The sequence below is a fragment of the Gemmatimonadaceae bacterium genome (assembly GCA_035533015.1).
Classification (GTDB): domain Bacteria; phylum Gemmatimonadota; class Gemmatimonadetes; order Gemmatimonadales; family Gemmatimonadaceae; genus JAGWRI01.
This window is the reverse complement of sequence record DATLUQ010000011.1, coordinates 1-115,343: the sequence shown is the minus strand read 5'-3', so window position 1 is coordinate 115,343 and position 115,343 is coordinate 1. Positions and strand designations below refer to the sequence as shown.

The following is a 115,343-nucleotide window of genomic DNA, read 5'->3' as shown; positions in this document are numbered from 1 at the left end:
CTGTCCGGCGCTCGTCCGGATTCGTGCAGAACGGCAGCGCGCTCCGCGGTGGAACTGACTGGTGCTTCAGCGGTCTGTTGGCTCACTGGGACCCTGCCTGAGGTTTCTTGGTGTCGGCCTTCGTCTCGCGGACCACCATGCCGTCCTTCAGATCGCGGATGGCCTGGTAGGTGCCGGTCACGATGCGCTCACCTTCCTTGAGCCCATCCAGGACCTCGAAGTCCTTCTCGCCGGCTATTCCTACTTTTACGGGCCGGAAGGTCACTTTGTTGTCGGGCCCGACCACGAACACCCCCTCGACGTCCTTCTTGCCCACGTCCACCTTTGGTTTCGGCCGTCCCAGCCCCACCGCCGTATCGGCGTTCTGGACATCCTGATTCTCACGCACCGTGAGCGCGATGATGGGAATGGCCAGCACGTTCTTCCGCGTGTCGGTGATGATCTTGGCGGTTGCGGAGAAGTCGGGCCGCGTGTCCTTGGGCACGTTGAGCAGGCGAATCGTGACCTGGTAATCTACCGCCTGGTCGGTGCTGCTGGTGGTGGTCGTCGATGCCCCGGTCACCGAGCTGTTCGCGATCTCGGTGACCTGGCCCAGGAACGTCGTATCGGGAAAGGCGTCGATCTGCACCACGGCCGAGTCGCCGACCGCGATGTGGGCGACGTCGGTCTCGTCCACGTCGACTTTGGTTTCCAGTTCCGACATGTCGCTCACCGTGAGCAGGGTGGCGGCGTCCTTGTTGAGCGTTCCCTGAATGGCGGTCTCGCCCGCTTCGACGTTGAGGCGCGTGACGCGTCCCGCCATCGGCGAGTAGATCGTGGTCTTGTCGAGCGACGATTGGGCGTTCTCGAGGGACGCCTGGGCCTGCGCCACCTGGTGGACGGCCGAGGAGAGCAGGGCCTGGTTCACGTCCACCGCCGTCTTGAGCTGCTGGAGCGACTCGGCGGTCACGAACTTCGCATTGGCCTTCTGCAAGTCCAGGGACCGGGCGTACTCGCTCTGGGCCTGCATCAGATTGGCCCTGGCCTGCTCCTCCTGGGCCTTGGCCGAGGCGACGTTGGCCTCCCACTGCTTGACCGTGGCCTCGGCGATCGCCGGGTCGATCTGCAGGAGGAATTGCCCCTTCTTCACCATGTCGCCCTCCTTCACGGCGAGCTTGGTGATCTTGCCCGAGACATCGGAGCTGATGTCCACCTTGGTGTGTGGGCTCACCTGCCCGCTGGCCGTCACCGACGCCACGAGATTGGCCCGGCTCACGGGCTCGATGCGCACATCCACGGCGGCGTTGGACTTGCGGGCGGCCGCGGTGGCGACGACGGCCGCGATCGCCACGATCACGATGCCGGCAATGGTGAATTTCACGCGCTTGGTCATGTACGATCCTCAGGGACTATCGAAGGGGGCGTCCGACCGCGTTTTCCAACGCGGCAAAGGCCTTGTGGTAATTATAGATGGAGTTGACGCGATCGACCTCTGCCTGCACGTACGTGCCACGGGCGCTGGTGACGTCCAGGTAGGTTGCCTGGCCCGCGCGATACCGCGCCTCGGCGTACTGGTACTGATCCTGCGCCTGGTCCGCGTTCTGCTGCCGCAGGGCGATCGTGCTGGCGGCCAGCTTCAGATTGAGGAAGGCCTGCGTGACGTTGGTACGCGTCTGCAGTTCCTGGGCCCTCACGCCGTACTCGGCCGACTGCTGCTGCGCGATGGCCTGCTGCACGTTCTGCTCGCGGCTGAACCCGTCGAAGATGGGCAGTGAGAGGCCGGCCGAGATGGAGAGCGGGGAGCGGGTGAATTTGAACGGGAAGACGTTGTTGGACGACCGGATGCTCTGGATCTGCGCCGGCGTCAGGGTCGGGGACCCGCACCCGTAGGGGAGGAGTCCGACGCCGGTGCGCAGGGAATCCAACTGCGTGCAACTGGCGAACGTGCTGGCGGCGCCCGCCTGCGCGAGGTTGGCCGGGTAATCCGAGTTCGTGTATTGATACGCGTACCCGCCCCACCCGGTGCTCAGCGACAGCGTGGGCGTGTAACTCGCCTTGGCCGTCCTCACGCCGAGCGCCGCCGCGTGCTCCTGCGACCGGAGCGCCACGATGGCCGGATTGCGGCTGCGCGCCAGGTCGAGCAGCGAGTCGAGTGCGAAGGTCGGGGTCTCGATGGCGAACGTCGTCGTGAGACGAACGCTGTCGGGCTTGGGCAGGCCGATCTGCTGATACAGGGCGACCTGGTCCACTTCGGCCGTGTTGTGAGCCGTCAGCGCGGCAATCTCGGCCTGGCCCAGGGCCACCTGCGCGCTGCGAACGTCGAGGATCGTCGCCTGGCCCACCGACATCTTGGCGTTGGCGAGGTCGAGCTGCCCCTGCGCCGTGATCACCAGCGTGTCTTGCAGAGCGGCGCTCGCCTGGTCGGCGAGCGCCGTGAGATAGGCCGACGTGACGTTGGCCCGGATCGCCTCCGCCTGGCCGGTGATGTTGGCCTCGGTGGCGTCCCGGTTGGCGACCTGGAGTTTGGGCTGGATGAACGATGCCGCGTTCAGCCGGTAGCTGATGCCGAGGCTGTAGTTCGACGTCACCGCGTCCGAGGAGCCCTTGAACGTGAGCCCCTGGAACACCTGGCTGCCGGCCTGCTGGTATCCGGCGCCGAATGACGAATTGACGGTCGGCAAGAAGGCCCCGTACGCCGTGCGCACCGCGGCGTTGGCGGTGCGCAGACCTGTGGTGGTCTGGAGGTATGTGGGGTTGTTCTGCCGGGCGAGCGCAATGGCCTGGTCGAGGGTGAGGTCCTGGACCGACGGCGGCGTGCCGCCCTGGGCGAGCGCCACCTGACCGACGAACGCGACAAGGGCCGCAGACAGCGAAAGACGCATCGAGGCAAGGTCCTATGGTAAGGGGTCAGCCCCCCGTACGGTGGGTGGCCGGACCCGGTTTCAAGGCGGCGCGGCGGGGTATCTCGACGTCGGACGCGGCCCGGGCTCAGATGCGTGCCCCGAGCCGCGGTTATCGCGGCAACTCGTCCCGCTGTGCCACGAGGCCCTTGGCCGGAACTGCGACGCGCAGGAGATGCCCCTGCGCATCCATCCAGATGTCCCGCGTGGCGCCGTCGGCAGTAATCAGCGCATAGTGCTTTGCCAGCACCGTGCCACGCCCCAACCGGATCGGTTCCTGGCCACGTTCCTCGAATCGGAACGTAGCCTGTGTACCGGCCCTGGGATCGATCACCGAGAAGCGGGTGCGCCGGGGGAGGAGGGTCGCGAAGTAGTACGGGTCGAAGGCATTGGCATCGAGCGCCAGCGGATTGGCCCCCATCACATAATCCCGGGCAGATTCGCCATGGGGCGTGTGGATCAGGGTGCTGAACCGTCCGGGGCGCCCGTTGCCTTCCACGCGCGACGTAACCTGCCCGTTCTCCCGTACCTCGGCCTCGTAGGTGAGCGGCCCGCCCACTGAATCGGTGGTGAGGCGCAGACTGATCCGGTCGGCGTTGAACGAGATCGTGGCCGTGGCGCGGAAGGCCTGCCCGCCCCCCGCCGCCGCGCGCACGATACGATAGGCTTCGCGCCCGATCGGCGCGCCGTTCTGCGTGATCACGAGCGTCCCCTCGTCCACGACGGTCTCCTGCGCGGAAATGGGGGCGGGGGTGCTATGGGCCAAGAGCATCACGGCCAGCGCAAACGAAACCGGTCTCATATGATAAGGGTACCCAATAAGCGAGCGTGTGTTCAGGCCGCCGGCTCGTCGGCGAGAAAGATATGGGACCGCAACCGTCCACGGATGCGATCATATAGGCGTTTTCCCTTGTCCGCCGATGCCAGGGTCGGCCGGCCGATTGAGCCGGGGCTCCGGCCGGGCACCCGCAACCAGCCGCGGCGGTACCGTCGCAGCTCGTCGGCTGACATCATATAATCCTGCGCCAACGGCATTTGCACGAGTTCCGGCGCAATGTACAGCAGGAGCGACGTATCCACCTCGTCACCGTGCATGGGTTCCAACTGTCCCTCGAGCAGGTCTGCGAACGCGAGCCCGAAGATGTTCACCACGCGGAGCCGCGCGCTCGACGTGATGACCGTTTCCAGCGCCTCGAGGTGCGGATCATGCTCGTGTGCGGTGAGGAGAATGAACTCCCGCACCCCGCCGGCCTCCCACGAGTCCACGAGGTCGTTGAGGGCGCGGTGGAGCGTCTTGCGCCTCACCGATGCGTTGCCCGCGAACTCCCGTTCGGTGATGACGTTGACGCCGTATTCAACGGTGGGAGCGCGCAGCACGTGGAATTCGGCCGACAGATCGTCGGCCAACCGCTCGACGATGAGCGTGTCGGCGCCCAGCGGCAGGTGGGGGCCGTGCTGTTCGCACGTCCCGATGGGGAGGATGAGACGCGGGTCTGCGGCCAGCGTGGCCGCGACCTCGGCGGGGCGCATTTCCTTGAGGCGTCGCGGGCGGGGCGCGCCGGCGTGAGCGGAACTCATGGCGACCGAGTGAGCGATGTCCGGCCGGCGCGCTGAACGGCTGCGTACCGCGTGGTGGCCGGTGGCCGCGGCGCTGGCCCTGCTCGCCGCGTGCCAGTGGCTGAACATAACGAGCGTAGAGTATCTCGCCGCCGCCGCCCTCGCCACCGTGGTGGCGGCGGCCGGGCTGCGTCACGTGCCCCTCCGGGGTCGCCGGTGGGCCGCCGGATCCACTCTGGCCCTGGGCGTGCTCGTCGTGCTTGCCGGTTATGCGCAACAGCGCCTCCATCGCATCGACGCCCACTGGCCCGAGGTCCGCGCAGGCCTCGAGACCGACGCCCTCGCGGCGCTCGACCGCCGGGTGGACCAAGCCGTGCAGACCATGCGGTCGGCGGCATCCCGGGCGCTCGACGCGCCCGGGGACACCGTGTCGGCCTTCGCGTCGCTCGCGTCGCTGGTTCCGTCGGGAAGCGTGGGGGAGGGCGGCGTCGTGCTGTACCAGGGTGGGGAGCCTCTGGCATGGGCCGGGCGCGTGCACGTGCCCACCGATTCGCTGAGCGATTCGATCGGGGTGGTGCGGTCGAGCTTCTACACGAGCCTGTACGCGACGGCCAGCCGGGGGACGCGGCGTGCCGTGGTCACCGTGTTGCTCGACGCGACGCCCCCGGCCGACCGGCTCACCCGGCCGATCGCCGGCGAGCTCGCGCGGACGATTGGCATCTCCGGGTTCCAGTTCGCCGCCGTCGCCCCGCCCGGCCAGGCGGCGGAGTGGCAGGCACTCTGGGCTCACACGCAGGTGCTGCTCTATGCCCGGCTATCGCCGGTGGCGCGGGCGGCGGTGCGATTCGAGGCGCTGCACGGCGCCCGGCTGATCGTGGGGCTCGCGGTCGTGCTGGCGCTGGCCGGTTTTCTCGTGGCGGCGTGGCGCATCGAGCGCCGGTTCGCCTGGCGTCTGGCCTCGGTGGCGGTGGCGCTGGCCTGTACGTCGCTGGTGCCGCTGGGAGCCTTCTCGAACGATTCCCGGCTGTTCGATGCGTCGCTCTACTACACGCCGATCGGGGGCGCGCTGACGGCGAACGCGGGGGCGCTGATCATCACCGGCGCGCTCACCCTGCTCGCCCTGCTGGCGGCGGTGCGCCGGTTGGCTCGCGGCGCCCCGCACGCCTGGTGGGGACTGGTCGTGCTGGCGATCGCCGGGCTGGGCCCGTTCCTGCTCCGCGACCTGGCCCGCGGAATAACAATTCCCATATACGGCGTGAATCCCTCGCTCTGGCTGGTCTGGGAGGTGGCCATCTTCCTGGCCGGGTGCGCGGTGCTGCTGGCCGGCACCGCGGCGGGAAGTGCGGCGCTGGGACCCCGGCGCGGCGTGCCGCCGTGGGTGGGTCCCGCGCTGGCCGCGGGCGCGGCGATCCTCGCTCCGGCCACGTGGCAGGCGGCGGGGCGGTGGCCCGGGTGGTACCCGATTCCGTGGATCCTCGCCATCGGGGCGCTGGGCCTCGCGCGCCGCTCGCGCGCACTCGTCTCGAGCGCAGCCACGGTGGCCGCGCTCGGGGCGACGACCCTCGTGTGGGGGGCCGCCACGCGGGGGCGCATGGCGCTCGCCGAACGCGACGTACGTGGCCTGGGCCAGAACGATCCCACGGTGCTGTCGCTCGTCGAGCGGTTCGCGACCGCGGTGCGGGCCGATCCGAACCCCGCGGCCACGCGCGAATGGCTGCTGCGGGCGTATGCCACGTCGCCGTTGGCGCCGGCTGGATTCCCCGTGTGGCTGTCGGTATGGAAGGACGACTCGGTGCCCACTGCCACCCTATCCGCGGCGGCGTTCACAGTCCCCATCAACCAGCTCCGGGACATCGCCCGACAGGTGCTGGCGGCGGACAGCACCGTGGAGTACCCGATCATCGCCCAGCCCGCGGTCGAGTTCGCGGTCGGCATCCCGACCCGGGCCGGCGCGGTCGTGGTGGTCGCGACCTCCCACACCCGGCTCATCGCCGCCGATCCGTTCGCCAAGTTGCTGGGCATCGATCAGCCGCCCGAAGCGGAGCCGCCATACGTGCTCCAGTTAGCCGACCCGTTGGTTCATCCGCCATCGGGTCCACCCGGCATCGACTGGCGGCGGGAGGGCACGGCGCTGCACGGCGACTGGGTGTCCCCGCGGGGTCTTGGCCCCCCTCGCGTGCACGTCGAGGTGGAACTGCTGTCGGTGAACGCGCTGGTCCAGCGCGGAGCGCTCATCGTCTTGTTCGACCTGGCCATCGTGGGCGTGCTCTGGCTCGTGAGCGTGCTCGCCGACGGCGCCGTGGGCCGCTGGCTGCGCGACCGACAGCGGCGGTGGCGGCGCAGCTATCGCACGCAACTCACCGTGGCGCTGTTCGCGTTCTTCATGATTCCCGCCGCGGCCTTCGCCGCCTGGTCGTACCAGCAGCTCGCCTCGGACGCGGCGCAGAGCCGCGAGTTATTGGTGGGGGAGACGCTGCGCGCGGTGGCCCCTGTGCCGGGCGACTCGCAATGGGTGGCGCAGGAGGGCCGCCGGCTGGCGACCCCCCTTTTTCTTTATCGTGACGGCGAATTGGCCGCGGCCAGCGATCCGCTGCTGGCGGCGCTCGCGCCGACGGGCCGGTTTCTCTCCCCGAAAATGCAGCTGTTGCTCGCGGTGAACGACGAAGTATCGGAGAGCCGCGACCAGCAGTTCGGCGAGACGCATACCCTGTTCGGCTACCGTGCGGTGGAGGATTCCGCCCAGGCGCTGGTGCTGGGCGCACCGGCGCGCGCCGACGATCTCACACTCGAGCGTCGCCGCCGCGATCTGGGGATTCTCGTTCTGTTCGTCACCGCGGTGGGCGCGCTGGCCGCCTTCTGGCTGAGCGGATTCGCCGCCCGGATGCTCGCCGGTCCGATCAGCGCTCTGCGCCAGGCAGCCCTGACACTGGCCGCCGGCGGGCGGGCTCCGGTGTTCGAGGACAATCCGACGGTGGAGTTCCGACCCGTGTTCGCGGCCTTCCGGCGCATGGCCAACGACCTCGAAGCGAGCCGCGCCGCGACGGCGCACGCCGAACGGGTGCTGGCCTGGGGCGAGATGGCGCAGCAGGTGGCGCACGAGATCAAGAATCCGCTCACGCCCATCAGGCTCGGCGTCCAGCACCTGCAGCGGGCCCGGGCCGACAAACGCGTGGACTTCGACCGGGTGCTCGACGAAAACGTGGCCCGGATTCTGGCCGAGATCGATCACCTCGATCAGATCGCGCGGGCGTTCAGTCGATACGGCTCGGCGCCGAGCGAGCGGTCAGGGGCCGAGCCGACCGACGTCGCCGCAGTGCTGCGCGATCTGATCGGCCTGGAACGCATGGGCGAAGGCAGCATCCAGTGGGGCCTCGACGGCGCCGAGGGGCGCCGCCTGGCGCTCGCGCAGCGAGACGAACTGCGTGAGGTACTGCTCAATGTGTTCGAGAACGCCCGCCTGGCCGGCGCCCGCACCGTGGCCACGACACTGAGCGGTAACGGCACCGTCGTGATCGAGGTGCGTGACGACGGCCAAGGCATCCCGGCCGACGTGATGCCACGCGTATTCGAGCCACGGTTCTCGACTCGCACGAGCGGCAGCGGATTGGGGCTGGCGATCAGCCGCCGGTTGATCGAGGGGTGGCGCGGGACCGTGGAACTGGAGAGCGAACCGGGGGTGGGCACGGTGGTCCGCATCGTCCTGGTAGCGGCGTAGCGCTAGAGGCGCACGCGGACCGTCTTCACATTGACGAATTCGCGCAGCCCGAACGCGCTGAGTTCGCGGCCGTGGCCCGAACGTTTGACTCCGCCGAACGGGAACCGGGGGTCGGACGCCACCATGGCGTTCACGAACACGCTTCCCACTTCCAGTTCGCGGGCGAACCGTCTGGCCTCGGCGGGGTCGCGCGTCCAGGCGCTGGCGCCCAGACCGTAGCGCGTGTCGTTGGCGATGCGGATCGCGTCGTCGATGTCGCGAGCCGCGAACAGCGCGGCCACGGGGCCGAACAGCTCGTCGCCGTATGCCGGCGCGTTGGGGGGGACGTCGGTCAGCACCGTGGGCTGGAAGAAGAACCCGGGGCCGTCGATCCGCGCGCCGCCCGTGAGCGCCCGCGCCCCGAGCGCCACCGAGCGGTTCACCTGCGCTTCCAGTTCCATCAGCGCCTGGGCGCCGGCCAGCGGCCCCACCTGCGTACGGTCGTCCGTCGGGTCGCCCACGATCAGCCCCTGCATGGCGCGCACGAACCGCGCGGTGAAGGCGTCGGCCACGTCGCGGTGCACGATGAACCGCTTGGCGGCGATGCACGACTGGCCGTTGTTGATCGTGCGGGCCCGCACGGCCACCTCCACCGCACGCTCGAGGTCGGCGCTCGGCATGACGAGGAACGGATCGCTGCCGCCCAGTTCGAGGACGGTCTTCTTGAGGTGCCGGCCGGCCGTCATCGCCACGTGCGCACCGGCGGCCTCGCTGCCGGTGAGGGTCACGGCCGCCACGCGCTGGTCGGCGATCACCGCATCCACCGCCGCCGCGGGTATTAGCAGAGTCTGAAAGACGCCGGACGGCGCGCCCGCTTCGGCAAACAGCGCTTCGAGTGCCAGGGCGCACTGCGGCACGTTGCTGGCGTGCTTGAGCAGCGCCACGTTGCCGGCCACGAGCGCCGGCGCCGCGAACCGGATCACCTGCCAGAAGGGGAAATTCCACGGCATGACGGCCAGCACCACGCCCAGCGGATGGAATTCGACGCGCGCGTCTTCGCCCTCGGCCGGCACATGCTTGGCGGCCAGCATGGCGTGCGCGTGCTCGGCATAGTAGCGGCAGGTGGCCGCGCACTTGGCGGCCTCGCCACGCGCCTCTCCGAGCAGCTTCCCCATCTCGAGCGTCATGAGGGCCGCGTACCGGTCGCGGTCACGGTCGAGCAGGACGCCCGCTCGGGCGACGATGCGCGCCCGGTCTGCCACCGGCCGCTGGCGCCAGGCAATCGCCGCGGAGGCGGCGCGGGCGAGCCGCGTTTCGATGTCGGCCGCCGCGTGGGGGGCGAACGCTTGTACGCGTGCACCGGTGGCCGGGTTGATGGTCTCGATCGGCATGCTACGCCCCCTGGCGGGTCATGCCCCCGCCGGCTCGTCCGAGCCCCAGAGCCCCCCGACGTCCTCGCCGCCAAGCCAGCGGCGCCACCATGGGGCACGCCGCTCGCGTTGTGCCACGGCGCGCACCGCCTCGCGCCATGCGCGCTGCATCACGGCCGCGTCCTGGAACCGCTTGGATACCTCGGGGTCGAGCCCGCGGCGCAGCCAGTCGGCGATCTCGTCCGGAAACGCGGACAGGTCCACGTCGCGCGCCAGGGCGCGGGCCAGAATGGAGCGCACCTCGGTCTCGCCGTACGGCGGCGTTCCCGAGAGCGCGAAGTACACGATCGCGGCCAGGGAATAGCAGTCCGCGGCGGTGTCCTGCGTTTCACCGAGCAACTGCTCGGGCGGCGCGAACGCCGGCGTGCCGCCTGCGTCGGCCGGATCCTCCCCCCAGATGTTCGCGATCCCGAAGTCGGCAATGCGCCAGCGGCGGTAGCGGTCGATGACCACGTTCTCGGGCTTGAGATCGCGGTGCACGACGCCGATGGAATGCGCCGCGGCCAGGCCGTCGAGCACGAGGTCCACGCGCGGGGCGATCTCGGCCAGCGGACGCGGGCCGGCGCGCTGCACGAGTTCGGCCACCGAGCCCGCCTCGGCGAGTTCCATGGTGTACCACGCCACCTTGCCCCGCGAATCGAAGTCGTAGATCGGAACGATCGCCGGATGCGCGAGTTGGGCGGCCAACTGTGCCTCTCGACGGAACCGGCTCACCGCCACCTCATCGCGCGCGATGTAGGGATGCAGCAGCTTGAGCGCCACCTCGCGGCCCAGCGACAGGTCGCGCACGCGCCACACCGAGCCGAACGATCCAGAGCCGAGCGGCGCCAGCACGTCGTAGTCGTCGCCAAGGGCCCAACGCAGGCGGGCCTCCTCCGACTCGTTGGGCCCCTCGGACTCGTCGTCGCCGAGCATCAGCATCGTCCGGCTGCCGACCACGCGATCCACGGCGCGCAGCATGGCCGCGACGCTCGGGAACCGCTCCTCGGGATGCTCGCGCAGCGCACGGTCGAGCACTTCGGCCACCGACCTGGGGCAGTCGGGGCGCACGAGCGAGATCGGCGGCACGTCGCGCGGTGGTGGGCGTTCACCGGTGAGCGAGAAGAAACAGAGCGACGCCAACTGCCACTGGTCGCTGAGCACGGTGGGAATCCACCCGGCGCGTTGCCACTCCTGCGGCGACGCCATCGAGGCGGGATCTGGCGACTGGCCTTCGGGAATGTCGGCGAACGGCACGGCCCATTCCCAGCCAAGCATCCAGAGCCGCCCCATCGGCGCGATCCAGACCGTCTCCGCGGAAACGGCCCCGTGGGTGGTGCCGGCGTCGTGCAGATAGCTGAGCGCCGACCCCAGCTCGCGCAGCAATCGCAGCATCGCGGGGACGTCATCGGCGCCGGCGCGGCGCACCCGGGCACCGATGGTTTCGCCGGCGATCCAGCGGCGCAGATACCCCGGGCCGTGGCGAGACACGCCGTACGTTGCCCAGTAGTGGTACGTGGTGGGCGCCGCCGGGTGGCTCAGGTGCGCCAGATGGCGCGCCTCGGACTCGAGCCAGGGCGCGTGCGTCGGATCGGGCGCCGTGACCAGCGAGAGCGACCGGCCGAGCGCGTCGATCAGTTCTTGATAATGCCGGTGCCCGAGATGCAGACCTTCGGCGCCCCACGCCCAGTTGGGCGGAAGCTCCCAATTCGCCAAGTGCGGCGGCAGCTCATGGGTGACCGTGTACGGTTCGGACGAGGCCGCGGGTGTCACGCTGGGCTCACCTTACAACCGGGATTCGGAGAGGATGTGCTCGGCCGCGCGGGCCAACTCGGGGATCTCGACGACGTCGGGCCGCACGGTGACGTCCACCAGCTTCACCTCGAGCGGCCGCCCGTCGCGCGGGCGGGCGGACTTGGCCGACGGCACGTGCAGGGTGACGGCGACCACTCGCCAGCACGTACTGGGACCGGCCAGTTCGCCGCTGGCGTCGAGCGGATCGAGTTGCAGCGTTTCACCCGCCGCCGGAGCCACGGCACTCAGGCATTCCGCGAGCACCTGCTCTGGCCGGTCGTGTCGGACCACGCGCAACGTGAACATCGAGCGTCTCCGGAGGTGGCGAAAGTCGGGGTCGGCGGGTCGGTACCCAGAGCGGGACGCGGACCGGGCGGCTGCCGCACCGTTGCCGTGAGAAACTATCGGACTGCGAGAAGGGACACTAGGGCGCCGCGTCACGGTCGCGTCGCGATGAAACCCGGTGCCCCGGAACCGCGTACGATGGCGCAGAGACCGCTACTGGGAGATCGCGTGATCCACCTCATCGGAATTGTCGCTACGGCGGCAGCTACCATCTTCGGATATCTCACCGCGCGACGGTTCGTCGAAGAGAAGTTGCGCTACGTGGACGGCGTCCACACGCTGAAAGCGCCGATCATCGCCGGCGTGGTCGCAGGGCTCGTCGCCGCACCGATCGTCTGGCTGCTGCCGGTGGTGGGTGGCGGAACGGCCATCCTGTTCGGCGCCGGCGTTGCGTTCGGGGTAGCGAACGGCTCCCGCGAAATCCGTAGGCGGTTGACCTCCGGGTAACACGTTCGCGGCGGCCCGACGGTCGGATGGAGGAACGGGGAAGGGCGTCCTCACGGGCGCCCTTTTGCATGGCCGCATGGGATCGACGCCGGTCGCGAGAAAGCGATGACGGTCCTGCGGGGCGCGATCCGACCTTACGCCAATGCTTGCCGCCATTCGCTCGGCCGCCGTACTCGGCATCGACGCCTATGACGTCACCGTCGAGGTGGACGTATCGCCCGGGTTGCCGCAATGGAGCATCGTTGGCCTCGCGTCCAGCTCGGTCAAGGAGAGTCGCGAACGGGTGATCGCGGCGGTGGCCAATTCGGGACTTGCGCTCCCGCCGCGGCGCGTGACGGTGGGGCTCTCGCCGGCCGACGTTCACAAGACGGGCGCAGCATTCGACCTCCCGATCGCCATCGGGCTACTCTCCGCGCTCGGCGTCGTGCCCGATACGATCGCGCAGCGGCTCGTCGTCCTCGGCGAATTGGGACTGGACGGGAGTGTGCGCGCGGTGCGGGGGCTCCTGCCGGTGGCGCGCCGGTTGGCATCCCACGGCGCAGGGCGCACGCTCGTCCTGCCGCGCGACAATGTCGCCGAGGCGGCGCTGGCCGGCGGCGTGCCGCTGTGCGCCCCCGAGTCGCTGCCGCAGCTCGTGGAATGGCTGCGCGCCGGCGCCCTGCCGGCGCCGGCGGTGCCCGCGCTCGTCGCGCCCGTGGGCATCGAGCCGGCTGATTTCAGCGACGTCGTTGGGCAGGAGAGCGCCAAGCGCGCGCTGGAAATTGCCGCGGCGGGCGGGCACAACGTGCTGCTCGTCGGCCCGCCCGGCGCGGGCAAGACCATGCTCGCCCGCCGCTTGCCCACCATCCTGCCAGCGCTCACGAACGAAGAGGCACTCCAGGTCACGGCCATCCACTCCGTGGCCGGGCTGACCAACGGCAACGGCGCGTGGTGCGGCGTTCGGCCCTTCCGCGCACCGCATCACACGATTTCCACGGCCGGACTCGTCGGCGGCGGAAGCACGCCGCGTCCCGGCGAGGTCAGCCTGGCGCACCACGGCGTGCTATTCCTGGACGAGATGCCGGAATTTCCCCGCTACGTGCTCGAGGCGCTGCGACAGCCCATGGAGGACGGGCGCGTGGTGATCGCCCGAGCCATGCAGGCGGTGTCGTTCCCGGCCCGATTCACGCTGGTCGGTGCGATGAACCCCTGTCCCTGCGGCCACCACGGGTCCACCGGCCCGCAGCCTTGCGTGTGCGCGGAGAGCGAGGTGCAGCGGTACCGGGGGCGGTTGTCCGGGCCGCTGCTCGACCGCATCGACATGCACGTGACCGTCGGCCCGGTGCCGATGCACCTGTTGGGGGAGGATGTGAGCCGGGGCGGCGACGCGTCGGCAGCGATCCGTGCCCGCGTGGATGGTGCCCGAATCCGCCAGCGCCGACGCTACCAGGATACCGATCACTGGCAATGCAACGCGCACGCGGCCGGGGGCTGGCTGGATCGCCGTGGTGGACTCGGGCGCGAGGCGCGCCAGGTCCTGACGAGTGCGGCCGACGCGCTGCGGTTGTCGGCCCGCGCGTACCACCGCGTGATCAAAGTGGCGCGTACGATCGCCGATCTGGCGGGCGACGAGGCGGTGGCGCCCCCGCACGTGGCCGAAGCGCTACGGTACCGGCCGCGCCTGCAGTAGTCCGCCAACGAGCGAACGCCCCGGGAAGCCGAGGCTTACCGGGGCGTTCAACCGTGGCGTGTATCAGCCGTCACGAACCGTGCATGGACGGGTTCGGTGCGACGCTAGAACGCCAACCACAGGTACGTGTACAGCGTGTTGTTGTCCGAGGCCGAGCGGCCGAATCCATCGTAGCCGGTGCTCGATCCGTTGAACTTCGTGTACGCCACGTACTGCACGGCGAGGCGGACGTTCTGCCAGACGTTGTAGCTCAGTTCCCCGACCATGCCCTGCGTGTTGGGGCTGCCGGTAGCGCTGCCGCTCACGGCGCCGGGCTGGTAGAGAATCGCGTCGTTGCTGCCGGTGGTCTGGAAGTATCCGAGCGATGCGCCGTACGTGAGCGACGTGGCGAGCGCCACGTTCGCCTTGAACGTGGAGAGGTTGCCGCTCTGGAACTCGGCGGCGGGACTGCTGGCGGTCACGTCGGCAACGCGATTCTGGGTCTCATGGATGTACGTCGCGTGGCCGATGATTGCGCCGTCCCCCGAGGGATGTTCGTATTGCGCGTCGAACCCATAATCGGTGAACTGATTGGTGGCTCCGCTCACGCCGGCCGGATAGAGCTGCGTGTGCAGGCCGAACGTGCCGAGCATCAGGTAGTCCTGGCTCATCTGCTGCTGCCAGGCGATGCGCCAGTACGGTGCGACACCGTCCGTGGTGTTCACGGCCGAGGAGTCGAGCGGCAGCGCGGCGCCCTGCGGCGCGGAACGATACAGGGTCAGCTCCGTGTACAGGTGGTTGTCCAGCAGCGAATACGCGCCGAGCCCGACCACGGCCTGGCCCAGGGTGCCATCGATGACCGTGCTGGCAATGGCGCCGGGTGCGACTTCGGAACTCATATACGGCGCGCTCCAGGCGGGCACGGTATTCCAGACGTCCTGCACCGTCGGGTTGTTGTTGAGCGTCAGGCCGAACAGCAGGTCGTGTCCGCTGATGTCGTGGTGAGCGGCGTAGCGGAGGTCGATGTTGTCCACGCCGAACGTCCCGTCGGCGGCCGCATACGTGAACTGCGAGAAGATCCCGACGGTGGGCGTGATCGCGCCGCCGATGAACAGGCTCGCCTGGTCGGGGAACTGGACCGTGCCGTTCTGCGTACCGGGCGCGGCCTTCGCGGTATTGCTCACCGAGCCCACGAACATCGCCGCCATAGGCGGAACCGTGAGCAGCTTGAGGCTGGGCTCACTCGTCGAGTCCTTCTGGGCGACGATCGTCGCCAATCCGGTCATCGTGTAGCCGTTGAGCTTGAACATGCGGCCGAACGGTGTGAGAGCCGGGAACTGATAGTGGCACACGCTGCAGGCCAGGCCGGTCTGCCGGGAGAACGCCGGAATGTTGGCGTGCACGTTGGCGAGGGCCGAGAGCAAACGGCTGCCGAGCACCGCCCGGTCGGCGCGCGCGCCCACAGCGGCGGCCGGCGCGCCGGCGTCACGGGCCGAGCCGTCCGCGCGGGCGGCGGCAGGCCAGGCGAGGATCGCCAGGGCCAGCATCAGTCGCGAAGGTCCGGCGGTCATGCGGCGCGGCAGCCGGACACTGGAACTCTGGAATGCGGCGGTCATGGTTTGGCTCCTTTATGGTTGACGGCCCACACGTACGCAGCGACCTCAGCGGCGATGGCGTCGCTGATGCCGTTGGGGTGTGCGACCATGATCGTACCCGGAACACCGTGCGTGACGACTTGCAGGATGGCGGCGAAGCTCCCTCCCTTGGCCGCAAGCCAGGGCTTGCCGTGCTTGTCGAGAGGCGGCGCAACGGCCGATCCCTGGAGGCTTGCTCCGTGGCAGGCGAAGCAGCCGCCCTGTCCGTGAAAGATACCACGTCCCGCATCCACCATGGCCGCCGTCACTTTCGCGTCGTCAGGGTCAGACAGTGCGGTGGCCGCCGGTAGGGGGTGCGCAACCATCGCTCCCGTGTCAGGCAGGGCGGCCGGCCCCGGCAACGCGGCCGCAGGGTGCTTCCCACCGCCGGCCGCCATGGCGGCGGCGAGCGCAAGTCGGGGAAGCACGGTGAACAGTCCCATAAGCTTCAGTCCTCCCGAAGGCGACGTGAGTCAATTAGTTGATTCGTCATGCGACGGGAACTTGCCTTTTCAACTCATTCCGCGCCGTCGGAGAATCGCCGCCGTCGTGTGGAGAAGCCCCTGACAAAGCCCCAAGGATTTCCGGAAGCCCCGGGGGGCGGCCGTTATCGGCCGCTTGCGGTCTCCGGGAGCGCCCCGGCACCGCCGTAGACATAGCCGACCACGCCGCCGTATACGAGGTGTCCGAGCAGTCCGCCCACCAGCATTTCGACGTCGCCGTGGGAGAACAGGCCGTTCCCCGAGAGCGGTGCGAATATCAGTTGAGCCAGCACGAACACGACGCACCCGAAGAGCAGCCCGCGCAGAAACGGCGTGCCTGGGAGCCGGTGTTCCAGATAGGCGGCGTAGAACATCGCGAACAGGATGCCCACCACGAAGTCCACCAGCCATCCCCCGGCCGGACCGACCGCGGTGTGCGAGGAGATCGCGGTCATCGTGCTGCTCAGCGTCTCTCCCATCGCGATCTGCGGGAGCCCGATGGAGGGTTCGACCATCAGGAGAGCCGTCATCGCACCGGTTGCGATGAGGCCCGCGGCGGCGGCACGCTTGGTGTCCATGTCAGCACCCTCGGAAAAGGAAAGCCAGACGTCGTTGGGGGCGATCATATGCCGCCGCGAGACCGGCACCGCAAGAAAGCGGCGCCGATCTTAGCGGGACGTGAATGGCCATCGATTCCCGGGGGCGGTACTCCCCCGCCGTCCCTACCGCCCCACTTCGAGGATGGTAAATGACCCGGGGGCCATCTCGAACCGGCCGCGCCCGCCGCGCCCCCGCGCCGCCTGCCCGGCCGGTGGAGGCGTGATCGTGATGTCGGCGGCGATGAGATAGATCGTCCCCGACTTCACGTCGAACGTCAGCGTCTTGGCCCATGACATCGTCTTGAGGTTCTGCTCGACGGAGAAGCTCGTGGGGCTGCTCTCCTTGATGACGGTGAGCGTTCCGTCGCGGTTCGAACTGAAGGCCTCGTCGGTGACCGGGTTGAACGTCGCGCCGTCGGTGCCTTCACCGATCGGGAGGGTGGCCAGGACGTGGCCGTTGTCGGAGTCCAGGATGACCATCGTGGCCGGATTGTGGCAGGCGGCGAACAGCACGTGGTGCTTGACGTCGAACGCGAGCCCCCCGGGCCCGCCCCCCTTGCCCGCCAGGTCGTAATCGGCCGTCACCCTCAACGTGCGCGCGTCGACCACCGCAATCTTGTCCTTGTTCTCGAGATCGACGTACAGATGCCCCGCGCCGTCGGTCACGGCCTGTTCCGGCGCGCCGCCGAGATCCACGGTATCGACCACGGTGCCCGTGGCGGCGTCGATGACCGTGGCGTTGGGCGCCCGGTGGCTGAAGACCCACACGCGGTGATTGAATGGGTCAAGGAGAATTCCGTCGGGTCCACCCTCGACGTCGATGGTCTTGATCATTTTCAACGTTCGCGTATCCCACTCGGCCACCGGCTTGCTGCTCGCGAAGGCGTGGTGGGATGCCAGGTCGACGGCCACTCCGTGGGCGTTCACGCCGGCGATCTCCCCGGCCGACGTTAGTGACGGCAGGTCGAACACCGTGATCCGGCCATCGGGGCCCGATCGCGGGATGTAGAGCCGCTGGCCGGCCGGGTCGGCATACACGTAGTCGAACCCACCCTCGCCACCGGCCTTGACCGCCCGCAGGACCTTGTATGGACCCGTGGACGCTTCCTGGGCTGAACCGGCTGCGGCGAACACCGCGAGGCCGAGCACCGCAACTGCCACAGACCGACGCATGACACCCTCCTGTAGGAGCAACGGACGAACGTGAGCGGCGACTACCGATCGCCTGGGCTCACAGGTCGCGCCGCTGGAAATGGTATATCGCGATTCCGAGCGCGACGGCCAGGTAGATGCCCGCGTAGGCCACGGCTACCAGGCTCGGTATGGACACGTTGGCGAACGGCGAGAACGAGAGCGACCCGGCCAGCGGGGTCTGCATCTCGTACGCCGCCCGGCGCCAGAGCGATTCGCCCGGCATGACGAGACTCGACGCGATGCCGAGCGTCACGATGTGCACGCTCTGCGAAAATCCGCTCACCTGTTCGAGCCAGCCGCCCATGAAGGCCACCCCCTGCAGGCCCAGCACGAGCACGCCGTTGGTGAGCGTGGAGAACCAGGTGCCGAACAGAAAGGTGAGGGCCAGGGCCAACACGCACTCGAATACGATGAGGACCAAGCCGCGCACTGGGTGCAGCGGCAGCATGCCGGTCGTGGCGTGGGCCACCCAGATCGTGGCGCCGAATGTGACCGCGACGTACGCCACGATCATGCCCACGAACCCGAGGTACTTGCCGACGAGGATCTGCCACCGCGCGATGGGCTTGGTGGCGATGGCCTGAATGGTGCCCGAGCTGATCTCGCCGGCCAGCGTGTCGATCGAGGTGAGGATCGTGAGCACGACGGCCAAGAGATCGCAGGTGTAGAGGCCGATCATGAGCATGCCGGCCTCGACCTGATAGCGCACGAAGGGCGACATCGCGCGGCCCTGGAATTCCACCACCTGCAGATGCATGGCCACCGCGAACACGGCGAGCAGCAAGGCCCCCGCGATGAGCGCCGTCCACAGAATCTTCCGGCGCACCGCCTCGCGCAGCGTGACGCCAGCCATGATCCATATCCCGTTCATAGTCCCCGATCCTCCCCGACCAGCGTCACGAACACCTCTTCGAGCGAGATGTGTTCGGGCGTCACGCGGAAAACGTCCGCGCCGGCCCCCACGAGATGTCGCACGACGTCGGGCAGGACGTCCTCCGTCGCCACGCTGAATTGGAGTTGATCGCCCTCCAGCCGCGGCGCCGACGCCCACTGGACCAGGCCGGCCATCGCGCCGTCGGAGACGTGGTGCGCGTGGACGACCACGCGGACCTCGTCCTGCCAGGCCGTGGCGAGGTCGCGATTGGCGACGACCTCGCCATCCTTGATGAACGCGACGTGGTCGCAGGTGACCTCGATCTCGCTCAGTAGGTGCGAATTGAGAAACACCGTCGCGCCGCGCTCCCGCTCGGCGCGCAGCAGATCGCGCACCATGCGCCGGCCCATCGGATCGAGTCCCGACGTCGGTTCGTCGAGAAAGATGAGGTCCGGCTCGTGGACCAGCGCCTGGGCCAGCCCGATGCGCTGGAGCATGCCCTTGGAGAACCCGCGCAGCGTCCGGTGGCGGTGCGGGGCGAGGCCCACCATGTCGAGCACCTCGCCGACCCTGGTGCGCAGGCGCGCGGCGCTCATGCCGCACAAGCGCCCGTGCAGCCGCACCAGCTCGGTGGCGGTGAGCCATTCATAGAAGCGAAAGTCTTCGGGCAGGAAGCCGATCCGGCGACGAATGTCCACGTCGCCCACCGGCGCGCCGAGCACGAACGCCGTTCCGGCAGTGGGGCGCACGAGGCCGAGGAGCATCTTGATCGAGGTACTCTTGCCGGCGCCGTTGGGGCCGAGGAATCCGAAGATCTGTCCGCGCGGCACATGGAGCGAGAGGCTGCGCACGGCCACCTGCGAGCCGAACACCTTGCGGAGTTCGCGCGTCTCGATGGCGGGGGTGGTGGTGGTCACGGGCAGGTCCTCGCGTCAGCGAATCGAGGCGGCGAGTCGCGCGGCGTCGGCCGAATTGCCGTAGCCGGTGAGCGTGAAGGCGCGGCCGCCCGCGGTCCACAGCAGTTCGTAGTTGGGGCCACGCCGGCCGGCGGTGTTGAGCAGCATGGCCGGCGCGCCGTTCACCCGCGTCATCTCGTACGATCGGATGAACCGCGGCATCGTGAGAGCGAGCGACGCAGCCCATGGGAACGCCGACTGGAAATCGCGCTCCTGGTTGGGGCTCATGCCGGCCACCTCGACGGCCACGCCGGCAAGGAGCTGCATGTCGAGCCCGGGCGGCACCTGCGCGGCGACCACGGGCCGCTGTTCGACCACGACGCAGTCACCCGTGTCGGTGGACGCGGGCGGCCGTTGGGCGATCTGGTTGGTGAGCGTCTGGCCTTCGACCACGGGGCAGTGGCCGTACTGCATGCCGATGCCCGCCGGCGTATCGATGGTGAGCGTGGTGCCGTCGACGGTCGCCGGTGCCGCGGCGCTCGAGAGGCCGGCTTCCGCCAGCACGGCGACCAGCTGGGCGTGGTTCACCCTCATCGTGATCGACCGCGCACCGAGCACCGACACCAGGGGCGTGTCGGCGCGAGCCGTGATGAGCGCGGGGACGAATCCGGCGAGTCGCGCGGCCGCGGCGACGTCGTGCACCGTCGTGTCAGGGGCCTCTCGGGCCACGTGCACGCTGTCGGCGAGCATGTCGGCCACCGCGTCCTGGAGGCGGTGCGACCCGGTGGGTCCCGAGAACGCGGGGACGTTCACCGTGACGCTCTGCGGGCGCGCGATGCGCAGCGATGCGAAGAATGCGCGGCGCGCGTTCCGGCCGGCGGCGGTGGTCGCGCCCCACACCACCAGAACGAGCGGGACGATCGCCATCCACCGCAATGCGCGCGGCGCGGTGTTGGATCCGGTCATGACAGGGCCTCGATCGTGCGATGCGGGGGGACCGTGCGTTGGTGCGCAGCGGTTGTGCGATGTATAAGCCCCGTGCACGGCGCGCGGTAGCCACGATGCGACGCGCGCGAAAAATGTCAGCCCGGCGTCAGCTTATGCTCGTTCGCGTGCAAGCTTCGCGTCATCTGTGCGGCGATCGACGGCCGCATCCGCTCGGCGAGTATTTGCGTTATAAGATAGGCCGACCACTGCGGGCCGGCCGAGCGCTTGGCCCGAACGCACCCGGCTCCATGAAGCCGGGGACCAGCGTGAGGCTCGGGGCGGTGCCCGTCGCGGAGAACGTCACGCTGATCGACGGGTCCACCTGTGCCGTAACGGTGTTGAGGCCGGGCGCGGGCCCGAGCACGAGTGTGGCCTGCGCGGCGCCCGTGCTGTCCGTGGTGGACGAGGCGGGCGAGACCGCGCCCCCGCCGGCGGCCACGGTCCACCCCACCGTCACGCCGGCCACCCCGTTGCCGTGGCTGTCGAGCACGCGGACGACCAGCGGGTTGGCGAGGGCCGAGGCGGCCGCCGCGGATTGCCCGTCACCCGATACGATCGCGATCGACACCGCGCGCGCGCCGACCGTGGCCGTGAACAGCGCCGCGGACGCCGGCACCCCGTGAATGGTGGCTGTGATCGTGTCCGTGCCCGCGGTCGCGCCAAGGGTATAGCTCACCCGCGCCATCCCGGTGCTGTCGGACGAGGAACTCGCCGCCGACAGGGTGCCACCACCGGCTATCCGTGCCCAATCCACCATGGCGCCGCCCACGGGATTGCCGAACGTGTCGGTGATCCGCACGACGAAAGGCACGGGGAGCGCGGCGTTTGCCGTGTCGGTTTGCGCGTCGCCCGAGACTTTGACCAACATGGTGGCGGCCCCCGCGGTGGCCGTCTCGGTCGCGCTGGCGCCGGTGAGTCCGGGCGCGGTTGCCCCGAAGGTCTGCGTGCCGGCGCTGTGGCCCAACGTCATGACGGTCTGCGCCCGGCCCGTGAGGTCGGTGACCATGGTGGCCGGATCCACGGCGCCGCTCGCCGGGGGCGTGAACGTCACCGCGACGCCGGGAACCGGCGTACCTGCGGCCGTACGCGCTTCGACGACGAGCGGCAGGGCCAACGGGGCTCCCGCTGCCGCGCTCTGGCCGCCGCCGCTGATCACCATCAATTGGGTAGGCGGAGCGGTGACGGTGATCGTGGTCGAGTCTCGCAGCCCGTTGATCGTGGCGCCCACCACGAACGTGCGCCCTTCCTTGCCGGTGGGGGTGAACGCTCCGCCCGACGCGATCGTTCCGACCGTGCCGTCGGCCACGCTCCAGGCCACGGTCACGCCCGGGTCCGGCACGTTCTGGGCGTTCCGCGCGTCGAACCGGTACTGGACGCCGCCGGTTATACCAATTGCCGTATCACGCGGCGCGATCGTGAGCTGCGTGGCGTCGGCGCCAGGGCCGACGTAGGCGATCACGACCGCGGGCGGCGGGCCCGAGGTCAATCCTGCCGTCGCCAACACGGTCTGGGTGCCCGAAAACAGCACCTGGGCGCCGTCGCGCAGTTCGACCTGCACCGTGAGGACTTCACTGGGCCCGTTGAGCACCACCGGAAGGGCGAGCGGTAGTGAGTCGGCGCCCGCCGGGACCACCACCACCGTGTCGAACGCCGGCGCGGGAGGATGGTCGATGTGCACGTGCACGTTGTTCACCGTCAGCCCGAAGCTGCCCAGCCCCGCGTAGAGCGCCGCCGTGGCCGCCGAGAAGCTCGGGGCGAACCGCAGCACGGCGGTTTCCCCGTGCGCGAGGCCGGGGCTCGCGGGCGATTCCGTGCACGTCACCCCGCCGAGCGCGAGGAGACCGCAGAGAACGCCGAGTCGCAGCAGGCGTGGCGGATGAGTGGCCAGCATCTAAAGGGATCAGGAAGACGAGAGGCACGGCCACCGGAAAAGCGGCGGCGCGGTGGTGCACCTGGCGTGCCCCACCAGGACGGCACAACGTCCTGCGCATCCGGAGGATTTGTCAAGCGCGTAGGTCACATATCGGCAAGACAGTAGAACAGTAGGACAGTAGGAGCGAAGGAGGGCGAAACAGGGTCGGAACCGCGCAAGGGCGCGGACGGGGAGAGCGATTGACGGGCCGGCGCCCTGCCGGGGCGCGGGTTGCGAAACTACCATTCGGGCATGACCGAACACGCAGCGAGTAGGGCCGCCGCCGTGGACCGCGAGCTGACCCTCCTGGCCTGGCTCCGCAACACGGGGCGCTTGGCCATCGGATTCAGCGGGGGAGTGGATTCGGCGTACCTGGCGTGCGTGGCCGTGGAGACGCTGGGTGCCAAGTCGGTGCTCGCCGTGATCGGCCGCAGTGCGTCCTACCCCGCCGCGCAATGGGTCACGGCGCGACGCGTGGCCGACGATTTCGGGGTGCCGGTGCTCGAGATCGACACCGATGAGCTGCACGACCCGCGGTACACCGCCAATCCGGTGGACCGCTGCTACTTCTGCAAGACGGAGCTGTGGACGCGGCTCATTCCGGCGGCGCAGGAGCGCGGGTTCGACGTCGTGGCCGACGGCACCAACGCCGACGACCGAGGGGACTACCGGCCGGGCGCGCGCGCGGGCCGCGAGCACGCGGTACACTCGCCGCTCGCCGAGGCGGGAATGACCAAGGCCGACATCCGCGAACGGTCGCGGGCGCGGGGCATCCCCACCTGGGAGCAACCGTCGTCGCCCTGCCTGTCGTCGCGGCTGCCCTACGGCACGGCGGTCACGATCGAGCGGTTGCGCCAGGTGGAGGTGGCCGAGGACCAGCTGCGCCAGCTTGGCGTGGTGGGCGATCTGCGTGTGCGGCACCACGGCGAGACGGCGCGCGTGGAGATCGCCGCCCGCGAACTGCCGCGCTGGCTGGTGGCGGAGCGCGAGGCCGAGGTGCGCTTCGCCGTGCGGGCCGCGGGGTTCCGTGAGGTCGTGATCGATCCGCGCGGCTACCGCTCGGGTTCGCTCAATATCCTGGCCGGCGTGTCGGACGCAACGCCGACCGATGAACACCCCCACTCCTCAACGCCCCGGGAATCCTGACCCATGGGATGCATCGCACGGCTCGGCTGTCTCGTCATGCTCGTGTTGCTCGGAATCGGCGCGTGGCTCACGCGCGATCGCTGGATGGGCCATTTCCGTCACTCGGCCGCCCCGGTGGCCGAGGCGCCGATCCACTGGCAGCCGCTCACGCTCGCGGGCGCCCGGCGGGCGCAGGCGGCGCTCGACACGCTGAGCCACGTCAAGGGGCCGGTGTTTCAGAACGTGGCGGCCGGCGATGCGTCGGCGTACGTGATGAAGGCGTTGCTCGACAAGCTTCCCGACGAGGCCGACAGCGCCGAAGCCGCGGTGGTGGGCAACGAGCTGTACGTGCGGGCGAACGTCCGCATCCGCGACCTGGACGGGGGCGGCGTGCTCGGCCCGCTGGCGTCCATGCTCGGCGCGCGCGAGCGCATGCTGGTGGTGGGGACCTTTCACGTCGTGCACCCCGGGCTCACCGAGTTCCAGGTGCGCCAGATCAAGTTCGGCACGTTGAGTGTGCCAGGGCCGGTGATCCCGAAGCTGCTGGGGCGGATCGCGCAGCGCGCGAGGCTCGACAGCGTGCGCGCCGACGCACTGCCGATCGCGACGCCCAGGTACCTGGTGGACATCCGCGTGGCGGACGGCCATCTCACGCTGTATAAAGGCATGCCGTGAGTTCCCGGCCGTCGTTGGCGGGGGCAGGCGGGGTCGATAGCTTTCCCGCATGACCCCCAACGCACGGCGCGTCTCATGAGCCGGCGCATTCTCATCGTCGATGACGAGCAGGGCGTGCGCGCCGCGCTCGCGCAGCTGCTCGAGTTCGAGGGGTACGAGGTGCGGGGGGTGGGCAACGCCGGCGACGGGATCGCCGAGTACAAGCGGTGGCGGCCCCAACTCGTGTTCCTCGACGTGAAGATGGCGGGGATGGACGGGCTCGAAGCGCTGCGGCGTCTTCGCGAACTCGATCCGGCGGCAGTGGTCGTGATGATCAGCGGGCATGCCACGATCCAGACGGCGGTCGAGGCCACGCAGCTCGGCGCCTACGACATTCTCGAGAAGCCGCTCGATACCGACCGCATTCTCGTGACCCTGCGCAACGCGCTGTCGCACCTCGCGCTGCACGAGGAGAACACGCGGCTGCGCGAGACGATCGAGTCGCGGTACGAGATCGTCGGGCGGTCGGCTGCCGTGCGCGCCGTGATCGAGAAGATCGACCGGGTGGCCGGCACGCCGGCGCGGGTGCTGATCACCGGAGAGAATGGCACCGGCAAGGAACTGGTGGCCCGTGCCATCCACCGGCGGTCGGCGCGGGCGTCCGGGCCGTTCGTCGAGGTCAACTGCGCGGCCATCCCGGGGGAATTGATCGAGAGCGAACTGTTCGGGCACATGAAGGGGTCGTTCACCGGCGCCACGGCCGACCGGGCCGGCAAATTCGAGCAGGCCAACCGGGGCACGCTGTTTCTGGACGAGGTCGGCGACATGAGCCTCGCCGCCCAAGCGAAAGTGCTGCGCGTGCTCCAGGATGGCATGGTCACGCGGATCGGCGGCGCGAAGCCGATTTCGGTGGACGTGCGCATCCTGGCCGCCACGAACAAGCACCTGGAAGCGGAGATCGCAGAAGGGCGGTTCCGCGAGGACCTGTTCTATCGCCTGAACGTCGTGCCGCTGCACGTGCCGGCGCTGCGCGAGCGGCGGGAAGACATCCCGCTGCTCGTGGCGCACTTCGTCTCCGTGCTCACCGAGCGGGAGGGGGTGCTGCCTCGCGACGTCGACCCGGCCGGGATGGCCCTCTTGGCCGCCCGCGACTGGCCGGGCAATGTCCGCGAGTTGCGCAACACGATCGAGCGGCTGCTGATTCTCTCGGCGGGCCCTCGCGTGACGGCCGGCGACATCGAGCGGTTGGTGGGGACGGACGGGGGCGCGCCGACGGGGCCGGCGATGGGCTCCGTCATGGAGAGCCGGACCTACGAGGAATTCAAGCGCGCGTCGGAGCAGGTGTTCCTGCTCGCGAAGCTGCGGGCGTACGACTGGAACGTGTCGGAAACGGCGCGAGCACTCGAGATGCCGCGCTCCAACCTGTACAAGAAGATCGAGCGGTACGGGCTGAGCCGCGAAATCGCGGACTGACCCACCTCCGCACAAGGAGCCACTGTGGCCGAACGAGACTGGTCCAAGGAACTCGCCAAGATCGACAAGCAGCTGGGGTCGATGGCCGACGAACCGGAGCCGCCAAAGGGTGTGGCGCCGGGCAGAGCGAGTGATCTGCGCCAGGCGGCGCCCGACGCCGCCTCCCCGGCCGGGAGAGCGGCTGCCAAGCCGGGCAAGGCCACCGGGTCCTTCGGTGTTTTTGCCCGGCTCACGCTGTCGGTGGCGCTCGGGGTGGCGATGATCATGTGGCCTTATCAAGCTCGCTGCGGAGTCGGGCTCGCCGCGTATCTGGCCGCCGTCGTGGTCGTCGTGGTGAGTGGCGGATGGAGCGCCATCTGGACCTGGCGCCATCGTGCGGCTCGCGCCCACGTGCTCTCTCTGCTAATCCTCCTTTGGGGGTTGGTCCTCGGCTCCATGGAGGTACTGCCCCGCGTCGGCTACGCCAAGCCCGACGCCAATCACCCCGCGGGGTGGGTGTGCAAGTGATCGTGCCACGGCGGGCGCGAACCTCCTGACTTCGAGACCATGACGACAACGTTCAAGAACTTCATTGGTGGGGCGTGGGTGGAGCCGGCCGGCGGCGAATACTTCGAGAACCGGAACCCGGCCGACCATGCCGATGTGATCGGGCGATTTCCACGTTCCGACGCGCGGGACGTGCAGCACGCGGTGGACTCGGCCAGGCGCGGCTTCGAGCTCTGGAAGCGCACGCCGGCGCCGGCCCGCGGAGACGCGATGCGGCGCGCCGCCGACCTCCTGGTCCGGCGCAAAGATGAGATCGCCGACCTGATGACGCGGGAGATGGGCAAGCCGCTGGCCGAGACGAGGGGCGACGTGCAGGAGGGGATCGATACGGCCTACTACGCGGCCACGGAGGGACGGCGGCTGTTCGGGCATACCGTGCCCAGCGAACTGCGCAACAAGTGGGCGATGAGCTTCCGCCGGCCGATCGGCGTATGCGGGATCATCACGCCATTCAATTTTCCGTTGGCCATCCCGACCTGGAAGATCTTCCCGGCGCTGCTCTGCGGGAACTCGATCGTGTTCAAGCCGGCCGAGGACGTGCCGCACACCGGGCACGTGTTCATCGAGATCCTGCTCGAGGCCGGGGTGCCGCCCGAAGTGCTGCAGCTCGTGCACGGGATGGGCGAGCAGGCCGGCAAGGCGATCGTGGAACACCCTGACGTGCCGGTTGTGTCGTTCACCGGGTCCACGGAGACGGGCAAACTGGTGGGCGAGACGTGCGGGCGCATGCACAAGCGGCTGTCGCTCGAGATGGGCGGGAAGAATGCCCAGATCGTGCTCGACGATGCGGACCTGGAGCTGGCGCTCGACGGCGTGCTGTGGGGCGCGTTCGGCACCACGGGCCAGCGGTGCACGGCCACGAGCCGGCTCATCGTGCAGAGCGGCGTGCACGATCGCTTCCTGGGCCAGCTCCTGGACCGGGTGAAGAAGCTCAAGCTGGGCGATGGGCGTCAGGCGGGCACCGACGTGGGGCCGATGATCAACGAAGCCGCGATCCGAAAGACGGAGCATTATGTGGACGTGGGGCAGTCGGAAGGGGCCGATCTGCTGTGCGGCGGGCGCCGCGCCACGGGCCGTGGGCTGGAGAAGGGGTGGTACTTCGAGCCGACGATCTTTGCCCGCGTCCAGGCCGGGATGCGCATCGAGCAGGAGGAGATCTTCGGCCCGGTGCTCTCGGTGGTGCGGGTCAATACGGCCGACGAAGCGTTCGCGACCAACAACGACGTCAAGTACGGGCTCTCGTCGTCGCTCTACACGCGGGATGTGAACCTGGCCTTCCGCGCGTTGAACGAGCTGGACAACGGGATCACGTACGTGAACGCGCCGACGATCGGGGCCGAGGCCCATTTGCCGTTCGGTGGGGTAAAACAGACGGGGAACGGGCACCGGGAGGGCGGGTGGGAGGTATATGAGTTTTATTCGGAGACCAAGGTGGGCTACGTGGACTTCTCGGGGGCGCTGCAGCGGGCGCAGATCGACAATTACTGACCGCATCCGCGTGGGCCGGGGGTGCGGCGCGGTCCGCCGCCCCTGCTTGCATCCCGTCGGGGGCCGCGTTAATTCCTCCGTGACCCGGGTCGGCAATACGCCGGTGCCGACGTCGAGCGGTGCCGCGCCCACTCCCGGTCGTGGCGTATGCAGGTGCAGGACGAGAGGCTGAATGCACGAGATGGACACCGAATCCGCTGACACGCCAACGCCGCCGGTGCGGAGCGTGACGCCGGAGCAGCGGGTCGACGCGCTGCGCGAGGTGAACCGCGCGTCGCGCCCGCTCGCGTTTCTCTGGGAGTGGACCAAGATCTTCTGGATCTCGGTCGCGCTCTTCCTGGTGATCCGCACGTTCTTCGTCGAGGCGTTCAAGATCCCCACGGGGAGCATGGAGAACACCCTCCAGGTGGGCGACTTCCTGCTCGTCAACAAGCTGGCGTACGGCGCCGAGGTGCCCTTCACCCACGACCGGCTTCCCGCCCTCGAGCATCCCAAATTCGGCGACGTGATCGTGTTCGACTGGCCGGTGGATCCAACCAAGAACTTCGTGAAGCGGCTGGTGGGACTGCCGGGCGACACGCTGTCGATGCACGATGGCATCCTGGTGCGCAACGGGCACACGGTGAGCGAGAAGTACGTGCGGCGCGAGGACACCCCCGGCGATCCGTCGGGCGACGAATTCGCCTGGCAGCGTGACTACCTGGTGCGCAGCGCCGGGGCCGCCCAGAGCTACCACCCGTCGCGCAACGACTGGGGGCCCATCGTCGTACCGCCCAAACACCTCTTCGTGCTTGGCGACAATCGCGACAATTCTCTGGACAGCCGCTACTGGGGTTTCGTCCCCGACTCCCTTGTCACGGGGCGCCCCATCCTGATCTATTACAGTTACGCGCCGGACTCGAACCAGGCTCTGGCCTGGGTCACCCACGTCCGCTGGAAGCGGCTGGGCGAGTTCGTGCGCTGACATGCGGGTCCCACCTCCCATGCCCCAGCTCGGGTAGCGCACCCGAGCGCCGAGCACGTCGCCACCAGGAGTCGTTGGTCGTATGCCTTCGTCAGGCCCCAAGAAGACGTCGTTCGAGGAAGGATCGCTCGATCAGTACTTGCGCGACATCAGCGCCTACCCGCTGATCTCGCGCGAAGATGAGGTGGCGCTCGCCCGGCGCATCCGTAAGCAGGATCAGGAGGCCCTCGACAAGCTCGTGCGGTCGAACCTCCGCTTCGTCGTCTCGGTGGCCAAGAAGTACCAGAACCAGGGTGTCTCGCTCTCCGACCTGATCAACGAGGGCAACCTTGGCCTCATCCGCGCTGCGCACAAATTCGACGAGACCAAGGGCATCAAGTTCATCTCGTACGCCGTGTGGTGGATCCGCCAGGCGATCCTCCAGGCCCTGGCCGAGCAGTCGCGCATCGTCCGCGTGCCGCTCAACCGTGCCGGCACCCTGCACCGCATCGGCAAGCGGGCCAACGTGCTCCTCCAGGAGTTGGGGCGCGAAGCCACCCACGCCGAGATCGCCGACGGCATGGACATCACCGAGGAAGAAGTCGCCAAGACGATGTCCATCTCGCAGACGCACCTCTCGCTGGATGCCCCGCTCACCCCGGGGGAGGACAACAAGCTCCTCGACTACCTGGCCGACAACGTCAGCCCCACGCCCGACGAGCAGACCTTCGAGAAGGCGCTCACCGAGTCCATCGAAGAGGCGCTCTCGCATCTCAAGGAGCGCGAATCCAAGATCCTGCGGCTCTACTTCGGCCTGGGCGACCAGGCCGAACCGATGACGCTCGAGGAGATCGGCGCGCTGCTCGGCATCACGCGCGAGCGGGTGCGCCAGATCAAGGAGAAGGCGTTGAGTCGCCTGCGGCACGTGAGTCGGGCGCGGGCGCTCGAGTCGTATCTTGGGTAGGAGGGTAGGAGGGGCACCCCTCTCGCTCGGACACCCGTCGCTCGAACCGTTGCGTTCGCCCCGCGGGGTAGCGGTCGCCATCGAATCCGTGCATTCTGATCGGGCGCCGTTTCTCGCTCCTACTCTCCTTCGGTCTCTTCATGCCCGCCACTGCATCCTTCGACATCACCACCGGCGTCGACCTTCAGGAAGTGGACAACGCCATCAACCAGGCGCAGAAGGAGATCGGCCAGCGCTACGATTTCAAAGGCTCCAAGGCGACGATCGAATTCAAACGCGCCGAGAACCTGCTCGTGCTCGTGGCCGACAGCGACTTCCAGATGAAATCGCTGTTTGACGTCGTGCAGACGCGCCTGATCAAGCGCGGCGTCTCGGTCAAGAACCTCGACGTGGGCGAGGTCAAGCCCGCGGGCGGCGACACCGTGCGCCGCGAGGTCAAGCTCAAGACGTCGCTTGACGGCGACACCGCCAAGAAGATCGCGGCGGCGATCAAGGAGGCGAAGTTCAAGAAGGTCCAGGCGGCCATCCAGGGCGACCAGGTTCGCGTGAGTTCGCCCTCCAGGGACGATCTGCAGACGGTCATGGCCCTCCTGCGCGGGCAGGAATTCGGCGTGGAACTCCAGTTCGGGAATTATCGCTAGCGCCGGCCGCCGGTTGTGGTGACCGCTCCGTCCCGCCGTCCTACCGTCAGCCTGTGCCGCGCCCGGCCGGGGCGCTAGGTTTCGGCCCGTGAAGGTCTCTTTCGTCACCCTCGGCTGCGATAAGAACACGGTCGACTCCGAGCGCTACCTCGCGCAGCTCGCCGATCGCGGAGCGGAGTTCGCCGCCGATGCGTCCGATGCCGACGTGATCATCATCAACACGTGCGGATTCATCGACGCCGCCAAGAAGGAGTCCATCGACGCCATCGTCGATGCCGGGCGCCTGAAGACCGAGGGCCGCGCCCAGGCCGTGGTGGCCGTGGGCTGCATGGTGCAGCGCCACAAAGACGAACTGGCCGCGGAACTTCCCGAAGTCGACCTCTTTCTGGGATCGTCGGAGATGGACCGGCTGGTTCCCGAGCTGGCCGCGCGCGGTCTGATCGACGACGTGCCCGCACCCCATCCCGGGGTCCGGCTGTTCACCGGCCAGCTTCCCCATGTGCGGTACCTCAAGATCAGCGAGGGGTGCGACCACGGGTGCGCCTTCTGTGCCATCCCCCTCATGCGCGGCAGGCACCGCTCGTTCGCCCTCGACGACGTGGTGCGCGAGGCGCAGTTGCTCGAAGCCCAGGGCGCGCGCGAGGTGAACCTCGTGGCGCAGGACCTGGCTCACTACGGCCGCGACCGGCGCGACGGAATCACGCTGCCCGGACTGCTCGAAGCCGTCGTGCGCGAGACCTCGCTGCCCTGGATCCGCATGCTCTACCTCTACTCGGCGGGGCTCACCCCGGAACTGCTCGATCTGATGGCGCGCGAGCCCCGCATCCTGCCGTACCTCGACATGCCCATGCAGCACGCGTCCGACTCCGTGTTGGCGCGGATGCGCCGTCCCGAGCGGCAGGCCACGGTCCGTGCGCGCGTGGCCCGCATCCGCGAGGTCGTGCCCGACGTCGCCATCCGGACCACGTGCATCGTCGGCTTTCCCGGGGAGACCGATGCCGATTTCGCGCAGCTATTAGCATTTCTGGAAGATGTGCAGTTCGACCGCGTCGGGGTGTTCACCTACTCGTCCCAGGAAGGGACGCGCGCCGCGGAGTTGGACGACGACGTGCCCGAATCGCTCAAACAGGAACGGCTCGAACGGCTGAACGAACTCCAGCGCCTGGTCACCGCCGACCGGTATGAGGCCCGCGTGGGCCGCACCGTGCGCGCCATGGTCGACCGCGTGCAGGACGACGGCATGGTGCAGGCGCGGACGATCTGGCAGGCCGACGACATCGACGGCGTGACCTGGCTGGATGCCGACGCCGCCCTCCCGGGCACGCTGGTCGACGTGGTGATCGAGGACGTGGACGACTACGACTTCCGCGCCAGGGTCGCCGGCATCGTGGGGCCGTCGCCGACGCCCGCGCCCGCCAGGCGGCGCGCCCTGCCGCTGGCCGCCACGACGATCGGGAGCTTCGGGCGGTGAGCGGGCACTCGCGGTCGGCGGAACTCATGCGGCGGTCGCGCGAGATCTTTCCGGGGGGCGTGAACTCCCCGGTGCGTGCCTTTGGGGGCGTGGGCGGAACCCCCATCGTGGCGGAGCGGGGCGAGGGGTGCCGCCTGTTCGACGTGGACGGCAACGAGTACATCGACTTCGTGCTCTCGTGGGGCCCGCTCGTGCTCGGCCACGCGCCGCCGGCGGTGCTCGACGCCCTCGACGAGGCCATGCAACGCGGCACGAGCTTCGGCATGCCCACCGCACTCGAACTGCGGTTGGGTGAGCTGATCCGCGAGCGGATGCCGCACATGGAACGGCTGCGGTTCGTATCCAGTGGCACGGAAGCCACGATGAGCGCCGTGCGGGTGGCGCGAGCCCACACCGGCCGCGACGGAATTCTCAAGTTCGACGGCTGCTACCACGGCCACGGCGATTCCTTTCTCGTGAAGGCGGGGTCGGGGGTGGCCACCCTGGGCCTCCCCAACTCCCCCGGCGTGCCGGCCGCGCTGGCCGAGCTGACCTACGTGGCGCCCTACAACGACGTGCCGGCGGTGGAGCGGCTGGTAGCCGAACAGCGCGACCGGATCGCGGCCATCATCGTCGAGCCCGTGGTGGGCAACGCGGGGTTCATCCCGCCCGACCCCGCGTTCCTGCCGGCATTGCGTCGCGTGGCCGACGCGGCAGGCGCGGTGCTGATCTTCGACGAGGTCATGACCGGGTTCCGCATCGCCCCGGCGGGTGCGCCCGAACGGTTCGGCGTGCACCCCGATCTGACCACGCTGGGCAAGGTGATCGGGGGCGGGCTGCCCGTGGCGGCCTACGGCGGGCGGCCCGATCTGATGGACGCGGTGGCGCCGGCGGGGCCGGTGTACCAGGCGGGGACGCTGTCCGGGAACCCGCTCGCCATGGCCGCGGGATATGCTACAATTAGTATGCTCACGCGCGATCTCCACGACCGCATCGCGGCGCGCACGGCGACCCTGGTCCAGGGTTTTCGCGAAATCGCGGCGCGGCGCGGCGTGCCGTTCACGGCCGACCACGCCGGATCCATGTGGGGGTTCTTCTTCCGCGCCGAGCCGGTGCGCAACTTCGCCGACGCGCGCGGCTCCGATAGCGCGCTGTTCAAGCGCTTCTTCCACGAGGCGCTGGCCCGCGGGCTGTACTTCGCCCCGTCGCCGTTCGAGGCCGCGTTCATGTCGGCGGCGCATGGCGATCAGGACGTCGGCCTGGCGCTCGAACGGATCGACGCGGCGCTGGGAGCGGCGCGTGGCTAGGCGGGCCGTGGCGCTCGCGCTCGTCACGCTCGTCGGCTGTTCCACGATCCTCTACGGGCGCAACCCGAGTCCTGCCGACGACGCGCGGGTCGACGCGGGCCGGCTGGGCGCGGGGCTCCCACGCGTTGCGTCGCCGGTGGCCGATCCCGAACACATCATCCACGTCGCGCTGTTCACCGGCGCGTCGTCGGTGCGTGTGTCGGCCACCGGTCCCTGGCAGTGGTACGAAGGCGACGGCCGGACGTTCCTGGCCCGCGGCCAGGCCAACGAGCCGTGGCGCGTGGAGCACAACGGCGGAGACGTCCGCGCCGTGCGGAGCGACGGGATGCCCACCGCGTGGAAACCGCGGGCGCTGGTGGCGCGGGCGGACGACTCCACCGCCTACATGCTCGTGGACGGCAAGCGCTACCGCGGCGAGTTGCGGCTCGAGGGCAGCGACACCGGGCTCGTGGTGATCGAGACGGTCGGCGTGGAGGAGTACCTGCGCGGGGTCGTGCCCCTGGAACTCGGCGATCGCGCCCCCGGGGACTCCGCAGCCCTCCAGGCCCAGGCCGTCACCGCGCGTAGCTACGCCTACACCCACCTGGAAGAGCCCGCCAGCAGTGACTACGACCTCACCGCCGGCGTGCTCGACCAGGTGTACGGCGGCGTGGACGCCGAAACGGACGTGGGGAATGCCGCGGTGACGGCGACCGCCGGGATCGTGGTGATCTATGGCGGGCGGGTGGTCAACGCGCCGTACAGTTCCACGTGCGGAGGCGAGACCGCGGCGCCGTCGGAGGTGTGGCATTCCCCCGACGAACCCTATCTGCGGCCGGTGAGCGACCGGATTCCGGGGACCGACCGCTACTACTGCGACATCGCGCCACGGTTCAAGTGGACGCGGACCCTTTCGGCCTCCGATCTCAACGCGGCGGTGGCCCGCTATCTGTCGGCGTACGCCTCGGTGCCGGGGGGAGACCCGGGGCTGGTGCGCGACGTCTGGGTGATCAACCGCACGCCATCGGGGCGGGTCGGGCAGCTCCGGGTGCAGACCACGCTTGGATCGTACATCCTGCGCGGCAATGATATGCGGTACGTGCTGCGAAACGTTGGTGGCGAGATCCTCAACAGCACGTATTTTTCCGTCGCCACCGAGCGCACCACGAGCGGAGCGCTGGCCCGCCTCGTGCTCGACGGCCGCGGCTACGGCCACGGGGTCGGGATGTGCCAGTGGGGCGCGATCGGCCGGGCGAGGGCCGGACAGGATTTTCGCACCATCCTCCGCACGTACTATCCTGGCACGGCGCTCGGTGTGGTGCAGTAAGAACGCGGAACGACTGGAGACCTGACGGACATGACGGACACGGTGCGGATCGGGCTGGTGGGGACGGGCGCCATCGCGCAACTGGCGCATCTGCCGGTGCTGAGCAAGATGCGCGGGGTGCAGGTTGCCGTGATCTGCGACAACGACCGTGCCAAGGCGCAGGCCCTGGCGGAGCGGTTCGACATCTACGACGTGGTCACCGACATCGAGGACCTGCTCGAGATTAAGGAGTTGGGCGCGGTCATCGTGGCCACCCCCAACCATCTCCACGAGCCGCACGTGCTGAGCGCGCTGGCGGCGGGCAAGCACGTGCTGTGCGAGCGCCCACTGGCCCTCTCCTCGCGCGGCATCGAGCGGCTGATCGACGCGGCGTCGCACACGTCGTGCCGTCTGATGGTGGCCAACAACCACCGCTTCCGCGCCGACGTGCAGGCGCTGGACCGGTTTCTGCGGGCCGGTGAGTTGGGGCAGGTGAACGGCGTGCGCACCGGCGCCTACCACTTCAAGCGGCCCGACGCCGGCTGGCGGCGGCGCCGCGCCGAGTCGGGGGGCGGCGCCTTCTTCGACCATGGATTGCCGTTGCTCGATCTCGCGTTGTGGCTGGCCGATTTTCCCGAGCCCCGGCGCGTGACCGCGCACATGAACCGGTCGGGGCTGCCGGGCGCCGTCGAGGACGCCATGCTCGTGCACCTCGAATGCCAGAACAACGTCGTGTTCAGCTTCGACGTGTCGGGGGCCTATGTGGGCGAGGAGGAACGCTGGTGGTTCGAGGTCCTGGCGGATCGCGGCAGCGCGCGGCTGGCGCCGCTGCGCGTGGTGAAGGAGCTCAACGGCCGTCCGTTCGATGTCTCGCCGGCGGGCGCCGCCAGCCGGGAGAGCGCGTTCATCCAGTCGTACCGCGCCGAACTCGCACATTTTCTGGCCGTGGTGCGCGGAACGGCGGCGTACGAGCCGCCCACGGATCAGGTCACGCTTCACCGGGTCGTCGAAGCGATCTATCGTTCGGCGGACGAGGGCCACGAGATCCGCCTGTGACGGTGAGCCTGTTCCGGCCCTCGCGCGCCGAGCTCGCTGCGACCGTGGCGTCGGCGGTCCTGTTCTTCTACGCCTTCCCGCCGTTCAGACTGGTGGGACCGGCGTTCGTATGCCTGGTGCCGTTTGCCGTCGCCGTGGCGCGGGCGGCCGACCGCGGCGACGGCGTGCGCACCGGCGTGCGGCTCGGCATGTGGTTCGGGATCTTCGCCTACGGGGCGAGCATCTATTGGATTGCCACGGCGCTGCTGATCTTCACCAAGCTCGCGATCCTCGGCTATATCGGAGCCCTGTTCGTGCTCACGGTGGTGGTCGCGGCCACCGGTGGGGCGCTGTTCGCGGCGCGGCGCATCACGCGATGGCCGATGGCCGCGCTGGTCCCGTTCGTGTGGGTGGCGTCGGAGATGGCGATGAACCATCTGTCGGCCCTTGCCTTTCCCTGGCTTCCGTTGGGACTGGCCGTCACGCATACGCCGGTGCTCGCCCAGATCGCCGACATCAGCGGCGTGCACGGGGTGAGCTTCTGGATCGCGCTCACCAACGGGTTCGTGGCCGACATGTGGCTGGCGCGCGGCCAGCGCCGTGCCAACGCGATGCGCGGCGTCGCCATCGCCGTCATGGTGTGCGCGGTGGCGGCTTACGGTACGTGGCGCATGCGCACCACGGCCCTCCGCCCGCTGGGCCGCGTGGGCATCGTGCAGCCCAACGTGCCGGAAGACGAGAAGTGGCAGGCGGCCAATCTGGGCTCGATCATCGACCTCATGTCCAGGGGAACGCGCGACGTGCTCGCCCAGGACCACCCGCAGCTGGTCGTGTGGCCCGAGGTGTCGCTTCCCGACTTCATGTTCCGGCACCCGGAGTGGTCCGACTCGATCCGTGCCCTCACCACCGCGTCCGATACGCCGCTCCTCACCGGCATGCTCGATCTCGTATGGCACACGCGAACGGACTACGACTATTATAACGCCGCGCTGCTCGTGGACGGCGACGGCCGGCAGACGCAGCCGGTGTACCACAAGCGGCGGCTGGTGCCGATCGTCGAGCGGGTGCCGTTCTTCAATCCCCGGTGGTTCAACTGGGCCGGGAAGTACTTCGGGGGGTTCGGCATCGGCGACGGGCCGGTGATCTACCACGTCCCGTTCGGAACGTTCGGCGTGCTCATCTGCTACGAGTCGATCTTCCCGGGAGAATCGCGCCAGTACCGCAACGACGGTGCCGACTTCCTGGTCAACATCACCAACGACGCCTGGTTCGGACACACCCTGGCGCCGTACCAGCACTACTCGCACCTCGTGCTGCGCGCCATCGAGAATCGCACCGCCATCGTCCGCGCCGCGAACACCGGTATCTCCGGCTGGATCGACCCGCTGGGCCGCATCCGGGCGGCGACGCCGATCTTCGTACCCGAAGCGGAAACCTACGCCCTGGAGACCAGCGACGCGCGCACGCCCTACGACGCGCTGGGCGACTTCGTGGGCCTGCTCTCGGTGGCGGTGACGCTGGCCCTCGTGGGGCGCGACTGGTGGAGCCGGCGCGCCCAGCGGAGCCGCGCGGCATGACCGCATCCGTCGGCATCGACGTCGGCGGGACGTTCACCGATCTCGTATCGATCGACGCCGACGGCGCGGTGGAGGCACGCAAGGTGCTCAGTACACCCGCCGACCAGAGCGAGGGGGTGGAGTCGTCGCTCCGCTCGCTCGACCGCCGCGATCTCTCGCGGGTGGTCCACGGGACGACGGTGGCCACCAACATGCTGCTCGAACGCGCCGGCGCGCGCGTCGTCCTCTGCGCCACGGCGGGGTTCACCGATCTTCTCGAACTGCGCCGCCAGGTGCGCGCGTCGCTCTACGACCTCACGCGGCACCATCCCGAGCCGCTGGTCGACCCCGCGCACGTGGTGGCGGTGGACGAGCGGATCGCCCCCGAAGGCGTGATCCGACCCCTGCTCGCACCGGCCGTCACCGAGGCGGTGGACCGTGTGCAGGCGCTCGAGCCCGACATCGTGGCCGTGGCGCTGCTCCATGCGTATCGCGATCCGTCGCACGAGCGGGCGCTGGCCGCCGCGATCCGCGAGCGGATGCCCCACACGGACGTCGTATGCTCCTCCGACGTCTTTCCCGAGATTCGCGAGTACGAGCGCACCACCACCACGGTCGCCGAAGCGTATCTGCGGCCGGGGGTCGCCCGCTACGTCCGCCGCCTCGCCGACCGGCTGCGCGCGATGTCGCTGCCCGCCCTCGGCGTCATGACGTCGAGCGGCGGAATGCGCACGGCGCGGGACGCGTGGTCGAGCGCGGCCCAACTCGCCCTCTCCGGGCCGGCCGGCGGCGTGGTGGGCGCAGCTGCCGTCCTCCGCGCGGCCGGGTTGTCGCGGGCGCTGACCATCGACATCGGCGGGACCAGCGCCGACGTGGGCCTCATCCTGGACGGCGAGCCGCTGGTCGAGCCGGGCGGCGCGGTGGCAGGAGTGCCGATCGCGCTGCCGCGGGTGCTCGTCGAGACGGTGTCGGCGGGCGGTGGGAGCATCGCCTGGATCGACGACGGAGGCGCGCTGCGGGTTGGGCCGCGGAGCGCGGGCTCCGTGCCGGGTCCGATCGCGTTTGGCCGCGGCGGCACGCAGCCCACGGTCACCGACGCGCACGTGATGCTCGACAACATTCGCGCCGAGCGGATGAGCGGCGGCGTGCGGCTGGACGTGAATGGCGCGCGGGCTGGCGTCGAGGCGCTTGCCCGGCAACTTGGTCGCAGCGCCGAGGACACGGCGCGGGCGATCGTCGCCACAGCCGACGCGACCATGGCCCGCGCCCTGCGCCGCGTGAGTGTCGAACGCGGGGTCGACCCGCGTCAATGCGCGCTCGTCGCGTTCGGCGGCGGGGGACCGCTCCACGCCTGCGGGCTGGCGGACATCGTGGGAGCGGCCAGGGTGCTGGTGCCGCCGCACGCTGGGGTGCTGAGCGCGTTGGGCCTGGCCATGACCGCCGAGCGGCGCGAGGGGATGGCCAACGTCATGCAGCGCGCCGGCGAGACCACGGTCGAGGCGCTCGCGGCGGCGATGCGGGATGCCGAGGCGCGGTGCGAGGGAGCGCCTGGATGGACCCGACGCTGGTTTCTGCGCGCGCGCTTCGTGGGACAGGGGCACGAACTGGATGTGACCGCGGCGCCGGGGGACGCGCCGGCGGCCATTCGCGACCGATTCTCCGACCTGCACCGCGCCCGCGTGGGCTTCGATCTGCCGGTGGACGTGGAGATCGTGAGCGCGCGCTGCGTGGTGAGCGATGCGCCGCGGGCCGTGCGGCTGGAGCGCGGCGCGGAGAATGGCTGGGACGACGCCTTGCGCACCGACAGCGGCGGGCGGTGCGAGGTGACGCTCGCCGGTCCCTGTTCGGTGATCCTGCCGGATGCCACGATGCTCGTGTCGCCGGGGTGGACCGCGACGTCGCTCGCCATGGGCGGCTGGATGTTGGAGCGCGCGCGATGAGCGAATTCGACGTCCTCGAATTGAGCGTGATGGCCAACGCCTTCGCGATGATCGCCGAGGAGATGGGCGCCGTACTCGTGCGCAGTGCGCTGTCGCCGAACATACGGGAGCGGCGCGATGCGTCGGCGGCGCTGTTCGACGCGCGCGGTCGCATGGTGGCGCAGGCGGCGCACATCCCCGTGCACCTGGGCGCCATGCCCGAATCGGTGCGCGCCGTGATGGCGTGCGCTCCGCAACCGGGCGACGTGTTCATTCTGAACGATCCCTATCGCGGCGGGTCGCACCTGCCCGACCTCACCCTGGTCGAGGCCATCGCGCAGGACGGTGCGACCGTGGGGTTCGCCGCCGTGCGCGCCCACCATGCCGACGTGGGTGGTATGAGCCCGGGCAGCATGCCGCAGGGCGCCACCGAGTTGGTGCAGGAGGGCCTGATCATTCCGCCGGTGCGGTTGGTGGCCCGCGGCGTGCTCGATGAGATGATCCTCGACTTCATCCTCGCCAACGTGCGTACGCCGTCGGAGCGTCGGGGAGATCTGCGGGCGCAGTTGGCGGCGTGTGCCGCCGGGGCATCCGGTTGGCGGGTGCTGCTCGCGCGGGAGGGCCCGGCGCGCGTAGCGGCGGCCGTGGATGCCGTGCTGGACTACACCGAGCGGCGCGCGCGCGCCCGGATCGCAGCGCTGGGCGCGCTCGACAGTTCTGCGCGCGACGCGCTCGAGGGCGACGGGATCAGCGACGACCCGGTGCCGGTGGTCGTGCGCGTCCGGACCGTGGGCGATACGCTGCAGCTCGATTTCACGGGGAGTTCGCCCGTGGTGCGGGGCAACGTGAACTGTCCCATCGCCGTGACGCGGGCGGCGGCCGTGTTCGTGTTACGCACGCTGCTCGACGACGACGTCCCCACCAACGAGGGAATCGCGCGGGCCATCGAATTGCGCGTGCCCGACGACTGCGCGTTGAACGCGCAGTGGCCCGCAGCGGTGGCGGGGGGCAACGTGGAGATGTCGCAGCGGATCACGGACACGCTGATGCTCGCGCTGGCGAACGCCGGAGTGCCGGTGGCGGCCCAGGGCCAGGGAACGATGAACAACATCACCTTCGGCGGGGCGGGCTGGACGTTCTACGAAACGTTGGGGGGCGGGCAGGGGGCGAGCGCGCGCGCCGACGGGCCGGACGCCGTACACGTGGGGATGAGCAATACGCTCAACACGCCGGTCGAGGCATTAGAAAATATATATCCCCTGCGGATCGAGGAATACGCCGTGCGGCGGGGCTCCGGGGGCGTGGGCCTCCATCGGGGCGGCCACGGGGTGGTGCGGCGCTACCGGGCGCTGGAGCGGTGCACGGTCACGCTGATCACCGAGCGTCGCAAGACGGCGCCGCGCGGCGCGGCGGGCGGGGGCGACGGGCGGCACGGGTGGAACGCGCTCAACGGCGAGACGATTCCGGCCAAATGCCGGATCGAACTCGAGCCCGGGGATCTGGTGACGATCGAAACCCCGGGGGGTGGGGGGTACGGGCGGAAGTAGCGGCGCGCTAGTCGCCGCCCAACTGCAGGCTGAGAGGCGTGGGCTGATCGCTTCCAGCCTCCAGCAAGCGCGCCGGGACGCACCGGCTGTTGTGCTCAGGTGTTCGCGTCTTCCGTTTCCGTAAGTGCCTGGCGCAGTCGCCGGGCTACGAGCGCCCGTCGGAACTGGGTGTTGCGCTGCATCAACCAGTTGAGGGCGCCGCCGCCAAGTCCGATCGCAAGTTGGCTGCAGATGAGCGCGAAACCCGACCAGGAGATCAACGAGTGTACCCCGCGCTCGAGAACGTGACCGATCATGATTGGCACCGAAATGAGCGCGGTGAATTGCAGCACGTGCTTTCGGCGAATGGGCCGGCGCGCGTCGGCCCACCACTCCAACTCCTTCGGTGTCGGTTCGTTTTCGAGCGGCTGCAACGTGGAGTCCACCGTCAACCGAAGTTTCATCGCCCGGCGCTCCGCTTGAGTGCATCGTGCGCCCGACGAACGTCCGGAGCGATGAACATATCGTCGGCGATCCCCGCGATTTTCTCCGCCATCTCCCACTCGTCAGCCAGTGCCTGGAGCTCCCCGTCAAGAGCCCGGCGCTCGGTGTCTTCGTGCAGCGCCATCTCGAGTGCCAGCGAGACGTCTGGCGGATACCAGAACACGCTCGTCGCTCCGGCTGGACGCGTGGCACGGGCAACGCGATCGACGAACTGATCAGGTGAGCGACTCCGTTCCAGGAGCGAGACCGCGTCCCTGATGCCAGCCGGCCGCGCGCCCTGGAAATTCCGTATGGTGAGCAGGCCGCGCAGGGCCCGTCGGGCCTCGGCGCCGTTCGCGATCCCGGCCTGTTCGCCATCGTTCCAACGCAGCGCCCATCCGCCCTCGTCCGCGGCCTCGAGCCCGGCATACAGGGGCTTCGTGGCGGTAAGCGTCCGCACCCGGCCGTCGGGCATCACGACGCGGGCGCGGCCGCTCCTGCGGATCACGGTGACGCCACCAACGGTCAGTATTGCCATGCTGCCGAACGCCACCGCGGAGCTGACCAATTGCGCCGTGGACAGGATGTTGAGCCCGAGCAGCGTCCCGATGCCGCCCAGCAACGGCAGCCCCCGCGTCTTCCAGCGCTTGCCGAACTCCCGCGCATACCGCCACGCCGCCATCTCGGGACGTTGCGGCGCGCCGATACGCACCAGTTCCAACCCCTCGCGGGTCTTCGCCAGCCCGATATTGTCGGTCGATGTCCGCCGTCGCGTGTCCCGGAACTCGCGCTCGCACTGCTCGATCGCCTCCCACCGTTCCTCGATCGGGCTCAGGTTCCACCGGCGGCACTTGGGGCACACGACCCACAGCCGTCCCTTCGCGCCGTCGAACGCCAGACGGCGTCCCACGGGGAAGGCCTCGATCACTTCGTTGGTGCCGAGGTGGGCGTTGCAGTGCAGGCAGGTGGAATACACGGCGGAGGATGAGGCAGTCGGCAGCCAATACCTGACTACTGATAGACCCCGGCGTGAATCGCCGCAAGACCTGCAGGCGCACCGCCGGTGGTGCGCGGCGGCGCTCGTTCAGACTTCCGGCTTCTCCACCCTGCGAAACACCCCGGCCGCGATGAACGTCTGCAGCAGCTCGCCGTCCAGCATCCCCTCGCTGGCCTCCCGGCCGAGGATATCCAGTGCCCGCTCGTGCGTCACCGCTCGCTTGTACGGGCGGTCGGTGGCCGTCAGCGCGTCGAAGATGTCCGCGATCGTCATCATCCGCGTCTGCACCGGGATCGCGTCGGCCTTGATCCGCCGCGGATAGCCCCGCCCGTCGAGCTTCTCGTGGTGTCCGTAGGCGATGGCCGGGATTCCTGCCAGCTCCCGCGTCCACGGGATCTGCCCCAGGAAGCGGTACGTATGCGTGACGTGCGATTCGATCTCGCGGCGCTCGCGCTCGTCCAGATTGCCTTTGCGGATCAACAGGAACTGCAATTCGTCGTCGTGCAGAAGCGGCCGCTCGGCGCCGTCGAAATCCCGGTAGGTGCGCCGATTGATCTCGTACAGCTCCTCGAAAGCCCCCTCGGACACGATGGTCGGTTCGTTGGCCGAGACAATGGCGTCCATGAATCGCTCGAGCTCGGCGCGTGTGGCCCGCCGCGCCGCGTCGAGCCGCCCCACCGCGTGGTCGTACATCGCCGTGCCGTTCTCCAGCAGGTAGTCGGCCCGCTCGCGCTCGAACTGGAGCTCGGCCCGCTGCAGCAAGAAGGCGAAGCGGTGACGGATGACGCCGAGGTCCGCCCCGTACAGCTTCTTCTGCTTCACCAGGACCTGCTCGCGCACGCCGACCTTGCCGAAATCGTGCAGCAACCCGGCGTACCGGATCTCGCGAATCTGCTCGGGGCTGAACCGCAGGGCCTTGTACCGGCCCTCGCCGCCGCGATCCACCGCCTCGGCCAGCCCCACGGTGAGCGTGGCCACACGCCCCGAATGGCCCGACGTGGTCGGGTCGCGCGACTCGATGGCCGTGACCGCCGCGGTGACGAACCCCTCGAACAGCTTCTCGATGTCCTCGTAGAGCAGGCTGTTCTCGATGGCCACGCCGGCCTGTGCCGCGAGCGCCGTGACCAGTTCCAGGTCGTGCGCCTGGTACGGCAGCACCTCGCACTCGCCCACCTCGGGCTGCGTGAGCGTGGCGTCGAACCGCCGCTTGCGGTTGATGAGTTGCAGCACCCCGATCACTTCTTCGCGGTGCGTCTTCATCGGCAGCACGAGCATGGATCTGGTGCGGTACCCGAACTTCTCGTCGAAACTGCGGTTCTGCTTATACGGCGCGTCTTCTGGCAGGCGATACACGTCTTCGATGGCCATCACCGTGCCGGTCGCGGCGGAGTAGCCGGCCAGGCTCGTGTGATCGATGGGGACCGTGAACTCACGCAACGGGATGTCGGGCACCGAATGATTCTGCGACAGCATGAAGCGCAGGGTCGTGCTCGGCGTGCCGTCGGCGCGCCGTTCCACGAGGTAGAGCGACGCGGCGTCGCTCCACGTGATGCGTCGCGCGTGGCTGAGGATCATCTCGAGCAACGTGGTGAGGTTGCGCTCGGTGCTGAGCGCGACGCCTACCCGCGTAAGGTCGGTGAGTTCGCGCCGACTCCGCTCCTCGCGATAGCGCGCGCCGTTGACCGCGACGATCGACGCGGCATGCCGGAACGCTCCGCGCAGCTGTGCGGCGACCATCGCCGACGGCGCGTCGGCGGGAATGAAGCTCGTCGCCAGATCCGTCGGGAAATCGGCGCCCGGCCCGGGCTCGCCCACGGCCACCAGGACCGCGCGGGCGCCGATCGCGGAAAGCCCGCCGTCCGCGCAGGCGCTCGTGGCGGCCAACGCGCGATCGAGCAGCACGACGGTGGGGCGGGTGGGGTCGAGGGTCGCGGCCGCGGGAAGGGTCCGCACGCGGCGTACCTCGACCGCGCGGTCGGCAACGAGCGAGGCGGCGCCGAGGCAGGGCACCTCGGACACGATCAACAGCGGCTTCATGCGGGCCCTTCGCGTGGGAAAACCCGGAGTCGTCGGCGGGCCGCCTCGTCGTGGGCCGCCGGTGGCTCGAGGGTACCATCTACTCCATCAATTGCCGGACTTGATGACTCTTGCCAGATGCTGCTCGGCGGGCGGGTAGTGGGGGAACTTGTCCAGTACCTGGTGGAACAACTCCGCTGCCCGTGCCCGATCGCCCGTGTCCTCGGCGTCCAGCCCTTTGGCGAACAGCATCGCCGTCCGCAGATCCATCTTGGCGGGCTTGGCGCCGCCATCGCGCGTGCCGGTGCCATGATCCAGGGCCGGCAGTTTCATGTCGTTCGACACCTTCGCCGACAGCTGCGCGATCATGCCCAGCACGTCGTCGGTCTTGGCCTGCACGCGCTGCGGGTTCGCTACGGCCGTGGTCTGCACGTTGATCGAGCGCGCCGTGAGCACCATGTCGCCGCGCCCGTCGCTCATGAACCCACCCGTGATCATGTACTGGGCGCCGAGCAGCTTGCCGAGTCGCACCGCGGTTCCGGGATCGACCTGCCCGCTGCGCACCAGGTCCTGCTCCCGGAGCACCTCCCGAATGTGTGCGCGGTCCACGACGACGACGTTCGGATTCTTCGCGAGTTCCGTGATCAGCATCTCGGCGATGGCCGTGCCGATGCCGTTGTAGTCGGACGCGTCCTTCCCGATCGAGTTGTTGTCGAAACCCAATATCGCCACCACCGGCCGGTTGGCCTCCTGGGCCACGGCCGTCGCCGGCGGGAATGCCGCACCAGCCAGAACCAGCGCCCATGCCGTGCGAGCGAAACGCTTCATGATCTCCTCCCGAGACACGCACATCCGAACTCGCCTACACCATCAGCGTCATTCCCTCGGCAGCCGCGACGACATCCAGTCGCGCCCCCCGTTCTTCCACCATCGCCCGACACTCGGCGACCCGCTGGTCCACCTCGTCGTCGGTGCGCTCCGGCCGGTGATGGAAGAGCACGAGCTGCTCCACCCCCGCCTCGAGGGCCAACAGAACGGCGTCGCCGTTCGTCGAGTGTCCCCAGCCGCGGTACTGCTCGTACTCGCCCGCGGTGTAGGTCGTGTCGTGCACCAACACCCTGGCGCCGCGCGCGAACGCCACCAGGCCGTCGCGCCAGCCGTCGAGGGCGTCGTAATCGCCTCCCACTCCCAACTCATTGTCCGAGATGTACACCAGGGCATGCGCGCCCGGGCGCGATTCCAGAAAGCGATACCCGAGGGCCCCGCCGGGATGCCTGACGGGATATGCCGAAACTTCGTATCCGTGCCGCCTCCGCGTCTCCTGCGCGATCTCCGAGAATTCGATCTGCGCTTCCATCTCCTCGAACGTCACGGGGAACACCACGGGCGACATCTGATCCCGGACCACCCGGTCGATGCTCGTCTCCAGCGTCTTGGCTCCCCAGATCGTGAAATGGTTTCCTCTCTGGAACAACGGTGCGAAGAATGGGATGCCCTGAATGTGATCCCAGTGCGCGTGCGTGAGAAAAATGTCGCCGATGATCGGCGCCCCGTTGGCCCGCGCGATGAGCGACCGCCCCAGTTCGCGCAGTCCCGTGCCGGCATCGAGAATGATCAGCCATCCGTCGGACGTGCGTACTTCCACGGAGGGCGTGTTGCCCCCGTAACGCACCGTCTGTAAACCAGGGCTCGGAATCGATCCTCGCGTGCCCCAGAACTGAAGTCGCAGGCTCATATCCGCTGGTCTCGGTGCGTCAGGACAAGAATTGGCTGCGCGCGCCGGTTGCGGCTAGGCGGGTCGTCACTGCCGCATGGTGACGGCGGTCACATGCGCACGCGAGCGCGGCGCTCGAGGGCGGCCCGGTCGACCACGGTGATGCGCCGCCGCTCCACGGCAACCCAGCCGGAATCCTGGAATTCCTTCATGGCGCGCGACACGGTCTCGCGGCTCGCGCCGATCATCTGCGCGATGGTCTGGTGCGTGAGCGACTTCTCGATCACGGCGCTGCCGCTCTCCTCGGCGAGATCGAGCAGGAGGCGGGCAATCCGACCCGGCACATCGAGCAGCACGAGCCCGCCGATCTTGTCGTCGGCCCGCCGCAGCCGCCGCGACAGTTCGGTGAGGAGCGACCAGGCCACGGTGGGGCTGGATTCCACGCGGGCCCGGAAGTCGTCGCGCCGGAGCACGAGCAGTTTGGAATCCTCCATGGCGATCACGTGGGCGGAGCGGGGGCGGTCGTCGATCAGCGCCAGCTCGCCGAAGTGCTCGCCCACGCCGAGCACGCCGAGGATCACCTCCCGGCCGTCCTCGCCGATGAGCACCACCTTCACCCGCCCCGTGCGGACCACGAAAAGCGAGTCCCCCGGGTCGTCCTCGAACAGGATCACGCTGCCCCGTGGATAGGCCTTCTCGCGGGTCAACTCGCCAAACCGCTCGAGTTCTTGGCGGTTCAGGCCGCTCAGCAGCGGCACCGTGGCGAGGAAGTCGGCTGTCGTCTGGTTCATACGAGACCGGGCCGGCTGCGGACAGGGGATGGGAGGGCAGACCTGGCCGCCCCCGGCGGATGGCCGCGAAGTTATGCCGCTCACGGAGCGAAGTCAATTCGGCAACCCGTGGTACTGGCTCAGTTTATGACGTTACAAATGGGCTGAATAGTGCCCTCTTTGTTCCAGTCGTTTGCGCGCGCATTCTGCCGCGTCAATCCCCCTCATACCTTTGTCCTGGTGATTAACGGCTATTGGGATGAGAGCGGTCAGCACACGGACCCGAGCACGTCCCACGTCGGTGCGGGCGGCCTGTCGGCCGATGCCGACGCTTGGCATGAGTTCGCTCTCAACTGGGAGTGCATTCTGGAGGAGTATGGGCTGTCGCAGGTCGGATTCCACGCCTCCCCCTGCTACGCGGGATCTGAGGAGTACGATCCGCTCGGCGGTGAGCGCTGGAGGCCGTACCGGCGCGTCTCGCTCATTGAGGAACTCGCAGAGGTCATGCGATGGACGTGCCCACAAATCACTGCCGCTGTCATTTCCCTTGAAACGTGGAACTCCCTGCCGGAGTCATTTCGCATCGCGGTCGGGGGCAACCCCTATTTTCTCTGGCTTCAAGACTCTGTCCAGGCCGCGAGCTTGCATCTAGAGATCACTGGTGACGACGACCCAATTCTCGTTCTTGACGAGCAACTGGAGTCAAAGGCAGAAGCGTTGCGCCCGTGGGATGCCATGCGCGATGTGTCCGGTTGGGTCGGGGCGCACCGGCTGGGCGTCGATGACCGCCCCACAACGTGGGGCACCGACGAGTATAGGTGCCAACCCAAACGACTGCACGTCGTCCTAGAAGATCGTCCTCTGGCCGGGAACGATATCAATCGTCACCGTCGCAGGCCGCGGCTGGCTGCCGGTGGTGCCTGAACCTGGGCTCGCCGTGTAGTGCGTCATCTTCGACTGGTCTTTCGTGACTCGCTTGACCAGCTGGGCGACGGCGTCGTGCAGGGCTTTGCCGATCAGTGATTGGTCGAACGAGTTGCCGCCGGTCGCAAGGTCTCCCAGGCTGGTGCTGACATTGGCGCCCAGCCCCTTTTCGGAGGCGTTGCCCGTGACGCGAATGCTTTCAATCTGCCGTCCGGAGGTCACGTCATACAGGTCACCTTGGAGCGTCACCGCACCGCTTACAATGTGCGCCGAGCCACCCAGCGTGATACCGTGAAACGTGGGGCCATTGACGCTCTGATTGGATCCCTTGGACGAAGCTTCGAGTACCGTGCCCACCATCACCACGTCCACCCCGTCCGCGCGGCCCATGGCCACTGCTTGGGGTGCATCCACTGCCGTAGCTTTCACGCCGGAGTCCAGCGCGATGACGCGCCCCTGCAGTCGAGTCGAGTGGGCGATTTCGGCCTGCACGGCCCGCGAAAGCGCAGCGCCAAGGTCCGTCCCGCCGGAGCCCGTGTTGTCCACAAAGGGCAACACGCCGATCTTGAATACCGTGTCGGCTTGCTGTGCACGGGCCTTGCCGGCCAGGGTAATAAGACCAAGGACGCCGGCCATCAAACCTGCGCGCTTGAAGCTCATGATGTGTTTCCGCACGATGGTCTCCTTCCTCTGGCCTGAGCGGCGGCCGTTCGAGGGTAGCTGAGTATGGCGCTCTTTCGGGCGCGGCGGTCGTTGCGAGCTGACATTCATGCGGCAGCCCGCACATAAGCGCACAAATGCAAACGGGGGACACGTCCACACTGGGCGCTACTGCGTATCGGCGCACTGGCCGCAGCGAGGCTCCCGGTGAGGCTCGCTCCCATGCCCGGCTTAGACTGTTCTGCGTGACGACCCGCGGCGACCCGCGCCGCCATCCCGCCCCCCATTCGGGGGTAGCCCATGCGCAGGACGAGCCTGGTGCTCTTGGCAATCTAGGTCCGCGCATCGGCAATGAGCGCATCGCTTTCGGCGTGCCCGGTGTACATCGCCGCCGATACACCACCGACGGATTCATCGCCAACGTGCTGGCACGAGTAACCCTTGGTCGTGGCGAGATTCTCCTTGAGCGAGCATGTTCTGCGCAGTCATCGAGCTTCGCTTCCATACCCAGCCGGGATCACGAGCAGGGTGAACGCGGCGATCAGGAATGGCGCGATGGGAAGACGGCGTGACGTGGGGTTCCTCCGATTGTGGGATGGGGTGTAGGCGGCTTCGGTCGGTCACTGTACCGCCGCGAAAATCTTGTTGCAGAGCGCGCCGATCTTCCGCTGCTGATCGGCCACGGAACCGCTGAAGTCTCCGCCGGTGCCCGTGACCTGGATGTCGCACAGCAGATTGTTCTTCTCCGCGACCACCTCATGGAGCGGGTCCACCCAGGCGGCCTCGTCACCGACGCCGGCCAGTGGGGCCGCGGCCACCGGCATACGACCGCTCGTCCAGGTGTCCACGGTCGTCTTACCCAGCCCGGGCCGCAACGTTACGCTGATCGACGGGAAACTCCCCGTGGTGAACTGGCAGGTCTGCGGGTCTCCCGGAATGGGTTTGGTGCCGACGATCGGCGCGGTCAGAATGCCGGCGACGTCGGCCGCCGTCAGCAGCTTCCGGTCGCACGCGTTGCCAGTGGCGGTTTGCGCGGCGCCGGCCTTCGCACTACCGGAAGCCACTGCGGCTCCCTTGGCGGAGCCGTTCGAACAGCCCGCGGCGACGGCCACCAGACACGCTGCGGCGAGTACCACTACCGATTGACGAGACATGACCGCTCCTTGTGTGAAACGTGAGCCGTGCGCAGGCCGGCGTTCGCTGCTACGGGCATGCCGGATTGCATGCCTTGAGGTTGATGGTGTAGGTCGCGAGGTTCCCCTTCCCCGGGAAGTCCTTGCTGGCGTTCTTCACGATGAGCATGGACATGCCGCTCCGATGCACCGTGTAGGTGTCCTTCACGACGTGGTCGAGGATGAAGTGCGCGTTCGTGTAGGGGAGCGTGAAGTGGCCGAGTACGGGGAGCATGAGCGTGGTGGGGGCGATGACCACGTAGAAAGTGTGGCCCCTGGTATAGCTCTCGCTGAAGTCCGTCCTCGCATTGCCCATCACGATCGTGATCTGGCCGTTGGCGTACTGGCCCGTGACCGGGATGTAGAACGAAGTGGGAGATGTGAGGGCGTTCACCATTCCGCCGGCTCCGTTATCGGTGGCTGCAGGCGCGACGTCCTTCAGGTACACCGTTCCGCCCTTGGCCATCGAGCCGTACAGGTCGGTGCTGAACACGTTCTCTTTGTAAGTGAAGCGTGTCGCCCCGCCCTCGATCTGCCCGCTCAGCGCGACCGCCTTGCCCGTTGCCTCCTTGGGGTAGCGGAGCACGAGCGTGCCCTTGATGGCGGTGGAGTAGGTCCACCATTCGGTTGGCTTCCCTTCGCCGTTGGGTTTACTGTAGAAGTGCGCGAGCATGGTGGCCGTGAAGCTGCCCTGGAACTTCTCGCAGTACTGCGCGAACAGCCGTTCGTTGGCGTACGCCACGAGGTCTCCCGCCAGCGACGTCGCCTTGTCCAGGAGGTCGAGCGGACCCTTGGTGCCCTCCACGACGCTGGGCACGAACTTCTTGGTCTCGGTGACGGCGAACGCGTACCCCGGCGTGGCGCGAACCGATTCGGGAATGTTCTCCACCAGCTTCTCGGCGATCTCGCTCTCCGATCCCATCTCGAGTTCGTTCTCGGCCAGGCTCTCCGTCGGCTTGCCGGCGGCGGTCGGAAGGTTCTTCACGAGGCTGCCCACGGCCTGCGCGCCCGGACCGGCCGAGGCCGGTAGTTCCGATTGCGCCATGTTCGTGCCGAAGGCCGCCGCGAACTGCCACGGCTTCTTGGCGATTTCGATCATGTCCGGCACGGCTCTCAACGCTTGCGTCGCCTGATCGATCGCGTCGCAGGTCTTCACCCCGTTCTTGCTCTGGGCGATCTGCTTGGCGTACGTCTCCTTGGCCTGCTGGGCCTGTATGTCCAACTGCGCCAGGTGGTCGAAGAAGGGCTGCAGCGAAGGCTCGGCATCCGGACGCTGCTGCACCAGGGTCTTGTATGGCTGGAGCACATTGGGTAAGTGCGCCGTGTTCGACGTCGCCGTCTTGATCGCCTCGTCCAGCTCGTCGAGCTTTGTCTCCATCTGGCTCTTGGCCGGCGAGTCCGGCACGTTGTCCACCTGCTGCTTGACTCCCTTCACGATCCCGGCCGACTCGTCGAGCAGCGCCTTGTTGTCGGCGACGTCGTCATCGATGTCGATGAGCGATTGCATAACCGTGAACTGCCCGTACGCCGGCACGCCCTTCTTCCCGGCCTGCGCGCGCACCCGGTACATGCCGTTGCTCGCGGTGCGCGAGAAGTTCACTTGATAACGGCCGCCGGTGTCCGGCGTCGCGGTTAAGACGGTGGGAGCGCCGCCCGGGGGCGTGATCGTCACGAGCACCTGGACCCCGGGCTGCGGGTAGGTGAGGCCCGACACGGTGATCGTACCGTTGGGCGGCGTCGTAGATGGGGACACGTCCAGCGTTACCGTCGGGTCGTTGGAGTTGGGTGGCGGCGCCTGCGCCAGTGCCGGTGCCCCGAGCAGGCTGGCGAACAGGCACAGCGCGATCTGCAATTTGAAAGTTCCGTTCATGGGCGCACCGTCCGCGACATGGTAACTTGTGTGGGTTCCCCCGGCCGGGCGATGACCATCACCGATCGCGCGCTATGGGTACTGTCGGCATTGTCGTATGGGGCCGACCAGCCCGCGAACTCCAAACCGGCGGCCGCACCGGTGTCGGCCTGGGCCGCTGTGTCGGACGTGTCGCCCGACATCAGCATCTTCATGATGTTCTCCGGAGAGAGCTTGGCCGCGGTCTGCTGCAGGTTGGCCGTAGACGTTTCGTGCCATCCCGGGGGCACGCGCTGGTGATACCACGCGGCGACGGTCTGGAACGAGTCGTGCGTCTCGAGGGCACAACCCGTGGCGGTGTCGGCGGGCACGTCGGTCCTGACGGCGATGCTACTCATGACTCGGGTCACCCCGTTCGGGTAGCGCGGCAAGCCGGTCCCGTCGAGGCTGAAATCGTTCGCGACGCGCACCGTGACGTTCTGGTCCACCGCGCTGTCCGACATGCGCTTGCCGGTGTTGTCCTGATCCTCTGCCAACCGCGCGACGTAGTTACCGAACAGGGAATCACTCTCGCGTGGAGTCTTCTTGAATACGCCGGAACCGCCGGGCATCACGCCTGATCCACCACCGTTACCGGCATCAGCGCCGCCGCCGCCGCCGGCTGCGCCGCCGCCGTTGGCGGTGTCGACACCCCCGTCGATGTTGCCGGACGTCCCGCCCGTGCTCGACGCGGCTCCCTCTCCCGTGCCGAGCTTGATGTGCGAGCGCGCGGACTGGGAGGGGTCGCCTTTCGCGACCACTCTCGTGTTGCCCATGCCGCTGGCGCCGGCCGAGTCCCGCACGCATCTCCGGCGCGCCAACAGGTAGCCGAGAATGAACGCCAGGATGACTGATGCGGTCCAGAGCAGGCGCCGAGACCGTGTGCTCATCTGAAAGTCCCTCCGATGCACGTTGTGCTCACAGTCGCGAGCAGATGGCTGCCAGGAGCGCCTTCGCCTTGTTGTAGTCCGCCGACTGGAGACTCATGGCGACCATAACGTCGCGCCGCACGGCCATGAGCTGCGTGCCGTGGAGGAGCGCCGCGTGGTCCCACGGCCCGACGAGTGCGGTGTCCGTCCGCATCCCCACCGTCGCGGTCGCGCCCGGCGCCGCTGCGGCGCCATGCGGGCTGGATGAGCCGCCGACCATCTTCATCATGGCGCCCATCATCGTCTTCATTTGCGGCGATTGGTGCATGGTGTCGAGCGGTGAACTCACGGGCATGCCCATTATGCCACCCATCGTCGACATCCCGTGCGTTTGCGCGGCGTACGCCTTCTGGCCGTTCTGCCACCCGTACGAAACGGCGTACGTGCGTTCGCCCTGCGTCGTGTGCACGCGATACGTGCATGTCGTTTCAGGCGAATCGGAAGTCGGCGCGCCATCGAGTGGGCCGATGGCGGCCACGACCTCGGAAACCGGAATGAAATCGCACGCGTGCGCGGGATGGGCGACCGGCTTCGGCGCGAGCGCCACGGCCTTGGCGCCATCGTAGTTGAGCGGATGAGCCAGACGCGGGACCGCGATCCTGGCCAGCGTCAGCGCGTCCCTTTCCTGGCCGCTCGATCCGGTCACGTCGATGATGGCGGTTGCGTCGCCCTTCGTGGCGAGCACCGAGCCGCCGGGTATCCAGGTCGCGCGATCCCACGGACCGGTCGCCTCGGACTTCATGACGCGGTGGGCCATGGTGTCCATGCCCGTCGCGCCTGACTTGGCCATTCCGCTGCCCACCGTGTTGGGCACGTCCTGGGTGACCTTGCTGGCCGCCGCTCCGCCGCTCCAACTGGCCTCGACGGTCACCACGCGCCCGTCCTTGCCGCGATACACGCACTGGTCGCCGTGCACGTCCGGCACGCCGTCACTCGTCCGGTACGGCGGCGAGGAGAGCGGGCCCACAAAGGGTGCGGCTTCGCTGGCCGAGAGCAGCGTGCACGGATCCCCGGGGGCGAGAACCGCGCCGCGGGCAATTGCAGGGCCCATTAAATGAAGGGGCCCGGAACTTCCGCCCCACCCCACGAGGCCGGCCCACCCGACGACGGCGAGTCCGAACCCCATCCGGATCCCGGAACGAACGATAGACATGGTTACCCCCTGGCTGGCGTTGAACGGTCGAATTCCCGGGCAACGTACGGTGGCTGCGTCGCTCCGCCGTGGCGTGGCTGTTTGTTGCCGGGCGACGCGGCGAGACCTACATTCGACCGCCCATGATCGAGCTCAGTCTGCTGGGGCTCCACGCCCTCCGCGGGTCGGACGGACGAGAGATCACGTCGTTGCCGGCCCAGCCCAAGCGGTTCGCGCTGCTGGCTTACCTTGCGGTCAGCGGCGGCGGCGGGTACCACCGCCGCGACACCCTGGCCGCGATGTTCTGGCCCGATCTGGACCAGTTCGCGGCCCGGCGAGCGCTCCGGAATACGCTCTACCATCTGCGCGATGCGCTCGGTGAGGGGGCGATCATCACCCGCGGCGACGACGCGGTGTCCATCGACCCGGCGCGGCTGACCTGCGACGTGACCAGGCTCCAGGATGCGGTCCAGGCAGGCCGATACGAAGAGGCGGTGGATTGGTACCACGGCGAGCTGCTTCCCGGGATCCATTTCGCCAGCGCCGGCGAGGAGTTCGAGGAGTGGTTGTCGCGCGAGCGGCTCCGGGTGGCCGAACTCGTCACGCGGGCCATCCGGGCGCTGGTCGAGCGTGAAGAACAGGCCGGCAACGTGGCCGGCGCTGCGTACTGGGCGCAGCGCGCGTGTGCGCTGGCTCCCGGCGACGAGGGTTGGCTGCGGCGAGCGATGACGCTATTCGATGCGGGCAGCGATCCAGGAAGCGCCCTTCGCCTGTATGATGCGTTTACGCGTCGCCTGGCTACCGACTTCGACGCAAAACCGAGCGCAGAGGCCAAGGCACTCGCCGCGCGAATTCGCGACGGAAGCCGCCAGCCAGCGGCTCGTCCCGGCCTCGCGGCACCGCCGACCCAGGATTCGGTCACGGGGGATGGCGAGGTCCACGCCGCCGCCGCCGACGGCCCCAGCGCACCGGCTGCCGCCCTCATCGATTCGGCCGCTGCTTCGACGAAGCCACGGACGACACGCGTGCGCCGCGCCGTGGTCTGGGGAGTTCTGGCGTGCGCCGCCGCGGCGGTCGTCCTGCTCGTGGTGCGCGCCAAGAACGCGCGGCAGTCAGGCGCCGCCGATACCCGCAAGCGCGCACTCGTGGCGGTGTTCGACAATCGTACGGGGGACTCGTCGCTCCAGTCTCTCGGGCGCATGACGCAGGACTGGATCGCGGAGGGACTCCTGCGCACGCGCCTCGTCGATGTGGTGGATCCGCATGCGGTGTTCGTGCAGAGCCGCACGGGTGCGGGCGCACCGGTCGACCCGATCACGGTGGCGCATCGCACCGGGGCCGACATGCTCGTCTCGGGCAGCTATTATCGCACCGGCGATACGCTGTTCCTGCAGGCGGCTGTCACGGATGTTGGCACGGGGCGCATCGTGCGCGCGGTAGGGCCGATCTTCGCCAACGTGCGCACGCCGGTCGCCGCGCTCGACGAATTGCGGTCCCGCGTGATGACGGCCCTCGCGTCCGCGGTGGACTCGCACTCCATTCTGGATCCCGGCGAGGGCGAGGTTCCACCGTTCGACGCGTACCAGGCCTATGTGGAGGGTTGGGACACGTATTGGCACGGCGACGGCCGGCACGCCGAAGCGCTGTTCCTCCAGGCAGCGCACCGGGACACCGGCTTTGTGGCGGCGGCCATAGCCGCCGCCACGACGGGGGCGAGCGTCAATGACTGCGCGCTGGTCGATTCGGTGGCGCGCGCTCTCGACGCGCGGTCGCAGCCCCTGGGCCGTATACATGGCCTGTCTCTGCAGATCGCAGTGGCGCGCTGTCACGGCCGCAACGACGAGATGCTGCGGCTCGCTCTCGAGCGCGCCGACCTCGAGCCGCGCTCGTCTGACGTACAGCTCTCAGCCGCCGCGGCGGCGTTGTGGGCCGACCGTCCGCAACGGGCCCTGGACCTCCTCGAGCGGATCAATCCCCAGACCGACCTCGGCTGGAGCACGGATACCACGCACTTCGACTATTGGAGCGACCTCACCGAGGCGCTGCATCTCCTGGGCCGCCACGACGAAGAGCTCGCGGCGGCCGGTCGCATACCGGCCAGCGCGCCATTGAGCCGCGCGTGGATGCGGGGGCGTGCGCTCGCCGCGCTCTCGCGTCCGACGGCGGCGCTGGCTGTGATTGACAGCGCGCTTACGCTGCCCGTGGAGATGACGAACCTCGGACTTGCGCCGTATACCGACGGCCGGCCGCAGTACACCGCGACGCCGGGCTGGGTGGCCAACTGGATCGCGCGCGAGTTGGCCGTGCACGGCGACGCGGTGGCTGCACATCAGGCGGCGGCGCGCGCCATTGCGTGGTACCGGAGTCGTCCGCTCGACGAGCGCTCGACCCCCGAGGAACGTCTCGTCGCCAGCTGGTCGCTGGAGATGCTCGGCGCGTATCCCGAGGCCATACGCATGGCCAGGCAACTGGTCGCGGAAGACTCCACTAACGTGGATTATCGGGGAGAGCTTGCCGGGCTTGCCGCCGAGACCGGCGATTCGGCGCTCGCCGAATCGCTCGACCGATGGCTCGCGGCGCAACCGGTGTCACGCGTCGGCTGGACCGCAAGCCTGTACCGCGCACGGGTGGCGGCGCTGCTCGGCCACGGGGATGTCGCGGTGGCCCGCGTGCGCGACGCGATCGACGAGGGGGCGTGGCCGCTGTGGATCCACTTCGATCCCGGCCTTGCGTCATTGCGCGGCCGTGCGGACTTCATCGAATTGACCGCGCCGCACGATTGAAACTGGCGGCTCGTCAGCCCGGCGCCGGCTTGGTCAGCCGGAGGAGACACCACGAGCATGGCCAGGACGAGGAGCGCCTCGGTCAGGTAGCGCAGCAGCCTCTGCGTCTCTCGCGGTAGTGCGTGGGCGGCTTTGATAAGGAAGTACGCGGTGAGGAGCAGCCCGATGGTGTACGGCAGGACGGTCGTGTGATACGTGCCGTAGAAGCTCAGCCCCAGATGGCCGTTGGCGCCGCGCGGCACGAGCGCGAAATCTCCGTACGTCAACGCTTCCGATGGGCGATGCACCCCATGATCGGACACACTATGTTTGTCATATCGCAACCCTTTGCCGGCTTGTCTTTTACGGGCGGAACCGGCTATATTTTCTAGCTTGGTAGTTTGCCCTTCAAGAGGTCCAGGTCCATGAAAGCCGACATCCATCCTGCGTACGCCACGGCCACGGTCAAGTGTGCCTGCGGCAATACATTCGAAACCCGGTCCACCCAGGCCGAGATCCACACCGACGTCTGCTCGCAGTGCCACCCGTTCTATACCGGCAAGCAGCGCCTCGTGGATACCGCCGGCCGCGTCGAGCGGTTCCGCCAGAAGTTCGGGAAGAAGGCCTGAGCCTCCGCGACCGACTTGCCGATACCCTGGCCCGCGCGGCCGACGTCGAGCGTGCGCTGTCCGATCCCGGGGCTCTGCGCGATTCGCGCAAGCTGGCCGAACTGGGACGCGAGCACCGTCGCCTGACCCCGCTGGTCGAGCTGGCCGCTCGGCTCCGCAAGCAAGAGAACGAGCTCGCGCAGGCCCGCGAGCTCGTTTCCGTTGACGACCCCGAGATGGCGGCCGAGGCGACGGCCGAGGTCGAACGGCTGGAGGCGTCCATCGCCGGGATGGAGGAGCGGCTCAAGCCGATGCTCGTGCCCCACGACCCGCTCGATGACCGGAACGCGATCGTCGAGATCCGGGCCGGCACGGGTGGCGACGAAGCGGCGTTGTTCGCCGCCGACCTCTACCGCATGTACACCCGCTACTGCGAGCGGCGCGGCTGGAAGCTCGAGGTCATGTCGTACTCCGAAGGCACGCTCGGTGGGATTAAAGAAGTCATATTCAAGGTGGCCGGCGAGGGCCCCTTCGGCGCCATGCGCTGGGAATCGGGCGTGCACCGCGTGCAGCGCGTGCCCGCCACCGAGAACCAGGGCCGCATCCACACCTCGGCCGCTACCGTGGCGGTACTCCCCGAGGCCGAAGAGGTGGACGTGAAGATCGACGAGAAGGAGCTGCGCATCGACGTCTTCCGCGCCTCGGGCCCGGGCGGCCAGGGGGTGAATACCACCGATTCCGCCGTCCGCATCACGCACCTGCCCACCGGGATCGTGATCAGCCAACAGGACCAGCGCTCGCAGATCCAGAACAAGGCGCGCGCCATGGACGTGCTGCGGGCCCGCCTGCTCGACCTCCGCCTGGCCGAGCGCGAAGCGGAGCGGGCCCGCATGCGCAAGACGCAGGTGGGCACGGGCGACCGCTCGGCCAAGATTCGCACCTACAACTTTCCGCAGAGCCGGATCACCGACCACCGCATCGGCTACACCACCCACAATCTGCCGGGCGTACTCGACGGCGATATCGGCGGACTGATCGAAGCCCTGCGTATGGCCGATGTCGAGGAGCGGCTGAGTGTTGCCTGACCGGCCGCTACCGGACGACACGCGGGGGCTGCCACGGGTCGTGGGCCTCGGCGCGCTCACGGTCGGGGCGGTCGTGCAGCAGGTGGCCGACGGATGCGCGGCCCCCAGCCCGGCGGCCGCCACGGCGCAGGCCCGCGAGATCGTGGGCGCGCTGCTCGACGTGGGGCGCCACTGGCCGGCCCTGCACGCCGACGCTCCCGTGGATGCGATGCTTCTGGCCCGCGCCCTCGAGGCGGCGCACCGGCTGAAGCGGGGGATGCCCTTTGCGTACGCGGTGAGACGCGCGGCGTTCCGGTCCCTCATGCTCGACGTGGACGAGCGCGTGCTGATCCCGCGTCCGGAAACGGAGATGCTGGTGGAGCTGGTGCTCGACGCGACGCGCGCGACGCGCGGCGGGCTGGCGATCGATGTCGGCACGGGATCGGGGGCGATCGCGCTGGCGCTGGCGCAGGAAGGCACGTTCGACCGCGTGATCGGCGTGGACGTGTCGCTCGACGCCCTCGACGTGGCGCGGCACAACGCCACCGCGCTGGCCCAGGGGCTCCGGGCGGCGGCGGAGTTCCGCCATGGGTCGCTGCTGCGGCCGCTGGCCGGTGTTCGCGCGCGGGCGATCGTGTCGAACCCACCCTACATTGCGTACGACGAAGTGCGCGCGCTGCCGGCGTCGGTGCGCGATTGGGAGCCGGTCGCGGCGCTGCTGAGTCCCGATCACGGGTTGGCGGTGACGCGGGCTCTGGTGGGTGGGGCGGCCTCGCAGTTGGAATCGGGTGGTGTCCTGGCGCTCGAAGTCGATGCGGGGCGCGCCTCATTGGTGGCGGAGATGGTCTCCGCCGATACAGCTTTCGCAGACGTCTCGGTGCGGTTCGACCTCGCCGGGCGCGAACGGTTCGTCGTTGCACGGCGACGGGAGTGGAGATGATCGAAGAAAAGGCGAAGGACCTGGGGCGCCTCATCGGCCAGAGCGCGGAGTACCAGGGGCTCAAGCGCGCCAACGAGGCGCTGGGCGAAGACAAGGACGCGGTGGCGATGCTGCGTCAGATGGAGCAACTCCGGGTGGACGCGCAGCGGATGATCGCGCGCGGTGAGCGGCCGACGCCCGAGATGGAACAGCAGCTCGACGATCTGTTGGCAAAGGTGCAGGGACAGCCCGTGTACCAGCGGCTGATCGTGTCGCAGGAGAACTTCGACAAGACGATGGCGAAGGTGAACGATTGGATTCTCGACGGCATCGAGAAGGGTGCGTCGAGTCCGATCATCATGCTGGGGTGACATGACCCGGGGCCCACTGATCGTATTCGAGGGGGCGGAGGGCGTGGGCAAGTCCACGCAGCTCCGCCGGCTCACGTCGTGGCTGGAGTCGGGCGGGCGCGTGGTGCACGCGCTCCGCGAACCCGGCGGTACGCCCCTCGGTGACGAGATCCGGCGTTTGCTGCTCGATCCCGCCTCCGACATCACGCCGCGGGCCGAGGCGCTGCTGTTCATGGCGTCGCGTGCCCAGTTGGTCCAGTCCCTCGTGCGGCCGGCGCTCGCCGCGGGGCACGTCGTGCTGCTCGACCGGTTCTTCTTATCGACGTATGCCTACCAGGGCGCGGGGCGCGGGCTGCCCGAGCGCGAAGTGATGGAAGCCAACGCCGTGGCGACCTCGGGGCTGGTGCCCGATCTCACGCTGCTGTTCGCGTTGCCGGTGGCCGAAGGGCTGGCGCGTGCCGAAAAGCGCGGGGAGCGCGACCGCATGGAACGCAACGGCGACGAATTCCACCACCGGGTGGCGCAGGCGTTCGCGAGCTTCGCCACCGAGGCGTGGCAGGCCGCGCACCGCGAATGCGGTCCGATCGTGACCGTCGACGCGTCGGGATCGGCGGACGACGTCTTCGCGCGGCTACTGGCGGTGGTCGAGCCGCGGATCGGCTGAGGGCCGATCCACCTGGCCGGTCACGAATGATCGGTCGGCCCGGCCCCGCGCTCCGGTTCGCTCAGCACCTGGATAACGAGCAGCGCCAGCACCAACACGTGAATGGCGGTGCACCAGGCGCAGATCCGGCCGATCACGCCCAGTTCCTGGTACACCAGCCAGAGCACGGCGCACGTGCCGATCAACGTCCAGCCGAGGCCGGCCGCACGCAGCGCGGGCGATTGCCCCCGCGCGCCCGCGCGAACCGGCGGCAGCGCGAGCCCCAGGGCGACGACGAACCAGAGCAGGCCCCACACGGCAACCGGTACGCCGAACGCGAACGCCGATGGGCTGGTCAACACCGTCTCGCAGTTGACCAACGACCCACCGCTGCACACCAGCGGAACGCTGCTGTCGTAGTGCAGGAGAGTCAGATACCCCGCGATGAGCAGCCCGAGAAGCGTGAGCGCGAGTCGGACGCGATCGGAGGTCCGGCGGCGCATCAGGGTGCTTTGTCGGGCAGCGCCTTGACCGCCTGCTGGATTGCCGCGCCGGCGCAGACGTCTGCCGGCCGGTTGCCGTCAACGGCGCAGATGGTCGCCGTGATCTGGTTGGCGTTGGTCAGGATGGCGCGCGCCGCGTCTCCCGATCCGGTAGGCAGCGTGGCGGCGATTGCGGCCTGCGTCTGGTTGGCCAGGACGGCGGGCGAGTACGGGGAGCCGCTCCACATGTAGCGCCCGCCGATGAGGATGAAGGGAATGCCGCCGACGTTCGCCTTGTCGACATACGGCGGCGCGTCGTACCGCTCCAGGAGCGCTTCCTGCTCCGCCGTGGGCGCCTGGAGCGGTTCATACCGCCCGTCGGGGAGCTGCACGTCGCTCTCCAGTTCGACCGATTGAAACTCGATGTACTGGCTCGCATAGGTGCCGCCGTGAAACGAGAACGTCGGCGTGCTGGGATACACGTCGACCGAAGACGACGCGGAGTACGTGAGCCCGGAGAAACTGCCGAACCGGGCGAGCGCGGTGATCATCGACCATCGGGCCGCCGCGCAGTACGGGCAGTAGAGGGAACCGATATACAGCACGACCGGCTTGGCGCCGGACCCGCCGACGCTGCCGACGAACGTGGGCCGCGACGCCCCCGTCGTGCCGGCGCGTTCCCAGACCGCCGGCGGAATGGACGCGAGGTCGTCCATCACGGCCGCGGGAACCGGAATCGGCGCCGCCGTGGTCGCAACCGGCTGGCGCGCGGCGTTGCGGCGATTGACGGCGGCGGCGATCGTGCCGACGAGCGCGATGGCGACGACGATCAGCACCAGGGTCTGCTTGCGAGCCATGAGTCAGTCTCCCGATATAGGCGTTCGGATTGCTCGGCGCGCGGTCAACGAGCGACCACCCGCGCGCCCTTGGGCACCGCGAAATTGAACGCGGCGTCGTCCACCGGCACGTTGACGCGCAGCGACGTGAGATGCACTCGGCGCGTGACGCCGTTGGGCTCCACCACCTCGAACTGTCGGACGTACCCGTCGGCATCGTCGATCCAGACCGTGGCCTTCGAGAACTCCCTGGGGCCGTCGGGCTTCGGCGTGAGCACGACCACGCGCACCGGCCGGCCGTCCACGGTTGCGGCGCCCCCATCCGCCAGATCGTACTTCGTGAATGGATCGTCGAGGAACGCGCCGGTGAGATCCACCGTGCCGCCCCCCTCGGCGACTGGCCGCTTGATCACCTGGCCGGGGGTGCTGCTCGGCAGATAGAGCCAGAGCCAGGTGCCGTCGGCCACGATGCGGTCGCCATCGGGATCGCGGAACCGCACGGCGAGCTTGTTGGGGCGCCGCTGCTCGTATTCGCCCTGTGCGTGGGCCGATGTCCCGGTGAGCGCGTTCGATACCGTCTGCTCGAAGGTCGCCCGTACGGTGCGGACCTTGGACCAGGCGTCCACGGCGTGCTGTACGGCGGCATGCGCCGATGATTGCTGGGCCTGCACGCCGACGGCGCTCACGAGGAGCGCGGTGGCGAGGCCGGTGAGGGAGAGGCGGGTGATCATGATTCGTGAGGCCGGAACGCCGCACTGGCGGCGCGACGTTCCCTGGCCTACCCCACCGGGAGCGGCGCGGTGCCGGGCGTGGGGAGCACCGACCGTCCGATCGCCGCCGCGATCGCGCGGATCTCGCCTACCAAGCGCGCGAACTGCTCGGGGTAGAGCGACTGGCCGCCGTCGGATAGTGCGCGGTCGGGGTTCGGGTGCACCTCGACGAGGATCCCATCGGCGCCCGCGGCAATCGCGGCCCGGGCCATCGGCGTGACCTTGTCGCGCAGGCCCGTGCCGTGGCTCGGATCGGCGATCATCGGCAGGTGCGAGAGCTTCTGCACCACCGGAATCGCCGTCAGGTCGAGCAGATTGCGCGTGGTGGTGTCGAAGCTGCGAATGCCGCGTTCGCACAGGATCACCTGGCTGTTGCCCTCGGCCAGGATGTACTCGGCGCTCATGAGGAGGTCGGTGATCGTGGCCGCCATGCCGCGCTTGAGCAGCACGGGCTTGCCGATGCGGCCAACGGCGCGGAGCAGCGAGTAGTTCTGCATGTTGCGCGCGCCGATCTGGATGCAGTCGGCGTACTCGGCGACCAGGTGGGCGCCGTCCTCGTCCAGCGCCTCGGTGACGATGGGGAGACCCGTCTCGCGCTTGGCCACGGCGAGCATCTCGAGCCCCTTCTTGCCGAGGCCCTGGAAGGCGTAGGGCGAACTGCGTGGTTTGAACGCGCCGCCCCGCAGCGCCGTGGCGCCGGCCGCGCGCACGGCGCGCGCCGCCGTCACGATCTGATGTTCGCTCTCCACCGAGCACGGTCCGGCGATGATGGCCACGTCGTGCCCGCCGAACGACACGCCGGGGGCGATCGTGACCACGGTGTTCTGCGGCTGCCACTCGCGCGAGACCTGCTTGTACGGTTTGGAGACGTGAATGACTTCGGCCACGCCGGGCAGGGCCTCGATGCGCGACGCATCGACGCGCCCGTCGTTGCCCACGAGGCCAACCGCCGTGCGTTGCTCGCCCGGCATGGACCGCGCCTGGTAGCCCATCTCCTCGATCGTCTGCACGACGCGGTCCACCTGGTCGGGCGTGGCGCCGTGCTGCATCACCACCAACATGTGCACTCCTAGATTTCGGTCTGCCACCCGTCGCGAGCGACGGTGAGCGGACCCGGGTATCGTGCCGCCACCGCGGCTGGGATGTCCGTCTCTTCCACCGGCGGATAGAGGTGCGTGAGCACCAGTCGCCGTGGTCTCGCCAGTTCCGCGAGCGCGCCGCACTGTTCGGGCGTCAGATGCTCCGGAATGGCCAGGGCCTCGGGGAGCGAGCACTCGCACAACAGGACGTCGCACCCATCGGCCCACTCGGCGAGGGCGGGGAAGTATCCCGTGTCTCCCGTGTAGACGAGGCGGTGTGCGCCGGCCGTCACGGAATATGCCACACTCTCGGGGGTATGGGGAACCTTGAAGGCTTCGAGCACGAGATCTTCCCCCACGGCCAGGGGGGTCTGGGGGGCGATTTCCACCACCTGCAGGGGGAATCCGGGGTCGAGCACCCAGGGGCCGTAGGCATCGGCCAGGCGGTGGAGCAGGTCGGCCGTGCCGACCGGCCCGATCACGGTGAGTGGCGCGCTCCGTGGAGGGAGGATGCCGTATCGGCAGGCGAAGATCAGAGTGGGCAGGTCGCCGTGGTGGTCGATGTGGAAGTGCGACAGCGCGACGTGCGTGATGGCCGGCCAGGGCAGGGCAAGCTCCGCGAGCCGGCGGGCCACGCCACTTCCGCAGTCGAGTAGCAGCCGCACGTCGCCCGCCTCCACGAGGTATCCGGCGCAGGCGCGGGTGGGCGCGAGGGCGATGGTGCCCGTACCGAGGATCGTGAGGCGCATCATTTCCCGAGAAAGACGATCTTCTTGAGCAGATCCTTGCCGTTGGCGCGCAGGCGCACGAAGTAGATCCCCGGTGGCACGACGCGGCCGGCGGCATCGGTGCCGTCCCACTGGAAGCGGGGATCGCATCCCGACTCTCCCTGGTCGGTGTTGCGGCCGTATTCGCCGGCGGCCATCGAGCCGCCCTGGTCGGGGCCCGGCACGATGGTCTTCACCGCGTTGCCGCGCAGGTCATAGATGCCGAGGTGGACGAAGTCCGACGCGGCGAGGTCGAACCAGATACACGTGACGGCCGACGCCGGCGACGGGAAGGGGTTCGGAAAATTCTGATAGAGCAGGGTCGTGCGGGCGGTTCCGAGGATGACGAACGTGGCGTTGCTCTCGGCGATAGCGGTGTCGAGGGGCGAACCGTTGACGAGCTGGGCCACGACGTTCCAGGTGTACGACGTCTGCGACTGGAGGAGGTCGGCGGGCAGCGTGTAGGTCGTGTCGCCCAGAAACTGGGCGAGGAACTCGACGACGTTGGTCTTGGCGTTCACCACGCTGAGCGCGTAGCGCCAGGGCCCTGGCGGCGCGGTGACGCCGATGGAGTGCCACACGAAGGTGGGGCGCAGGGTCGACACCGAAACGTTGTTGAAGCCGTTGGGCGAGAGCAGCGTGAGCCAGGAGCCGACGAACTTCGGCGCGCTCACCTCTTCCGAGAAGGTGCGCCCGCTGGCCGTGATGCCGCGCAGGCGAAAGTACACGGTCGAGTTGGCCTTGAGCGGATGCATGAGGAAGAACGTCGCCGTGTCGCCCTGGCGCGCCGCCGAGTATACGGGGTTGGCAAAGTCCGGGGTGTTGGCGATGTCGAGCTGCAGGGTGACCGGGCGCATCGAATCGGTCACGCCCACGGTGTGCGCGGCGAGGTACGGAGCGGCCGCGATGCTATCGCCGCCGGGGATGGGAAGCGTGGCGAGTTGGCCGCGCGCGGTCCCACCCGCGATCGCGACCAGGGCGGCGGCGAGGGCCGCCCGCACCGCGGCGGCGCGCGTCATGCCGTGGCGGCGGTCTCCGCGGGCTCGTCGGCCGGCGACTCGTCCACCGAGGCGCCCTTCATGCGCACGCTGACCAGCGACGACACGCCCGGTTCCTGCATCGTGACGCCGTACACCGCGTCGGCGGCTTCGGTGGTCGTCCGCGGGTTGTGGGTGATGACGATGAACTGCGTCTTCTTCTTGAACTCGGTGAGCATGCGCACGAACCGGCCGATGTTGGCGTCGTCGAGCGGTGCGTCCACCTCGTCCAACAGGCAGAAGGGACTGGGTTTGGTGAGGAAGATGCCGAACAGCAGCGACAGCGCGACCAGGGCCCGCTCGCCGCTGGACAACAGGTTGATGCGCTGCGTGCGCTTGCCGCGCGGCGAGGCATGGATCTCGATGTCGCAGTCGAGCGGCGTTTCGGGGGTCTCCAGCCGCAGGTCGCACTCGCCGCCGCCGAACAGCGTCATGAAGATCTGACGGAAGTTCTCCCGCACCTGCGCGAACGTCTGCAGGAACAGCTCTCGGGCGGTGGTGTCGATCTCCTTGATGGCCTGTTGCAGCGCGTTCCGCGCATCGGTCAGGTCCGTGCGCTGCGCGGTCAGGAACTCCAGGCGCTTGGCCGTCTCGTCGTGCTCCTCGACGGCCAGGACATTCACGGCCCCCAGTTGCTCGAGCTGCTGGCGCAGGTCCTCGGTCTCGGTGCGGAGCGCCTCGTCGTCGAGGTCCAGCGGCTCGGCGGCGGCGATCATCTGATCGAGCGGCTTGCGCCACTCGGTCTCGAGCCGCTCGCGAATGGCGGTGCGGCGGCCCGACAGCTCGGTGAACCGCAGTTCCGCCTGGTGGAGTTCGTCGGCCGTGGTGCGCCCTTCGTGGCGCGCGTGGTCCAGCGCGTGTTCGGCCTCGGTGAGCGCGGTGTCGGTATTCCCCACGGCGCGCTCGGCGGCGAACAGGCGCTCCTCGCCGTCGGCGAGAGCGGCCTGCCGAGCCTCGAGGTCGGTCTGCCAGGCCAGCGTCTGCTCGGCCAGCGAGGCATCGCTGTCGGACAGGCCGCCCAACTCGGCGCTCAGCGATTCCAGCCGCTCGGACGCGGCGTTCAGTTCCTCGCTCATCCGGCGCTCGCGGTCGGCAGCCACCTGGGCGCGGGCCTGCGCCTGCGCCTGTTCCACCTGCCACGCGGCGCGCTGTTCACGCGCGCGCTCCTGTTCGGCCTCGGCGCGGGCCTGGGCGGCGCGCGCGTTCGCGATCTCGATCTCCCGCTCCGCGATGGCGGCGCTCAGCGCCCGGCCCTGGTCGTCGAAGGCCAGGATGGTCGTGCGCAGCTCCCCACATCGGTCGCCGAGACGGCGGGCCAGTTCGGACGCGTCCTGGACGTCGCGCTCGGCGCGCTGCACGGCACGCGCGGCCTCGGCATGGCGAGCACTCGCGCGGTCGCCGGCATCGTGCGCCACCGACGCCTCGCGCGCCGCCTCGGTGAGTCGCTGCTCGGTCTGGGCGAGCGCGGCGCTGGCCGATTCCAGGGTGGCCAGCGCCGCTCCACGCCATGCCTGAGCGGCGGTCAGTCCGGTGCGCAGGGCAAACAGCTCGGCGCGCCGGCGCAGAGGTCCGGGACCGCCGCCCGTGCCGGGCAGCCACACCGCGCCGCGCCCGTCGACGAAGGCCGTGCCGTCGGATTCAGCGAATACCTCGCCGAGCAGCGCCCGCACCCAGGCCTGCGCGGGGGCGGCGGCCTGGACCACCGTGGCGAGCGCGCTGGCCGGTTGCAGATCGGCGGACGCCTCGCGAAGCGCGGTAGCCGGGGGCAGACTGGTGGGCGCCTTCGGGGCCGCATCCGCCGGCAACAAGAGGAGCGGGCCGGGGTTGGCCTGCAGGTGCCACTCGCGTACGGCCTCGGCCACCTTGCGGTCGCGCACCAGCACCGCGTGGACGGTGGCCCCGAGGAAGCGCTCGACGAGCACGGCGGACGCCTGATCGGCCGAGACGAAATCACTCAGCGGGCCAAGCACGGCCCCGTTCCCGAAGCGCTCGCGCTCCTTGAGCAGACGAGCGGCGGCGGGGGCGAGGCCCACGCGTTCGCGCTCCAGGCCTTCGAGGGCATGCACTTTGCCCTCGAGTTGGGTCACCGACTGCTCGACCCGGGTCAGGGCGGCACGGGCATCGGCGTCGCGTTCGCGGGCGGTGCGCTCGGCGTCGCGAGCGGCGTGCAGCTCGGTTTCGCCGGCGCTGGCGCGGGCCTGGGCGGCATCGCGTTCCACGGCGGTGGCGTCCTGCTCGCCCATCACGCCGGCGAGCGCATCGGCGAGCGCGGCGCGTTCGAGTTCGAGCGCGCTCACCTGCGTGGTGGCGTCGGCCAGTTCGCGCTGGGCGCGCTCGCGGTCCAGTTCGATGCGGCGAGCGCCGTCCTGGACGTCGCGCAGCGCGGCGTCGGCCCGCTCGGTAGCGGCGCGGGCGGCGGCCACGGTCTCGCGGCTGGCGTCCTCCCGGCGCTGGCGATCGGCCAACTCGGCTTCGAGCGCGTGGAGGGTCGCCTCCAACTCCTGCCGCTCGGCCAGGGCGCGGTCGCGATCTTCGAGTAGGCGGGCGCGGGCGGTGTGACCGTGGGAGGCCTCGGTCTCGGCGCGCTCGCGGCGCATCTGCGTGTTGCGCCGCCGTTCCTCGGCCACGGCGAGCTCGCCGCGCAACTGCTGGGTCCGTTCCCGCAGTTCAGACACCAGGCGCGCCAACTCGCCGCGTTGGGCCTCGGCGCCCGCACGCGCGCCGTGGGCGGCGTCGCGCGCCTGCTCGGCGGCGGCTATACGAGTTTCAGCAACGGGGAGCTCGGCGCGCAGTTCCTGTACGCGCCCCTCGAGAACGGCCAGCTCCTCGCGCCAGGCCTCCATCTCGCGGGCGACGAGGGCGATCTCCACGGTGTACCGCCGCGCGCTCAACTCGCTGTGGCGCTCCGCCCGGCGGCGCTGGCGGGCCAGCGACCGCACCTGCGTGGTGACCTCGGCGATCAGGTCGTCGAGCCGCTGCAGGTCGACGGTCGTCTCCTCCAGCCGGCGCTCCGTGGTGCGCCGGCGGTCGCGGTACAGGCCCACGCCGGCCGCTTCCTCGAACAGCTCGCGGCGGTCGTCGGGCCGGTCGGAGAGCAGGGCGTCGATCATCTTGCTTTCGATCACCACGCCCGTGTCGGCTCCCAGCCCCGTCCCGCGCAACAGGTCGTGGATGTCGCGCAGGCGGCACGGCGCGCCATTGAGCAGGTAGTCGCTCTCGCCCGACCGCGACAGCCGGCGTGTGATCACCACCTCGCGGAAGGCGACCGGCAGCCCGCCGTCCTGGTTGTCGAAGTGCAGCGACACCTCGGCCACGTTCACCGCCCGGCGCGCCGATGACCCCTGGAAGATCACCTCTTCCATCTTGGCGCCGCGCAACAGGCGCGCCCGCTGCTCGCCCAGCACCCAGCGGACGGCGTCCGATACGTTGGACTTGCCGCACCCGTTCGGCCCGACGATGGCGGTCACGCCCTGGTCGAAGGTGAGCGTCGTGGAATCGGCGAACGACTTGAAGCCGTGCAACTCGAGTCTGGTCAGCCGCACTAGAATGGTCTCCCCGTTCGGTAGGCGAGCGTGGCGTGCACGCCGGCCCGGCGCAGCGCGGCCGCCAGCAGCGTCGTGTCCGACGCCGAAGCAAACGCGCCGGCGTAGAGCCGCGCCCGGCCGTCGGCCTGACGCAGCGCGTACACCGGCACTCCGCGCGCGGTATACACCGCCATGCGGGCCGCCGCGGAGCCGGCCGCAACGTCCCGCTCGATCATATAGGCCAGGGGAACATGCACCACCGTTCCGCCCGATTCACTGAGTTGGCCGTGGGAGCGCAGGTCATCGAGCAGTCCCGCGGCTTCCACGGAGTCCCGGTAGGCCCCAGCCAGCACCTGATACTCGCCGGCCACAACGTGTGGGATGGCGACGTACGTGCCTGCCGGCAGGTCCGCCCCCATTTGACGCAGCAATAAGATAGCACCGGCTGCCGTATTCGCATCCGCCAGATGCACGGCATAGCCGGCGGCCGTCGCCGAATCGCCCGTCACGCCGGGCATGGCCGCGGCCGCGAGCCCCAACGCCAGGGCGGCTGCTCCCGCCGTCTGCCGTTGCCCGGTGCGAGCGCGCTGATAGTAGGGCCCGTGTCCCCGCACCAGCGGCCGCTCCATGAGCCAGCCGGCCAGGGCGATGCAACAGGCGAACAGGGCGACGCCGAGCAGGCCCGGCGCCACGCGACGAACGCGAGGGGGCAGCGTATGAACGGCGGGGGTCATCATGGTGTGGCCTCGTAGACCCAATAGGAGTGTTGCGACGCCCGCCCCACGCGCTCGGCCTCGTCGCGGGTGGGGAACGGGCCGAGGACCACGCGGTAGATCGGCGTCCCGTCTCGAACCGTAACGAGGACGCGGGCCTTCTGGCCCTCGACTTCGATCTGCGACGCGAGGTCCCCGGCGTGACTCTCCGACAGCAGCGCCGCGAAGGACACGACATACCCCACGGGGCCCCGGGCTTCGGAATCGGCGGCCAGGGCCCGCCCGGCGCGGCGTGCCGCACTGTCGGCGGCCTGCGCCGCCCGGGCGGCGGAGTCGGCTGCCGCAGCGTCGATGGCCGTGCGCACGCTGTCGGCCGACGCGAGGTTGAAGCTCACCGGCTGGTCGAGCGACGAGGCGCGCGGACGGAAGCCGTTCCAGTGGAATGCGAACCAGAAGTCGCTCGCGCCGCCAGCCACGGTCCGCGCTGGTCGCAGCGTCTCACCGTCCACGAACGTCACGTCGCCATTCTGCGCCAGGGCGATCGCCCCGTCGGGTCCCACGAAGGGCAGGTCCCGCCGCCAGGCAGTGGCCACCGTGCCGATCGTGCGCCCGGTGCCGATCGCCACGACCCACGCCGAATCGCCATTGGCGGTGCGGGCCAGGACGTAGCGCCCCAGCGGATCGACGCGCAGGTCCGATGGCTGGCCGGGCAGGTCGATGTGGTCGGTGACCCGGTTGCGGTACCGGTCCACCACGCTCACCTGGTGGCTCCCTTCGTTGGCCACGAACACCCGGTCGCCGCTGGGTGACGATACGGCGGCGACGATGGGCGAGCGGAAGTGTACCGGCGGGGTCCAGTCCAGGGTGCGCGTGGCGAGGCTCACGAGCCCGGAGTCCACGATCAGGTAGAGGCGGTCGCCCACCTGCTCCGGCAGCGGCCGCCAGGTGGCGGGAAAGCTGGCCGAGTCGAGGATCTTCGGCTCCGGTGGAAAGAGCTTCCACACCGTAGTCTGCGGGCCGCGTCCACCCACGACGAGCAGCGTCCCGTCGCGCTGCGGAAACACGGCGCGCGCCGACCGCGGCGGCTTGAACGTCCAATTGGCGGATTGGGTGAGGCGGACGACGGACCCCATGGCGTCCATGCCGTAGAGCGCCGAGCCGTCGGCGGAGTTGGCGCCGAGCAGGGGCATGACGGACACTTGGTCGGTCTGCCCCAGCCGGAAGTCAATGCGCATGGCGCGCTCCCGGTCGTCGGCGAACACGACCGCGCCGGCGTCCTCGTCGAAGCCGAGCACGCGATCCACGGCCGCGGCGTTCGACCCGCTCCACACCACCGAGTCGAGGTGCGAGTATGCGAAGACGCGCGGCTTGCCGCCGGTGCGCGGCACGCGCAGCACGAGGGCGTCAGGGCCGCTCTGTGAGCCATTGCCGGCGCCGCTCACGGGCACGAGTCCCTTGGGCTCACCACCGCATGCGGCGATCACGGCGGCCGCCGCGAGCAGGGTGCGCCGCATCAGAAGCTCGGCCATAGCGACCAGGTCCAGAATCCGTGCCGCCCGGGTTGATCGAGCGGAATGGAATAGTCCCAGCTGATGAGCGCGTAATCGAACAGGTTCAATCGGAGGCCCACCCCATAGCTGCGCAGCGGATATCGTTGGTGTGTGAGATCATAGTTGTCCGGGCGCGATCCGTACACCGTCTGGCCACCCGACCAGGCCAGTCCCTCGTCGTAGAACAGGGCGCCGTTCACGTCCGGGAACGTGAACGGAAGCCCGCCCAACTGGAGCTTCTTGATGAGCGGGAACCGCAGTTCCACGTTGCCCACGAGCACGCGGCTGCCCAGCAACTGGAGTGCGCTGCAATTGGACTGGTTGGCGCCGACCACCGGGCAGTCGGCGCTGAACTGATTGTTGCGGTCGTACCCGCGCACGAAATCTGGGCGGGCGATGTACTTGGGAAACGCCGTCTCGTCGCGTCCCACGGCTACGTCGGCGTAGAGGCGCGTGGCGAGCGTGAGATAGTCGAAGATGATGGGATCGTAGCGACGGTAGTCGGCAAGATACTCCATCCACTGATAGGCGCCGAACACGGGGGTGACCTGCAGGCGGTACCGCTGCCCGGCGATCGGGCCGGTGGGAGTATACAGCGAGTTGTCGAATACGTACGCGGCTTGGGCGTCGAGGTAGTTGAGGGTGGGGTCGCGGCGCGTGCTGTCGAAGGTGAACGGCGATACGGAAATGCCGTTGGTCAGCGACCGGCTGATGAACCACCGCTCGCGGTCGATGTTGTTGAACCCGCCCCCCAGCTCGACGCGCGCGAAGCGGTTGAACGGATAGGAGGTGAGTCCGTACACCTGGCGCGCCACGTAGGTGGTGATCTCCTGGTGCTCGATACCTTGGGCGCGCCCGGTGGCGGACTCCACGGAATCGCCGGTGAGAAAGTAGAAGGGCGATTGGGCGACCCCGGCCGTGTACTGCCACCGGTGTGCGAGATCGCTGAACGCGGCGTACACGCGGGCCTCGCTCAGCCGGCCGTTGATCGCCAGGGAGAGGGCCACGCGATGGTCGTCGAGCATGTCGCCCAGCACCATCGTCGCGCCGCCGAACAGGTTGCGGCCGTAGTTGTCGGGGGCATAGCCGATACTCGGGCGGGCCACGTACTCGGGCAGGAAGCTCATGCCGGCCGGCTCGTCGCGGAACCGGGTGGTGTCGGGTAGGCCAAGACTCATGCTGTCGAGCATCCCGGCCACCGTGATCACGGCCGAATCGGGGTGTTGGCGCAGCGACGTCGAGTCGCGGCGCGCGGGTGGCGGAGTGGGCACCTGGGCCACGACCGCCGGCTGGTGGTAGGGCGTGCGGGCCAGCGAATCGGGGTGGTCGACGGTCCACACGGTGTACTTGCCGTTCTCGTAGTAGGTCAGGGCGAGGCGGTCGGCATTGCGCGCCCATGAGATGGCGGGGCTGTACTCGGTGACGCCGGACACCGGGCCCACGAGGTTGGTGAGCTGGTAGTGCTGGCCGGTGTCGAAGTCGTACAGGAAGATGTTGGCCGTGCCCGCGCGGTCCGAGATGTAGGCCAGCGATTGCCCGTTGGGCGACCACTGCGGATTCAGGTTGAGGCCGGCCTGGTCGGGGAGGAGTGTGATCGAGCCCGACGCCAGGTGGTACAGCGCGATGCGCCACTTGGGAAAGCGCAGGAGCGCGAAGCTGGCGTCGGGCCCGCGGTCGGTGACGAACGCGATGGTCGTGCCGTCGGGCGACCAGGCGGGCTGCAGTTCGGCGTACTTGTCCATCGTCAGGCGCTGCAGGTCCGTGCCGTCGGCGTTCACCACGCAGAGGTCGGTGATGCCGCCGTGGTCGCCGCTGAAGGCGATGCGTTTGCCGTCGGGCGACCAGGTGGGATTGGTGACGCTCTCGAACGGCAGCTGGTCGAATCGCGCGATCGCCTTGCGGGTGGCCACGTCGAGCACGTACAGCACGTCGCGTCCGGCGTACTGCGCGGCGAACGCGAGCTTGCGACCGTCGGGCGAGAACGCACTCTGCGAATACAGCACGCGCAACTCTTCGTAGTTCGGATTCCTGGTGCTCTGCACCAGTCGCTCGATGCGTTTGCCGGTCTGCGCGTTGGCCAGCCACAGGTCGATGAACACCTGCCCGCGGAGGCGGCTCCCGTTGGCGAGGAACGCCACGGTCTTGCCGTCGGGGGAGAGGGTGGGGGCGAGGAAGATGTCGCCGCCGCTCCGCTTGGGATTGAGCAGCGGCTTCGCCACGTCGCGAATGCGCTGCAGAGTGGCGATGGCCGGCAGGTAGCGGCGCTGCAGGTACTCCTTCCACTCCTCGCCCAGGTCGTCCAGCGACAGTCCGGTCTCGCGCGTGATGGCCTTGGCCACGCCCAGGCTGGGGGTGGCGCGCAGGATCTGGCCGATGGCGTCGTCGCCCCAACGCTGCCCGATGTACGCCCACAGCGAGTGGCCGTAGCGGTACGGGAAGTACTTGTCGGGGTCGTCGGTCATCTCCTGAATCGTCGGGATCGTGCCGTTGAGCGCGGCATCGCGCATCCAGGCATCGGTGAGCGGCGTGGAGGGGCCCAGCGACAGGTACTCCGCCATGCCTTCGGCGTACCACAGCGGCGGATTGACCCGCGCCAGCGCCTGCAGCCCGTTGCCGGCGTGCCCGCGCGCGAATACGTCGTACTGGAAGGCGTGCACCATCTCGTGCGTGAGCACGTGCTCGAAGCTGCCGTAATCGCCGGTGAAGTTGAGCAGCATGCGGTGGCGCAGGGCTTCGGTCACGCCGCCCGTCGCTTCGCCCAGGTCGCCGGTCACGTTGTTCTGCGCGAAGTCGGTGCGCGACGCGAACAGGACGATCGGCTTCTTCTCGATGAACTTGTGGTCGAGAATGCGCGACAGGCGGGCGTAATCCCGCTCGGCCATGCGGGCGGCGTCCATCGTGGCCGTGCGCTCGGCCGGATAGTAGTAAATGAGAAAGTGGTCGGTCTCGAGCAGGTGCCAGTCGAAGTGCGTGTAGTGCACCTGATTCTGGCCAAAGTAGTCCTGGGCCTGCAGCGTTCGGGCGGGCGCGGCCCACAGCGCCAGCGCGATCGCCGCCGCCGTGGCCCGGGTCACGCCCCCGCCCGCTGCGCCGCCACCGGCACCACCTCGGCGTCGCTCCACAGCCGCTCGAGTTGGTAGAAGCTGCGGAGCGTGGGATGGAACACGTGGACCACGAAATCCACGTAATCGAGCAGCACCCACCGGCCCTGGGGGAGTCCTTCGGTATGCGCGGCGTGCTGGCCCGCCTTGGCCAGCCGTTCGGCGACGTGATTGGCCAGCGCGCGGACGTGCGTGTCGGACGTGCCGCTGGCGATCACGAAGTAGTCGGTCATGTCCGAGACGCCGGCGAGGTTCAGGATGACGACGTGTTCGGCCTTGTGGTCAACGCAGGTCTGCGCGGCCAGCTGGACGAGCCGCGGCACCCCGGAAGCGCGGGAAGTCATGTCGTAGATTAACCCCGCCCGTGGGGCCGCGGGAGCCTGAACGGACGCGCCGCCGGCCGCGGAGCGGCCGGCGGCGCGCTGCACCGGCGGGACGTGCCCGCCGGCGCTATTCCTTGATGACCCACACCCGGATTTCGGGCTTCACGTCGGCGTGCAGGCGCACCGGCACCTTGTACACGCCCAGCGCCTTGATCGGCTCGTGCAGGTCGATCTGCCGCCGCTCGAGCTTGAAGCCCTGCGCTTCGAGCTGGTGGTGAATGTCGGCGGCGGTCACCGAGCCGAACAGCTTGCCTTCTTCACCCACGCGGGCGGAGAAGGTGAGCGAGACCTGTTCGAGCCGGCCGGCCACGCCCTGCGCCGCCTCACGCCGCTCGTTCTCTGCGGCCTCGAGTCGCGACCGCTCCTGCGCGATGCGCTTGAGGTTGCCCGGCGTCGCCTCGTACGCGAGCCCGCGCGGCAGCAGGAAGTTGCGGGCGTAGCCCGGCCGGACCGTGACCACGTCTCCCGGCTTGCCGAGATTCTCGATGGCCTGGCGAAGGATGATTTGCATAGGAATACCCGAATACGGTTACGAAGTGGGGCGGGCGCGGTTCCGCCAGTCGGCCCAGGTGTCTCCCAGGCCAAGGCCGAACGCCGCGAGCGCCAGCGACATGAAGCCGAGCACGGCAACGACGTTGAGGAAGGGCGCCCAGAGCATCACGAATCCGATGACGGCCGCGACGGCCAGCACCTTGGGCGCGAGGAACCAGGACAGCACACCCAGCCCGCGCATGGCATACAGCGCGCCGAAGAACACGAGCAGGTTGCGGCCGAACGACTCGAACGCCGACAGCGTCGGCAGAAAGACGAGGGTCAGTCCCACGATCAGCCCCCAGACGAGCTGATCGTTGAAACGGAATTCCCGCAGCGGCGCCAGCGGTGGACCGAGACGCGCGCGTCCGAGGCGGTGATACACGGCCCAGGCGATGGCCAGCGCCGCGAGCGATTCCAACAGCAACAGCGACGGATACAGACTCGTGCCCGCCGTGGCCAGCACGCCCAGCTGCACCTGCGTCTCGGCGGGCAGCGAATCGAGCCGTGGCACCTTCTGCACGAGCGCCTTCCAGTCGTCCGGGTACTGGCCGATGAACGCGTCGAGCGTGCTCATCGTCTCGGCGTTCCGCCGCGTCAGCTCGGTCTGCACGGCGGTGTGCACCTCGGTGCTGCGCACCGGGCCCAGCTGGCTCATCACGAGCGCCAGGGCCAGCGCAATGCCCAACGCCACCAGCGCCCGCACGAACAGTGGACGCCGTACGCCGAACAGACACACCAGCCCGAAGGCGCCCGCCAGCAGCAGGCTCCAGCCCCGCTGCAGATTGGCGAACACCGAGGGCTCGCTGGGCGGCTGCACCACGGCATACACCGCCAACGCGAGGAACAGGAGTGCCACGGTCAGCCGGCCCCCCGCCCACCAGCCCACCACGAAGCAGGCGGCCAGCGCCGGCACCAGCAGACCCAACGTCTGCTCGACCGGCAACACCGCCCGGAACTGCGGAATGGTGGGCACGAGGACGAACGCCAGGACGGCGAGGATGAGCTTGGCCCATCCGTGCTCGGCCGGCGCCGGGGCAACGGACTCGGACATGCTAGCTCTGCAGACCGCTGGTGTATGGGATCAGCGCCAGGTACCGCGCACGCTTGATCGCCGTGGCCAACTGCCGCTGATGGCGCGCACAGGTACCACTCAGTCGGCTGGGCAGGATCTTGCCGTGATCGGTGATGAAACGGCCGAGCGTCCGATCGTCCTTGTAGTCGACCCAACGCACCCGGCCCTCGCAGAACGGGCAGGTCTTGTTTTGGCGGCGCATGGCTTACTCCTCGTCGTCGTCGTCGTCCTGACGGCGCGCGGCGGCCGCCAGCTCTTCTTCGCTCATCGGCGGCGCACCCGTCTCGTTTTCGTGCAACGAGAGGAGATACCGCACCACGCCCTCGTCGAGTCTGAGCGCGCGCTCGTACTCGGGGAGCGTCAGGGGATCGGCGGTGAACCGGCTCACGACGTAGTAGCCGGTATCCTTGCGGCCGATGTGGTAGGCCAACTGGCGGCGGCCCCAATGGTCGCTCGTGAGGTCCGCGGGGTTCCCGAGGAGCTCCTGGAAACGCGTCAGTTTTTCGTTGATGGCGGCGTCTTCGAGCGTAGAGTCGAAGATGTACACCGCCTCGTATGGGCGAGACATATCGCGGCAATCCTCCCTTTGGTCATGGTTCCGCCCCCCGCTGGTTGCCGGAGCGGGAGGAGGGTGCTTGTTGTAGTCGCCGGTCGGCCGGCGGAGCGAGCCAGAAACCTAACCGATTGTGCCATCGGCGGCAAAGGGCCGCCTCGCCGTTCCGGCGCCCCGTCAATGGCCCGCTGACTCGCCGGCCGCGCTCAAACGTTGAAGCGAAACAGCATGACGTCGCCGTCCTGCACGACGTACTCCTTGCCCTCGGAGCGCACGACGCCCTTGTCGCGCGCGCCCTTCCATCCGGCGTTGGCCACGAAGTCGTCGTACGCCACCGTCTCGGCGCGGATGAACCCGCGCTCGAAGTCGGTGTGAATGACGCCGGCCGCCACCGGGGCGGTGTCGCCACGGTGGATGGTCCACGCCCGCACCTCCGGTTCGCCCGCGGTGAAGTAGGTCTGCAGGCCGAGCAGGTGGTACCCGGCGCGGATGAGCCGGTCGAGCCCCGCCGACTCGATGCCCAGCGAGCCCAGGAACTCCGCCCGCTCGCTCGCCGGCAGCTCGGCCAACTCCGCCTCGATCCTGGCGGAGAACGGGACGATCTCGGCGTGCTCGCCGCTCGCCTTCACCGCCTCGCGCAGCGCGCGCAGGTGCGGGCCTTCGTGGCCGGCGAGTTCGGCGTCGGTGACGTTGGCCGCATAGAGCACCGGCTTGGTGGTCAGCAGCGTGAGCGGCTGCAGCACGGCCATCTGCTCGGCGCTGAGGTGGGCGTGCCAGAGCGGCTTGCCCTCCTTGAGGAAGGCGAGGGCGATCTCGAGGGTGGGCAACTCCACCTTGGCATCCTTGTCGCCGGTGCGGGCGGCCCGCTGCGTCTTGTCCAGGCGCTTCTCGAGCACGCCGAGGTCGGCCAGGGCGAGTTCGAACTCGATCACTTCACGGTCGCGCACCGGGTCCACCGCGTTCATGACGTGGGTGATGTCGGGGTCATCGAAGCAGCGCACCACGTGGACGATGGCGTCGGTCTCGCGGATGTTGGACAGGAATTTGTTGCCGAGGCCTTCGCCATCGGCCGCGCCCTTCACGAGGCCCGCGATATCGACGAACTGGACCACGGCGGGCACCGTCTTCTTGGGCTGAACGATCTCGGCGAGGGTGGTGAGGCGGGGATCGGGGACTTCGACCATGCCGACGTTCGGCTCGACGGTGCAGAACGGGTAGTTGGCGGCGTCGGCCTTGGCGGCGGTGAGGGCGTTGAAGAGGGTGGATTTGCCGACGTTGGGGAGACCGACGATTCCGAGTTTGAGCATGGGGAGGAGCGAAAGTTGGGTTACAAACGCGATGGGCGGCGTGGTCACTATGGCGCAAACCGGCCGGAGGGTCGAGTGCGCGACTTCGTCAAGTTCCTCGATATCAGCTATGCGTCGGCGAGCGAATTGGAATACCACCAGCTCCTGGCCCGCGACGGGAGCGGGTCTGGCCCGGCCAACGCAATGCGTGCCGGCGTCGTTGCGAAAGGCTCGTAGCGCGCAGCCCCGAGCGGTATGCGTGCTGTTGGAGACGGGTTACCCTGCGTTGAACTCATTCATCGCGGTTTCCACGCCGTTCCTCACCCAGCACTCCACCGCCTTCCCGATTCGCGGAATCACGGCCTCCACCGTCGCCGCATCGTGCCGCCCGAACTTGGCCAACACGAAATCGGCCAGATCGCCGCGCAACTGCCGCTCGTCCTCCGGCCGGATTCCCACCCGCAACCGCGCATAGTCCGGCGAGCCGATCGTCGCCTGCACGCTCTTGAGCCCGTTGTGCCCGCCCGCCGAGCCCGTGGCGCGAATGCGGAACGTCCCCACCGGAATGGCCACGTCATCCACCACCACGAGCAGATCCGTCGCCGCCGTCCAGGCGGGCCTGCGCAGGTACGGCGTGAGCACGGCGCCGCTGAGATTCATATACGTGAGCGGCTTGACCAGCCGCACCCGCGCTCCGCCGACGCTTCCGGCGGCGATCATCGCTTGGCCGTCCTTCGTCCACCGGTCAAAACGCCAAACGCCGGCCAGGTGGTCGAGGACCCACCAGCCGACGTTGTGGCGTGTCCGCTCGTATTCCAGGCCCGGATTTCCCAGGCCGACGACGACTTTCATCGGTTCGCCGTCCGACGACGCGCGGGGCGCGAAGAGCGACCGGATCCAGTCGGGAAGAATTACTTCTCGCCCTCGGCCTCTTCAGGCTTCGGCTTGCGGATGAGCTCGGGCTCGGCCGGTGCCTCGACCGCCGCCTCGACCGCCGGCGCCTCCTCGACCACCGCCTTGGGAGCGGTCACGACGCAGATCGTCGCGTCGTCGTCATCCAGCACCTCGATGCCCTCGGGAAGCTTGAGGTCGCCCACGTGGAAGCCATGGCCGATGGTCAGCTCGGTCACGTCGACGTCGACGTGGTTCGGGATCGCCGCCGGATCGACGCGAATCGATACCTCGTGCATCACCTGGTCCAGAATGCCGCCGCTGTTGCGCACGCCGTCTGGAATGCCGATGAACACGAACGGCACGCTGACGGTGACCTTCTCGCCGGCCACCAGTTCCTGGAAGTCGACGTGGATGATCTCCTTCTTGAACGGATGACGCTGGATCTCGCGGATCAGCGTGAGCGCGCGCGTGCCGCCCACGTCGAGTTCGATGACGGTGCTCGCGTAGGCGATGCGCGAGAGCAGCTTGTCGAAGTCGCGCGCGTTGAGCGCGAGGTGCTGCGGATCGCGTCCGTGCCCGTAGATCACCGCCGGCACGTTGCCTGACTGCCGGATCTTGCGCGCGTTGCCGGTGCCGACCGCAGTGCGCGGCGTGGCCGAAAATTGTGCGTTTGCCATTGAGTGTTTCTTCCTGAAAGCGGTCCATCGTTGCAGCGAACCCGGAACGGTCTGCGCTACTCTCAGGAGGCTGCGTCCTCCCTACCATGACCCGGTAGGAGGGTGGGACGGTTTGACGGCATGACGGATAACTGCCTCACGCAGTCTCCGTCCTACTGTCCTACTGTCCTACTGCCCTACCAGTCGTCCCGGGGTACCCCTAGTCGAACAAACTGCTCACGCTCTGTTCGGCGTGCGTGAAGCGGATGGCCTTTGACAACAACTCGCCCACGGACAGAATGGCCAGCTTGTCGAACCGCCGCTCCTCGGGCAGCGCGATCGAGTCGGTCACTGCGACCTCCTGGATCGGCGCGTTCATCAGCCGCTCGCGGGCCGGGCCCGAGAGCAGCGCGTGCGTGGCACACACGTACACCGAGTTGGCGCCGAGCGTCTTCAATGCCCGGGCCGCCTCCGACACCGTGCCCGCCGTATCGATCATGTCGTCGGCCAGGATACAGTCCTTGCCTTCGACCTCGCCTACCACGTTCACCACCTCCGCGACGTTCGCCGCGGGCCGCCGCTTGTCGATGATGGCCAGCGACGCGTTCAACCGCTTGGCGAACCCGCGCGCCATCTTGGCCGAGCCGACGTCCGGGGCCACCACCACGATGTCCTTGAGCTGCTTCTTGCGGTAATGCGCCGTGAACACCGGCATCGCGTACAGATGATCCACGGGAATGTCGAAGAATCCCTGCAACTGATGCTGGTGAAAATCGATCCCCAACACCCGGTGCGCGCCCGCCGCCATGATCATGTTGGCCAGCAGCTTCGCCCCGATCGCCACCCTCGGCTGATCCTTGCGGTCCTGCCGCGAATAGCCGTAGTACGGCATCACCACCGTGACCCGCGCCGCCGAGGCCCGCTTGGCGGCGTCGATCATCAGCAGCAACTCCAGAATGTTCTCCGCCGGCGGGTTCGTCGGCTGGATGATGAATACGTCGTTGCCGCGCACGTTCTCGTCGATCCGGACGAAGATCTCGCCGTCGGCGAACCGCGTGAGCGTGACCTTGCACAGCTCCGTGCCGATCTGCCGTGCAATCTCTTCCGACAATGCCGGGTTGGCCGTTCCGGAGAGCAGCTTGAATCCGTGGCTGGGAACCGAAAGGCCGTCCATGATTAGCCTTGTAAGCTACTAGAGGGTCGGAAGTTAATCAACGTCGTGGGGTGGCGACGCTCGACATTGCCCCCGGTGGATTCGAACCACCATTCTCGGATCCAAAGTCCGATGTCCTGCCGTTGGACGAGGGGGCAGTTGCGGCCCCCGCAACCTACTCGATCATCCGAATCGGAACAACGTGAGCGGCCGTCCGCGTCTCGATCAGTCGCGCCCCGTCCAGATCTGCCGCCACCGCCCCCCGGCCCCCATCCTCGAACACCCCGAACACGGTCGAGCCGGACCCCGCGAGCATTGCGATCCGGGCGCCCGCGCGTTCCAGCGCCTTCCGATAGCGGGCGATTTCCGGATGCCGCTGCTCCACCGGCCCCTCGAAATCGTTCTCCGCCACGTCCGCCACCTCGGGCCACGACTGCAGCGCCGCCGCCGGCAGCAAAGCGCCCGTCAGCTCGTACGGCGACCGCGAATCCGACAGCCAGCAGTATGCCTCGGCCGTTCCGATGCCGAATGCCGGCACCACCAGCTGCACGCGCCGACGCGGGAGCGGGGTGAGCCCCAACATCCGTTCGCCGCGCCCCCACGCGAACGCCAGCGGGGCCTCGGTGGTCATGAACGGCACGTCGGCCCCCAGACGCGCCGCGAGTTCGAGCACCCGCACTCCCATCGGCCGCGGGGCCAGTGCCTCGAGAATACGCAGCACGGTGCCGGCGTCGGCGCTTCCGCCCCCCAGTCCGCCCCCGACCGGAATGCGCTTCACGATCTCAATGGCGAATCCGTCGGGCCAACCCGCTGCCTCGCGGTACGCCAATGCCGCGCGGTAGGCGAGGTTCTGTTCCGCAGGACCCAGCCCCCCGTCGGGAACCACGTCTCCCGTGCACTCGACCGCGCGCCCGGAAACGTTCGTGCGTACCGTCACCTCGTCGGCCAGGTCGAGCCGCTGGAAAGCGGTCTCGATCTGGTGATAGCCCGACGACTCGCGGCTCAACACGCGCAGCCGGAGGTTGATCTTGGCCTGGGCCGCGCCGCGCGCGGTTCGGGCCCCGGCGATGGCCGCGTTCGACGCTGGCGTACCCGTGATGCCTGTCATGAGCCGCCTCCGGCCGCTGCCACGCCCGGCTCTCCCACGGCGCGGATCTCGCCGTAGGTGATGCCCGTGCGGCTCAAGTACCACAGCCCGATGACCGTGATGGGGATGTACGAGACGATGTGGAAGGTCAGGCTCCACGCCGCCGCTGCACTGGCCGCCACCCCGTACGCCGCCAGCCCGACACGGCCCCCCAACTCGAACACCCCGGCGAATCCGGGCGTGGATGGGACCGACACGAACGCCACGATCACTCCCTGGGCGAACAGCGCCGCGGAGAACGGGGCCTGGATGTGCAGGGCACGGAACGCGAGCCAGAACGCGAACGCATTGAGCAGCCAGTGCAGCACCGCCCACCACAACACGGCGATGAACCGGGCCGGGCTCCGCAGCACACTCAGACCGCCCGCGAACGATGCCAGCACCGCGCTGCCCCGCGCCTCGATGGCCGGCGCGACGCGGCGCGCGAATCGTTCATAGACCGCGATCGCGCGTTGCGGGTAGCTCGCGAACAGATAAAGGGCGGCGAACCCGAGCAGGATGCCCCCGATGCCGAAGGCTGCCGCGTCGCGGATGGACCATCCGTGGATGTCGGCCACGCCGAGAAACCGTGGATCGAGCATCGCCACCGCCATGAGCAGCAGAACCGAGGCGCCGTCGAACAAGCGGTCCACCACCAGCGAGGCCAGCGACGTGCTGAACGACACGTCCGGACGCTCGCGAGTGAGCGCATACGCGCGTGCCAACTCCCCCGCCCGCGCCGGCACGACGTTGTTCACCATCATCCCGATGGCCACCGAGCGCCAGAGAGGCCCGAGGGGCAGCTTCGGCGCCACTGGAGCGAGAATGATGCGCCAACGGATGGCGCGCAGCGGAAAGATCCCGGTGGCCGCGATCGAGCAAAGCACGAGTAGCGGAATGTTCGCGTCCCGCAGCCGGTTGGTGACGTCGTGCCACGGAACGCCGTGAAGCGCCCACCAGAGTCCCACCGCGCTCAGCCCGATGCCGAGCGCGCCACGCCAGCGGAGCTTCACCGATTACTCCGAAAGGGCGAGGTCGAGCAGTTCGAACAACTCGCCCAGCACTTCCGGGGACGGTGCGCTGCCGGACTGGCGGATCTGCTCGCGGAGCCAAATGGCGCGTTCCACCGCCGCGCGCCCCCGGTACACCAAGGCGTCGATCGGCACATCGGTGTCCCCAACGGGCGCGGGCTCCGCGAACGGTGTGGCGGCGAACGAATCGAGCGCGGCGATACCCTCGTCCAGCGACGACACGGGCTGCATGGGCTGGGCGGCCACCGCGTCGATCGGCATCACCGGCGTGAGCCGGGGCGCGACGGCCGGGGCGGACATCACCGGCGTGGTCCGGGGCGGGACGGCAGCGGCCGGCATCACCGGCGTGGTCCGCGGCGGGACGGCAGGCGCCGGCATCACCGGCGTGGTCCGCGGCGGGACGGCAGCCGCCGGCATCACGGGCGTGGTCCGGGGCGGGACGGCAGGCGCCGGCATCACGGGCGTGGTCCGTGGCGGAACGGCAGCCGCCGGCATCACGGGCGTGGTCCGCGGCGGGACGGCAGTCGCCGGCCTCACGGGCGTGGCCCGACGGGGCACGGCGGGTGACGGGGCCGCCGGCGTCGGGCGGATCACCGGCATCCCTGCAAATGGAGTGGGCGCCGACGAGGAGACCGGCGCATCGGCATACGCGATCGTCTGCACGATGCGTTCGATGGTGGCCAGCGACTGCTCGTCCACCGCGTCGGCTGCGTCGGCGTGCGCGAGGATGAATTGCACGGCCGGCTGTTCGCCGAAGCTCTCGGCCGCCAGGCGAATGGCGCGCAGCCCGCGGCCCAGGTCGCGCCGCACCCGCTCGCGCGCCTCGGGATCGGCGGTGGCGCGTGCCACGGCCACGAGCGCTCTGAGATGTTCGGCGAGACTCACCGCTTCCATACGGAAACGCTGGCGGGGCGTGGTGGGCGGATCGGGGGCCCGCGTCACGACCGTCGACCCGTCGTCATCATAGAAGAGCGTGTGGACGGGCACGATGATGGCGCCGTCCTCGTCGCTGTTCTCGAACGCCGCCGCGGCGGCCACGTACTGGTCGTACTCCGCCGAGGGGGTGTTGGTGGGCTTGCCGTCGCGAATCGCGGCGGCGATGCGCCGCAGCACCGCGGCCGCGGCGCGCAGCAGATCCATTCGCTCCACCGACAGCCGCGAATCGCCGTGTTCGAGCGGTTGGGCCGCGGCCTCGGCGGCCTCGGTCACCTCGGCCAGAGGCGGAAGATCCTTGATCCCCGCTACTCCGCGAAGGGCGCGGACCCGTCCCAGCACGGCGCCCGCCGCCGCGCGGTTCTCCGGTCGTGCGCTGAGCAGTTCGAGGCCGGCGGCGATGTTGTTCGCCTCGCCAATCAGGTAGGCGGGCGACGCGACCACCCCCGGCCCGCCCGAGCTCCGGCGCGGGGCCGGCGCGAATTCGATCAACTCGCGGGTGCGCGCGGCCGCGCGCGCGATCTCGGCGTCGCCCCAGTTGCGCGCGGCGCGGAGCAGGATCTTGAGGTCGTCGATGGCCGAGGTCATGGCAGCGCGCAGCGCCGGCGTCCACTCGATCACGTCGTCGCGGGTGGCGCGGGCAATGCCCTCCACGGCCGCGGCCAGGTTGGCGAACGCGGGCAGCTTGGCCATCGTCGCGACGCCGCGCAGGGCGCGGCCGGCGCGCTGCATCGCCTCACCGTTCGGGGCGCTGGCGGGCGCCTGCTGCAACAGTCCATCGAGTTGGTCGATGTACTCCGCCGCTTCCAGCACGAAAAAGTCGATGAACCCCGTCCGCGACGTCATGCCCGCTCCGTTGAGTTTGCCGCGATTCGAAGTTAGAACGGCTGACGCGCCGCGTCCATTGCCCGCCGCATCTCGCGTACCGCTTCGACGAGCCCCACGAACAGGGCTCGGCCCACGATCGAATGGCCGATGTTGAGCTCCTCCACCGGGAGCAGCGCCGCGACCGGTCCCACGTTCGACACCGTGAGCCCGTGTCCGGCGTGGACGGCGAGCCCCAGCGACGCGCCGAGGTCCGCGGCCGCGGCGAGCGAGGCCAGCGGCACCGGGTCGCCGGGATAGTTGGCGTACATGCCCGTGTGCAGCTCCACGGCGCGCGCCCCCAGGGCGAGCGACTGGCGGACGGCTGCCGCGTCGGGGTCGATGAACAGGCTCGACCGGATGCCGGCCCGGTTGAGGCGCGCAATGCCGTCGGCCAGGCGCTTCTCGTCGCGGTGCAGGTCCAGCCCGCCCTCGGTCGTGATCTCCTCGCGCTTCTCGGGCACCAGGGTCGCCTGGTGCGGCCGCAGCCGTTCGGCGATGGCCAGCATCTCGTCGGTGCATGCCATTTCCAGGTTGAAGACGGTCGCGATCCCGGCGCGCAGGCGCTCGATGTCGGCGTCCTGGATGTGGCGGCGGTCTTCGCGCAGGTGGGCGGTGATGCCGTCGGCGCCGGCGTCCTCGCACACCCGCGCGGCGGAGAACGGATCGGGCTCCGTGCCGCGGCGCGCCTGCCGCAGCGTCGCGACGTGGTCGATGTTGATGTAGAGCCGCTGGTATCGCGGCCCGTCGCCGGCACGATCGGTTGCTCGCATCGTCATGCCCCGTTAGGTTCGCAACAAGACCTCGGTGGAGACACGCGTGAGGAAGTTAATCATCGGCTTGGCGCTCGCAGCGGGATGCCGGTCTGGCGGATCGATGGCGTCGGGCCCACGCCCGGTCGCTCCCGAGCGGGGGAACGTGACCGGGGCGGCCTCGGCGCGCGATGCCGTGAACCAGTTCATGGGCGCGGTCAAGGCCGAGGATCTCCAGGCGCTGGGTGCGATCTGGGGCACCAAGAACGGTCCGGCCCGCGACCAGATGGACGTGAAGATACTACAGGAGCGCGAGCTGATCATGCTCTGCTACCTGAAGCACGACACGTACACGGTCCTGGGCGACGCGCCGTCGCTGAATCGCGACCGCGTGTTCGCGGTCGAGATCACGTATGGCAAGATCAGACACACCGGGCAGTTCGCGGTGGGGCCGGCGTCCAACGGGCGCTACTACGTCTTTTCCGTGAACAATTTCCCGGAATTCCAGGACGTCTGCGGCAAGAAGTAGCCGAGACGCCGGGTCAATGCTCGCTCAACTCGATCAACACGCCGCCGGTGGAGGACGGATGCAGGAACGCGATCCGCTTGCCTTCGGCACCGATGCGCGGGGTCGCGTCCAACAGGCGGAGCCCCGCGGCGCGGCAGCGCGCGAGCGTGGCGTCGAGGTCGTCCACCGCGAAGCAGATGTGATGGATGCCGGGGCCGCGTTTGGCCAGGAACTTCGCGACGGGCGAATCGGTTGTCTGGGCCTGGAGCAGTTCCACCAGCGAGTCGCCGGCGGCCAGCCCCGCGATGCGGGCCCCGTCGGCGTCGTCGAGCGGCACGACGGGCATGCCGAGCACGTCTCGGTAGAACGGCAAGATCGCGTCCAGCGCGGGCACGGCGATTCCGATGTGGGCGATGCGGGTGCCGCGCGGCGGAGATGCGGACATGGGGAGCGCTCCAACTGGGCTTGGGCGCTATAACATAACGATGGGCGCCGGGCCGGTCAGGCTCGCGCCGGGGAGAACGGGATGTCGAATACCACGGCGGTTACGGACACCAACTTCGAACAGGAAGTCGAGAAGAACCCGGGCCTCACGATCGTGGACTTCTGGGCCACGTGGTGCGGACCGTGCCGGATGATAGCGCCGGTGCTGGATCAGATCGCCATCACTTACGCCGGAAAGGTCAAAGTGGCCAAGCTCGACGTGGACACCAACATCAAGACGGCCACACGGTTCAACGTGCGTTCCATTCCCCTGCTCCTGTTCTTCAAGGATGGCAAGGTGGTGGATCAGATCGTGGGTGCGGTGCCGCGCGCGCACATCGAGTCCAAAGTCCAGCAGCACGCGGCCTGATCCGTATTGCCACGGTCGCTGGCGCGTCGCATGTTTCGCCGGGAAGGCCGGTCTCGGCCTTCCAGGCGTTCGTGTATTCGGTACTCTCGCCCATGCGCCCCCGCTGGATGCCGTCGACCGTAGCCGCTCTCCGCTTCCCGTACGTGCGCGTCCTCCTGCCACGCACGCGGCTCGCGTACATCCACGTCCGCAATCTCCTCACCGACGCCAAGCGCGACCGGTCGGCGCGCGTGGCCGCCTATGTCGCCGTGTGGCTGCCCGAGGAGTTCGTGGTGTTCTACCTCCTGCGCGGCGAGGTGGTGAACGCCACGATCATGAACGCGAGCGGATCCCGCGCCGTGGGGATCGCCACGGCACTCGAACGCATTCCGTCCGAGCCTGAGTACGGCGACATCTGCTTCCATGAAGCCGACGAACAGCAGCTCGCCTGCATGTTCGAATCGCAGGCGCGCCCCGATGAACCCTGGTCCCCCGGCATGCGCGTCACCGACCCCGAGGTGCTCTTCCCGTACCTCAACGCGATGGCGTTCGACGGGTTCATGGAGATCGTGGCCGAGGACACGGTGAACTATCTCGTGTTCAACAACGGCGCGGTGCAGCGCTCCTTTTTGTCCACGACCCACCACGGCACGCCCGCCGACCGCGTGGCCAAACTCTTCGCGCGCGAGGGCCAGGCCGAGGGCACGCGCTTGCGCCGCTGGGCGGGGCTCGATCCATTGCCCACGCAGGCGCCGCCAGGGCTCCTGCTCGCCTATCGCGACCTTGTGGCGGCACTCGTCGACCGCCTCACCACCGGCGGCCGCGAGAACGCCGCCACGCTGGCCGAGTCGGCGCGCCAGAACGTCCTGCCCGACCATCCGGTGCTCGATGGCTTCGGTTTCGACGGCCGCGCAGCCGGCGACGTGGTGGCGGACACCAAGACGCTCACCGACGGCGTGGGCGCGTGGATCAAGGAATTCCTCTTCGTCGCCACGGACCACGAGACGGCGTCACCCGAGACGGTCCTCCACGACCTCACCTGGGGCCGGCGTCACCTGTTCCAGTCGGCCGGCCTGTACGAGCGGCTGCCGTGGAAGGTGGTGTGACTCCCGCCGACGGCGGGGGCGGGGCGGTCGTGGTGCCCGGGCGCCTGTTCGTGGTGAGTACCCCCATCGGGAACATGGGGGATTTTTCGTTTCGGGGGGTGGAGACGCTGCGCGCGGTGGCGCTCGTGCTGGCCGAGGACACGCGCCACTCCCGTCATCTGCTCGATCGGTACGACATCGCCACGCCCACCCAGGCGTACCACGAGCACAACGAGGCGAAGCTCACACCACGCATACTCGAGCGGCTGCAGCGCGGCGACGACGTGGCGCTTGTAACGGACGCCGGCACGCCGCTCGTGTCCGATCCTGGGGCGCGGCTGGTGCGCGCGGCCATCGACGCGGGAATCGCGGTGGTCCCGGTTCCCGGGGCGTCGGCACTGCTCGCGGCGCTTGTCGTCGCCGGATTTCCCGCGGAGCCGTTCACGTTCTTCGGGTTCCTGCCGCGCGGGGGCGCCGACCGCGCCCGGCGGCTGGTCGAGATGGTGCAGTCGCCGTTCACGGTGGTGCTGTACGAGGCGCCCGCCCGCGTGTTCGACACACTCACGGCGCTGGCCGATCGGGCCGGACCGGCGCGGCTGGCGGCGGTGGGGCGCGAACTGACCAAGTTGCACGAGGAGGTGCGGCGGGGAACGCTGGCCGAGTTGGCGGCGTACTATTCGGAGACGCCGCCCAAGGGGGAAGTCGTGATCGTCGTGGCCGGAGCGCCCGCGCCCGTGCTGGATGAGGCGGCGTTGCGGGAACGCGCGCGCGAGCTGCGCGCCCAGGGCTACTCGGTGCGCGACACCGCCGCCGAGCTGACCCGGGAACTCGACGCGCCGCGCAACCTCGCCTACCGCATGGCACAGGACGCCGAATGAGGCGGGCCTGGCGGGCGGCGGTGGTGGCGGCCCTGCTGCTGCCGCTGGCCGGCGCGCGCCCGGCAGGCGCGGTCCGTGCGGCGGCGTTCGCGGCGCCGCGGCTCACCATCGCGCGCCTGCAGTACGAGGGGGGCGGCGACTGGTACGCCAATCCCTCGAGTCTGCCCAATCTCCTCGAAGCGATCCGCGAACGCACCTCGCTCAAGGTGGACCGCACCGAGGCCCGCGTCACGCTGATGGACGACAAGCTGTTCGACTATCCGTTCATCCACGTCACCGGGCACGGCAACATCCACTTCAGCGATGCCGAGATCGTGCGCTTGCGCGAATACCTGGAGCGGGGCGGATTCCTGCACGTGGACGACAACTACGGGCTCGACCCGTACTTCCGGCGCGAGATCAAGCGGGTGTTCCCCGACCGGCCGCTGGTCGACGTGCCGCTGTCGCACCCGATCTACCACATAGTATACGATTTCCCTAAAGGGCTGCCCAAGATCCACGTCCACGATGGGCTCCCGGCGCGCGGATTCGGCATCTTTCTCGGCAACCGGCTGGCCGTGTACTACTCGTTCTCCAGCGATCTCGGCAACGGCTGGGAGGACCCCGACGTGTACCACGACCCGCCGGCCCTGCACGAGGCGGCGCTGCGCATGGGCGTCAATCTGTTCGTCTACGCCGTGACCAGCCGGCCCACCCCGTGACGATCGTCGAGTTGGTGGAGCGGGAGCGCGCTGGCGCCCGCCGGCTCGAACTGGCGGCCGGCGCCGCGCTCGGCGTGGCCCTGTGCTGCGGGCTGGCCTCGGCCGCGGTGCTCCTGCTCGGCCACGCCCGCTGGCTGGCCCTGCCACGCGCCCTGCCGCTGATCGTGTGGGCGCTGCTGGTGACCGGCGTGGGCGCCGTGGCCTTCCGCACGCGCCGCCGCCTGCACCAGCGCACATCGCGCGCCCAGATCGCCGCCGCCATCGAGCGCGAGCGGTCGTTGCGCGCGGGCGCACTGCGCGGCGCCATCGAAGTGGCCGACACCGGCGCGTTCGGCCGCCGCGCGGCGGCGGTGCTCGGCGAGTCGCTGGGCGCCCACGGCGGGGCCCTCGCTCCGGTCATGCGCGGACACGCCCGCCGTCGCACGCTCCAGGTGGGAGCCGCGGCGGCCGTCACCGCCCTGCTGCTCGGCGTCGTGGCGCCGCTGCAGGGCGACGGCCTCATGGCGCTGCTGCGCCCCGTGAGCGCCTGGCGCGGTACGCTGCTCGCGCCGCTCGCCTTCGAGGGGCTGCCGCGCCTCGTACTGCGCGGCGATACCGTGCGCGTGACCGTGACCGCGATCGGGCGCGCCACGGTGGACTTGCAGGACCGCACCACCGGTGAGGGATGGACCACCCGCAGACTCGACGTGTCGCCGGCCACCGGGCTCGCGTCGCTCGTCCTCGGCCCGCTGGGCGGCGACCTGAGTCTCGTCGTCACCGACGGGCGTGCGCACAGCGATACCGCCGTGGTGCGCGTGACGGATCGCCCGTTCGTGGGCGCGATCACCATGCGCGCCGTCTATCCGTCGTATCTCGACCGCCCGGCCGAGACGCTGCCCGTGGGCGAACCGGTGGTGATCCCGCGCGGCACGATCATCGAATTCACCGGCCGCGCGTCCACGCCGCTCGTGGCCGTCGGGCTGGCCGGCGAGCGCGACTCCGTGGCGTTGCACGCCGACGGCCGCGCGTTCAGCGGCCGGCTCGCGCCGCCCGCCACCGGCCGTTGGAGCTGGTACGCGCGCGGCGCCGAGGCCGCCGTGCAGGACGTGCCCGCCGTCCTCGACGTCACGGTGGTGCCCGACTCGGCGCCCCACGTGGAGATCCTGGCGCCACGTGCCGACACCCTCGTCGCGGCCTTCGACACCGTGACGCTGCAGGGCGCGGCGGCCGATGACCACGGGCTGTCGGTGGTGGAGTTGCACCTCTGGCGCGATGGCGCCGGTGACCGGCGCACCGAAACCACTCAGCGCCTGGCGGCCAACCAGGGGCCGGCGTGGGGCGGGGACGTGATCATCGATCTCGCCGCCCGGCAGTTGCAGCCGGGCGACGCGCTCCACGTGACGCTGTCGGCGGTGGACAATTCTCCCTGGGCCCAGCGGGCCACGAGCCGCGAGCTCCTGCTCAAGGTGCCGAGCCTCGACGAACGCCGGGCGATCGCGCGCGCCGCGGCCGATTCCGCGGTCACCGCCGTGCAGCGCACCGCCACTGCCGAACAGAGCCTCCAGGAGCGAACCAGCGAGGCGGCGCGCGAGGGGATGAACCGGGCCGTGGAGAACGCCCCGCGGGCCGCCGCCGCCGCGGCCGACCGCGCCCGCTCGATGAGCTACGAGTCGGCGGAAAAGGCCAAGGCGTTGGCCAAGGAGCAGCAGGACCTGGCTGACCGCGTGCAGCAACTGCAGAAGGCGGCGGCCCAGCTTCAGGCGCAGCTCGCGCAGGCCGGCGCGCTCGACAGCGCGCTGGCGCGGCAGCTGCGCGACGCGCAGCAGATGCTCAAGGACGCGCTCACCCCCCAGCTTCTGGCCGAGATGCAGAAGCTCCGGTCAGCCGCCACGCAGCTCGACGCGCGGAGCGCACAGCGGTCGCTGGCCAACCTGGCGGCGTTGCAGAAGCAGTTGCGCGCGCAGTTGGACAAGAGCGCCCAGATGCTGCAGCGCGCCGCGTTCGAGGGCGCCATGCAGACGCTGCACGACGAGGCGCGGGATATTGCGGGACGCGAGCGGACGCTGGCCGATTCTGCCCCACGCCGCGGCGCGACCGCCGACTCCGCCGGGTCATCACAGAACGATAATAATCCGCCCGTGGGCGCGCGCGACCTGCCCCGCGAGTTGGCCGACCGCTCCGGCCGGCTGGCCAGCGCCATCCAGCAGTTGCAGCAGAAGCTGGCCGATCAGCACGCGAACGCCGGCGCCAAGCGCGCGGACGACGCCCAGACCATGGCCCGCGCGTCCGAGCAGTCCATGCGCCAACGGGCCGACGCCCGGTCGGCCGCCGACGAAATGCAGCACGCCGCCCAAGCCATGCAGCAGGCGCGCGACGCGCAGGTGGCGGAATGGAAGAACGAACTCACCCAGGAGCTGGACCGCGCCGTCCAGGAACTGCTCCAGATGGCGCGGCAGGAGTCTCGCCTCGAGGACCAGACGCGCAGCGGCCAGGCGGCACCCGAACGGCTGCGCGGCGACCAGAGCGCCTTGCAGCAGGGCGTCGAACAGACGCAGCGCCAACTCCAGGAGCAGGCGCAGAAGACCACGCTGCTCTCGGGACGCGCCCAGCGCGCGGTGAGTGACGCGGCGCAGACAGTGGCCCAGGCCACGAAATCGGCCGCCGATCCGCGCAACGCCGAACAGACGCCGTCCACGATGGGCGCCGCCGCCGACGCGCTCAACCAGGCGGCGGCCGCGCTGGCCCGCGACCGGCAGCGCGCCAACTCCGCCAGCTCGGCGTCCGGGTTCGCCGAGATGCTGCAGCAGCTGCAGGACGCCGCCAAGAAGCAGGGCTCCATCAATTCGCAGGCGCAGAGCCTGCTTCCGCTGCCTGGCCAGGGCCAGATGAGTCTCGACGCGCAGGCCACGGCGCGCATGCTGGCCAACCAGGAGCGGCGGCTATCGCAGCAGCTCGACGACCTCAGCGACGCCGCGGGCGGTGACCGCGCCGCTCAACTCGCCAAGGAGGCGCGCGCCGTGGCCGACGCGCTCCAGAATGGCCGAGTGGACGCCGCCACGGTCGCCCGCCAGGAACAGTTGCTGCGTCACATGCTCGATGCCGGCCGCTCCCTCCAGAAGGACGAGCGCGACGACACGGGCAAGCGCGAGTCCGAGTCGGCGGTGAACCCCAAGCTGTTCGCGCCGCAGAACCAGGAGGCCGCGGGGCGGGCCGGCGTGAAGTACCGCCCACCCACCTGGGACGAGTTGCGCGGCCTGTCGGCCGACGAGCGCCGCGCCGTTCTCGAGTACTTCAAGCGGATCAATGGCGGCGGCAATCCGTAGGCTCGCGTTGGCCATCGCCCTCCTCGCGCCCGCGCTGGCCAGCGCGCAGCGGGCCGACACGTCGGCCTTCTACCGCGCGCTCGACCTCGAGGGTTCCGGAAACTACCGCGCGGCGGCGCCGCTGTACCGCACGGCGCTGCAGGGCCCCGACCGCGTGAACGCCATGCTCGGGCTCGAACGCGTGTACGCCGAGCTGCACCAGACCGACTCGCTGCTCGTGCCGCTCGACTCGCTCATCGCGCAGAATCCTACCGAGCCGGTGTTCCGCAGCGTGCAGCTGCGCGCCTACAGCATGCTGGCGCGCGACGACATGGTGCGTCGATCGTTCGAGGATTGGGTCCAGGCCATTCCCGGCTCGGCCGATCCGTACCGCGAGTACGCGCGCCTCCTGCTGCAGAACGGCCGGGCCGTCGAGGCGGACTCGATCATTCGGCTGGCCGGGCTCGCCTTGGGCACCACGTCGTCGCTCCAGATGGAACTCGCGGAGTCGCGCGCCGCGCTCGGCCAGTGGGCGTCGTCGGCCGCGGCGTGGCGAGGCGCGCTGGCCGCCAATCCGGATCTCGACCAGGCGGCGGCGTACGCGCTGGCGCCGGCGCCGGAGGGCGCGCGCGACTCGGTGCGCGCCGCGTTCCGCTCGCTGCCGGTGGATCTCGGCGCGCGCCGCGCGCTGGCCGAACTGGAGATGAGTTGGGGATCGCCCGGCAACGCGTGGGCCGCGCTGCGGGATCTCCGCCCCGACAGCGCGAGCATCGATGCGTGGCTGGACTTCGCGGCGCGCGCCGGAGCCGAAGAGCGATGGGCGCTGGCCCGCGACGCGTACGTGGCCGCGCTGCACGTGCGCGCCTCGCCCACGCTCGCCCTGCAGGCCGCCGCGGCCGCGCTCAACGCCGGCGATCCGCAAACGGCGCTCGCCCTCGCCCCCGCGTCCGGCGTCGATTCGGCCAACGCTGCGGCAACGGTGCTGCCGCTGCGCGTGCGGGCGCTGGCGGCGGCCGGCAAGCCGGCCGAAGCGGACGCGCTCGTGCAGGGCTTCGCGCACCTGCTGCTTCCGGTGCAGCTCGAAGCGTTGGAACGATCGGTGGCGTTCGGCTGGGTGCGCACGGGGAATCTCGAGCGCGCGCGGGCGGCGCTCGATCGCGCCGGCCCCGACGCCGACTCCAGCGACGCGGCGGGATGGCTGGCGCTCTACGAGGGAAACCTGTCCGGCGCCCGCGCCATGCTCCGCAACTCCACCGACGCTTCCCCCGAACTGGCCGAAGCCTTGGGGCTCATCACGCGCATGCCGGAAGACAGCGCTCCCGACGTGGGGCGGGCGTTCCTCGCCCTGGCGCGGCTCGATTCGACCGGCGCCGCGACCGCGTTCACGCAGGCCGCGGCCGGCCACGCCGATGCGGCGTCCGCGCTGCTGTCCCTGGTGGCGCGCATCGACGAGGCCCGCCACGCCGACAGCGCGGCGGTGGGGATCTGGGCGCGCATTCTGAAGGATTTTCCCGACAGCCCCGAAGCGCCGGGCGCGGAGCTGGCGTGGGCACGCCAGTTGCGCCGCAGCGGCAACGCGGCCGGCGCCTTGCAGCGGTTGGAACACATGATCCTCACGTATCCGGAGAGCGCGCTCGTGCCGCAGGCGCGGCGCGAATTGGAGTTGGCCCGTCAGTCCATTCCCGGGGGCGGCCAGGGTGGCGGACGCCCTGCGGCCGCGGCGGTGCAGGCATGAGGCGGCGCGACTGGCTGCGGCACATGGCGGTGGCCGCCGTGGGGGCGCGCTTCGTGCGGCTGCCGCGGTTCGACGTGGCGCACGTGCTCGTGCCCATGGATGACGCACAGGCCGACCACCTCAAGGCGTACGGGCTCACCTTCGGGGCGCTCAAGGCCGGGCTCAAATCGGAATGGCTGCTCAACTATCGGGGCGGGTCGTTCCTGTTGCCCGACGTGGAGGAACTGCGCACGGAGGCGGCGCTGGACGGCGTCACCGTCGAGCCGATGGACGACGCCAAGCTCGCGTCGGTGCGCGCGCTCATCCAGGACTCGAACATGGACTCGGTGCCGCTGGAGAAAGCGCCGCGCATCGCCGTGTACACGCCGCCCGATGCCGCGCCGTGGGACGACGCGGTGACGCTCGCGCTCAAGTACGCGGGCATCGCGTACACGCCGGTCTACGACGACGAGGTCGAACACGGCGACCTGAGCAAGTACGACTGGCTGCACCTGCACCACGAGGACTTCACGGGGCAGTTCAACAAGTTCTATCTGGGGTACCGCGACGCGCCCTGGTTCATCGAGATGGTGCAGACCGCGCTCACCACGGCTCGGAAATATGGGTTTGCGAATGTGCCGGCGCTCAAGAAGGACGTCGCCGACCGCATCCGCCAGTTCGTGACCAACGGCGGCTTCCTGTTCGCGATGTGCGGAGCCACCGAGACGCTGGACCTCGCGCTGGCCGGCCACGACGTGGACATCGCGCAGCCCTTCTCCGACGGCACACCCATGGACCCCGACGCCGACCGGAAGATGGACTGGTCGCGCGCCCTCGCCTTCCGCGATGCCCACCTCGAGATGTCGCCCTACGTGAACTCGATGAGCGACATCGACGGCCACCAGGTGAACGACCCGGCCCGCCGTCAGCCGCTGGGCACGTTCACGCTGTTCAACTTCTCGGCCAAGTTCGATCCCGTGGCGTCGATGCTCGTGCAGGACCACCGGAGCGTGATCAACGATTTCTATGGGGTCACGACCAGCTTCACCAAGACCACCCTCAAGCCCAGCGACGTCGTGCTGGCCTTCGAGGAGGGCACGCCGTGGGTCAAATACCTCCACGGCGACTACGGCAAGGGAACGTGGACCTACTACGGCGGCCACGATCCCGAAGACCCCGAGCACGCGATCGGCAATCCGCCCACCGACCTGTCGCTCCACAAGAACTCCCCCGGGTACCGGCTCATTCTCAACAATGTCCTGTTCCCGGCGGCCAGGAAGAAGCCGCTCAAGACGTAGGACGCCTCAACAGCAACGACACGCGCAAGTGCCAGAACTGCAATCTGACGGATGAGACGGATGCGGCGGATCTGAACGGCAACAGCAACTCACTCGTTGGAACTGCTCCACCATCCAGATCGCGACCCTCTGCGGCAAGATGATCCCGCCCGCCGCGCCTGAACTGTGGTGCCCGCCGCCCACGGGTTAGGTTTGTGGCATGCCGGAGTCGCGCCTCAGCCCCAAAGTCGCCGCCGCGCTGCGCGCGGCGATCGGACTTGCCGGGGGCCGCGAGGTGTGCTTCGTCTGCACTGAAGACGCCGACGGTGTGTTCCAGACCGGCCGCGTCGTCTCCCGCGGCGACGTCACCAGCGTGCTGGCCCTGCCCGGGTTCGCGCAGCGCGGCGAGATCCTCGTGCACAACCACCCCTCGGGCGTGCTCGATCCCTCGGACGCCGACCTTGCCGTGGCCGCGCGCCTGCACGACGACGGCATCGGCTTCGCGATCATCGACAACGCCGCCTCCCGCCTGTACGTGGTGGTCGAGGTGCCGCACGAAGCGCAAGCCCGGCCCATCGATCTCGACCAGCTGTCGCGCGACCTGGGGCCGGGCGGCCCCGTGGCCGGCATCCACCAGCGGTACGAAGACCGCCCCGCGCAGCGCGAGATGGCGCGGCTGGTCGCGCAGACGTACAACGACGGCGGCGTGGCGATGCTCGAGGCCGGCACCGGCATCGGCAAGTCGCTCGGCTACCTCGTGCCGGCCCTGCGTTGGGCCGCCGCCAACGGCGAACGCACCGTCGTGTCCACCAACACGATCAACCTCCAGGAACAGCTCGTGCGCAAGGACCTGCCCTTTCTCGCGCGGGCCCTCACCGACCAGAAGGTGCGCTTCGCCCTGCTCAAGGGCTGGCGCAACTACCTCTGTCTGGCGCGGCTCGAGCAGGCGCGGGCGTCGGGCTCGTCGCTGTTCGAGGACGGCACGCAGGACGAACTCGAGTCGATCGCGAAATGGGCGCGCCGCACCACCGACGGCTCGCTCAGCGATCTCGTCACGGCGCCGTCGCCCGAGATCTGGGACGAGGTGGCCGCCGAGTCGGACCTCTGTACGCGCATGCAGTGCCCGCATTTCAACGACTGCTTCCTGTTCAAGGCGCGCCGGGCCGCCGCGCAGGCCGACGTCGTGGTGGTGAACCACCACTTGCTGCTGGCCGACATCGCCGTGCGCCGCGCGTCGCAGAATTGGCAGGAGGCCGCGGTGCTCCCGTCGTACCGGCGCATCGTGATCGACGAAGGGCACCACCTCGAAGACGCCGCCGCCGCTCACCTGGGCGCGAGCGTCACGCGCCGCGGCCTGCAGCGCCTGTTCAATCGGCTCGAGCGGAGGGGGCGCGGCCTGCTGCCCACGCTCGTGGCCCGGCTGTCATCGGCGCGCGACCTGCTCGGCGAGGCGAGCCTGGACCTCATCGGCAAGCGCCTCGCACCGTCTGTCCATTCGGCGCGAGACAAGAGCGCCATCCTGTTCGACGTGCTCGACGAGCTGCTGGCGCAGTCGGGCGGGCAGGTGCTGCGCCTCACCGACGACTTCGCGCTGCACCCCGCGTGGCGCGGCGGGCTGCGTGTATCGCTGGAGAACACGCTGGGCGAGCTGTCGCTGCTCGATGAGGGGCTGACGCTGGTGCGCGAGCGCCTCGAGGGCAGCCAGCGCGCGGAGGACGCGGCACCGATGCTCGCCGAGATGCGCGCCGTCTCCCGCCGACTGCAGGGGGCCGGCGATGCGCTGCGCGAAGCACTCGATCCCAACCCGGGCAGCGAGACCGTGCGATGGATCGAAGCGCGCGGCCGAGATCGGGCCGTGGCCGTATCGAGCGTGCCGCTGGACCTCGCCCCCATTCTGCGCGAGGATCTGTTCGCGCGGGTCCGGACGGCGGTGGTCACGAGCGCCACGCTGGCCGCCGAAGGCCGGTTCGACTTCATGGCCGGCCGGCTGGGGCTCACGACGTCGGACCTGGAGCCGGTCACGCGCATCCTGCCATCGCCGTTCGACTACGCGCACCAGGCGCTGCTCGCCATTCCCACCGACACGCCCGCGCCCAACCGCGACGTCGAGCGCCACGCACACGCCGTGGTGCGCATGCTGCTCGACCTCGCCGATGCGTCCGATGGCGGCGTATTCGTGTTGTACACCAGCCACCGCGAGGTGCGCCGCGCCGCCGAACTGCTGCGCGCCAAGAACGTGGAGCGCCGGTGGCCGCTACTCGTGCACGGCGAGGACTCGCGCGACCGCCTGCTCACGCGCTTCCAGGAATCGGGGCGCGGCGTGTTGCTCGGCACGACCTCGTTCTGGGAGGGGGTGGACGTGCCGGGCGAGCCGCTGCGCGCGCTGTTGATCGCCAAGATTCCCTTCCGCGTGCCGGGTGAACCACTCACCGCGGCGCGCTGCGAAGCCATCGAACAGCGGGGCGGGGACCCATTCGAGGACTACATGATCCCCGACGCCGCGCTCAAGCTCAAGCAGGGATTCGGACGGTTGATCCGCTCGGGTACCGACCGCGGGGCCGTGGTGATCGCCGATTCGCGCATCGTCACGGCACGGTATGGCGCCGAACTGCTGCGCGGACTTCCGCCGGCGCTCCGGGTCATGGAGCCGTGGGAGGACCTGCGCCCCGTGATCCGCCGCTTCTACGCCGCGGACTAGCGCCGACAACGGCCGGCCGCGTCCGGTGAAGGGGCCGCAAATGGCCGGTGGCCTCGCCAGCCGCTAACTTCCCGCTATGCCCGCCTCCGCTCCGCTGCCCTTTGCGCTTCCGTCCAAGATCGTCTGCGTAGGGCGCAACTACGCCGAACACGCCAGGGAACTTGGCAACGACGTGCCCGCCGAGCCGCTGATCTTCCTGAAGCCGCCCTCGAGCCTCATTCCGGCGGGGCAACCCATCGTGCTCCCCGCGATGTCAAAGCAGGTGGAATACGAAGGGGAGATCGGCATCCTCCTGGGGCGGTCGCTCAGCCACGCGTCCGAAGACCAGGCTCGCTCGGCGATCGGCGGCGTGTTCGCCGCCAACGACGTGACGGCACGCGACCTCCAACGGTCCGATTCGCAGTGGACCCGCGCCAAGGGGTTCGACACGTTCTGCGCCGTGGGGGCGCCCCACGCCCCGCCGGCCGACCTGTCGTCGCTTTCCGTGGTCACCCAAGTAAACGGCACGGAACGCCAACGGGGGTCGGCAACGCACATGGTCTTCACGATTCCGGCTCTGTTAGCGTATATCTCAAGGGTGATGACGCTCGTGCCGGGCGACCTGGTGCTCACGGGTACGCCGGCCGGCGTCGGGACCCTTGCCCCGGGCGACGAGGTACAAGTGGACGTTCCGGGCTTCAGCACCGTTCGCAACCCCGTCAGGATGCACACCTAGTGCTCAAGACCGCGCATCGCCTGGACACCCTGCCCGAGTACGCCATGGCCCGTGCCACGCAGCGCAAGCGCGAGCTGCTGGCGGCGGGCGTGGACGTGATCGATCTCGGTCCGGGCGACGCGGATCTGATGCCGCCGCCCGCAGCGCAGCGGCGGCTGGCCGAGGCGGCGACCGTGCCCGCCATGAACCGCTACGGATTCGGCATCGGGCTCGTGGAGTTCCGTGAGGCCGTGTCGGCGTGGATGGCCAAGCGGTTCGGACTGCGGTTCGACCCGATGCGTGAAGTGGTGCCGCTCATCGGCAGCAAGGAGGGCATCTCCCACCTCGCGCTGGCGTACGTCGATCCGGGGCAGGCCACGATCGTGCCCGAACCGGGCTACAACTCGTACGCCGGCGGCACGCGGCTCGCCGGCGGCGAGGTGTACACGTACGCCCTCCGGCCGCGCACCAACTTTCTCGTCGAGCTGGACGACGTGCCCGCCGACGTGCTCCGCCGGTCGCGCATCGTCTACCTCAACTATCCGAACAACCCGACGTCGGCCGTCGCCCCGCGCGATTACCTCGAACGCACGGTGCGCCGCTGCCGCGAGTTGGACCTCCTGCTCGTATATGATAATGCATATAGCGAACTGACGTACGACGGGTACGTGGCGCCGAGTATCTTCGAGATCGACGGCGCGCGCGACGTGGCCATCGAATTCCACTCGATGTCCAAGACCTACAACATGACCGGGTGGCGCTGTGGGTGGGCCGTGGCCCGGCCCGAGATCGCGGCCGCGCTCGCCCGCGTCAAATCGTTCACCGACACCGGTTCGTTCCAGGCGGTGCAGGCGGCGGCCGTGGCGGCACTGGACAGCTACGCGGAGTTCGTGCCGGCCAACGTGGCCGTGTTCCGGCAGCGCCGCGACGCTGCCGTGGCGGCGTTTCGCGCGGCCGGTTTCGAATGCGAGACGCCGCGCGCCACGATGTACCTGTGGATCCCGCTCCCCGAGGGAATTCCCAGCGCGCTGTTCGCCGAGCGGCTGCTCGAGGACGAGGGGGTGATCGTGCTCGCCGGCTCCGGCTTCGGCCAGGGGGGCGAGGGGTTCTTCCGCATCTCGTTCATCACGAATCCCGAGCGATTGGGCGAGGCGGCGCGCCGCGCCGGCCGCGTGCTCCAATCCCTCACCGCGGGCGTGACGTGATCCGGCAATTCGATCGCCGGAAACGGTCGCCCGGCGGCTTCGCGGCATCGATTGCCCTCCACCTGGCGATTGCGCTCCTGCTTGCGCAGATGGTGTTCCGATATCCCATCGGGATCCTGCTTGGCGGGTACTCGGCGGCCGAGCACATCAAGCCCGAAACGCTCCACTACGTGCGGGTGGGACAGGTGGCGCCGTCGTCGGTGCAGACGCCCGCCAAGGCCGCGGCGTCCAGGGCCGGACGACCGGCGCCGCTCGTCGCGCCTACCGCGATTCCCTCACAGGTGCCCGTGACGATCCCCACCGCCGTGCCGCCGGCGCAGGCGGCCGGCGGTACCGGCAATGGACTGGGCGTGCCGGGCGGGGCCGGCGTCGCCACCGGCGTCGTGCCCGCGCTGCCCGACGCCCGCATCAAGGTGGAGCCCGGCTACTTCGCGTTGCCGCTCAAGACGCCCGCCGAGAAGATCGACAGCATGGTGGCCGACGTCTACGGTGCGATGCTCGATTCGCTCGAGGCCGCGGGGCACCAGCGCACCCCCGGCGACTGGACCGTCACCAAGGACGGCAAGAAGTACGGGTGGGATCAGCAGGGCATCCAACTCGGCAAGTTCATGATTCCGAATGCGCTGTTCGCGTTGCTGCCGCTCAGGCTGCAGGCCAACCCCACGTTGAACAGCCGGTACGACGAGGGGATGCGCGAGGACCTGCTCTTCCACGCGCAGATGTCCGTGACCGAGGACGAGTTCAAGCGAGCGGTCGAACGCATCCGTGCGCGCAACGAGAAGCTGCACGAAGCGCGGGAGAAGGAGCGGGCGGGAAACGCGGCCCCGCCCGATTCATCCTCGCACTGACGCGCCCGGCGAGCCCTCAGTCGGCCGGCAGCGGTTCCGGCGGCGCGGGTTCGTTCTCCACGAACGGGCGGAACACCCCGCAGACCACGCCCAGAATCGCGAAGTCGTCGGTCGGGCCCACTTCGATGGGCGGCGTCGTCGCCGCGCCTTCGAGCACGATCGTCGCCCCGCGGTGGGTGAGCGTGCGTACCGTCGTCAGACCGCCCACGCGCGCCGCCACGATGTCGCCGTCCTTGGCTCGCGCCGACGGTGACACCATCACATAGTCGTTGGCCAGGATGCCGCGGCTGCTCACCGCGTCGTCCGCGGCGCGCAGGAACACCACGTCGTCGCCCGGCAGGAACCGGCGGTCCATCGTGATGTAGCGCTTGGTATGGGGCAGCGCGCCGGCTTCGCCCGCCGCCGACATCGGCAGGCAGGGCACGGGCTGCGTGGCGCCGGCCGCCGCGAATCCGAAAATGTGCACGCCGCGCGAGCGCGATTCGTCGCGCTGGATGTACCCCTTGCTCTCCAGCGAGTGCAGCAGGTCCGACACCGTTTTGGTGGACTTGATGCGGAACTTCTTCGCGATCTCGCGAATGCTCGGCTGGTAAGTATGTTCGGCGAGGAAGTCTATCAAATAGTGATAGACGCGCCGTTCCAACTGGGTAAGTGGCTCCGTCATCGGCCGGCCTCGTCCGCGGCGGGGGCGCGCCGCTGCGGCAAGCAGCGATCGCGTGCTCCGCGTTCGGCCACGAATGTACGGCTTTTTGCGGCGGAGGGTCAACATATGTTTCCCCGGCAAAGCCGTCGGGATTAGCCCGACGGTCGCGTGGCCGGCCCCCCGCCGAGCGGCCCGACCCGCGGTCACGCGCTGAGATGATGGATTGCCGCGTCGATGCGCGCCAGCGATCGCTCGCGACCGAGCAGCACGAGCACCTCGAAAATGCCGGGGCTCACGCCGAGGCCGGTGAGTGCCACGCGCAGCGGCTGGAATACCTTACCGCCGCTCAGGCCTCTGGCGTCGGCCAGCCCTCGCAGCGCCAGTTCCATCGGCGCGGCCTCCCACTCGGCCACACCGGCCAGCGCGTCGCGGGTCGCGTGCAGCAGTTCGGCCGCGGCGGGCCGGTCGCTCCACTGCTTGGCCTCGGCTGCCGCGTCGTAGGTGATCTCGTCCTGGAGGAAGGGCGCGGCCTGCCGCACGATGTCGTCGATCGTACGTGAGCGCACTTTGAGCTGGTCGAGTAGCGACAGGTACCACTCGTGCCGCTCCCGCAGCTCGCTCGCCGTGGCCAGCCCTGCCTTGACGAGGGCCGGCGTCACCCGCGGCTCGATCTCGGCGCTCGCGAGCAGGCTCAGATGCTGTCCGTTCATCCATTCGAGCTTGGCCGTGTCGAACACAGACGCCTTCTTGAGCAACCCGTCCACGCTGAACAACTCGATCATCTGCGGTACCGTCATCACCTCGATGTCGCGGCCCGGCGACCAGCCGAGGAGGGCCAGAAAGTTGAGCATCGCTTGGGGGAGGATCCCCATGTGCTGGTAGTCGGCCACGGCCGTGGCGCCGTGCCGCTTGCTCAACTTCTTGCCGTCCAATCCGTGGATCATGGGCAGGTGCGCGAACGTCGGCAGCTCGGCGCCCAGCGCGGCGTACAGCAGAATCTGTTTGGGCGTGTTCGAGATGTGGTCGTCGCCGCGCATCACCACCGTGATCCGCATGGCGATGTCGTCGGACACCACCGCCAGGTTGTAGATCGGCGTCCCGTCGGATCGGAGGATCACGAAATCCTCGATGTCCTTGTTGGGGAAGCTGATCGTGTCGTGCACCAGGTCGGTCCAACTCGTCGCGCCGTCGGGCACGCGAAAGCGGATCACAAATGGCATGCCCGCCGACACCCGGCGGTCCACCTCTTCGCGGGGCAGCGCATCGCACCGCCGGTCGTACTTGAACGACTCCTTGCGCGCCTCGGCCTCGGCGCGCCGCGCGTCGAGTTCCTCGCGGGTGCAGAAGCAGCGGTAGGCTGCGCCCGCGTCGAGCAGCCGGCGGGCGTCGGATTGGTGGCGTGGCAGGTTGGCGCCCTGGTACACGACCTCTTCGTCCCACGTGAGCCCCAGCCACTCCAGTCCTTCGAAGATCGCGCGCGTGCTCGCTTCGGTGCTGCGCGCCTTATCGGTGTCTTCGATGCGCAGCAGGAACTGGCCGCCGTACTTCTTGGCGTAGAGCCAGTTGAACAGCGCCGTGCGCGCGCCGCCCACGTGGAGATATCCGGTGGGGCTAGGGGCGAAGCGGAGGCGGGGGGCGGTCATAGGGAGAGAGTAGGAGAGTAGGACGGTAGAAGGGTAGGAGGGCAGGAGGGTAGTAATAAGGAAGACGGCGAGACGGTCAGGCCGTCCCGCCGTCTCACCAACCTACTCTCCTACCCTCGTACTCTCCTACAATTGGTATGTGCGTTACCCCCGGTCGGGGTCTGGTCCCCCGCCTTGTATACGATCTCGGCGGGGAGTACACGGAGACGGAGGGATTCGAACCCTCGATAGAGCTTTTAGGCCCTATAACGGTTTAGCAAACCGCCGCCTTCAGCCTCTCGGCCACGTCTCCGGCGGTGCGAGAGGCGGAATCTAGACGTGGGGGGGGCGGGGTTCAACCCGATTCGGTCGTGGGAGCGTTCGGCTTGGCCGAGGGGCGGCCGTCGGCGGGCATGCGCTACGGCGGACAACGGAGGGCACAGGATTCGAACCTGTAAGCCGCTTTCGCGGCGCCGGTTTTCAAGACCGGTGCAATAGCCGTTCTGCCAGCCCTCCCAGACTCCTAAGATCGCGGGCCGCGTCGGTCCGCGCAACACACACGAAAAGTCGCTTGCTTCAGAGTGAGAGCGCTACGCGAGAACATCCACACGATACTGGAATACGCGGCTATCTGGGGTGCCGCGGGCGCCGACCACCAGGGCCTCGTTTCGTGCTTTGGGGTAAATTTGGGGTAACCTTCCGGCGCCTTGATCCATTTCCGGACAACGCCTGCTCGATGGCCTTCGCGTGACGCCGCCCTTCAGTCGCATCGGCGGCGTAGCGCATATATCGCTCGGTCGTCAACACGGTGCTGTGCCCCAGGAGGTCCCGGATTACCGTGGAATGCAGACCGGCACGGGCGCAGGCGACCCCGAAGGTATGACGGAGACTGTGAAGGCTGCGCGTCGCTCGAATCTGAGGCCCACGCTTCCTCAACTGCTCGAGCTTCCGCACGTCTTCAACATTCGGCTTGCCATCGGAGGCGGCGATCCGATTCTCGATCGTTGCGATTTCATCTGCTGTACCCGCGCCGTCATCGTGGAGTCCCGCGGCGATACAGACGGCCTCGAAGCAGCGGTACGCGTCGTCATAATGCCGTAGCTGCGTGGGGAAGACGAAACCGGTTGGCGTACCGCCGTTCGCGAGGAACACCCCAAAGATCTTCGTGGCCCGTGGAGTGAGCGGCAGCTGCCGCTCGCTTGTTCGCGACTTGAGGTGGTTGGCGGGCCGGTCCACGACACGAATGATACCCCGCGTGAGGTCTACGTCGCCACGCTGCAGATACTGCATCTCGGTGATGCGAAGCCCCGTGCGGTACAGGAGTTCGAACAGCGGCCACCAGTCGGCTGGACAATGGCTTCGCACTCTCTCGAGTTCTTCGGGCTCCAGGTGACGGTCTTGATCGCTGTACTTGGGTTCCGCGCGCTTCACCAGGCGCGGGCGGTTGAACTCGAACTCAGAGCGATGATCAGCAATCCAGTGAAAGAAGCTGTAGAAGGCTGTGAAATCGCGATTGATCGTAGAGGGCGATGCCCCTCCCGCGATGCGCTTGTCGGCGAACGCATCCAACTTGTCGCGAGTGAGGGAGGCAAGAGACGCCTCGCGTCCTTTCAGAAACAGGAAGAGTTCACCCCAACTGTCCTCGTAACGCTCGATGGTTCCGGCGGCGAACGGCCGGCCAGTGCGCGGCGACGTCGTACCCGGCAGCTTCAGCCATACAACCCAGGCGTCGTAGAGAACCTTCAGACTCGGCGCGGTGTGAGCGCCAACGCCGAGGTCCTTGAGGGTCAAGCGGCGCGCCCCTCGATCGCGGACACAGTGGTGAACCGTTTGAAGATCGATCTCGCCGCTCGCGATGCATTCAAGTATGTCGCGGCGGCCATCATCCCGAAGAGCCTTCAGGGTGTCGTGGTACGCGCTCGCATCGGTCTTCTTGGCGCCGACGGTGACGCAGATATACGGGAAGCCTCGCCACCTGGCGATGACGCGATACCGTCCGTCGCGATCCTCAATCACGGGCCGGCTCACGTCTGTGTGCCCAGAGCCAAGCTGCTACCTGCGCGGCGGGCCACGTCCGCCCGGGTTCCCTGGACGATTGGCTCGGAATGTCGAGCGTGCCGACATGGCGAGTCGGTACGCGAAGAAACCGGCCGACATCGTGCGCGTTCATCATGCCTCCGTGCATGCCAAACGAGGTGCAGAACGAAGCCAAGGGAGTCGGGTCAAGCATACCGGTCGTCTTGCTGATCAGGTAACTCCGGACAGAATGTGGGTCGTACCGCACCCGGCGTTCGGAAAGTTCGATCCGGGGAATCGGCAACACATAGACCTTCTTCTTGTCGATCCGGAGGATTCCGGCCACCTCGCCCGGCATCAATAGCTGGCGAAACTCCAGGAGCCATCCGAGTAGTTCCTCCGCACGCTTGGGCGCCCGGTCCGGCGGCGGCGAGTCCGTCGCACGCGGAGACCTATGGGAGACTCGCAATTTCCGTCTGGGCATTGTGTCGGTCGAGAGAAATCAGACATTGGGCATGATTGAGAAAACTAGCACACGTACGCGTAATGCGTGATCTCCCATTGGGCGCCATCTGGCGCCCGTGATTTCAAGTACTACACGGTCGCCTGCCCAGCGCGAGTGCGACTGGAACCATGGCGCGTGGAAGGCAGCTCGCACCCGAGGAGCCGCCGCGTCGGCCTTGACGAACTGGCATTCTCATGGAAGCACATTATCAGCGACATGGGCTGACGTCGTTGGTGAGCGCCGCGACCAACCCCCATCGTCCCGCGAGACCGATTCTCCCACCTGAGCATGCCGCGGGCGCGAAGCGCTACTAGGGGGATTCCCGGGTGGCGGAATCGCCAGGCCAGGACGCGCGGGACCGCACCATTAGGTGCTCGACGCGCATATATGAACCGGCAAGTCAGCCATGGCGGATGCGTCGGTGCCCGTGGGTCCTGCGAATTGGTGACGGCGCGCACGGGCGTTTCCAGAATCCCCTACGCTCGTCATTATCCGATGCCCAATGAATGGGACGACTTCCTAGCCGGTACGGGAAGTGGCCGCCGGTCGATCCCCAGACTCAAACCGCCGTGCCCATTATGAAGAGGACTGTGTTGGCTCAAGGCGGCGGCTCATTGCGACGCCGGCTACCGCTGTTGATCGCGGCGGTGCTCCTGGTCGGAGTTTCGAGCTTCGCCGCGCTCGCCTACCGCACCACGAGCCAGTCGCTCATGCGCGCGGCATACGCCCGCCTCGCCAACCTGGCTCAGGAATTCGCGCCGCAGATGGCAACGCAGATCGGCACGCGCATCCGAGCACTGGAAGGCGTAGCCGCCGATCCCGCGATCGTCGCGCAACTCCGCGCCGGCGCCGGCCGCCCGGCCACGAACGCCACCTCTTTGCTGCAGACGGTAGCCCGGGATACGGCCGGCGTGCTGGTCGTGGAACTGCGTGACAGCACCGGTCGGGTGGTCACGGCTCTCGCCAAGGGCGTGCCGGTCACGCCCACGGACGATCGCTCGCGCCAGACGGCGGAAATCGACACCACGGCAGTCAGTCCTCTGTATGCGCGAGGCACGGGCGTCGCATTTGATCTCCGTGCGAACGTCGTCGCGGATGGGCACCTCGTGGGCCAGATCGTGCAGGTTCGCACCGCCGAGACCTCCAACGCCGCGGGCACGAAGACCGTCTCGCAGCTGATGGGGGCGGACGGTGCGCTCCTGTTGGGCAATGCGGACGGCACGCTCTGGACCGATCTTCGAGCGACCATTCGGCGGCCGGCGCCCGGGCCAGGTCTCGCGCGGTACACCCGCGACGGACGCCCGCGCCTCGCGGCCACCGCCGCGATCCCGAATACCCCGCTCGTGCTCGGATTCGAGTTCGATGCGGCGCACGTCGCCGATCCCCTCCACGCCTTGTTATGGGAGTACGCAGCCCTCGCCGCGCTGATCGTAGCGATCGGGGCAGCGCTCGGCTGGTGGCTGAGCCGCGGCGTGACGGTCCCGCTGGCGTCCCTGACCAGCGCAGCCGAAGCCATCAGCGCGGGCGATTTTGCGCACCCCTCGCCCGCCTCGGACCGGGCGGATGAAATCGGGAGGTTGTCGCGAGCCTTCACCCGTATGACCGGCGCCGTCCGCGACGCGCGGGATCACCTGGAAGATCAGATCGCCCGTCGAACGGCAGAGCTACGCGACGCCCAGGCGGAGCTGGTGAAGCAAGAGCGGCTGGCGACTCTCGGGCAGCTGTCGAGCAGCGTCGGCCACGAACTCCGGAATCCTTTGGGCGTGATGGCGAACGCAGTCTATTTCCTAGACGCCACCGTTGCCTCGCCCCATCCCAAGACCACCGAGTACCTAGGGATCCTCCGACAGCAGATTGGGCTTTCGGAAAAGATCGTCTCCGATCTGCTTGATTTTGCGCGCATCAAACCGCCGCAACGCGAGGCCGTCTCGATTGCCGGCCTCATCGGAGATCAACTCCAGCGCGTGACGCTCCCGGAATCGGTGTATCTCGATCGCAGCGCAGTGAGCGCCACCGACGTGCTCGTCGACCCGGTGCAAATCGGGCAGGTCGTCCTGAACTTACTCACCAACGCCGTCCAGGCGATGGAAGAGACCGGAGGTACACTCGCGCTCCGCACCGAGGCGACGAACGGCGTGGTACGACTGGTCGTGCGCGACACGGGCCCTGGGATCGCCCCGGATCACCTTCCGAAGATCTTCGAACCGTTATTTACCACCAAAGCCCGGGGCATTGGCTTGGGGCTTTCAGTCTCGCGATCGCTCGCGCAGGCGAATGGCGGCGACATCAGTGTGGTCAGCCACTTGGGGGATGGCGCCACGTTCACGCTGCAATTGCCGGCGGCATGATGTCGAAGCGCATCCTCGTGGTCGACGATGATCGCGCCATGGTGGCGACACTCTGCGACATTCTGGAATTGCGGGGCTGGGAAACGGTCCGAGCGTACGACGGCGCCGAGGCATCGGCCCTTGCGGAGGCTCATGCCGTGGATGTCGTCCTGATGGATGTGCGCATGCCAAAGGTCGACGGCGTCTCGGCGTTGCGCGACATCAAGACCCGGCGACCCGGAACGCGCGTCGTCCTTATGACCGCGTATGCGGCGCAAGAGTTGCTGGCCCGGGCCGAAGCGGAGGGTGCGCTTCAGATTCTCCGGAAACCCGTGGAGCTCACCGATCTGTTCGCGCTCCTGGACGAAGCGGCGAAAGAGGCACGGACGGTGCTCGTCGTGGACGACGATCCGGCGTACCTCACGACACTGGCCGACCTCCTGGCCGATCATGGGCTGGTGCCCACGAAGGCTCGGTCCCTTCCCGAAGCGCTCGCGCTCCTGGAACAAGACGCCCCAGGGGCGGTTATCCTCGACTTGAAGCTGCCGGGCGTGGAGCAAAGCGCCGGGATCCTCGCCATCCGGCGCGTCAGCCCATCGGTGCTGTTGGTGTTGTACAGCGGCCATTCGGCGGCGCTTGCCGAGACCGTGCAAAGCTCAGCGGCCAACCTAATCGATGCGGCGTTTATGAAACCGATCCCGGTGCCCGAACTGCTCGACGTGCTCGACGGTCATGGAACGCGCTGAGTCGCCGTCCGTCTTGCTCGTCGATGATGACGACGCCCTCCGGGGGACGGCGGTCGACATCCTCCGGCTGCATGGATTCGCTCCCCATGGGGCGCCAAATGGCCGCGCCGCCCTGGCATTGCAGGCGAATCTCCGACCCGCGCCGATCGTCGCCGTCGTGGACCTGCGCCTACCCGACATGAACGGGCTGGATCTGACCCGCGAGCTCCGCCATGCTGACCACGAGTTGCAGGTCGTGATTCTCACCGGCAACGCGACCGTGGAGACGGCCATCCGCGCGCTGCGCGACGAAGCGTGTGACTATCTGCTCAAACCCGTGGAACCCACGCACCTCGTGCGCACGCTGCGCCTGGCCGAGGGCCGGTGGCGGTTACGGCGCACGGAGCATCAGCTTGAGATGACGCAGCAGGTGCTCCGCGCGACATTCGATGCGTCGCCCCTGCCCATCATCACGTATGACCGCGAGCACCGGGTCACGCTTTGGAATCCCGCCGCGGCGCGTCTATTCGGGTGGACGGCGGCGGAGGCCATGCAGCAGGTCCCACCGATCGTCCTCACGGAGGACATCGATCGAGATCGCGCCCTGCGGGCGGCCTCGCTTCGCGGTGAGATGTTCGTTGGCATTGAGGCGGCCCGACGAACGCGAAGCGGGCAACGCGTCGATGTCCGCCTGACGCAGGCGCCGCTCACCGATGCCGAGGGCCGGGTGACCGGGCTGCTCGCCCTGTACGAGGACATCACCGAGCGGCGACGCATTGAGGAACATCTCCGCGAGTCGCAGCGCCTCGATGCCGTGGGACGGTTGGCGGGCGGGATGGCGCACGACTTTAACAACCTCCTCGCCGTCATTCTCGCAGAGGCCGAACTCGCGCTGGGCGCATCCGACCTCGTGCAGCCGGCCCGCGAGACGCTCACCAGCATTCGCCACGCGGCGAGCAGTGGGGCCACGCTTACCCGGCAACTCCTGACCTTCGCACGCCGGCAGAAGACGGAACTCACGATGTTCAACGCGAATGGCCTGCTCGCGGAGGCCGATCGGATTGTGCGCCGCCTCCTCGGCGAGCGGATCGAACTCCGAACCGAGATGGCGTCCGAACTCGGCACGGTCCACGCGGATCGTCAACAGTTGGAGCAGGTCATCACCAATCTCACCGCCAACGCGCGAGATGCGATGCCTGACGGGGGCACGTTCACGCTCCGCACGTTTAATCGGGACTTCGGGAGCGGACAGGCGCCGCCCGGGATGCAGGCCGGCCGATGGGTGGTCATTGAGGCAACAGACACGGGAGCCGGTATGCCGGAAGACGTGCGACGTCGTCTCTTCGAGCCGTTCTTTACGACGAAGGACCGGGATAAGGGAACGGGACTCGGCTTGGCCACGAGCTACGGGATCATCAATGGTTTCGGCGGCTTCATTGCGGTGGAGAGCCGACTGGGACGCGGATCGACGTTCAGCGTGTTCCTCCCGCGCGCCGAAGGCGTCGCGACGGAACCGGCGGCTGCCGTGAGTGATCGTCCGCTGACCGGAACCGAAACCGTGCTGGTTGTCGAGGACCAGGAGCAGCTGCGGAGCATCGCGCGCCGGGTGCTCGCCAACCGCGGCTATACCGTCCACAGCGTGGGAACCGGCCGGGCGGCGGTCGAGGTGGTCGTGCGCTTGACTCCGCCGCCGGACCTCGTGATCCTGGACGTGAACTTGCCCGACGAGAGCGGAATCGAGATCGCGCGCCGGATGCGGACGGTACTCCCTGAGCTCAAGGTATTGCTGACATCGGGGGCTGCCGGAAATCTGGGGCCGAACGCCGAAGGCTTCGCCTTCCTGCCGAAGCCATTTGGAGCAGCGGAACTCGCCCGCGCCGTGCGCGAGGCCATTGATCGGCCAGCGGAATAGTGGCTCCGCGCGGTGAATCGCTTGGACACGGCCCGGAGGGGCTTGCCCGGGACGCGCAGTTGATGGCCGTCGATACTCGGAACGGCAGCGGGACGAGAAATCCGCTGAGGATCGACCATTCGAGATCGCACGCCGATTGGATCCACTCTTGATAGAGACGGAGCCCCTAGACAGGCGGACTTGCATTCGCTCGACCGAGAACGCGTGAGCACGTTGTCAGCGGGACAACCGGAGAGTCGTTCCGCAGGGAAGGTTTCACGCGATCAGCTTCCGCGGGTCAGGTGAAGCCGCCAACGCCCATGCTCCATTCGTCGCGCTCCCAGCTTTAGCCCCGCAATACGTCGCTCGGCGGCATACGCGCTGCCCGGCGCGCTGGCAGCCAACTCGCAGCGAGCGCTACCAGGCCGAGCAGCAGCGCCACCCCGGCGAATGCCACGGGGTCGGTGGCGGTCGTCGCATACGGAAAGCCTGCGAGCACCCGGGCCGCGGACGGCGATATACGCTTCGATCAGGCCCAGCTTGAACTCCGTGCTAAAGCGGCGGTACGTCTGCGCTATGATGGCCGCCGCAGGTACGGCCTCGAAAGTCAAATCCTGACCCTGCTTCTGTCCAGCCCGTGGGGGTCACTCCAACTTCGCCCTGAATTTCCACCTGGCGCTACTGGTTAGCCTAGTGTCGGTCCTGAAACTCTGCTGAGGGCCGTTTTGGTGGTCTGACGCGAGTGACGCATCCGGGGATGGTGTTCCTCGTACTTGATCGTGCGCCGGAGGCACACGACGAAGATATTGTCGCGCCAGCAGGCCCGGCCATCCACGCTGATCTGAATGCCTTGGCCGCGCTGCAGGCCGGTGAACGCGGCGCAGGTAAACTGCGCCCCCTGGTCGGTGTTGAAGATCTTGGGCCGGCTGTACCGGTCACCTGGCTCCAGACCGCCGGCCCAGCCTCCGATCGGCGCGCCTGCCGCGTGGCCGGCATCGCCGCGTCGAGTTATCGCTACGCGTCGCACCGGCCGGCGCGGGATGCTCCGGTGCGGCGGCGCCTGTGGGTGCTGGCGGGCAGCGGCCGCGGTGGGGGAGTCCGCAGCTCCACTGACTCCTCGCGCGCGAGGGGCTGGTGACCAATCACAACCGAACCGAGCGGCTCTACCGCGAGGAGCATCTCGCCGTGGAGCGCCACCGGCGCCGGGAGCACGTGAGCATGCCCCGGATCGTTCCACCGGCACCCGTCGCGCCGAACGAGCGCTGGTCCATGGACGTCGGCAGCGACACGTTTGCCGATGGTCGGCCGTTCCGCGCGTTCACGGTCCTCGATGACCTCACCCGGAAGTGGCTCGTGATTGCCGTCGACACACATCTCTCGAGCGCCGCCGTGATCGCCGTTGTGGCGGAGCGGAGCTCGCCTATCGACGCGGGTTGCCAACCGCGCTGGTTTGCGACAATGGGAGCAGGTTTACAAACTGGAAGTTCGACGCGTGGGCCTGCCGGCGCGGGATCAAGCGCCGGTTCATCCCCCCGGGCACGCCGATGGAGAGCGCGTTCATCGAGAGCATTAACGGCAAGCTGCAGGACGAATGTCTCTCGGCGAATAGGTTCCTCGACCTCGCCGACGCCAGGATCCAGAACGAGCAGTGGCGGTGGGATTATAGCGGAGCTCGGCCCCATCACGGACTTTGCAACGCCATGCCCGAGAGTCTTGCTAAAGCATTCGTCTTAACTGCTACGTCAACCGACCCGCCATACATGCGCCCCCAAGTTGCGGGGAAGATCAGGCCCCGGTAGGCGGAGGTGGCATGCCTTCGCACCCCAAAGGGCGCGAAGGCATGCCGGCTCTCTCTACCGTGTTCAAGAAGACGGTGAGACAAAATCGTCGGTTGATTCCTATTGCCCACCAGTGGCGAGTTGCCCTCCGCGAATAGGGACGTCCGGACAGATAGGCGCATTGGTGCTCACGTGAATTGTTTCGGTGAGCGGAATTTCGTATCCCGCCGCGTCCGTCACGTCCAGCGTCAGATAAAAGGCCTCGCCATCGTTCGAGCCGTTTTCATAGGTAAAATACTGGTCGCTCGACGACACGGGTGATGTCCAATCGTATGAGTATGGAGACGAGCCGTTCGAAGCAGAGCCATACCAAGTGCAGGTCGCGAATGGCCGAACCGTCGTCGGGCCGTTGATCGCAGCATCATACGCTTTAACAGCCAGAACTACCGAGTCACGGCTATTGTCGGTGCGAATCGTCACATTCGACAGCGTATGCAACCCAGTGGAGAGCGACGCGGTGTACTCGTCGGTGGTGGCCACCTGGGTGCCGTCTAGGATCCACTTGAACGCGTATGCAGTCGTATCCCACGCCGGCTCGCTCCGCCACATCGTCGGCGCACCTTCCACGGCGGCGTTGGCACCGATCAGGGCTTGACTCGAGTTGTTGATGTGGCCGTGGATGATCTCCCACGCCAGCGGAGAACCACCGTAGTACATGTTATCCGCCGTACTCTCGAGCTCATCCACAGTGAGTGTGTCGTTACCGGGCACGGTATAAGTGCCCGGGTAACCGGTCATAAAGAAATGAGCGCCATACAAACTGGTGTCGAACGCAAAGGCGGTAAACTGCACGCCGGTCTGCTGGATTATCGTGTTATCCGTTACCGTGTCCAACACATAAAAGTTGGCTTGGGAGTCCCAGGTCAAATTGCCATGGCGCGTAGTGTCATCGCCCCCGTATCCGATACCTGCGGACTTCGAACCCACCGTATAGGGACACGGTGGCGTGATGACCTGTAGGCCCAGGCGACTATCAGTCCATGCGGAGTTGACGGTGGGCTTGCATTCGTTGTGCCCGCACCCATCGTTGTTGTTACCGCCGCCACCGCATGTGGTTTGTTGACCGTTAGGGCACCCGGTGCCAAGGGTAGCAACGACGAGCGCCGCAAAGGTAACGCTTGACAGACACTTTGAAAGCGTCATTTGTCCTCCCCATCAACACGTGCAAACTGGTCGGCGTAATTCGTTCGTAGCAGGAGCGGAATCGTGACACCGTTGCGGTGGAAGGCTAAGGGTAAACGTGGCATCGTCGTCGCATCGTCCAGGGCAAGCCAGAGTCCATACGTGGAGGCGGCAACCACATGACCGTAGCCGAAGTAAATCTCGAATGTGCTCGTCGCCGAGTGTGTATCGCGCCGAACCACTGTCGCTGGGGCCTCAAGCGTCAGCCGCCATTGGGCGAGCTGCGGTAGGTACGGCGGAGGCGGTAGTACCAATGTCGGAACCTCCGACACGCGCATCCCAGTCGCGGCTGCGACAGCTTGAGCTGCATCCTCCGGGGTGGGGGGGAAAGCCACACCACGCACCCCCGTAGATAAGAAGTAAGCCGTGGCGACGTTCGTGATAACGCTGTCCGACCGGACATACAGGTTGGTGTCTCGAACGGGAACCGCGATGCTGACCTCTGGATCCCCAGCGGAACCACAGAGCAAAACCAGCCATTGCGCTTCCACTCGTTGCTGAAGCGCGGGACCAGCTGAAGCCGGTAGCTCGGCAAATGCGTTCTCCGCCAAGTACACTCTTCCACACAGCTTGAGCGCACTCACATCAATCGGTTCGCCATTGCGATCCCACGCCCATGAGGGCTCGAGGAAGCGGCCGGCCATGTGCCCATACGCTAACGCTAACTTAGCGGCCTCCGTCGCCGACAACCCTCCCGTGTACTGGCTTGGCAGTTCGAATTCCCCGTTTGGTAGGATTGCGGCGGCGGCGGCGCCGACGACCGATCCTGTGAGGTTGGGGACTGACTCGCGGAGTGAGGGCGCTGTCGGGCGATCCAGGTATCTGCCACAGCCGGCGAGCACGATGAGAAGACATGCCAATAGCCATCCACTAGTTTGCCGCATGCGATAACTCCACGGTTCGATGGACGCTGAGCGAAGCCGCTGCTTCGCGCTCTCGGTTGACTGGGCGTCGGTTGCCCCTGACGCCATGCCTCGGCGCCAGGCCGCGCGCCCTTGCGCATAGACATATATGTGCTGGCGACTGGTGCGCTTGCGTTTCGCGGTCGAGAAGAAATGTTCCCCATTTGTCGCGCCGCTAAGCGTGGCGCAGCAACAGGTGGTCGCGGGTAACGTCCAAAGCGATCGGTTCGTCGCAGAAGGCTTCGTCATGTGATGCGTCGGTCGGACTCTGCCGCACGGTGGTTGTCGGCCCACCCTGTTACACCGTCACGATCGGCGAGTCCGTCAGGTGCTGGCGCGTCGTCGTCGCCGGCCTCGATCAATTGGCGGCGCGTCGCGAGCATCCGTCGAGCGCGGCCGTGACCTTGTGCCATTAGCCGCTGGGCCAGATGGCCCGGAAGTCGGCGACGCCTTTCTCCGGAGGCGCCTGACCGCGACCCGTAGGTCCAATATGTTGAAGGCGATGCTGCTGCGCTCAGCCTGATGCGCTGAGTCCGTGATGCGAGTTGTCGCTGAGGCCGAGGCGGGGTGGGTCGGCTTACGCAAAAGCGATGCGCAGACATCGTTCTGCGAGAGGACGGTGGGTTCGTGCTCCACCGACAACCGCGTGACCCTCACATACTTCGCCACGAAATCAAAACTCACGTCGACTTCTTGCCGATACAGGTCACAACTCTTCCGGATCTCGCGGTTCCCCATGAGCCGCGCCACTTGATTGCGCAGTCGGGCGAACTCCCACGACTCCGGCTTCGTCTGCTGTCTGCGAGACACGTGGGCGGCGTTCCACGGAACTCTGGCAAGGGTCCACGGCCACCGGCTGGGCACTGCCTGGCAGAAGTCAAACTCCCGACCCGCCTGCGCCACCGCTACCTCCTTCGCCCAGCACCAACTTCACAGCCCTGAGTTTCCACGCGTCCCGGCGTCGGGTACGCATCGGACACGTCGCTGGACCCGAGGCGCTCCACGGACAATGTCGCGCGGAACTGGAGCAGCGCTCGTCGGCGGGTCCTCGTAATGTCCACGTCTCTCGTGCGATGGCCTGGCTTATGGAAATAAGCATTAGGTCTCCCATTCTCTCCGCACAAGTCGTGGCGGGCGAGGTTGACATTATCTTAGTGGATCTGAATCACGCTATACTACGTAAGAGTCTTGAGAGGTCTTGACAGTTGGATTACACAACTTGACACCGGTGGTGCTGCCGTCGTTCTGTTCTCATTGCATGACGTGGCACGACGCCGTGCTCGCCCGGCGGTCAGATGTTTCTTGATGGTGGAGTTGATCTGATGCGCCTACTCGGCGCGCTGTTGGCGACCTGCCTTGGCTGCGGTGCCACCGCCTGCAATGAGGCACCGAGTGGTCCGGCGCGGCCAAACATTGCAGCGGCCGTGACGGGTGCCGCCACGGCTGCTCTGCAGCCCGACGGCACCTTCAAACTCGCCTCGCTCCCTCCGGGCTCGGTCACGCCCGCTCAAGCCCGTGCGTTGTCGACCGCGTACGTACACGACGCTGGCATATTCCTGGCTCCTTCATGGGAATATGATC

General features: G+C 68.7%; 97 protein-coding genes, 3 tRNA genes and 1 pseudogene. 41 read left to right on the top strand and 60 right to left on the bottom strand.

Annotation, left to right across the window (positions count from 1 at the left end; genetic code table 11):
• Positions 1-82: 82 nt before the first annotated feature.
• The 4 genes from VNF92_01875 to VNF92_01860 form a co-directional block, all read right to left on the bottom strand.
• On the bottom strand, positions 83-1,372 hold the full coding sequence (locus VNF92_01875; protein ID HVA56610.1) for an efflux RND transporter periplasmic adaptor subunit: 1,290 nt from the start codon (positions 1,370-1,372) through the stop codon (positions 83-85).
• Between the two features lie 16 nt (positions 1,373-1,388).
• On the bottom strand, positions 1,389-2,861 hold the full coding sequence (locus VNF92_01870) for a TolC family protein (GenBank protein HVA56609.1): 1,473 nt from the start codon (positions 2,859-2,861) through the stop codon (positions 1,389-1,391).
• 130 nt (positions 2,862-2,991) lie between these two features.
• Positions 2,992-3,681 carry a DUF6134 family protein gene (locus VNF92_01865; protein ID HVA56608.1) on the bottom strand — a complete coding sequence of 230 codons (690 nt, stop codon included), beginning with the start codon at positions 3,679-3,681 and terminating at the stop codon, positions 2,992-2,994.
• A gap of 32 nt (positions 3,682-3,713) precedes the next feature.
• Complete coding sequence (locus tag VNF92_01860; GenBank protein HVA56607.1) at positions 3,714-4,457, bottom strand: creatininase family protein; 744 nt, start codon at positions 4,455-4,457, stop codon at positions 3,714-3,716.
• Positions 4,458-4,473: 16 nt separating this feature from the next.
• On the opposite strand from VNF92_01860, the gene VNF92_01855 reads away from it, so the two are divergent.
• The gene (locus tag VNF92_01855; protein HVA56606.1) at positions 4,474-8,151 is read left to right on the top strand and encodes an ATP-binding protein; all 3,678 of its coding nucleotides are present in this window, start codon (positions 4,474-4,476) and stop codon (positions 8,149-8,151) included.
• Between the two features lie 2 nt (positions 8,152-8,153).
• Here VNF92_01855 and VNF92_01850 read toward each other — a convergent pair whose 3' ends face one another.
• From VNF92_01850 to VNF92_01840, 3 genes are read right to left on the bottom strand one after another with little or no spacing between them, the layout of a single operon-like run.
• Positions 8,154-9,521: an NAD-dependent succinate-semialdehyde dehydrogenase gene (locus VNF92_01850; protein HVA56605.1), complete on the bottom strand. Its 1,368-nt coding sequence runs from the start codon at positions 9,519-9,521 to the stop codon at positions 8,154-8,156.
• An 18-nt stretch (positions 9,522-9,539) separates the two neighbouring features.
• Positions 9,540-11,312 (bottom strand): serine/threonine-protein kinase, encoded by a 1,773-nt coding sequence (locus VNF92_01845; GenBank protein HVA56604.1) that lies wholly within the window; start codon positions 11,310-11,312, stop codon positions 9,540-9,542.
• A gap of 12 nt (positions 11,313-11,324) precedes the next feature.
• A complete protein-coding gene (locus VNF92_01840; GenBank protein HVA56603.1) occupies positions 11,325-11,639 on the bottom strand; it encodes a hypothetical protein in 315 nt (104 codons plus the stop codon).
• 207 nt (positions 11,640-11,846) lie between these two features.
• Here VNF92_01840 and VNF92_01835 point away from each other — a divergent pair, with 207 nt between their 5' ends.
• Positions 11,847-12,125: a hypothetical protein gene (locus VNF92_01835; protein HVA56602.1), complete on the top strand. Its 279-nt coding sequence runs from the start codon at positions 11,847-11,849 to the stop codon at positions 12,123-12,125.
• A 142-nt stretch (positions 12,126-12,267) separates the two neighbouring features.
• Complete coding sequence (locus tag VNF92_01830) at positions 12,268-13,794, top strand: YifB family Mg chelatase-like AAA ATPase (GenBank protein HVA56601.1); 1,527 nt, start codon at positions 12,268-12,270, stop codon at positions 13,792-13,794.
• 104 nt (positions 13,795-13,898) lie between these two features.
• Here VNF92_01830 and VNF92_01825 read toward each other — a convergent pair whose 3' ends face one another.
• From VNF92_01825 to VNF92_01790, 8 genes are all read right to left on the bottom strand, one after another.
• Positions 13,899-15,389, bottom strand: coding sequence for a hypothetical protein (locus tag VNF92_01825; protein ID HVA56600.1), 1,491 nt, complete (start codon positions 15,387-15,389; stop codon positions 13,899-13,901).
• Complete coding sequence (locus VNF92_01820; protein HVA56599.1) at positions 15,386-15,850, bottom strand: c-type cytochrome; 465 nt, start codon at positions 15,848-15,850, stop codon at positions 15,386-15,388. The genes VNF92_01825 and VNF92_01820 overlap by 4 nt, the downstream gene beginning before the upstream one ends.
• A gap of 164 nt (positions 15,851-16,014) precedes the next feature.
• Positions 16,015-16,467 (bottom strand): DUF6789 family protein, encoded by a 453-nt coding sequence (locus VNF92_01815; protein HVA56598.1) that lies wholly within the window; start codon positions 16,465-16,467, stop codon positions 16,015-16,017.
• A 144-nt stretch (positions 16,468-16,611) separates the two neighbouring features.
• The gene (locus tag VNF92_01810) at positions 16,612-17,661 is read right to left on the bottom strand and encodes a hypothetical protein (GenBank protein HVA56597.1); all 1,050 of its coding nucleotides are present in this window, start codon (positions 17,659-17,661) and stop codon (positions 16,612-16,614) included.
• 58 nt (positions 17,662-17,719) lie between these two features.
• Positions 17,720-18,535 (bottom strand): ABC transporter permease, encoded by an 816-nt coding sequence (locus tag VNF92_01805; protein ID HVA56596.1) that lies wholly within the window; start codon positions 18,533-18,535, stop codon positions 17,720-17,722.
• A gap of 14 nt (positions 18,536-18,549) precedes the next feature.
• Positions 18,550-19,473, bottom strand: coding sequence for an ABC transporter ATP-binding protein (locus VNF92_01800; protein ID HVA56595.1), 924 nt, complete (start codon positions 19,471-19,473; stop codon positions 18,550-18,552).
• A gap of 15 nt (positions 19,474-19,488) precedes the next feature.
• Entirely contained in the window at positions 19,489-20,418 is a 930-nt protein-coding gene (locus tag VNF92_01795; protein ID HVA56594.1) for a hypothetical protein, read from the bottom strand.
• Positions 20,419-20,626: 208 nt separating this feature from the next.
• The gene (locus VNF92_01790; GenBank protein ID HVA56593.1) at positions 20,627-22,330 is read right to left on the bottom strand and encodes an Ig-like domain-containing protein; all 1,704 of its coding nucleotides are present in this window, start codon (positions 22,328-22,330) and stop codon (positions 20,627-20,629) included.
• Between the two features lie 273 nt (positions 22,331-22,603).
• Between VNF92_01790 and larE the strand changes: the two genes are divergently transcribed.
• The 15 genes from larE to VNF92_01715 all read left to right on the top strand — a co-directional run bounded on the left by larE (position 22,604) and on the right by VNF92_01715 (position 40,284).
• Complete coding sequence (larE, locus tag VNF92_01785; GenBank protein ID HVA56592.1) at positions 22,604-23,497, top strand: ATP-dependent sacrificial sulfur transferase LarE; 894 nt, start codon at positions 22,604-22,606, stop codon at positions 23,495-23,497.
• Between the two features lie 3 nt (positions 23,498-23,500).
• Positions 23,501-24,151: a hypothetical protein gene (locus VNF92_01780; protein ID HVA56591.1), complete on the top strand. Its 651-nt coding sequence runs from the start codon at positions 23,501-23,503 to the stop codon at positions 24,149-24,151.
• 75 nt (positions 24,152-24,226) lie between these two features.
• On the top strand, positions 24,227-25,603 hold the full coding sequence (locus VNF92_01775; GenBank protein ID HVA56590.1) for a sigma-54 dependent transcriptional regulator: 1,377 nt from the start codon (positions 24,227-24,229) through the stop codon (positions 25,601-25,603).
• Positions 25,604-25,627: 24 nt separating this feature from the next.
• A complete protein-coding gene (locus VNF92_01770; GenBank protein ID HVA56589.1) occupies positions 25,628-26,110 on the top strand; it encodes a hypothetical protein in 483 nt (160 codons plus the stop codon).
• Positions 26,111-26,149: 39 nt separating this feature from the next.
• Positions 26,150-27,637, top strand: coding sequence for an aldehyde dehydrogenase family protein (locus VNF92_01765; GenBank protein HVA56588.1), 1,488 nt, complete (start codon positions 26,150-26,152; stop codon positions 27,635-27,637).
• Positions 27,638-27,809: 172 nt separating this feature from the next.
• Complete coding sequence (gene lepB, locus VNF92_01760; protein HVA56587.1) at positions 27,810-28,601, top strand: signal peptidase I; 792 nt, start codon at positions 27,810-27,812, stop codon at positions 28,599-28,601.
• Between the two features lie 82 nt (positions 28,602-28,683).
• On the top strand, positions 28,684-29,544 hold the full coding sequence (locus VNF92_01755) for an RNA polymerase sigma factor RpoD/SigA (GenBank protein HVA56586.1): 861 nt from the start codon (positions 28,684-28,686) through the stop codon (positions 29,542-29,544).
• 140 nt (positions 29,545-29,684) lie between these two features.
• A complete protein-coding gene (locus VNF92_01750) occupies positions 29,685-30,185 on the top strand; it encodes a YajQ family cyclic di-GMP-binding protein (protein ID HVA56585.1) in 501 nt (166 codons plus the stop codon).
• An 88-nt stretch (positions 30,186-30,273) separates the two neighbouring features.
• Positions 30,274-31,656 carry a 30S ribosomal protein S12 methylthiotransferase RimO gene (gene rimO, locus VNF92_01745; protein ID HVA56584.1) on the top strand — a complete coding sequence of 461 codons (1,383 nt, stop codon included), beginning with the start codon at positions 30,274-30,276 and terminating at the stop codon, positions 31,654-31,656.
• Positions 31,653-32,942 carry a glutamate-1-semialdehyde 2,1-aminomutase gene (hemL, locus tag VNF92_01740; GenBank protein HVA56583.1) on the top strand — a complete coding sequence of 430 codons (1,290 nt, stop codon included), beginning with the start codon at positions 31,653-31,655 and terminating at the stop codon, positions 32,940-32,942. Before rimO ends, hemL begins: the two co-directional genes overlap by 4 nt.
• A complete protein-coding gene (locus VNF92_01735; GenBank protein HVA56582.1) occupies positions 32,935-34,248 on the top strand; it encodes a SpoIID/LytB domain-containing protein in 1,314 nt (437 codons plus the stop codon). The genes hemL and VNF92_01735 overlap by 8 nt, the downstream gene beginning before the upstream one ends.
• 30 nt (positions 34,249-34,278) lie before the next feature.
• On the top strand, positions 34,279-35,283 hold the full coding sequence (locus tag VNF92_01730) for a Gfo/Idh/MocA family oxidoreductase (protein HVA56581.1): 1,005 nt from the start codon (positions 34,279-34,281) through the stop codon (positions 35,281-35,283).
• Positions 35,284-35,285: 2 nt separating this feature from the next.
• On the top strand, positions 35,286-36,839 hold the full coding sequence (gene lnt / locus VNF92_01725; protein HVA56580.1) for an apolipoprotein N-acyltransferase: 1,554 nt from the start codon (positions 35,286-35,288) through the stop codon (positions 36,837-36,839).
• Positions 36,836-38,758 carry a hydantoinase/oxoprolinase family protein gene (locus tag VNF92_01720; protein ID HVA56579.1) on the top strand — a complete coding sequence of 641 codons (1,923 nt, stop codon included), beginning with the start codon at positions 36,836-36,838 and terminating at the stop codon, positions 38,756-38,758. The genes lnt and VNF92_01720 overlap by 4 nt, the downstream gene beginning before the upstream one ends.
• The gene (locus VNF92_01715) at positions 38,755-40,284 is read left to right on the top strand and encodes a hydantoinase B/oxoprolinase family protein (GenBank protein HVA56578.1); all 1,530 of its coding nucleotides are present in this window, start codon (positions 38,755-38,757) and stop codon (positions 40,282-40,284) included. The genes VNF92_01720 and VNF92_01715 overlap by 4 nt, the downstream gene beginning before the upstream one ends.
• Before the next feature lie 95 nt (positions 40,285-40,379).
• Here VNF92_01715 and VNF92_01710 read toward each other — a convergent pair whose 3' ends face one another.
• The 6 genes from VNF92_01710 to VNF92_01685 form a co-directional block, all read right to left on the bottom strand.
• Entirely contained in the window at positions 40,380-40,727 is a 348-nt protein-coding gene (locus VNF92_01710) for a hypothetical protein (GenBank protein HVA56577.1), read from the bottom strand.
• Positions 40,724-41,722, bottom strand: a complete 999-nt coding sequence (locus tag VNF92_01705) for a hypothetical protein (GenBank protein HVA56576.1) — start codon at positions 41,720-41,722, stop codon at positions 40,724-40,726. Before VNF92_01705 ends, VNF92_01710 begins: the two co-directional genes overlap by 4 nt.
• 108 nt (positions 41,723-41,830) lie before the next feature.
• Positions 41,831-43,780 carry an HD domain-containing phosphohydrolase gene (locus VNF92_01700; protein HVA56575.1) on the bottom strand — a complete coding sequence of 650 codons (1,950 nt, stop codon included), beginning with the start codon at positions 43,778-43,780 and terminating at the stop codon, positions 41,831-41,833.
• Between the two features lie 87 nt (positions 43,781-43,867).
• Complete coding sequence (locus tag VNF92_01695; GenBank protein ID HVA56574.1) at positions 43,868-44,587, bottom strand: CsgG/HfaB family protein; 720 nt, start codon at positions 44,585-44,587, stop codon at positions 43,868-43,870.
• A 34-nt stretch (positions 44,588-44,621) separates the two neighbouring features.
• Positions 44,622-45,494 carry an MBL fold metallo-hydrolase gene (locus VNF92_01690; protein HVA56573.1) on the bottom strand — a complete coding sequence of 291 codons (873 nt, stop codon included), beginning with the start codon at positions 45,492-45,494 and terminating at the stop codon, positions 44,622-44,624.
• 89 nt (positions 45,495-45,583) lie between these two features.
• Positions 45,584-46,264 carry a Crp/Fnr family transcriptional regulator gene (locus tag VNF92_01685; protein ID HVA56572.1) on the bottom strand — a complete coding sequence of 227 codons (681 nt, stop codon included), beginning with the start codon at positions 46,262-46,264 and terminating at the stop codon, positions 45,584-45,586.
• 150 nt (positions 46,265-46,414) lie between these two features.
• Between VNF92_01685 and VNF92_01680 the strand changes: the two genes are divergently transcribed.
• Entirely contained in the window at positions 46,415-47,167 is a 753-nt protein-coding gene (locus VNF92_01680; GenBank protein HVA56571.1) for a hypothetical protein, read from the top strand.
• Here the strand turns inward: VNF92_01680 and VNF92_01675 are convergent.
• From VNF92_01675 to VNF92_01655, 5 genes are all read right to left on the bottom strand, one after another.
• Positions 47,090-47,827, bottom strand: coding sequence for a hypothetical protein (locus VNF92_01675; protein HVA56570.1), 738 nt, complete (start codon positions 47,825-47,827; stop codon positions 47,090-47,092). The two genes, VNF92_01680 and VNF92_01675, sit on opposite strands and share 78 nt — an antisense overlap.
• 620 nt (positions 47,828-48,447) lie before the next feature.
• Complete coding sequence (locus VNF92_01670; GenBank protein HVA56569.1) at positions 48,448-48,981, bottom strand: hypothetical protein; 534 nt, start codon at positions 48,979-48,981, stop codon at positions 48,448-48,450.
• A 49-nt stretch (positions 48,982-49,030) separates the two neighbouring features.
• Complete coding sequence (locus VNF92_01665) at positions 49,031-50,869, bottom strand: hypothetical protein (protein ID HVA56568.1); 1,839 nt, start codon at positions 50,867-50,869, stop codon at positions 49,031-49,033.
• On the bottom strand, positions 50,866-51,777 hold the full coding sequence (locus tag VNF92_01660; protein HVA56567.1) for a hypothetical protein: 912 nt from the start codon (positions 51,775-51,777) through the stop codon (positions 50,866-50,868). The genes VNF92_01665 and VNF92_01660 overlap by 4 nt, the downstream gene beginning before the upstream one ends.
• Before the next feature lie 28 nt (positions 51,778-51,805).
• Positions 51,806-52,969, bottom strand: coding sequence for a hypothetical protein (locus VNF92_01655; GenBank protein HVA56566.1), 1,164 nt, complete (start codon positions 52,967-52,969; stop codon positions 51,806-51,808).
• Between the two features lie 122 nt (positions 52,970-53,091).
• Between VNF92_01655 and VNF92_01650 the strand changes: the two genes are divergently transcribed.
• The 6 genes from VNF92_01650 to tmk all read left to right on the top strand — a co-directional run bounded on the left by VNF92_01650 (position 53,092) and on the right by tmk (position 59,315).
• Positions 53,092-55,731, top strand: a complete 2,640-nt coding sequence (locus VNF92_01650) for a BTAD domain-containing putative transcriptional regulator (protein HVA56565.1) — start codon at positions 53,092-53,094, stop codon at positions 55,729-55,731.
• A gap of 404 nt (positions 55,732-56,135) precedes the next feature.
• Entirely contained in the window at positions 56,136-56,339 is a 204-nt protein-coding gene (gene rpmE / locus VNF92_01645; protein ID HVA56564.1) for a 50S ribosomal protein L31, read from the top strand.
• On the top strand, positions 56,249-57,403 hold the full coding sequence (gene prfA, locus VNF92_01640) for a peptide chain release factor 1 (GenBank protein ID HVA56563.1): 1,155 nt from the start codon (positions 56,249-56,251) through the stop codon (positions 57,401-57,403). The genes rpmE and prfA overlap by 91 nt, the downstream gene beginning before the upstream one ends.
• The gene (prmC, locus tag VNF92_01635) at positions 57,393-58,322 is read left to right on the top strand and encodes a peptide chain release factor N(5)-glutamine methyltransferase (protein ID HVA56562.1); all 930 of its coding nucleotides are present in this window, start codon (positions 57,393-57,395) and stop codon (positions 58,320-58,322) included. Before prfA ends, prmC begins: the two co-directional genes overlap by 11 nt.
• The gene (locus VNF92_01630) at positions 58,319-58,672 is read left to right on the top strand and encodes a YlbF family regulator (protein HVA56561.1); all 354 of its coding nucleotides are present in this window, start codon (positions 58,319-58,321) and stop codon (positions 58,670-58,672) included. Before prmC ends, VNF92_01630 begins: the two co-directional genes overlap by 4 nt.
• A 1-nt stretch (position 58,673) precedes the next feature.
• Entirely contained in the window at positions 58,674-59,315 is a 642-nt protein-coding gene (tmk, locus tag VNF92_01625) for a dTMP kinase (GenBank protein ID HVA56560.1), read from the top strand.
• Between the two features lie 20 nt (positions 59,316-59,335).
• On the opposite strand, the gene VNF92_01620 is transcribed toward tmk, so the two are convergent.
• From VNF92_01620 to ychF, 16 genes are all read right to left on the bottom strand, one after another.
• Positions 59,336-59,797: a vitamin K epoxide reductase family protein gene (locus VNF92_01620; GenBank protein HVA56559.1), complete on the bottom strand. Its 462-nt coding sequence runs from the start codon at positions 59,795-59,797 to the stop codon at positions 59,336-59,338.
• The gene (locus VNF92_01615) at positions 59,797-60,633 is read right to left on the bottom strand and encodes a DUF929 family protein (GenBank protein HVA56558.1); all 837 of its coding nucleotides are present in this window, start codon (positions 60,631-60,633) and stop codon (positions 59,797-59,799) included. Before VNF92_01615 ends, VNF92_01620 begins: the two co-directional genes overlap by 1 nt.
• 44 nt (positions 60,634-60,677) lie before the next feature.
• Positions 60,678-61,343, bottom strand: a complete 666-nt coding sequence (locus VNF92_01610; GenBank protein HVA56557.1) for an outer membrane lipoprotein carrier protein LolA — start codon at positions 61,341-61,343, stop codon at positions 60,678-60,680.
• A 47-nt stretch (positions 61,344-61,390) separates the two neighbouring features.
• On the bottom strand, positions 61,391-62,443 hold the full coding sequence (gene aroF / locus VNF92_01605) for a 3-deoxy-7-phosphoheptulonate synthase (protein HVA56556.1): 1,053 nt from the start codon (positions 62,441-62,443) through the stop codon (positions 61,391-61,393).
• Between the two features lie 8 nt (positions 62,444-62,451).
• Positions 62,452-63,213, bottom strand: a complete 762-nt coding sequence (locus VNF92_01600; GenBank protein ID HVA56555.1) for a ribonuclease Z — start codon at positions 63,211-63,213, stop codon at positions 62,452-62,454.
• The gene (locus VNF92_01595) at positions 63,210-64,247 is read right to left on the bottom strand and encodes a hypothetical protein (GenBank protein HVA56554.1); all 1,038 of its coding nucleotides are present in this window, start codon (positions 64,245-64,247) and stop codon (positions 63,210-63,212) included. Before VNF92_01595 ends, VNF92_01600 begins: the two co-directional genes overlap by 4 nt.
• Positions 64,244-67,807, bottom strand: a complete 3,564-nt coding sequence (gene smc / locus VNF92_01590; protein ID HVA56553.1) for a chromosome segregation protein SMC — start codon at positions 67,805-67,807, stop codon at positions 64,244-64,246. Before smc ends, VNF92_01595 begins: the two co-directional genes overlap by 4 nt.
• Positions 67,807-68,526 (bottom strand): hypothetical protein, encoded by a 720-nt coding sequence (locus VNF92_01585; GenBank protein HVA56552.1) that lies wholly within the window; start codon positions 68,524-68,526, stop codon positions 67,807-67,809. Before VNF92_01585 ends, smc begins: the two co-directional genes overlap by 1 nt.
• Positions 68,523-70,031 carry an SPOR domain-containing protein gene (locus VNF92_01580; protein ID HVA56551.1) on the bottom strand — a complete coding sequence of 503 codons (1,509 nt, stop codon included), beginning with the start codon at positions 70,029-70,031 and terminating at the stop codon, positions 68,523-68,525. The genes VNF92_01585 and VNF92_01580 overlap by 4 nt, the downstream gene beginning before the upstream one ends.
• The gene (locus tag VNF92_01575; protein HVA56550.1) at positions 70,016-73,126 is read right to left on the bottom strand and encodes a hypothetical protein; all 3,111 of its coding nucleotides are present in this window, start codon (positions 73,124-73,126) and stop codon (positions 70,016-70,018) included. Before VNF92_01575 ends, VNF92_01580 begins: the two co-directional genes overlap by 16 nt.
• On the bottom strand, positions 73,123-73,497 hold the full coding sequence (rsfS, locus tag VNF92_01570; GenBank protein ID HVA56549.1) for a ribosome silencing factor: 375 nt from the start codon (positions 73,495-73,497) through the stop codon (positions 73,123-73,125). Before rsfS ends, VNF92_01575 begins: the two co-directional genes overlap by 4 nt.
• A 106-nt stretch (positions 73,498-73,603) precedes the next feature.
• On the bottom strand, positions 73,604-74,047 hold the full coding sequence (gene rplI / locus VNF92_01565; GenBank protein ID HVA56548.1) for a 50S ribosomal protein L9: 444 nt from the start codon (positions 74,045-74,047) through the stop codon (positions 73,604-73,606).
• 18 nt (positions 74,048-74,065) lie between these two features.
• On the bottom strand, positions 74,066-75,121 hold the full coding sequence (locus tag VNF92_01560) for a DUF2232 domain-containing protein (protein ID HVA56547.1): 1,056 nt from the start codon (positions 75,119-75,121) through the stop codon (positions 74,066-74,068).
• A gap of 1 nt (position 75,122) precedes the next feature.
• On the bottom strand, positions 75,123-75,344 hold the full coding sequence (rpsR, locus tag VNF92_01555; GenBank protein ID HVA56546.1) for a 30S ribosomal protein S18: 222 nt from the start codon (positions 75,342-75,344) through the stop codon (positions 75,123-75,125).
• A gap of 3 nt (positions 75,345-75,347) precedes the next feature.
• Positions 75,348-75,710: a 30S ribosomal protein S6 gene (rpsF, locus tag VNF92_01550; protein HVA56545.1), complete on the bottom strand. Its 363-nt coding sequence runs from the start codon at positions 75,708-75,710 to the stop codon at positions 75,348-75,350.
• Between the two features lie 191 nt (positions 75,711-75,901).
• Positions 75,902-77,002: a redox-regulated ATPase YchF gene (gene ychF / locus VNF92_01545; GenBank protein HVA56544.1), complete on the bottom strand. Its 1,101-nt coding sequence runs from the start codon at positions 77,000-77,002 to the stop codon at positions 75,902-75,904.
• A 75-nt stretch (positions 77,003-77,077) separates the two neighbouring features.
• Here ychF and VNF92_01540 point away from each other — a divergent pair, with 75 nt between their 5' ends.
• Positions 77,078-77,218 (top strand): hypothetical protein, encoded by a 141-nt coding sequence (locus tag VNF92_01540; GenBank protein HVA56543.1) that lies wholly within the window; start codon positions 77,078-77,080, stop codon positions 77,216-77,218.
• A 39-nt stretch (positions 77,219-77,257) separates the two neighbouring features.
• On the opposite strand, the gene pth is transcribed toward VNF92_01540, so the two are convergent.
• From pth to VNF92_01500, 8 genes are all read right to left on the bottom strand, one after another.
• Positions 77,258-77,833 (bottom strand): aminoacyl-tRNA hydrolase, encoded by a 576-nt coding sequence (gene pth / locus VNF92_01535; protein HVA56542.1) that lies wholly within the window; start codon positions 77,831-77,833, stop codon positions 77,258-77,260.
• A gap of 59 nt (positions 77,834-77,892) precedes the next feature.
• Positions 77,893-78,552 (bottom strand): 50S ribosomal protein L25/general stress protein Ctc, encoded by a 660-nt coding sequence (locus VNF92_01530; GenBank protein HVA56541.1) that lies wholly within the window; start codon positions 78,550-78,552, stop codon positions 77,893-77,895.
• A gap of 199 nt (positions 78,553-78,751) precedes the next feature.
• Entirely contained in the window at positions 78,752-79,705 is a 954-nt protein-coding gene (locus VNF92_01525; protein HVA56540.1) for a ribose-phosphate pyrophosphokinase, read from the bottom strand.
• A 66-nt stretch (positions 79,706-79,771) separates the two neighbouring features.
• Positions 79,772-79,842: transfer RNA gene (locus VNF92_01520), tRNA-Gln, on the bottom strand.
• Positions 79,843-79,859: 17 nt separating this feature from the next.
• Positions 79,860-80,792 (bottom strand): 4-(cytidine 5'-diphospho)-2-C-methyl-D-erythritol kinase, encoded by a 933-nt coding sequence (gene ispE / locus VNF92_01515; GenBank protein ID HVA56539.1) that lies wholly within the window; start codon positions 80,790-80,792, stop codon positions 79,860-79,862.
• A complete protein-coding gene (locus VNF92_01510; GenBank protein ID HVA56538.1) occupies positions 80,789-81,823 on the bottom strand; it encodes a lysylphosphatidylglycerol synthase transmembrane domain-containing protein in 1,035 nt (344 codons plus the stop codon). Before VNF92_01510 ends, ispE begins: the two co-directional genes overlap by 4 nt.
• Positions 81,824-81,826: 3 nt before the next feature.
• Positions 81,827-83,620 (bottom strand): hypothetical protein, encoded by a 1,794-nt coding sequence (locus VNF92_01505; GenBank protein ID HVA56537.1) that lies wholly within the window; start codon positions 83,618-83,620, stop codon positions 81,827-81,829.
• A gap of 32 nt (positions 83,621-83,652) precedes the next feature.
• Positions 83,653-84,417 carry a pyridoxine 5'-phosphate synthase gene (locus VNF92_01500; GenBank protein HVA56536.1) on the bottom strand — a complete coding sequence of 255 codons (765 nt, stop codon included), beginning with the start codon at positions 84,415-84,417 and terminating at the stop codon, positions 83,653-83,655.
• 40 nt (positions 84,418-84,457) lie between these two features.
• On the opposite strand from VNF92_01500, the gene VNF92_01495 reads away from it, so the two are divergent.
• Complete coding sequence (locus VNF92_01495) at positions 84,458-84,919, top strand: hypothetical protein (GenBank protein ID HVA56535.1); 462 nt, start codon at positions 84,458-84,460, stop codon at positions 84,917-84,919.
• Between the two features lie 13 nt (positions 84,920-84,932).
• On the opposite strand, the gene mce is transcribed toward VNF92_01495, so the two are convergent.
• A complete protein-coding gene (gene mce, locus VNF92_01490) occupies positions 84,933-85,343 on the bottom strand; it encodes a methylmalonyl-CoA epimerase (GenBank protein HVA56534.1) in 411 nt (136 codons plus the stop codon).
• Between the two features lie 81 nt (positions 85,344-85,424).
• Between mce and trxA the strand changes: the two genes are divergently transcribed.
• The 11 genes from trxA (at position 85,425) to VNF92_01435 (ending at position 100,111) form a co-directional block, all read left to right on the top strand.
• Positions 85,425-85,751, top strand: coding sequence for a thioredoxin (trxA, locus tag VNF92_01485; GenBank protein HVA56533.1), 327 nt, complete (start codon positions 85,425-85,427; stop codon positions 85,749-85,751).
• 107 nt (positions 85,752-85,858) lie between these two features.
• Positions 85,859-86,836: a hypothetical protein gene (locus VNF92_01480; GenBank protein ID HVA56532.1), complete on the top strand. Its 978-nt coding sequence runs from the start codon at positions 85,859-85,861 to the stop codon at positions 86,834-86,836.
• Positions 86,833-87,693, top strand: coding sequence for a 16S rRNA (cytidine(1402)-2'-O)-methyltransferase (gene rsmI / locus VNF92_01475; GenBank protein ID HVA56531.1), 861 nt, complete (start codon positions 86,833-86,835; stop codon positions 87,691-87,693). The genes VNF92_01480 and rsmI overlap by 4 nt, the downstream gene beginning before the upstream one ends.
• A complete protein-coding gene (locus VNF92_01470) occupies positions 87,690-88,394 on the top strand; it encodes a DUF4159 domain-containing protein (GenBank protein HVA56530.1) in 705 nt (234 codons plus the stop codon). The genes rsmI and VNF92_01470 overlap by 4 nt, the downstream gene beginning before the upstream one ends.
• Complete coding sequence (locus VNF92_01465) at positions 88,391-91,696, top strand: hypothetical protein (GenBank protein HVA56529.1); 3,306 nt, start codon at positions 88,391-88,393, stop codon at positions 91,694-91,696. Before VNF92_01470 ends, VNF92_01465 begins: the two co-directional genes overlap by 4 nt.
• Positions 91,697-91,703: 7 nt before the next feature.
• Positions 91,704-93,410: a hypothetical protein gene (locus VNF92_01460; GenBank protein HVA56528.1), complete on the top strand. Its 1,707-nt coding sequence runs from the start codon at positions 91,704-91,706 to the stop codon at positions 93,408-93,410.
• Complete coding sequence (locus VNF92_01455; GenBank protein HVA56527.1) at positions 93,407-94,687, top strand: hypothetical protein; 1,281 nt, start codon at positions 93,407-93,409, stop codon at positions 94,685-94,687. The genes VNF92_01460 and VNF92_01455 overlap by 4 nt, the downstream gene beginning before the upstream one ends.
• A gap of 199 nt (positions 94,688-94,886) precedes the next feature.
• Positions 94,887-97,364 (top strand): helicase C-terminal domain-containing protein, encoded by a 2,478-nt coding sequence (locus VNF92_01450; GenBank protein HVA56526.1) that lies wholly within the window; start codon positions 94,887-94,889, stop codon positions 97,362-97,364.
• 76 nt (positions 97,365-97,440) lie between these two features.
• Positions 97,441-98,079, top strand: a complete 639-nt coding sequence (locus tag VNF92_01445; protein HVA56525.1) for a fumarylacetoacetate hydrolase family protein — start codon at positions 97,441-97,443, stop codon at positions 98,077-98,079.
• The gene (locus VNF92_01440; protein ID HVA56524.1) at positions 98,079-99,263 is read left to right on the top strand and encodes an aminotransferase class I/II-fold pyridoxal phosphate-dependent enzyme; all 1,185 of its coding nucleotides are present in this window, start codon (positions 98,079-98,081) and stop codon (positions 99,261-99,263) included. The genes VNF92_01445 and VNF92_01440 overlap by 1 nt, the downstream gene beginning before the upstream one ends.
• Complete coding sequence (locus VNF92_01435; protein ID HVA56523.1) at positions 99,260-100,111, top strand: hypothetical protein; 852 nt, start codon at positions 99,260-99,262, stop codon at positions 100,109-100,111. The genes VNF92_01440 and VNF92_01435 overlap by 4 nt, the downstream gene beginning before the upstream one ends.
• 16 nt (positions 100,112-100,127) lie before the next feature.
• Here the strand turns inward: VNF92_01435 and lexA are convergent, their stop codons facing one another.
• The 6 genes from lexA to VNF92_01405 form a co-directional block, all read right to left on the bottom strand.
• The gene (lexA, locus tag VNF92_01430; protein ID HVA56522.1) at positions 100,128-100,775 is read right to left on the bottom strand and encodes a transcriptional repressor LexA; all 648 of its coding nucleotides are present in this window, start codon (positions 100,773-100,775) and stop codon (positions 100,128-100,130) included.
• A 182-nt stretch (positions 100,776-100,957) separates the two neighbouring features.
• On the bottom strand, positions 100,958-102,397 hold the full coding sequence (gltX, locus tag VNF92_01425; GenBank protein ID HVA56521.1) for a glutamate--tRNA ligase: 1,440 nt from the start codon (positions 102,395-102,397) through the stop codon (positions 100,958-100,960).
• A gap of 201 nt (positions 102,398-102,598) precedes the next feature.
• Positions 102,599-102,689, bottom strand: a tRNA-Ser gene (locus tag VNF92_01420).
• 118 nt (positions 102,690-102,807) lie between these two features.
• Positions 102,808-102,892: transfer RNA gene (locus tag VNF92_01415), tRNA-Ser, on the bottom strand.
• Between the two features lie 111 nt (positions 102,893-103,003).
• Positions 103,004-104,392: a site-specific integrase gene (locus VNF92_01410; protein ID HVA56520.1), complete on the bottom strand. Its 1,389-nt coding sequence runs from the start codon at positions 104,390-104,392 to the stop codon at positions 103,004-103,006.
• Positions 104,385-104,750 carry a hypothetical protein gene (locus VNF92_01405; protein ID HVA56519.1) on the bottom strand — a complete coding sequence of 122 codons (366 nt, stop codon included), beginning with the start codon at positions 104,748-104,750 and terminating at the stop codon, positions 104,385-104,387. Before VNF92_01405 ends, VNF92_01410 begins: the two co-directional genes overlap by 8 nt.
• A 737-nt stretch (positions 104,751-105,487) precedes the next feature.
• On the opposite strand from VNF92_01405, the gene VNF92_01400 reads away from it, so the two are divergent.
• Genes VNF92_01400 through VNF92_01390 form a run of 3 tightly spaced genes read left to right on the top strand, consistent with a single transcriptional unit; the run spans position 105,488 to position 109,861 of the window.
• Positions 105,488-107,245: an ATP-binding protein gene (locus tag VNF92_01400; GenBank protein ID HVA56518.1), complete on the top strand. Its 1,758-nt coding sequence runs from the start codon at positions 105,488-105,490 to the stop codon at positions 107,243-107,245.
• A complete protein-coding gene (locus tag VNF92_01395; protein HVA56517.1) occupies positions 107,242-107,970 on the top strand; it encodes a response regulator in 729 nt (242 codons plus the stop codon). Before VNF92_01400 ends, VNF92_01395 begins: the two co-directional genes overlap by 4 nt.
• Positions 107,957-109,861, top strand: coding sequence for a response regulator (locus VNF92_01390; GenBank protein HVA56516.1), 1,905 nt, complete (start codon positions 107,957-107,959; stop codon positions 109,859-109,861). Before VNF92_01395 ends, VNF92_01390 begins: the two co-directional genes overlap by 14 nt.
• 742 nt (positions 109,862-110,603) lie before the next feature.
• On the opposite strand, the pseudogene VNF92_01385 reads toward VNF92_01390, so the two are convergent.
• From VNF92_01385 to VNF92_01375, 3 genes and pseudogenes are all read right to left on the bottom strand, one after another.
• A pseudogene (locus VNF92_01385) lies at positions 110,604-110,774 on the bottom strand (IS3 family transposase).
• 964 nt (positions 110,775-111,738) lie between these two features.
• Complete coding sequence (locus VNF92_01380) at positions 111,739-112,821, bottom strand: hypothetical protein (protein ID HVA56515.1); 1,083 nt, start codon at positions 112,819-112,821, stop codon at positions 111,739-111,741.
• Positions 112,818-113,504 carry a hypothetical protein gene (locus VNF92_01375; protein HVA56514.1) on the bottom strand — a complete coding sequence of 229 codons (687 nt, stop codon included), beginning with the start codon at positions 113,502-113,504 and terminating at the stop codon, positions 112,818-112,820. The genes VNF92_01380 and VNF92_01375 overlap by 4 nt, the downstream gene beginning before the upstream one ends.
• Positions 113,505-115,343 lie beyond the last annotated feature (1,839 nt).

What these genes read in the sequence shown, in the direction of transcription:
- VNF92_01875 (HVA56610.1), bottom strand. Translation starts at nt 1,372, where the DNA reads ATGACCAAGCGCGTGAAATTCACCATTGCCGGCATCGTGATCGTGGCG.
- VNF92_01870 (HVA56609.1), bottom strand. Translation starts at nt 2,861, where the DNA reads ATGCGTCTTTCGCTGTCTGCGGCCCTTGTCGCGTTCGTCGGTCAGGTG.
- VNF92_01865 (HVA56608.1), bottom strand. Translation starts at nt 3,681, where the DNA reads ATGAGACCGGTTTCGTTTGCGCTGGCCGTGATGCTCTTGGCCCATAGC.
- VNF92_01860 (HVA56607.1), bottom strand. Translation starts at nt 4,457, where the DNA reads ATGAGTTCCGCTCACGCCGGCGCGCCCCGCCCGCGACGCCTCAAGGAA.
- VNF92_01855 (HVA56606.1), top strand. Translation starts at nt 4,474, where the DNA reads ATGTCCGGCCGGCGCGCTGAACGGCTGCGTACCGCGTGGTGGCCGGTG.
- VNF92_01850 (HVA56605.1), bottom strand. Translation starts at nt 9,521, where the DNA reads ATGCCGATCGAGACCATCAACCCGGCCACCGGTGCACGCGTACAAGCG.
- VNF92_01840 (HVA56603.1), bottom strand. Translation starts at nt 11,639, where the DNA reads ATGTTCACGTTGCGCGTGGTCCGACACGACCGGCCAGAGCAGGTGCTC.
- VNF92_01830 (HVA56601.1), top strand. Translation starts at nt 12,268, where the DNA reads ATGCTTGCCGCCATTCGCTCGGCCGCCGTACTCGGCATCGACGCCTAT.
- VNF92_01825 (HVA56600.1), bottom strand. Translation starts at nt 15,389, where the DNA reads ATGACCGCCGCATTCCAGAGTTCCAGTGTCCGGCTGCCGCGCCGCATG.
- VNF92_01820 (HVA56599.1), bottom strand. Translation starts at nt 15,850, where the DNA reads ATGGGACTGTTCACCGTGCTTCCCCGACTTGCGCTCGCCGCCGCCATG.
- VNF92_01815 (HVA56598.1), bottom strand. Translation starts at nt 16,467, where the DNA reads ATGGACACCAAGCGTGCCGCCGCCGCGGGCCTCATCGCAACCGGTGCG.
- VNF92_01810 (HVA56597.1), bottom strand. Translation starts at nt 17,661, where the DNA reads ATGCGTCGGTCTGTGGCAGTTGCGGTGCTCGGCCTCGCGGTGTTCGCC.
- VNF92_01805 (HVA56596.1), bottom strand. Translation starts at nt 18,535, where the DNA reads ATGGCTGGCGTCACGCTGCGCGAGGCGGTGCGCCGGAAGATTCTGTGG.
- VNF92_01795 (HVA56594.1), bottom strand. Translation starts at nt 20,418, where the DNA reads ATGACCGGATCCAACACCGCGCCGCGCGCATTGCGGTGGATGGCGATC.
- VNF92_01790 (HVA56593.1), bottom strand. Translation starts at nt 22,330, where the DNA reads ATGCTGGCCACTCATCCGCCACGCCTGCTGCGACTCGGCGTTCTCTGC.
- larE (HVA56592.1), top strand. Translation starts at nt 22,604, where the DNA reads ATGACCGAACACGCAGCGAGTAGGGCCGCCGCCGTGGACCGCGAGCTG.
- VNF92_01780 (HVA56591.1), top strand. Translation starts at nt 23,501, where the DNA reads ATGGGATGCATCGCACGGCTCGGCTGTCTCGTCATGCTCGTGTTGCTC.
- VNF92_01775 (HVA56590.1), top strand. Translation starts at nt 24,227, where the DNA reads ATGAGCCGGCGCATTCTCATCGTCGATGACGAGCAGGGCGTGCGCGCC.
- VNF92_01765 (HVA56588.1), top strand. Translation starts at nt 26,150, where the DNA reads ATGACGACAACGTTCAAGAACTTCATTGGTGGGGCGTGGGTGGAGCCG.
- lepB (HVA56587.1), top strand. Translation starts at nt 27,810, where the DNA reads ATGCACGAGATGGACACCGAATCCGCTGACACGCCAACGCCGCCGGTG.
- VNF92_01755 (HVA56586.1), top strand. Translation starts at nt 28,684, where the DNA reads ATGCCTTCGTCAGGCCCCAAGAAGACGTCGTTCGAGGAAGGATCGCTC.
- VNF92_01750 (HVA56585.1), top strand. Translation starts at nt 29,685, where the DNA reads ATGCCCGCCACTGCATCCTTCGACATCACCACCGGCGTCGACCTTCAG.
- VNF92_01730 (HVA56581.1), top strand. Translation starts at nt 34,279, where the DNA reads ATGACGGACACGGTGCGGATCGGGCTGGTGGGGACGGGCGCCATCGCG.
- VNF92_01720 (HVA56579.1), top strand. Translation starts at nt 36,836, where the DNA reads ATGACCGCATCCGTCGGCATCGACGTCGGCGGGACGTTCACCGATCTC.
- VNF92_01715 (HVA56578.1), top strand. Translation starts at nt 38,755, where the DNA reads ATGAGCGAATTCGACGTCCTCGAATTGAGCGTGATGGCCAACGCCTTC.
- VNF92_01710 (HVA56577.1), bottom strand. Translation starts at nt 40,727, where the DNA reads ATGAAACTTCGGTTGACGGTGGACTCCACGTTGCAGCCGCTCGAAAAC.
- VNF92_01700 (HVA56575.1), bottom strand. Translation starts at nt 43,780, where the DNA reads ATGAAGCCGCTGTTGATCGTGTCCGAGGTGCCCTGCCTCGGCGCCGCC.
- VNF92_01695 (HVA56574.1), bottom strand. Translation starts at nt 44,587, where the DNA reads ATGAAGCGTTTCGCTCGCACGGCATGGGCGCTGGTTCTGGCTGGTGCG.
- VNF92_01690 (HVA56573.1), bottom strand. Translation starts at nt 45,494, where the DNA reads ATGAGCCTGCGACTTCAGTTCTGGGGCACGCGAGGATCGATTCCGAGC.
- VNF92_01685 (HVA56572.1), bottom strand. Translation starts at nt 46,264, where the DNA reads ATGAACCAGACGACAGCCGACTTCCTCGCCACGGTGCCGCTGCTGAGC.
- VNF92_01675 (HVA56570.1), bottom strand. Translation starts at nt 47,827, where the DNA reads ATGAGCTTCAAGCGCGCAGGTTTGATGGCCGGCGTCCTTGGTCTTATT.
- VNF92_01670 (HVA56569.1), bottom strand. Translation starts at nt 48,981, where the DNA reads ATGTCTCGTCAATCGGTAGTGGTACTCGCCGCAGCGTGTCTGGTGGCC.
- VNF92_01665 (HVA56568.1), bottom strand. Translation starts at nt 50,869, where the DNA reads ATGAACGGAACTTTCAAATTGCAGATCGCGCTGTGCCTGTTCGCCAGC.
- VNF92_01660 (HVA56567.1), bottom strand. Translation starts at nt 51,777, where the DNA reads ATGAGCACACGGTCTCGGCGCCTGCTCTGGACCGCATCAGTCATCCTG.
- VNF92_01655 (HVA56566.1), bottom strand. Translation starts at nt 52,969, where the DNA reads ATGTCTATCGTTCGTTCCGGGATCCGGATGGGGTTCGGACTCGCCGTC.
- VNF92_01650 (HVA56565.1), top strand. Translation starts at nt 53,092, where the DNA reads ATGATCGAGCTCAGTCTGCTGGGGCTCCACGCCCTCCGCGGGTCGGAC.
- rpmE (HVA56564.1), top strand. Translation starts at nt 56,136, where the DNA reads ATGAAAGCCGACATCCATCCTGCGTACGCCACGGCCACGGTCAAGTGT.
- VNF92_01630 (HVA56561.1), top strand. Translation starts at nt 58,319, where the DNA reads ATGATCGAAGAAAAGGCGAAGGACCTGGGGCGCCTCATCGGCCAGAGC.
- tmk (HVA56560.1), top strand. Translation starts at nt 58,674, where the DNA reads ATGACCCGGGGCCCACTGATCGTATTCGAGGGGGCGGAGGGCGTGGGC.
- VNF92_01620 (HVA56559.1), bottom strand. Translation starts at nt 59,797, where the DNA reads ATGCGCCGCCGGACCTCCGATCGCGTCCGACTCGCGCTCACGCTTCTC.
- VNF92_01615 (HVA56558.1), bottom strand. Translation starts at nt 60,633, where the DNA reads ATGGCTCGCAAGCAGACCCTGGTGCTGATCGTCGTCGCCATCGCGCTC.
- VNF92_01610 (HVA56557.1), bottom strand. Translation starts at nt 61,343, where the DNA reads ATGATCACCCGCCTCTCCCTCACCGGCCTCGCCACCGCGCTCCTCGTG.
- aroF (HVA56556.1), bottom strand. Translation starts at nt 62,443, where the DNA reads ATGTTGGTGGTGATGCAGCACGGCGCCACGCCCGACCAGGTGGACCGC.
- VNF92_01600 (HVA56555.1), bottom strand. Translation starts at nt 63,213, where the DNA reads ATGATGCGCCTCACGATCCTCGGTACGGGCACCATCGCCCTCGCGCCC.
- VNF92_01595 (HVA56554.1), bottom strand. Translation starts at nt 64,247, where the DNA reads ATGACGCGCGCCGCCGCGGTGCGGGCGGCCCTCGCCGCCGCCCTGGTC.
- VNF92_01585 (HVA56552.1), bottom strand. Translation starts at nt 68,526, where the DNA reads ATGATGACCCCCGCCGTTCATACGCTGCCCCCTCGCGTTCGTCGCGTG.
- VNF92_01580 (HVA56551.1), bottom strand. Translation starts at nt 70,031, where the DNA reads ATGGCCGAGCTTCTGATGCGGCGCACCCTGCTCGCGGCGGCCGCCGTG.
- rsfS (HVA56549.1), bottom strand. Translation starts at nt 73,497, where the DNA reads ATGACTTCCCGCGCTTCCGGGGTGCCGCGGCTCGTCCAGCTGGCCGCG.
- rplI (HVA56548.1), bottom strand. Translation starts at nt 74,047, where the DNA reads ATGCAAATCATCCTTCGCCAGGCCATCGAGAATCTCGGCAAGCCGGGA.
- VNF92_01560 (HVA56547.1), bottom strand. Translation starts at nt 75,121, where the DNA reads ATGTCCGAGTCCGTTGCCCCGGCGCCGGCCGAGCACGGATGGGCCAAG.
- rpsR (HVA56546.1), bottom strand. Translation starts at nt 75,344, where the DNA reads ATGCGCCGCCAAAACAAGACCTGCCCGTTCTGCGAGGGCCGGGTGCGT.
- rpsF (HVA56545.1), bottom strand. Translation starts at nt 75,710, where the DNA reads ATGTCTCGCCCATACGAGGCGGTGTACATCTTCGACTCTACGCTCGAA.
- ychF (HVA56544.1), bottom strand. Translation starts at nt 77,002, where the DNA reads ATGCTCAAACTCGGAATCGTCGGTCTCCCCAACGTCGGCAAATCCACC.
- pth (HVA56542.1), bottom strand. Translation starts at nt 77,833, where the DNA reads ATGAAAGTCGTCGTCGGCCTGGGAAATCCGGGCCTGGAATACGAGCGG.
- VNF92_01530 (HVA56541.1), bottom strand. Translation starts at nt 78,552, where the DNA reads ATGGCAAACGCACAATTTTCGGCCACGCCGCGCACTGCGGTCGGCACC.
- VNF92_01525 (HVA56540.1), bottom strand. Translation starts at nt 79,705, where the DNA reads ATGGACGGCCTTTCGGTTCCCAGCCACGGATTCAAGCTGCTCTCCGGA.
- ispE (HVA56539.1), bottom strand. Translation starts at nt 80,792, where the DNA reads ATGACAGGCATCACGGGTACGCCAGCGTCGAACGCGGCCATCGCCGGG.
- VNF92_01505 (HVA56537.1), bottom strand. Translation starts at nt 83,620, where the DNA reads ATGACGTCGCGGACGGGGTTCATCGACTTTTTCGTGCTGGAAGCGGCG.
- VNF92_01500 (HVA56536.1), bottom strand. Translation starts at nt 84,417, where the DNA reads ATGACGATGCGAGCAACCGATCGTGCCGGCGACGGGCCGCGATACCAG.
- mce (HVA56534.1), bottom strand. Translation starts at nt 85,343, where the DNA reads ATGTCCGCATCTCCGCCGCGCGGCACCCGCATCGCCCACATCGGAATC.
- trxA (HVA56533.1), top strand. Translation starts at nt 85,425, where the DNA reads ATGTCGAATACCACGGCGGTTACGGACACCAACTTCGAACAGGAAGTC.
- VNF92_01480 (HVA56532.1), top strand. Translation starts at nt 85,859, where the DNA reads ATGCCGTCGACCGTAGCCGCTCTCCGCTTCCCGTACGTGCGCGTCCTC.
- VNF92_01470 (HVA56530.1), top strand. Translation starts at nt 87,690, where the DNA reads ATGAGGCGGGCCTGGCGGGCGGCGGTGGTGGCGGCCCTGCTGCTGCCG.
- VNF92_01455 (HVA56527.1), top strand. Translation starts at nt 93,407, where the DNA reads ATGAGGCGGCGCGACTGGCTGCGGCACATGGCGGTGGCCGCCGTGGGG.
- VNF92_01450 (HVA56526.1), top strand. Translation starts at nt 94,887, where the DNA reads ATGCCGGAGTCGCGCCTCAGCCCCAAAGTCGCCGCCGCGCTGCGCGCG.
- VNF92_01445 (HVA56525.1), top strand. Translation starts at nt 97,441, where the DNA reads ATGCCCGCCTCCGCTCCGCTGCCCTTTGCGCTTCCGTCCAAGATCGTC.
- lexA (HVA56522.1), bottom strand. Translation starts at nt 100,775, where the DNA reads ATGACGGAGCCACTTACCCAGTTGGAACGGCGCGTCTATCACTATTTG.
- gltX (HVA56521.1), bottom strand. Translation starts at nt 102,397, where the DNA reads ATGACCGCCCCCCGCCTCCGCTTCGCCCCTAGCCCCACCGGATATCTC.
- VNF92_01405 (HVA56519.1), bottom strand. Translation starts at nt 104,750, where the DNA reads ATGCCGGGCGAGGTGGCCGGAATCCTCCGGATCGACAAGAAGAAGGTC.
- VNF92_01395 (HVA56517.1), top strand. Translation starts at nt 107,242, where the DNA reads ATGATGTCGAAGCGCATCCTCGTGGTCGACGATGATCGCGCCATGGTG.
- VNF92_01390 (HVA56516.1), top strand. Translation starts at nt 107,957, where the DNA reads ATGGAACGCGCTGAGTCGCCGTCCGTCTTGCTCGTCGATGATGACGAC.
- VNF92_01380 (HVA56515.1), bottom strand. Translation starts at nt 112,821, where the DNA reads ATGACGCTTTCAAAGTGTCTGTCAAGCGTTACCTTTGCGGCGCTCGTC.
- VNF92_01375 (HVA56514.1), bottom strand. Translation starts at nt 113,504, where the DNA reads ATGGCCGGCCGCTTCCTCGAGCCCTCATGGGCGTGGGATCGCAATGGC.